The 110,764-nt window shown below is 70.0% G+C and carries 105 protein-coding genes and 1 tRNA gene (2 of these 106 only partly in view); 47 read left to right on the top strand and 59 right to left on the bottom strand.

Annotation, left to right across the window (positions count from 1 at the left end):
* From O5O54_RS03820 to O5O54_RS03790, 7 genes are all read right to left on the bottom strand, one after another.
* A protein-coding gene (locus O5O54_RS03820; RefSeq protein WP_279479042.1) for a calcium-binding protein crosses the window boundary here: on the bottom strand, window positions 1-1,246 show its 5' portion. The gene continues 377 nt to the left of window position 1, outside the view; the window shows 1,246 of its 1,623 coding nt (coding positions 1-1,246); the start codon lies at window positions 1,244-1,246; its stop codon lies beyond the left edge, outside the window.
* Window positions 1,247-1,821: 575 nt separating this feature from the next.
* On the bottom strand, window positions 1,822-2,058 hold the full coding sequence (locus O5O54_RS03815) for a hypothetical protein (RefSeq protein WP_279479041.1): 237 nt from the start codon (window positions 2,056-2,058) through the stop codon (window positions 1,822-1,824).
* A gap of 393 nt (window positions 2,059-2,451) precedes the next feature.
* Window positions 2,452-3,678 (bottom strand): DUF4167 domain-containing protein, encoded by a 1,227-nt coding sequence (locus tag O5O54_RS03810; protein WP_279479040.1) that lies wholly within the window; start codon window positions 3,676-3,678, stop codon window positions 2,452-2,454.
* Between the two features lie 328 nt (window positions 3,679-4,006).
* On the bottom strand, window positions 4,007-4,894 hold the full coding sequence (gene prmC, locus O5O54_RS03805) for a peptide chain release factor N(5)-glutamine methyltransferase (RefSeq protein WP_279479039.1): 888 nt from the start codon (window positions 4,892-4,894) through the stop codon (window positions 4,007-4,009).
* 6 nt (window positions 4,895-4,900) lie between these two features.
* Entirely contained in the window at window positions 4,901-5,974 is a 1,074-nt protein-coding gene (prfA, locus tag O5O54_RS03800; protein ID WP_279479038.1) for a peptide chain release factor 1, read from the bottom strand.
* Between the two features lie 57 nt (window positions 5,975-6,031).
* Window positions 6,032-8,299 (bottom strand): phosphoenolpyruvate--protein phosphotransferase, encoded by a 2,268-nt coding sequence (ptsP, locus tag O5O54_RS03795; RefSeq protein ID WP_279479037.1) that lies wholly within the window; start codon window positions 8,297-8,299, stop codon window positions 6,032-6,034.
* Between the two features lie 90 nt (window positions 8,300-8,389).
* On the bottom strand, window positions 8,390-9,643 hold the full coding sequence (locus tag O5O54_RS03790) for an aspartate kinase (RefSeq protein ID WP_279479036.1): 1,254 nt from the start codon (window positions 9,641-9,643) through the stop codon (window positions 8,390-8,392).
* Window positions 9,644-9,889: 246 nt separating this feature from the next.
* Between O5O54_RS03790 and ubiG the strand changes: the two genes are divergently transcribed.
* From ubiG to O5O54_RS03775, 3 genes are all read left to right on the top strand, one after another.
* Window positions 9,890-10,633 (top strand): bifunctional 2-polyprenyl-6-hydroxyphenol methylase/3-demethylubiquinol 3-O-methyltransferase UbiG, encoded by a 744-nt coding sequence (ubiG, locus tag O5O54_RS03785; RefSeq protein WP_279479035.1) that lies wholly within the window; start codon window positions 9,890-9,892, stop codon window positions 10,631-10,633.
* A 102-nt stretch (window positions 10,634-10,735) separates the two neighbouring features.
* Complete coding sequence (locus O5O54_RS03780; RefSeq protein WP_279479034.1) at window positions 10,736-11,212, top strand: hypothetical protein; 477 nt, start codon at window positions 10,736-10,738, stop codon at window positions 11,210-11,212.
* A 276-nt stretch (window positions 11,213-11,488) separates the two neighbouring features.
* Window positions 11,489-11,971, top strand: a complete 483-nt coding sequence (locus O5O54_RS03775) for a DNA starvation/stationary phase protection protein (RefSeq protein WP_279479033.1) — start codon at window positions 11,489-11,491, stop codon at window positions 11,969-11,971.
* A 69-nt stretch (window positions 11,972-12,040) separates the two neighbouring features.
* On the opposite strand, the gene O5O54_RS03770 is transcribed toward O5O54_RS03775, so the two are convergent.
* From O5O54_RS03770 to O5O54_RS03745, 6 genes are read right to left on the bottom strand one after another with little or no spacing between them, the layout of a single operon-like run.
* On the bottom strand, window positions 12,041-12,322 hold the full coding sequence (locus tag O5O54_RS03770) for a DUF1289 domain-containing protein (RefSeq protein WP_279479032.1): 282 nt from the start codon (window positions 12,320-12,322) through the stop codon (window positions 12,041-12,043).
* A gap of 30 nt (window positions 12,323-12,352) precedes the next feature.
* On the bottom strand, window positions 12,353-12,646 hold the full coding sequence (locus O5O54_RS03765; protein ID WP_279479031.1) for a DUF1289 domain-containing protein: 294 nt from the start codon (window positions 12,644-12,646) through the stop codon (window positions 12,353-12,355).
* Between the two features lie 19 nt (window positions 12,647-12,665).
* Window positions 12,666-13,109: a DUF1178 family protein gene (locus O5O54_RS03760; protein WP_279479030.1), complete on the bottom strand. Its 444-nt coding sequence runs from the start codon at window positions 13,107-13,109 to the stop codon at window positions 12,666-12,668.
* Window positions 13,106-13,966: a carbon-nitrogen hydrolase family protein gene (locus tag O5O54_RS03755; protein ID WP_279479029.1), complete on the bottom strand. Its 861-nt coding sequence runs from the start codon at window positions 13,964-13,966 to the stop codon at window positions 13,106-13,108. Before O5O54_RS03755 ends, O5O54_RS03760 begins: the two co-directional genes overlap by 4 nt.
* 10 nt (window positions 13,967-13,976) lie before the next feature.
* Window positions 13,977-14,234 carry a glutaredoxin 3 gene (grxC, locus tag O5O54_RS03750; protein ID WP_279479028.1) on the bottom strand — a complete coding sequence of 86 codons (258 nt, stop codon included), beginning with the start codon at window positions 14,232-14,234 and terminating at the stop codon, window positions 13,977-13,979.
* Between the two features lie 38 nt (window positions 14,235-14,272).
* Window positions 14,273-15,022 carry a ComF family protein gene (locus O5O54_RS03745; RefSeq protein WP_279479027.1) on the bottom strand — a complete coding sequence of 250 codons (750 nt, stop codon included), beginning with the start codon at window positions 15,020-15,022 and terminating at the stop codon, window positions 14,273-14,275.
* Between the two features lie 104 nt (window positions 15,023-15,126).
* Here O5O54_RS03745 and O5O54_RS03740 point away from each other — a divergent pair, with 104 nt between their 5' ends.
* Complete coding sequence (locus O5O54_RS03740) at window positions 15,127-15,999, top strand: methyltransferase domain-containing protein (RefSeq protein ID WP_279479026.1); 873 nt, start codon at window positions 15,127-15,129, stop codon at window positions 15,997-15,999.
* 4 nt (window positions 16,000-16,003) lie between these two features.
* Here O5O54_RS03740 and O5O54_RS03735 read toward each other — a convergent pair whose 3' ends face one another.
* The 6 genes from O5O54_RS03735 to O5O54_RS03710 form a co-directional block, all read right to left on the bottom strand.
* Window positions 16,004-16,174, bottom strand: a complete 171-nt coding sequence (locus O5O54_RS03735; protein ID WP_279479025.1) for a Flp family type IVb pilin — start codon at window positions 16,172-16,174, stop codon at window positions 16,004-16,006.
* Window positions 16,171-16,446: a hypothetical protein gene (locus O5O54_RS03730; protein WP_279479024.1), complete on the bottom strand. Its 276-nt coding sequence runs from the start codon at window positions 16,444-16,446 to the stop codon at window positions 16,171-16,173. The genes O5O54_RS03735 and O5O54_RS03730 overlap by 4 nt, the downstream gene beginning before the upstream one ends.
* Before the next feature lie 118 nt (window positions 16,447-16,564).
* Entirely contained in the window at window positions 16,565-16,975 is a 411-nt protein-coding gene (locus O5O54_RS03725; protein WP_279479023.1) for a (deoxy)nucleoside triphosphate pyrophosphohydrolase, read from the bottom strand.
* A gap of 19 nt (window positions 16,976-16,994) precedes the next feature.
* Entirely contained in the window at window positions 16,995-17,783 is a 789-nt protein-coding gene (locus O5O54_RS03720) for a GNAT family N-acetyltransferase (protein WP_279479022.1), read from the bottom strand.
* Complete coding sequence (gene argJ / locus O5O54_RS03715; RefSeq protein WP_279479021.1) at window positions 17,764-18,996, bottom strand: bifunctional glutamate N-acetyltransferase/amino-acid acetyltransferase ArgJ; 1,233 nt, start codon at window positions 18,994-18,996, stop codon at window positions 17,764-17,766. Before argJ ends, O5O54_RS03720 begins: the two co-directional genes overlap by 20 nt.
* A gap of 156 nt (window positions 18,997-19,152) precedes the next feature.
* Window positions 19,153-20,133 (bottom strand): peptidylprolyl isomerase, encoded by a 981-nt coding sequence (locus O5O54_RS03710; protein WP_279479020.1) that lies wholly within the window; start codon window positions 20,131-20,133, stop codon window positions 19,153-19,155.
* A gap of 308 nt (window positions 20,134-20,441) precedes the next feature.
* Between O5O54_RS03710 and secA the strand changes: the two genes are divergently transcribed.
* Window positions 20,442-23,174 carry a preprotein translocase subunit SecA gene (gene secA / locus O5O54_RS03705; protein ID WP_279479019.1) on the top strand — a complete coding sequence of 911 codons (2,733 nt, stop codon included), beginning with the start codon at window positions 20,442-20,444 and terminating at the stop codon, window positions 23,172-23,174.
* A gap of 82 nt (window positions 23,175-23,256) precedes the next feature.
* On the opposite strand, the gene O5O54_RS03700 is transcribed toward secA, so the two are convergent.
* The 4 genes from O5O54_RS03700 to O5O54_RS03685 all read right to left on the bottom strand — a co-directional run bounded on the left by O5O54_RS03700 (window position 23,257) and on the right by O5O54_RS03685 (window position 26,814).
* Window positions 23,257-24,291, bottom strand: a complete 1,035-nt coding sequence (locus O5O54_RS03700; RefSeq protein ID WP_279479018.1) for a murein L,D-transpeptidase — start codon at window positions 24,289-24,291, stop codon at window positions 23,257-23,259.
* Window positions 24,292-24,557: 266 nt separating this feature from the next.
* Window positions 24,558-25,517, bottom strand: coding sequence for an acetyl-CoA carboxylase carboxyltransferase subunit alpha (locus tag O5O54_RS03695; RefSeq protein ID WP_279479017.1), 960 nt, complete (start codon window positions 25,515-25,517; stop codon window positions 24,558-24,560).
* A gap of 182 nt (window positions 25,518-25,699) precedes the next feature.
* Entirely contained in the window at window positions 25,700-26,635 is a 936-nt protein-coding gene (locus tag O5O54_RS03690; protein ID WP_279479016.1) for a site-specific tyrosine recombinase XerD, read from the bottom strand.
* A complete protein-coding gene (locus tag O5O54_RS03685) occupies window positions 26,632-26,814 on the bottom strand; it encodes a hypothetical protein (RefSeq protein ID WP_279479015.1) in 183 nt (60 codons plus the stop codon). Before O5O54_RS03685 ends, O5O54_RS03690 begins: the two co-directional genes overlap by 4 nt.
* Window positions 26,815-27,010: 196 nt before the next feature.
* Between O5O54_RS03685 and O5O54_RS03680 the strand changes: the two genes are divergently transcribed.
* Together O5O54_RS03680 and aroB are read left to right on the top strand one after the other, a co-directional pair.
* The gene (locus tag O5O54_RS03680) at window positions 27,011-27,595 is read left to right on the top strand and encodes a shikimate kinase (RefSeq protein WP_407061657.1); all 585 of its coding nucleotides are present in this window, start codon (window positions 27,011-27,013) and stop codon (window positions 27,593-27,595) included.
* The gene (gene aroB / locus O5O54_RS03675; RefSeq protein ID WP_279479014.1) at window positions 27,592-28,719 is read left to right on the top strand and encodes a 3-dehydroquinate synthase; all 1,128 of its coding nucleotides are present in this window, start codon (window positions 27,592-27,594) and stop codon (window positions 28,717-28,719) included. The genes O5O54_RS03680 and aroB overlap by 4 nt, the downstream gene beginning before the upstream one ends.
* On the opposite strand, the gene O5O54_RS03670 is transcribed toward aroB, so the two are convergent.
* Both O5O54_RS03670 and O5O54_RS03665 read right to left on the bottom strand, forming a co-directional pair.
* A complete protein-coding gene (locus O5O54_RS03670) occupies window positions 28,716-29,420 on the bottom strand; it encodes a YoaK family protein (protein ID WP_279479013.1) in 705 nt (234 codons plus the stop codon). The genes aroB and O5O54_RS03670 overlap by 4 nt on opposite strands.
* 4 nt (window positions 29,421-29,424) lie before the next feature.
* Window positions 29,425-29,727 carry a BolA family transcriptional regulator gene (locus O5O54_RS03665; protein WP_279479012.1) on the bottom strand — a complete coding sequence of 101 codons (303 nt, stop codon included), beginning with the start codon at window positions 29,725-29,727 and terminating at the stop codon, window positions 29,425-29,427.
* A gap of 135 nt (window positions 29,728-29,862) precedes the next feature.
* On the opposite strand from O5O54_RS03665, the gene O5O54_RS03660 reads away from it, so the two are divergent.
* The 5 genes from O5O54_RS03660 (at window position 29,863) to O5O54_RS03640 (ending at window position 34,981) form a co-directional block, all read left to right on the top strand.
* Window positions 29,863-30,480 (top strand): J domain-containing protein, encoded by a 618-nt coding sequence (locus O5O54_RS03660; RefSeq protein ID WP_279479011.1) that lies wholly within the window; start codon window positions 29,863-29,865, stop codon window positions 30,478-30,480.
* 94 nt (window positions 30,481-30,574) lie between these two features.
* Complete coding sequence (cobS, locus tag O5O54_RS03655) at window positions 30,575-31,561, top strand: cobaltochelatase subunit CobS (RefSeq protein WP_279479010.1); 987 nt, start codon at window positions 30,575-30,577, stop codon at window positions 31,559-31,561.
* Window positions 31,561-32,031 carry a hypothetical protein gene (locus tag O5O54_RS03650; RefSeq protein WP_279479009.1) on the top strand — a complete coding sequence of 157 codons (471 nt, stop codon included), beginning with the start codon at window positions 31,561-31,563 and terminating at the stop codon, window positions 32,029-32,031. Before cobS ends, O5O54_RS03650 begins: the two co-directional genes overlap by 1 nt.
* A gap of 5 nt (window positions 32,032-32,036) precedes the next feature.
* Window positions 32,037-33,941 carry a cobaltochelatase subunit CobT gene (gene cobT, locus O5O54_RS03645; RefSeq protein WP_279479008.1) on the top strand — a complete coding sequence of 635 codons (1,905 nt, stop codon included), beginning with the start codon at window positions 32,037-32,039 and terminating at the stop codon, window positions 33,939-33,941.
* Window positions 33,942-33,943: 2 nt separating this feature from the next.
* Window positions 33,944-34,981, top strand: coding sequence for an esterase-like activity of phytase family protein (locus O5O54_RS03640; protein ID WP_279479007.1), 1,038 nt, complete (start codon window positions 33,944-33,946; stop codon window positions 34,979-34,981).
* On the opposite strand, the gene O5O54_RS03635 is transcribed toward O5O54_RS03640, so the two are convergent.
* Complete coding sequence (locus O5O54_RS03635) at window positions 34,954-35,643, bottom strand: queuosine precursor transporter (protein WP_407061656.1); 690 nt, start codon at window positions 35,641-35,643, stop codon at window positions 34,954-34,956. The two genes, O5O54_RS03640 and O5O54_RS03635, sit on opposite strands and share 28 nt — an antisense overlap.
* Before the next feature lie 118 nt (window positions 35,644-35,761).
* The gene (rpmB, locus tag O5O54_RS03630) at window positions 35,762-36,061 is read right to left on the bottom strand and encodes a 50S ribosomal protein L28 (protein WP_279479006.1); all 300 of its coding nucleotides are present in this window, start codon (window positions 36,059-36,061) and stop codon (window positions 35,762-35,764) included.
* 232 nt (window positions 36,062-36,293) lie between these two features.
* On the opposite strand from rpmB, the gene O5O54_RS03625 reads away from it, so the two are divergent.
* Window positions 36,294-37,073 carry a DUF3108 domain-containing protein gene (locus O5O54_RS03625; protein WP_279479005.1) on the top strand — a complete coding sequence of 260 codons (780 nt, stop codon included), beginning with the start codon at window positions 36,294-36,296 and terminating at the stop codon, window positions 37,071-37,073.
* Window positions 37,074-37,079: 6 nt separating this feature from the next.
* Here O5O54_RS03625 and O5O54_RS03620 read toward each other — a convergent pair whose 3' ends face one another.
* A complete protein-coding gene (locus tag O5O54_RS03620) occupies window positions 37,080-37,382 on the bottom strand; it encodes a YggT family protein (protein ID WP_279479004.1) in 303 nt (100 codons plus the stop codon).
* A gap of 189 nt (window positions 37,383-37,571) precedes the next feature.
* Here O5O54_RS03620 and O5O54_RS03615 point away from each other — a divergent pair.
* Together O5O54_RS03615 and O5O54_RS03610 are read left to right on the top strand one after the other, a co-directional pair.
* Window positions 37,572-37,647, top strand: a tRNA-Ala gene (locus O5O54_RS03615).
* Between the two features lie 61 nt (window positions 37,648-37,708).
* Window positions 37,709-38,977 carry an MFS transporter gene (locus O5O54_RS03610; RefSeq protein ID WP_279479003.1) on the top strand — a complete coding sequence of 423 codons (1,269 nt, stop codon included), beginning with the start codon at window positions 37,709-37,711 and terminating at the stop codon, window positions 38,975-38,977.
* Window positions 38,978-38,983: 6 nt separating this feature from the next.
* Here the strand turns inward: O5O54_RS03610 and sthA are convergent, their stop codons facing one another.
* The 7 genes from sthA to hemC form a co-directional block, all read right to left on the bottom strand.
* Window positions 38,984-40,432 carry a Si-specific NAD(P)(+) transhydrogenase gene (sthA, locus tag O5O54_RS03605; RefSeq protein WP_279479002.1) on the bottom strand — a complete coding sequence of 483 codons (1,449 nt, stop codon included), beginning with the start codon at window positions 40,430-40,432 and terminating at the stop codon, window positions 38,984-38,986.
* A 101-nt stretch (window positions 40,433-40,533) separates the two neighbouring features.
* Window positions 40,534-41,244 carry a glutamine amidotransferase gene (locus tag O5O54_RS03600; RefSeq protein WP_279479415.1) on the bottom strand — a complete coding sequence of 237 codons (711 nt, stop codon included), beginning with the start codon at window positions 41,242-41,244 and terminating at the stop codon, window positions 40,534-40,536.
* Window positions 41,245-41,297: 53 nt separating this feature from the next.
* Window positions 41,298-41,762, bottom strand: a complete 465-nt coding sequence (locus tag O5O54_RS03595) for a TerB family tellurite resistance protein (protein ID WP_279479001.1) — start codon at window positions 41,760-41,762, stop codon at window positions 41,298-41,300.
* Window positions 41,763-41,793: 31 nt separating this feature from the next.
* Window positions 41,794-43,197 (bottom strand): heme biosynthesis protein HemY, encoded by a 1,404-nt coding sequence (locus tag O5O54_RS03590; RefSeq protein ID WP_279479000.1) that lies wholly within the window; start codon window positions 43,195-43,197, stop codon window positions 41,794-41,796.
* A gap of 1 nt (window position 43,198) precedes the next feature.
* Complete coding sequence (locus O5O54_RS03585) at window positions 43,199-44,890, bottom strand: hypothetical protein (RefSeq protein WP_279478999.1); 1,692 nt, start codon at window positions 44,888-44,890, stop codon at window positions 43,199-43,201.
* Window positions 44,891-45,077: 187 nt separating this feature from the next.
* Complete coding sequence (locus O5O54_RS03580; RefSeq protein WP_279478998.1) at window positions 45,078-45,767, bottom strand: uroporphyrinogen-III synthase; 690 nt, start codon at window positions 45,765-45,767, stop codon at window positions 45,078-45,080.
* Window positions 45,768-45,773: 6 nt separating this feature from the next.
* On the bottom strand, window positions 45,774-46,706 hold the full coding sequence (hemC, locus tag O5O54_RS03575) for a hydroxymethylbilane synthase (protein ID WP_279478997.1): 933 nt from the start codon (window positions 46,704-46,706) through the stop codon (window positions 45,774-45,776).
* Between the two features lie 117 nt (window positions 46,707-46,823).
* On the opposite strand from hemC, the gene tsaD reads away from it, so the two are divergent.
* From tsaD to O5O54_RS03530, 9 genes are all read left to right on the top strand, one after another.
* Window positions 46,824-47,948: a tRNA (adenosine(37)-N6)-threonylcarbamoyltransferase complex transferase subunit TsaD gene (tsaD, locus tag O5O54_RS03570; protein WP_279478996.1), complete on the top strand. Its 1,125-nt coding sequence runs from the start codon at window positions 46,824-46,826 to the stop codon at window positions 47,946-47,948.
* A complete protein-coding gene (locus O5O54_RS03565) occupies window positions 47,945-48,925 on the top strand; it encodes an NAD(P)-dependent glycerol-3-phosphate dehydrogenase (RefSeq protein WP_279478995.1) in 981 nt (326 codons plus the stop codon). Before tsaD ends, O5O54_RS03565 begins: the two co-directional genes overlap by 4 nt.
* Before the next feature lie 53 nt (window positions 48,926-48,978).
* Complete coding sequence (locus O5O54_RS03560; RefSeq protein WP_279478994.1) at window positions 48,979-49,269, top strand: YciI-like protein; 291 nt, start codon at window positions 48,979-48,981, stop codon at window positions 49,267-49,269.
* Window positions 49,269-49,706, top strand: coding sequence for an EVE domain-containing protein (locus O5O54_RS03555; protein WP_279478993.1), 438 nt, complete (start codon window positions 49,269-49,271; stop codon window positions 49,704-49,706). The genes O5O54_RS03560 and O5O54_RS03555 overlap by 1 nt, the downstream gene beginning before the upstream one ends.
* A 45-nt stretch (window positions 49,707-49,751) precedes the next feature.
* Window positions 49,752-49,976, top strand: a complete 225-nt coding sequence (locus O5O54_RS03550) for a DUF3072 domain-containing protein (protein ID WP_279478992.1) — start codon at window positions 49,752-49,754, stop codon at window positions 49,974-49,976.
* Between the two features lie 259 nt (window positions 49,977-50,235).
* On the top strand, window positions 50,236-50,895 hold the full coding sequence (locus O5O54_RS03545) for a methyltransferase (RefSeq protein ID WP_279478991.1): 660 nt from the start codon (window positions 50,236-50,238) through the stop codon (window positions 50,893-50,895).
* A 73-nt stretch (window positions 50,896-50,968) separates the two neighbouring features.
* Window positions 50,969-52,030 carry an ABC transporter ATP-binding protein gene (locus tag O5O54_RS03540; RefSeq protein ID WP_279478990.1) on the top strand — a complete coding sequence of 354 codons (1,062 nt, stop codon included), beginning with the start codon at window positions 50,969-50,971 and terminating at the stop codon, window positions 52,028-52,030.
* Between the two features lie 75 nt (window positions 52,031-52,105).
* Window positions 52,106-53,101, top strand: coding sequence for an ABC transporter substrate-binding protein (locus O5O54_RS03535; RefSeq protein WP_279478989.1), 996 nt, complete (start codon window positions 52,106-52,108; stop codon window positions 53,099-53,101).
* Between the two features lie 25 nt (window positions 53,102-53,126).
* Complete coding sequence (locus O5O54_RS03530; RefSeq protein WP_279478988.1) at window positions 53,127-54,797, top strand: iron ABC transporter permease; 1,671 nt, start codon at window positions 53,127-53,129, stop codon at window positions 54,795-54,797.
* A 4-nt stretch (window positions 54,798-54,801) separates the two neighbouring features.
* Here the strand turns inward: O5O54_RS03530 and O5O54_RS03525 are convergent, their stop codons facing one another.
* Complete coding sequence (locus tag O5O54_RS03525; RefSeq protein ID WP_279478987.1) at window positions 54,802-57,135, bottom strand: FdhF/YdeP family oxidoreductase; 2,334 nt, start codon at window positions 57,133-57,135, stop codon at window positions 54,802-54,804.
* 85 nt (window positions 57,136-57,220) lie between these two features.
* On the bottom strand, window positions 57,221-57,787 hold the full coding sequence (locus O5O54_RS03520; RefSeq protein WP_279478986.1) for a L,D-transpeptidase: 567 nt from the start codon (window positions 57,785-57,787) through the stop codon (window positions 57,221-57,223).
* A gap of 71 nt (window positions 57,788-57,858) precedes the next feature.
* Between O5O54_RS03520 and O5O54_RS03515 the strand changes: the two genes are divergently transcribed.
* The 3 genes from O5O54_RS03515 to O5O54_RS03505 all read left to right on the top strand — a co-directional run bounded on the left by O5O54_RS03515 (window position 57,859) and on the right by O5O54_RS03505 (window position 61,646).
* Entirely contained in the window at window positions 57,859-58,542 is a 684-nt protein-coding gene (locus tag O5O54_RS03515; RefSeq protein WP_279478985.1) for a response regulator transcription factor, read from the top strand.
* Between the two features lie 182 nt (window positions 58,543-58,724).
* Complete coding sequence (locus tag O5O54_RS03510) at window positions 58,725-59,249, top strand: cyclic nucleotide-binding domain-containing protein (protein WP_279478984.1); 525 nt, start codon at window positions 58,725-58,727, stop codon at window positions 59,247-59,249.
* A gap of 465 nt (window positions 59,250-59,714) precedes the next feature.
* Window positions 59,715-61,646 (top strand): methyl-accepting chemotaxis protein, encoded by a 1,932-nt coding sequence (locus O5O54_RS03505; protein ID WP_279478983.1) that lies wholly within the window; start codon window positions 59,715-59,717, stop codon window positions 61,644-61,646.
* Between the two features lie 86 nt (window positions 61,647-61,732).
* Here the strand turns inward: O5O54_RS03505 and O5O54_RS03500 are convergent, their stop codons facing one another.
* Entirely contained in the window at window positions 61,733-62,536 is an 804-nt protein-coding gene (locus O5O54_RS03500) for an exodeoxyribonuclease III (protein WP_279478982.1), read from the bottom strand.
* A gap of 154 nt (window positions 62,537-62,690) precedes the next feature.
* Between O5O54_RS03500 and O5O54_RS03495 the strand changes: the two genes are divergently transcribed.
* Window positions 62,691-63,569 (top strand): alpha/beta hydrolase, encoded by an 879-nt coding sequence (locus tag O5O54_RS03495; protein WP_279478981.1) that lies wholly within the window; start codon window positions 62,691-62,693, stop codon window positions 63,567-63,569.
* A gap of 35 nt (window positions 63,570-63,604) precedes the next feature.
* Here O5O54_RS03495 and O5O54_RS03490 read toward each other — a convergent pair whose 3' ends face one another.
* Together O5O54_RS03490 and O5O54_RS03485 are read right to left on the bottom strand one after the other, a co-directional pair.
* Window positions 63,605-64,246, bottom strand: a complete 642-nt coding sequence (locus O5O54_RS03490) for an outer-membrane lipoprotein carrier protein LolA (RefSeq protein ID WP_279478980.1) — start codon at window positions 64,244-64,246, stop codon at window positions 63,605-63,607.
* A 188-nt stretch (window positions 64,247-64,434) separates the two neighbouring features.
* Window positions 64,435-67,632 (bottom strand): DNA translocase FtsK 4TM domain-containing protein, encoded by a 3,198-nt coding sequence (locus tag O5O54_RS03485; protein WP_279478979.1) that lies wholly within the window; start codon window positions 67,630-67,632, stop codon window positions 64,435-64,437.
* 268 nt (window positions 67,633-67,900) lie between these two features.
* Here O5O54_RS03485 and O5O54_RS03480 point away from each other — a divergent pair, with 268 nt between their 5' ends.
* Window positions 67,901-68,212 (top strand): GNAT family N-acetyltransferase, encoded by a 312-nt coding sequence (locus O5O54_RS03480; RefSeq protein ID WP_279478978.1) that lies wholly within the window; start codon window positions 67,901-67,903, stop codon window positions 68,210-68,212.
* Window positions 68,213-68,219: 7 nt separating this feature from the next.
* Here O5O54_RS03480 and O5O54_RS03475 read toward each other — a convergent pair whose 3' ends face one another.
* On the bottom strand, window positions 68,220-69,470 hold the full coding sequence (locus O5O54_RS03475; RefSeq protein WP_279478977.1) for a D-amino acid dehydrogenase: 1,251 nt from the start codon (window positions 69,468-69,470) through the stop codon (window positions 68,220-68,222).
* Window positions 69,467-70,603, bottom strand: a complete 1,137-nt coding sequence (gene alr, locus O5O54_RS03470) for an alanine racemase (protein ID WP_279478976.1) — start codon at window positions 70,601-70,603, stop codon at window positions 69,467-69,469. Before alr ends, O5O54_RS03475 begins: the two co-directional genes overlap by 4 nt.
* Window positions 70,604-70,741: 138 nt before the next feature.
* Here alr and O5O54_RS03465 point away from each other — a divergent pair, with 138 nt between their 5' ends.
* Window positions 70,742-71,194: an Lrp/AsnC family transcriptional regulator gene (locus tag O5O54_RS03465; RefSeq protein ID WP_279478975.1), complete on the top strand. Its 453-nt coding sequence runs from the start codon at window positions 70,742-70,744 to the stop codon at window positions 71,192-71,194.
* Window positions 71,195-71,300: 106 nt separating this feature from the next.
* Window positions 71,301-73,367, top strand: coding sequence for a maltose alpha-D-glucosyltransferase (gene treS, locus O5O54_RS03460; RefSeq protein WP_279478974.1), 2,067 nt, complete (start codon window positions 71,301-71,303; stop codon window positions 73,365-73,367).
* Window positions 73,368-73,385: 18 nt separating this feature from the next.
* Here treS and O5O54_RS03455 read toward each other — a convergent pair whose 3' ends face one another.
* From O5O54_RS03455 to mdoH, 4 genes are all read right to left on the bottom strand, one after another.
* On the bottom strand, window positions 73,386-74,567 hold the full coding sequence (locus O5O54_RS03455) for a sensor histidine kinase (RefSeq protein ID WP_279478973.1): 1,182 nt from the start codon (window positions 74,565-74,567) through the stop codon (window positions 73,386-73,388).
* 124 nt (window positions 74,568-74,691) lie between these two features.
* The gene (locus O5O54_RS03450) at window positions 74,692-75,720 is read right to left on the bottom strand and encodes an aldo/keto reductase (RefSeq protein ID WP_279478972.1); all 1,029 of its coding nucleotides are present in this window, start codon (window positions 75,718-75,720) and stop codon (window positions 74,692-74,694) included.
* A 56-nt stretch (window positions 75,721-75,776) separates the two neighbouring features.
* Window positions 75,777-76,610 carry a bifunctional allantoicase/(S)-ureidoglycine aminohydrolase gene (locus tag O5O54_RS03445; protein ID WP_279478971.1) on the bottom strand — a complete coding sequence of 278 codons (834 nt, stop codon included), beginning with the start codon at window positions 76,608-76,610 and terminating at the stop codon, window positions 75,777-75,779.
* Between the two features lie 19 nt (window positions 76,611-76,629).
* Entirely contained in the window at window positions 76,630-78,537 is a 1,908-nt protein-coding gene (mdoH, locus tag O5O54_RS03440; protein WP_279479413.1) for a glucans biosynthesis glucosyltransferase MdoH, read from the bottom strand.
* Between the two features lie 121 nt (window positions 78,538-78,658).
* On the opposite strand from mdoH, the gene O5O54_RS03435 reads away from it, so the two are divergent.
* From O5O54_RS03435 to O5O54_RS03405, 7 genes are all read left to right on the top strand, one after another.
* On the top strand, window positions 78,659-78,781 hold the full coding sequence (locus O5O54_RS03435) for a hypothetical protein (protein WP_279478970.1): 123 nt from the start codon (window positions 78,659-78,661) through the stop codon (window positions 78,779-78,781).
* A complete protein-coding gene (locus O5O54_RS03430) occupies window positions 78,778-79,542 on the top strand; it encodes a metal ABC transporter ATP-binding protein (RefSeq protein WP_279478969.1) in 765 nt (254 codons plus the stop codon). The genes O5O54_RS03435 and O5O54_RS03430 overlap by 4 nt, the downstream gene beginning before the upstream one ends.
* Window positions 79,539-80,411 carry a metal ABC transporter permease gene (locus tag O5O54_RS03425; RefSeq protein WP_279478968.1) on the top strand — a complete coding sequence of 291 codons (873 nt, stop codon included), beginning with the start codon at window positions 79,539-79,541 and terminating at the stop codon, window positions 80,409-80,411. Before O5O54_RS03430 ends, O5O54_RS03425 begins: the two co-directional genes overlap by 4 nt.
* A gap of 22 nt (window positions 80,412-80,433) precedes the next feature.
* A complete protein-coding gene (locus O5O54_RS03420; protein ID WP_279478966.1) occupies window positions 80,434-81,411 on the top strand; it encodes a metal ABC transporter substrate-binding protein in 978 nt (325 codons plus the stop codon).
* A 91-nt stretch (window positions 81,412-81,502) separates the two neighbouring features.
* Entirely contained in the window at window positions 81,503-81,928 is a 426-nt protein-coding gene (locus tag O5O54_RS03415; protein ID WP_279478965.1) for a Fur family transcriptional regulator, read from the top strand.
* Window positions 81,929-81,993: 65 nt separating this feature from the next.
* Entirely contained in the window at window positions 81,994-82,164 is a 171-nt protein-coding gene (locus tag O5O54_RS03410; RefSeq protein WP_279478964.1) for a hypothetical protein, read from the top strand.
* A gap of 92 nt (window positions 82,165-82,256) precedes the next feature.
* Window positions 82,257-83,615: an esterase-like activity of phytase family protein gene (locus O5O54_RS03405; protein WP_279478963.1), complete on the top strand. Its 1,359-nt coding sequence runs from the start codon at window positions 82,257-82,259 to the stop codon at window positions 83,613-83,615.
* Between the two features lie 103 nt (window positions 83,616-83,718).
* Here the strand turns inward: O5O54_RS03405 and O5O54_RS03400 are convergent, their stop codons facing one another.
* Entirely contained in the window at window positions 83,719-86,331 is a 2,613-nt protein-coding gene (locus O5O54_RS03400; RefSeq protein ID WP_279478962.1) for a flagellin, read from the bottom strand.
* Window positions 86,332-86,619: 288 nt separating this feature from the next.
* On the opposite strand from O5O54_RS03400, the gene O5O54_RS03395 reads away from it, so the two are divergent.
* Together O5O54_RS03395 and O5O54_RS03390 are read left to right on the top strand one after the other, a co-directional pair.
* Entirely contained in the window at window positions 86,620-87,801 is a 1,182-nt protein-coding gene (locus O5O54_RS03395; RefSeq protein ID WP_279478961.1) for a fumarylacetoacetate hydrolase family protein, read from the top strand.
* A 114-nt stretch (window positions 87,802-87,915) separates the two neighbouring features.
* Window positions 87,916-90,558 (top strand): response regulator, encoded by a 2,643-nt coding sequence (locus tag O5O54_RS03390; RefSeq protein ID WP_279478960.1) that lies wholly within the window; start codon window positions 87,916-87,918, stop codon window positions 90,556-90,558.
* A 4-nt stretch (window positions 90,559-90,562) separates the two neighbouring features.
* Here the strand turns inward: O5O54_RS03390 and O5O54_RS03385 are convergent, their stop codons facing one another.
* Genes O5O54_RS03385 through O5O54_RS03370 form a run of 4 tightly spaced genes read right to left on the bottom strand, consistent with a single transcriptional unit; the run spans window position 90,563 to window position 97,105 of the window.
* Window positions 90,563-92,185: an ABC transporter substrate-binding protein gene (locus tag O5O54_RS03385; RefSeq protein WP_279478959.1), complete on the bottom strand. Its 1,623-nt coding sequence runs from the start codon at window positions 92,183-92,185 to the stop codon at window positions 90,563-90,565.
* Window positions 92,182-94,575, bottom strand: a complete 2,394-nt coding sequence (locus O5O54_RS03380) for a HAMP domain-containing sensor histidine kinase (protein ID WP_279478958.1) — start codon at window positions 94,573-94,575, stop codon at window positions 92,182-92,184. The genes O5O54_RS03385 and O5O54_RS03380 overlap by 4 nt, the downstream gene beginning before the upstream one ends.
* Window positions 94,576-94,624: 49 nt before the next feature.
* Window positions 94,625-95,359: a response regulator gene (locus tag O5O54_RS03375; protein ID WP_279478957.1), complete on the bottom strand. Its 735-nt coding sequence runs from the start codon at window positions 95,357-95,359 to the stop codon at window positions 94,625-94,627.
* A 9-nt stretch (window positions 95,360-95,368) separates the two neighbouring features.
* On the bottom strand, window positions 95,369-97,105 hold the full coding sequence (locus tag O5O54_RS03370) for a DUF3369 domain-containing protein (protein WP_279478956.1): 1,737 nt from the start codon (window positions 97,103-97,105) through the stop codon (window positions 95,369-95,371).
* A 566-nt stretch (window positions 97,106-97,671) separates the two neighbouring features.
* Here O5O54_RS03370 and O5O54_RS03365 point away from each other — a divergent pair.
* Window positions 97,672-98,436, top strand: a complete 765-nt coding sequence (locus tag O5O54_RS03365) for a mechanosensitive ion channel family protein (protein WP_279478955.1) — start codon at window positions 97,672-97,674, stop codon at window positions 98,434-98,436.
* A gap of 7 nt (window positions 98,437-98,443) precedes the next feature.
* On the opposite strand, the gene O5O54_RS03360 is transcribed toward O5O54_RS03365, so the two are convergent.
* Window positions 98,444-99,259 carry a hypothetical protein gene (locus O5O54_RS03360; RefSeq protein ID WP_279478954.1) on the bottom strand — a complete coding sequence of 272 codons (816 nt, stop codon included), beginning with the start codon at window positions 99,257-99,259 and terminating at the stop codon, window positions 98,444-98,446.
* 199 nt (window positions 99,260-99,458) lie between these two features.
* Here O5O54_RS03360 and argB point away from each other — a divergent pair, with 199 nt between their 5' ends.
* Window positions 99,459-100,343, top strand: a complete 885-nt coding sequence (gene argB / locus O5O54_RS03355; RefSeq protein ID WP_279478953.1) for an acetylglutamate kinase — start codon at window positions 99,459-99,461, stop codon at window positions 100,341-100,343.
* A 67-nt stretch (window positions 100,344-100,410) separates the two neighbouring features.
* Window positions 100,411-101,139, top strand: coding sequence for a pyrimidine 5'-nucleotidase (locus O5O54_RS03350; RefSeq protein ID WP_279478952.1), 729 nt, complete (start codon window positions 100,411-100,413; stop codon window positions 101,137-101,139).
* 78 nt (window positions 101,140-101,217) lie between these two features.
* Here the strand turns inward: O5O54_RS03350 and O5O54_RS03345 are convergent, their stop codons facing one another.
* From O5O54_RS03345 to O5O54_RS03335, 3 genes are all read right to left on the bottom strand, one after another.
* A complete protein-coding gene (locus O5O54_RS03345; protein ID WP_407061655.1) occupies window positions 101,218-102,123 on the bottom strand; it encodes a BON domain-containing protein in 906 nt (301 codons plus the stop codon).
* Between the two features lie 115 nt (window positions 102,124-102,238).
* A complete protein-coding gene (locus tag O5O54_RS03340) occupies window positions 102,239-102,547 on the bottom strand; it encodes a hypothetical protein (protein WP_279478951.1) in 309 nt (102 codons plus the stop codon).
* A 61-nt stretch (window positions 102,548-102,608) separates the two neighbouring features.
* Entirely contained in the window at window positions 102,609-103,484 is an 876-nt protein-coding gene (locus O5O54_RS03335) for an LOG family protein (RefSeq protein WP_279478950.1), read from the bottom strand.
* 132 nt (window positions 103,485-103,616) lie between these two features.
* Between O5O54_RS03335 and dapD the strand changes: the two genes are divergently transcribed.
* A complete protein-coding gene (gene dapD, locus O5O54_RS03330) occupies window positions 103,617-104,468 on the top strand; it encodes a 2,3,4,5-tetrahydropyridine-2,6-dicarboxylate N-succinyltransferase (RefSeq protein ID WP_279478949.1) in 852 nt (283 codons plus the stop codon).
* Window positions 104,469-104,548: 80 nt separating this feature from the next.
* Here the strand turns inward: dapD and O5O54_RS03325 are convergent, their stop codons facing one another.
* On the bottom strand, window positions 104,549-105,826 hold the full coding sequence (locus tag O5O54_RS03325; RefSeq protein WP_279478948.1) for a lytic transglycosylase domain-containing protein: 1,278 nt from the start codon (window positions 105,824-105,826) through the stop codon (window positions 104,549-104,551).
* Window positions 105,827-106,260: 434 nt separating this feature from the next.
* Between O5O54_RS03325 and dapE the strand changes: the two genes are divergently transcribed.
* A complete protein-coding gene (gene dapE / locus O5O54_RS03320) occupies window positions 106,261-107,430 on the top strand; it encodes a succinyl-diaminopimelate desuccinylase (protein WP_279478947.1) in 1,170 nt (389 codons plus the stop codon).
* Window positions 107,402-108,019, top strand: coding sequence for a hypothetical protein (locus tag O5O54_RS03315; protein ID WP_279478946.1), 618 nt, complete (start codon window positions 107,402-107,404; stop codon window positions 108,017-108,019). Before dapE ends, O5O54_RS03315 begins: the two co-directional genes overlap by 29 nt.
* On the opposite strand, the gene truA is transcribed toward O5O54_RS03315, so the two are convergent.
* From truA to def, 3 genes are read right to left on the bottom strand one after another with little or no spacing between them, the layout of a single operon-like run.
* Window positions 107,966-108,769, bottom strand: a complete 804-nt coding sequence (gene truA / locus O5O54_RS03310) for a tRNA pseudouridine(38-40) synthase TruA (RefSeq protein WP_279478945.1) — start codon at window positions 108,767-108,769, stop codon at window positions 107,966-107,968. The genes O5O54_RS03315 and truA overlap by 54 nt on opposite strands.
* A gap of 4 nt (window positions 108,770-108,773) precedes the next feature.
* Entirely contained in the window at window positions 108,774-109,718 is a 945-nt protein-coding gene (fmt, locus tag O5O54_RS03305; RefSeq protein WP_279478944.1) for a methionyl-tRNA formyltransferase, read from the bottom strand.
* Window positions 109,715-110,233 (bottom strand): peptide deformylase, encoded by a 519-nt coding sequence (def, locus tag O5O54_RS03300; RefSeq protein WP_279478943.1) that lies wholly within the window; start codon window positions 110,231-110,233, stop codon window positions 109,715-109,717. Before def ends, fmt begins: the two co-directional genes overlap by 4 nt.
* A gap of 97 nt (window positions 110,234-110,330) precedes the next feature.
* Between def and O5O54_RS03295 the strand changes: the two genes are divergently transcribed.
* Window positions 110,331-110,764, top strand: partial view of a DNA recombination protein RmuC gene (locus tag O5O54_RS03295; RefSeq protein WP_279478942.1) — the 5' end (the start) only. 694 nt of this gene lie beyond the right edge of the window; only the first 434 of its 1,128 coding nucleotides appear in the window; its start codon is at window positions 110,331-110,333; the stop codon falls past the right edge of the window.

Here is a 110,764-nt window from a genome sequence, read left to right as displayed (position 1 = left end):
CGCCCTGAACGTCGTTCTGGTTGTAGAGGTAGAACGTGTCGTTGCCCGCGCCGCCGAAGACCGACGCGCTGCCCGAACCGTAGACGTAGAGAATGTCGTCGCCGCCGTTGCCGAAGACCTGGACCGAGGCCGTGTCGCCGAGGTTGACTTCGACATAGTCGGCGCCGTCGGTCGGATCGGCGGTGCCGTTGCCGCCATAGATCGACACGTCCTGCCCGTTGACGCGGACGTCGATATAGTCCGTGCCGAGGCCGCCGGCCACGGTGCTGTTGGAGGCGAGGCCGTAGGTCGGGTAGTTCCAGTAGTCGGAGACCAGGACGTCGTCGCCGCCGGACGAGGAATCGGTGTAGTCTCCGTAGGCGTAGATCGTGTCGTTGCCCTGGCCGCCGAAGATCCCTGCCTTGACGTCGCTGTTCTCGCCGTAGAGGGAAATGTAGTCCGCGCCGCCGTTGCCGTAGATCGAAGCCGTCGGGTCGGTCGTCAGGAAGCCGTCCTTGTAGACGTCGGCATAGATCGTGTCGTTGCCGTCCTGCGCGCTGTCCGTGCCGTTCCCGCCGTAGATGGTGACGGAGTTGGTCGCGTCGATCGAGATGTAGTCGGTCTGGAGCCCGCCGATCACGGTGCTGCCGGTGCCGACGTCGCCGTAGATGTCGTCGTTGCCCTGGCCGCCGTGGATGTAGAACTTGGAGGTGAGGTCGCCGGCGATCGAGCGGTTCGTGGCGTCCGCGTAAATCGTGTCGTTGCCGCCGTTTCCGTAGATGGTGGCGGAGGAGTTGACGTCCAGGTTCGCGACGATCAGATCGCCCTGATCGGAGACGTCGTTGCTCTCGGCGCCGCCGAAGACCGTCACCGAGCCGGTGAAGACGCCGCCGAAGCCCGAGCCGCTCTCGCGGCTCTCGGTGTAGCCGCCGACATAGATCTCGTCCTGCCCCTGGCCGCCGACGGCCAGAGCCTTGACGCCGAGCGCCGGCTCGGTGGTGGAAGCGGCAACGCCGGTGACGTAGATGTCGTCGTTGCCCTGGCCGCCGTAGAGCTTGTCCGAGCCGCCGTTGCCGAGGATCGTGTCGTCGCCGGTGTTGCCGTAGATCTCGTCGGCATTGGTGCTGCCGTAGATCCGGTCGAAGCCCGAATTGCCGAACGCGACGATGCTTTCCGCCACGCTGAACGGGTTCGTGCGCAGGCCGACGGGGCTGCCGGCACTGTTGATGGTGTCGTTGCCGATCGTGCCGTTGATGGTAGTCGCCATGATATCTCCTGGGCGCTCGTTATGGTTGCACCCGTTTGGGCCGCAACGCTCGGCCATCCGCCTCGGGCAGATCGCCAATTGCAATCACAGGTAGAGTCTATGGCTGGATTTCGCGCGGCTGGCAATGGCGCCTCACAGGCCGAACAACCTACCGACGGTTGTGTTGCCTATCCGCAATACCCGCGAAGGCCGCAGAACATAGTGCCTGCTGAAGCCGCAGCTTGCAGATCGGCAGGCGGCGGCCGCCAGGAGCTGAGGATTCCGCACGAGGGCGAGCTCCGGCCAAGGACGTCGCGGTGCCGGGCCCCAAGGGAGCACTCATGGGTTGCATGGGCGACCATGCTTCGGCGCATGGATACCATGGCGGAAGCTCTACTTACGATTGCGCATTCCCTCCCGCGCACGGTACCGACGAAGGGCGCCCGGGACTAGGAGGTCTGAAATCATCGCCTCGCGCGCCGTGTCGACGCGGATTGCGCAGCTCGGGCGCGCGATGCCCCACCCTTCAGGCGCGGGGATGAAGGTCTGCATCGTCGATCCCTCCGCGCCGCTTTCGCCACGGAGGGACAAGTCCGTCAGTCGTCGCCGTCGCTTCCCAGCTCGATCTCGGCGATCGCGTAGTCGATCATGCCGGCGATGGCGCTGTGGTCGCGCCGCAGGAGTTCTCGTGCGAGCGACAGGAGATAGATCGCGGCGCGCTCGTCGACGTCGCGCGAGGAGGAACCGGTGTCGGGGGCTCCGCGCCCATTGTGTCCAGGTCCCACCGCCGCGAAGGCGTCGGCGCCCCATCCGAACCTCGACCCGGTCGACATCGAACCGTCTCCTCCAGCCAGCAATTCATTGCCGAGAAATAGATCGCGTGCGACGTTTGGCGTCGACGCCGCTTCTTCGGTCATCATAGAAAAACGCACTCCTCTGTCGCTCCTGCAGAACAACAATAGGTTGCGTCATATTAGAAATGCAACCATTTCGTGAGAGTTCCGCAGGGTCATTCAATCACGAGATAAAACCGGTGTCCTCCGCGCCACATCCGCGTTCTCCGACATGACGAGCAGGCGGCGTTGCCTGCAGACAGGCGGCCGCCTCGCATGCCGCCGCCGTGCCATGCGTCGGGACGGATCGATCTCCGACCGAGCGAAAAAAAGGGCCCGGCACATGGCGTGCCGGACCCTTGAAGGATTCGATCGAGGCGTGGATCCCGCCGATCAGTTGTCCGTGGTCAGGAGGGCGGGCGCGCGATCCGCATCGGCCTCCCCATCGTCCTTCTTGCGACGCGGCTTGGCGACCCGCCGCTTCGGTGCCGCCTCGCCCTCGGCTGCGACGGGCGCCTCGGCGATGTCCGCCGCGACCTTGGGGGTCCGGCGGCGCGCCGGTGCGGGTGCCGGCTCCGCCAAGGGGGCCGGAGCTTCGGCTTCGGGCGCGGGCGGAGCGGCCACGGGCGCGGACGCCTCGCCGCCCTCGGTGGTTTCGCGGCGGCGACGACCGCGGCCGCGCGCTTCCGAAGCCCTGCCCTCGGCCTCGATGCCCAGCGGCGCGTCGGGCGTCACGGCATGCGCCGGCGCCTCGGACACCGGCTCGGAGACACCGGCTGCGGCCACTTCCGTCGGACGATCCGGGCGCTCGGCCACGGTCTCGTCACGCTCTTCGCCGGCCGGGCGCTGGCGCCCGAAGCGCTCCTCGAAGCGACGCTCGCCCGAGCGATCGTTGAAACGCGAGCGGTCCCGGCGGTTCTCGCGCCGGCCGCCCTCGAAGCGGCCGCCGTCCTGGCGGGGCGCAGTGCCTTCCTGGTCGAGATCCGGCCCCTGCACGAAGGGCTGCGGGCCGGTGCCGGGCTGGCGGTTGTCGCGGTTGTCGCGCTCGCGCCGGTCGTCGCGGTTCTGGCCGTCGCGATTGTCGCGCGCGAAGCCCTCGCGGTTTCCGAACGGGCGGTCGCCGCGGTTCTCGCGATTGTCGCGGCGCTCGCCGCGCGGGTTCTGACCGTCGCGGAAATTCTGCCGGTCGCCGCCGTGGCGCTCTCCGCCCTGCGGGCGGTCGCCGTTCTGGTGGCGCTCGCCGTTGAAGCCGTTCTGCGGGCGCTCCTGGCCGCCGGCGAAGGGCTGGCCCATCTCGGGACCCTGGCCCTCGTCGTCGCCGTCCTCGTCGAAGTCGGAATAGTCGCGCTCGGGCTGGCTCGGCTGGAACTGGCCCATGGCGGCGGCGACGATGCGGCCGTAGTGCTCGGCGTGCTGGAGGTAGTTCTCCGCCATGACCCGGTCGCCGGCGGCCGCGGCGTCGCGCGCCAGCGTCGTGTACTTGTCGGCGATGTGCTGGGCCGTGCCGCGGATCTTCACGTCGGGGCCGTTGGACTCGAAGCTCCGCGACATCGGATTGGGGCCCTTGCGCCCGCCGCGTCCGCGCATGCGCTTGTTCTGCTGCTGCTGTCCTGGCCTCATGCTCATCCTGTTTTCTGGATCATCCGGCATGCCGCCGGTTCTTCCTCTCGTTGCGAGCGCGATCCCGTCGCCCCGCAGGGAATTGTCTGGCATCCGGCGGCCGATATCCGAGGATCCGGCTGGCGCTGCCCTGCATGGAAGTTTTCTGTCCGGCGCGGCCTCGTCCCTTGCCGACTTGCCGGATGGGGCGACCGCTTTCGAGCATCCCGCGCGGGACGCATTCCGAAGCAGCGTCGGGGGCGCTACCCCGCTACATCCGCCTTTGCCCGGAAACAGTAATGATTCGCCCCCCGCCCCACAAGGGGCAAAGGAGCCCAACCTTCGGAAATCACGCGGTTTCGTTAAGGTTTGCCCCAGCTCTGTCGCGTCGGAACCACAGGGCGCGCACGATGCCCGCGAGATCGGGACGCGCCTCGATCGGCGAAAAGCCCGCCCCTTTCGCCAGCGCGGCGACGTCGGCTTCCTGGCCGCGACCGATCTCGAACAGGAGATCGCCGCCGGGGGCGAGACACGACGCGGCTTCCCGCGTGAGAGCGCGATAGGCGTCGAGCCCGTCGGCCCCGCCGTCGAGCGCAAGGGCCGGGTCGAAGCGGCGCACGCCTGGGTCGAGCCCGGCGAGATCGCCGGTCGGAATGTAGGGCGGGTTGGAGACGACGGCGTCGAGCGCCTTGCCCAAGGCGGAGAGATAGTCCGCCCTCACGGGGAGAAAACGGTCGCCGACGCCCGCGGCCGCCGCGTTCCGGGCCGCCGTCGCCAGCGCCCCTTCCGACAGGTCGATCGCGACGCACCGGCTTTCGGGGAAGCGAGCGAGGAGGCTGACGGCGATCGCCCCTGTCCCCGTGCCGACATCCGCGAACAGGATCGACGCATCGCCGCGCCGCGCGAAGGCCTCGGCGGCAAGGTCCACCAGCGTCTCGGTGTCCGGCCGGGGCTCCAGCGTTTCGGGCGACAGGGCGAACTCGTGCTCGCCAAAGGCGCGGTGGCCGAGGATGCGGTGCACCGGCTCGGCCTCCAGCCGCCGCGCGACCATCGCCTCGACATGTGTGAGCCTCTCCGGAGAAACGGCGTCGCCCGCCCGCAGGATCAGCCCGGCGGCGTCGAGCCCGAGGGCGGCGCCGACCAGCAGGCGCGCATCGAGATCGGCCTCCTCGATGCCGGCCGCGCGCAGGCGGGCGCGCATGTCCGTCAGAAGCGTACCGACGCGCGTCGGTGCCACGGGGCGTCAGTCGCCCATGGCGGCCAGGCGCGCCGCCTGATCGTCGGCCACCAGCGCCTCGACCAGCTCGTCGAGATCGCCCTCGATCACCCGGTCGAGCTTGTAGAGCGTCAGGTTGATGCGGTGGTCGGTGACGCGCCCCTGCGGGAAGTTGTAGGTGCGGATGCGCTCGGACCGGTCGCCGGAGCCCACCTGCGCCCGCCGGTCGGCCGAGCGCTCGGCGTCGAGGCGCGAGCGCTCCATGTCGAAGAGGCGCGCGCGCAGGACCTGCATGGCGCGGGCGCGGTTCTGGTGCTGCGACTTCTCCGACGAGGTCACGACGATGCCGGTCGGCAGATGGGTGATGCGCACGGCCGAGTCGGTCGTGTTGACGTGCTGGCCGCCGGCGCCGGACGAGCGCATCGTGTCGATGCGGATGTCCTCGTTGCGGATGGCGATGTCGACCTCCTCCGCCTCCGGCAGCACGGCGACCGTGGCGGCGGACGTGTGGATGCGGCCCGACGATTCGGTCGCCGGCACGCGCTGCACGCGATGCACGCCCGATTCGAACTTGAGGCGCGAGAAGACGCCCTGGCCCGTGACGGAGGCGACGACCTCGCGGTAGCCGCCGGCCTCCCCTTCCGAGGCCTCCATCACCTCCACCCGCCAGCCGCGCCCCTCGGCATAGCGTTGGTACATGCGGAAGAGGTCGCCTGCGAAGAGGCCGGCCTCCGAGCCGCCGGTTCCGGCACGGATTTCGAGGATCGCGCCCTTGGCGTCCGCCGCATCCTTGGGCAGGAGCAGGATCAGAAGCTCCTTGCCGAGCGTCTCCAGGCGCTCCTCGACCTCGCCGATCTCGGCGCTGGCGAGATCGCGCATCTCGCGGTCGGCGCCGGGATCGGCCAGCATCTCCTTCAGGTCCGCAAGCTCGCTCTCGGCCGCGCGATAGGCCCGGATGCCGGCGACGACGTCCTCCAGCCCCGCATATTCGGCGGCGAGCCGCGCATAGGTCTCGTGGTCGGGGCCGGATGCCATTTCCGACGACAGTTGATCCGAGCGCCGGAGGATCTCGGTCATGGTGTCGGCGGGAAGAATGGCCATGCGGGGACGTGTCCGGTGCGGGCGCATGCGGACCCTCCGGTCCGGTCGCGCGCCTCCTTAGAGGGGGATGGCGTGTGCCTGCGCGTAGGCTTCCAGCATCTGCCGGAAGGTCTGGCGCGGGTGACGCTCGGCGAGATGGGCGGTGATCGCGCGGTGCAGGTCCTCGGCATCGAGTTCGAGCAGCATCGCCTTCACCGGCCCGATCGCCGACGAGGTCATGGATATGGACCGGAAGCCGAGGCCGATCAACGCCATGGCCGACAAGGGGCGCCCCGCCATCTCGCCGCAGAGGGTGACGGAGACCGAGTGGCGCTGGCCGGCGTCGAGAATCTCGCGCAACGCCCGCATGAAGGGCGTCGACAGGTCGTCGAAGCGGCTGGAGATCTGCGCATTGCCCCGGTCCACCGCGCAGAAGAACTGGAACAGGTCGTTGGAGCCGATCGAGACGAAGTCCACGAGCTGCATCAGCTCGTCGAGCTGGAACAGGAGCGAGGGGACCTCGATCATCGCGCCGAGCTTGAGGCGCCGCGGCATGGCGTGGGCGAAGCGCGTGAGGTGCTTGAACTCGCGGCTGATCAGGTCGCGCGCCTGGCGCAGTTCCTCGAGGTCGGTGACCATCGGGAACATGACGCGCAGCTCGCGGCCCGCCGAGGCCTTGAGAAGCGCGCGCAGCTGCGTGCGCATCAGGCCCGGTCGGTCGAGCGCGAGGCGCAGCGCGCGGTAGCCGAGCGCCGGGTTCTCCTCCGGGCTCTGGTGGAGGTAGGGCAGCACCTTGTCGCCGCCGACATCCAGCGTGCGGAACGTCACCGGCTTGCCGTCGGCCGCATCCAGCACCGCCGAATACAGGCGCTCCTGGTCGCTGGTCTTGGGCATGGTCGAGGCGATCATGAACTGCAGCTCGGTGCGGAACAGGCCGATGCCCGCCGCGCCCGCCGCCTCGACCTGAGGCAGATCGACGAGGAGGCCCGCGTTCATGAGGAGCGCCACGTCCTGGCCGTCGCGCGTGCGGGCCGGCGTGTCGCGCAGCGCCTGGAAGCGCTGCTGGCGCTTGGCGCGGAACTGGACGCGCTCGACGAAGACCTTCTCGACGTCGGCGGGCGGGCGCAGGTGCACCGCCCCCTCCTCGCCGTCGACGATGATGGCGTCGCCCTTCTCGGCCATGGACACGGCGCCCTTGGCCTGGCCGACGACCGGGATGCCGAGCGCGCGCGCCACGATCACGACATGGCTCGTCGCGCCGCCCTCTTCCAGCACGAGGCCCCGGATCTGCTCGCGCCGGTAGTCCAGAAGCTCGGCCGCGCCCATGGAGCGCGCGACGATCACCGCGTCGCCCGAAACGCCGTCGCCGAACAGGTCGCCCGCCCGGCCCATCAGCTGGCGCAGGAGGCGGTTGGCGAGATCGTCGAAATCGTGCAGCCGCTCGCGCAGGAACGGGTCCGAGGCGTGCATCATGCGCGCGCGCATGTCGTTCTGCACCTTTTCCACCGAGGCCTCGGCGGTCAGGCCGTTGCGCACGGCCTCCTCCAGCCGGCGCACCCAGCCGCGGTCGTGGGCGAACATGCGATAGGCCTCGAGCACGGCGCGGTGCTCGCCCTCGGCCGCCATGTCGCGACGCTGGAGCATGTCCTCGATCGAGATCCGCAAGGAGGACAGCGCCTTTTCCAGGCGCGCGACCTCGGCCTCGGCGTCCTCGTTGAAGAGGTTGGTGACGACGACGCGCGGCTCGTGGAGAATCACGTGGCCGAGCCCGATGCCGTCGGCCAGCGCCAGGCCCTCGAAATGGACGGGGCGGGACAGGTCGAGCACGACGCCCGGCCGCGACAAGCCCTCCAGGCTGCCCGCCGCGATCATCTCGGCCACCACCATGGCGACCGTCTCCAGCGCCTCCGTCTCCTCGTCGCGGTAGACGCGCTTCTCCTTGTTCTGGACGACGAGCACGCCGAGCGTGCGGCCGGCGCGCAGGATCGGCACGCCCATGAAGGAGTAGAAGATCTCCTCGCCGGTCTCCGGCAGGTAGGTGAAGGCCGGATGCTTCTGCGCGTCCTGGAGGTTGAGCGCGCGGGCGGTGGCGGCGATCGTGCCCACCAGCCCTTCGCCGAGGCGCAGTTGGGCCAAGTGCACCGAGCCCGGATTGAGCCCCTGCGTCGCGTAGAGTTCGAGAATGCCGTCGGCGCGCAGCACGTAGAGCGAGCAGACTTCGGCCACCATGTTGGCCGCGATCTGGCGCACGATCTCGTCGAGACGCGCTTGCGGCTCGAGCGGCTCGGCCATCAGTTCCCTGATCCGGCGCAGGAGTGTGCGCGGTCCCGAGGAGTCGCTTCGCATCAGGCACGTCTTCCGCAGGTCAGCGATCGGTTCCGGCCCGGCGGCGAGCCGGGCCGAACGGCGTCGGGGCGCTGGGCAGCGCCCCTCCCGTCAAGCTTTGTCGAGACCGTAGACGGAATGCAAGGTCCGCACGGCGAGTTCGGTGTACTCGCCGTCGATCAGGATGGAGATCTTGATCTCCGAGGTGGTGATGGCGCGGATGTTGATGCCCCGTCCCGCCAGCGCCTTGAAGGCCGTGGCGGCGACGCCGGTGTGCGAGCGCATGCCGATGCCAATCACGGAAACCTTGGTGAGGCCGCGCTCGGACTGCACCACGTCGAAGCGCATGGCGGACTTCGCGCCCTCGATCACCTGCGTGGCCTTGGCGAGATCGCCCGCCGGCACGGTGAAGGTCATGTCGGTCCGCGTGCCGTCCTCGGAGACGTTCTGCACGATCATGTCGACGTTGACGCCGGCATCCGCCAGCGGCCCGAAGATGGCCGCGGCCACGCCCGGCTGGTCCTCGACGCGGCGCAGCGAAATCTGCGCCTCGTCCTTGGCGTAGGCGATGCCGGTGACGACCTGCTGTTCCACGATTTCATCCTCGTCGCAAATAAGGGTCCCCGGAGGGTTCAGGAAGTCGCCCATGCCCGGTGCGTCCGGGTCCTCGAAGGAGGAGCGCACGAAGGTTCGCACCTTGTGGACCATGGCGAGCTCGACCGAGCGCACCTGGAGCACCTTGGCGCCGAGCGAGGCCATTTCGAGCATTTCCTCGAAGGAAACGCGGGCCATGCGCCGGGCCTTCGGCTCGATGCGCGGGTCGGTGGTGTAGACGCCGTCGACGTCGGTATAGATGTCGCAGCGGTCGGCCTTGAGGGCGGCCGCGACCGCGACGGCGGAAGTATCGGAGCCGCCGCGCCCGAGCGTCGCGATGCGGTTGTCGGGCGCCAGCCCCTGGAAGCCGGCGATCACGGCGACCTGCCCCTCGCCGAAGCGGCGCACGATCTCGGACCCGTCGATCTCCTGGATGCGCGCCGAGGCATGGGCGCCATCGGTGCGGATCGGGATCTGCCAGCCCTGCCAGGAGCGGGCGTTGATGCCCATGCTCTGGAGCGTGATCGCGAGGAGCCCGGCCGTGACCTGCTCTCCGCTCGCCACCACGGCGTCGTACTCGCGCGCGTCGTGCATGGGCGACGCCTGCGTGCACCAGCCGACCAGCTCGTTGGTCTTGCCCGACATGGCGGACACCACCACGGCGACCTGGTGCCCGGCGTCCACCTCGCGTTTGACGTGGCGCGCGACGTTCCGGATCCGGTCGATGTCGGCGACGGAGGTGCCGCCGAATTTGAGAACGAGACGCGCCATGAGGTCGATGCCTGCGGGGCCGCCCGCTCAAGGTCCGCGCGGGGGCCCGTCCATTCTGGAGGGAACACGAGCGCCCGCGCGCCCGCGCTCTTGCGAGCGGCGCGGCAGGCGGCCCCGGTTAGCCGAAGCGGGGGGCGAGCGCAAGGCGAGGCGTGCCACCCCGTCGCGCCAACCCGCCGCGCTTGACTTCCGGGTGTCGGGCGGAACATGCCGGGCAAAGGGTCTTTTGAGCAACGGATGGGCGCCATGAGCGAGGCACGGCAGACGACGATCGACGCCGGCGAGGTGGAGCGGTTCTCGAAGCTCGCAGCCGAATGGTGGAACCCGCGCGGCAAGTTCAAGCCGCTGCACAAGTTCAACCCGGTGCGCCTGGCCTATATCCGCGAGCAGGTGGGTCTCAACTTCGGCCGCGACCTCCATTCCCTGAAGCCCTTCGAGGGCCTGCGCATGCTGGACATCGGCTGCGGCGGCGGGCTGATCGCCGAGCCGTTGGCCCGTCTCGGGGCCGAGGTCGTCGGCGCCGATGCCTCCGCCACCAATATCGAGGTGGCCAAGCTGCATGCGGCGGAAAGCGGCGTGTCCGTCGACTACCGCGCCGAAACGGCCGAGGCCCTCCTTGATGCCGGCGAGCGCTTCGACGTGGTTCTGGCGCTGGAGGTGGTCGAGCACGTGTCGGACGTGAATTACTTCCTGACCTCCGCCGCGCGCATGGTGAAGCCGGGCGGGCTCCTCTTCGTCGCCACCATCAACCGCACGATGAAGGCGCTGACCTTTGCCATCGTCGGCGCCGAATACGTGCTGGGCTGGCTGCCCAAGGGCACGCACGAATATGCCAAGCTTGTGCGCCCCGGCGAGATCGATACCCCGCTTGTGGCCGAGGGCCTGTCACGCATCGACGAGACCGGCGTCGTCTACCATCCGCTCGCCGACGAATGGCGCCGCTCCCGCGACATGGACGTCAACTACATGGTCCTCTACCGCCGCCCGTGACCCCCTTCCGGTCGACGGAGCGATCTGATAGGGAATGCTTCCGTTGAAAGTCAGGTTTGATGTCGCCGGGCTCCCGAGCCCGGTGAAGGCCGGGAATTCTCGATGTCTGCATCCCTCGCACGGCTTGTCCCCCTTTCCGGCGACGATCGCCGGGTCGTCGCCTTTCCGCACTGCCCGACCGCCGAACGGATCAACGCCGCCCGCAGCCTGACCGACGGGCAGCGGCTCGATCTGGAACGCCTTCGCTGGCTGGCGCTGCGCGCCCAGCTCGCGCCCCGCGCCGACCTGGAGCGCGCCTGCTACGTCCTGGCCGGCCAGCCGACCGCCTCGCTCGACCGCCTCGCCACCGTGTTCTTCCGGGGCCTGGCCGAGCGCGCTTCGTCCGAGATGGTGATCTATCGCCCGGGCGCCGCTTCCGTCAGCGACGACGAATGCTGGCTGCTGCGCCTCGTGGCGGCCTGCCGCGACGGACGGGATGCCGCGGCGGGCGCGCTCGTCGCCTGGCGCGTCGCCCCGTCCGCGCGCCGCTGGATGCGCTTCCTTTCCGCCGCCATGGTCCGCGCGCTGGACGCTGCCTGACGCGTCGGCGCCGCGCGCCCGGCGCCTTGCCCGCCACTACGCCCCTCTCCTGCCTTCGCGACCCTTTCAACCCGAAGACCGCGGTCCGCACCATTTGTTTGCCGTCAAACTATCGGAGGCGAGAGGGCTGTATGCACAGAGCTAGTTTAGAATGATTCAAAAGAGGCTTGAAACGGCGGAGCGGACCGTCTAGTTTGGAATCATTCCAAATCGCCTTGACGCAGGACGCCAAGGCCTCAGATTGCCAACCGAACCTTCGTCCAAAGGAGAACACCCATGGGTCTCGTCGCAGCCAAGATCGAGCCGAGCGCCAAGGAAGAGATCGTCAACGGCCTGACGCAGGCCCTTGCCGAGACCGCCGTCGAGACGCTCAAGGCGCAGAACTTCCACTGGAACGTGACCGGCATGAGCTTCGGCTCGCTGCACGAGCTTTTCCAGGAGATCTACGAGGACCATTTCGAGGCGCAGGACATGCTGGCCGAGCGCATCAAGGCGTTCGACGCCCATGCCGAAGGCCGCTACTCCCTCTATCTCGAGCGCTCGGCCGTCGAGGAGCATGACGGCCGCACCGACGCCAAGACCATGATCGAGGTCCTGATGAAGGACCAGGAGACCCTGTCCTCCACCCTGTCCTCGCTGGCGCAGGTCGCCGAGGAGCACGGCGACTGGGCGACCAACGACATGGCCACCGGCCGCATCGAGAAGCACGACAAGTTCGCCTGGATGCTGCGCGCCCACCTGAAGTCGACCGCCGCCTGAGCGATCGATCCGATTGACAACACAAAGGCCCGCCGGAGCGATCCGGCGGGCCTTTTTTCGCTTCGGCCGTCAGACGTCGGCCTCCTCCTCGTCCAGCGGGCAGGGCACGCCCTCCTGCTGGCACTTGCGGCGATAGGCGATGGCCCAGAAGGCGGGGTTCTTGTGCTCGGCGCGAAGGCGCTGGAGCAGGGTCTCGAAGAATTCCTTCTTCCGCTCGGCGCTGCCGGAATGGGGGAAGGAATCCTTCTCCATCTTGGTCATCATGCAGCCGACGCAGCGCCCCGCGCGCTTGTACTTGCACACGTCGACGCAGGGGCTCGGGGCATCCGCCCAGGCTGGCGATACGCTCATGGAAAGGTCCTCGGCTCGGAGCCGTTCCAGTTAGGCAGCCTCCCGGGCCTTGTCGAGGCCGGCCTCCAGCTTGTCGAGCGGGCACGGGCGGCCCTTCCTCTCGCAGCGGCGCCGATACATCCGCGACCAGTAGGCATAACGGCCCGCCGCCTGGAGCCGCTCGCTGAGCATGACGAGGAAGGCGCGCCTCTCACCCTTGCCCTCCAGCCGCTTGAAGCGCTTCTTTTCCGGCTTGGTCATCCGGCAGCCGATGCATTGGCCCTCGATCTTGAACTTACAGACCGAGATGCAGGGGCTCGGCGCCTTGGCGAAGGTCTTGGCCATCAGGGGTCGTATCGTCCGTTCAGTTCTTGTCTTCGGGCAGCGGGGGGAGAGGCAGGGCGTGTATCCCCTCCTCCAGGAGGCCACGGACCTCCGGAGCGCTCGCCTCGCCGTAGATCGGCCGGCCCTCGGCCTCGCCGTAATGGATGCGTCGCGCTTCTTCCGCAAAGGCGCCGCCGACATAGGTGCCCTCGGAGCGCACCTTGCGCGCCATTTCCTGGAGCTGGCGGTAGAGCGCGGCCGCTTCGCCGGCGGGGGCGATCGTCACCGCCCCTCCCCGAACGGGGGCCGGCTCGGACGCGGCGGCGACGGCCGGGCTCATCAACGCCTTCTCGACCGCGTGCCCGTCGCAGACGGGACAGGCGAGCAGCCCCTTCGCCCCTTGCGCGTCGAAGTCGGCGGAGGAGCGGAACCAGCCGTCGAAGCGGTGGCTGCACCCCCGGCACGTCAGCGCATAGCGGATCATGCTCGCTCGGGCGCGCGCACGGCCGGTGCGTCGAACGGGCGGCGGTTCTTGAGGTTCGGGATCTTGGCCCGGACGCTCGCGACCATCTCCGTGTCGATCGTGGCCACGGCCACGCCCGGCTCGTCGCCCCTCACCTCGGCGATCATGCGGCCCCAGGGGTCGCAGATCAGCGAATGGCCGAAGGTCTCGCGCCCGTCCTCGTGGCGCCCGCCCTGGGCGGCCGCGATCATGAAACAGTTGTTCTCGATCGCGCGGGCACGCAGGAGGACATGCCAATGCGCCTCGCCGGTCTGGCGGGTGAAGGCGGCCGGGGCGGTGAGCACTTCGGCGCCGGCCAGCGCCTGCGCGCGGAAGAGTTCGGGAAAGCGCATGTCGTAGCAGACGGCGAAGCCGATCCGCGCCGTCCCGTCCTCGAAGGCGACGTCGGCGAGGCCGGAGCGCGTGCCGGGCACGTAGGTCGCCGATTCACGCCAGCTCTCGCCGCCGTCGAGATCGACGTCGAACATGTGGATCTTGTCGTAGGTCTCGATCGTCTCGCCGTCCGGCCCGAACAGGAAGGCGCGGTTGGCCGCCATGCCGCCTTCGGCCGCGATGGCGGTGGAGCCGAGATGGAGCACCAACCCGTGACGCTTGGCGAGAACGCGGGCGGCGGCCACCACCGGGTCGCTCTCGGCTGGCTTCAGATGGGCGCGGAACAGCGCGCGGTCGCGGGCGAGCATCCCCGTCATTTCCGGCGTCTGCACATAGGACGCGCCGAGGCGGGCCGCCTCGGCCACGAGCGCCTCCATGGCCTCGATGTTGGCGGCCGGGTCCTGGCCGGAGCGCATCTGCACGACGGCGGCTCGAAACGTCGTCATCGGCCCGCCCTCAAGCCGCCAGCAGCGGGTCGAGCTCGCCCGCCCGGTCCAGCGCGTAGAGGTCGTCGCAGCCGCCGACATGGCGCTCGCCGATGAAGATCTGCGGGAACGTCGAGCTTCCCGGCGCGCGGCGCAACATCTCCTGGCGGAAGGACGGGTCGACGGTCGCGTCCTTCTCCTCGAAGGCGACGCCCTTGCGATTCAGGAGATCCTTGGCGCGGGCGCAGTAGCCGCAGAACTGCCGTGTGTAGATGGTGACGGGGGGCATGGGCGTCCTCGGATTGGGAGCGGTGCGCTGATATGCGGTCATCCCGCGCCCGCCGCAACCCTCGCGAAGACGAGGACGCTGACCTCGGCCGCGCCCGCCCGCTTCAGGGCGCGCGTCGCCGCCGAAACGGTGGCGCCCGTGGTGAAGACGTCGTCCACCAGAAGGACATGGCGCCCGACCACCTCGCCCTCGCGGCCCGCTGCCACGGCGAAGGCGCCGCGTACGTTCCGCAGCCGCTCGTCGGGGCCGAGCCCGACCTGGCTGCGCGTGGCGCGCAAGCGCCTCAGGCAGAGCGGCGCGTAGGCGATCCGTTCGGCCCGCGCGAGCGCCCGCGCCAGCTCGGCCGACTGGTTGAACTTGCGTGCGAGCAGGCGCCGGGAGTGGAGCGGCACCGGCACGACGACGTCGCACTCCTCGATCACCTCGCGCCCGGCCCGGCGCATCCAGCCCGCCATGAGCGGAACGAGATCGGCGCGGTCGGCGTATTTCAGGGACGCCACCATGCGCGCGGCCAGCGCCTCGTAGACCAGGGCCGCCCGCAGGCGCTTGAACACCGGCGGGTCGGCGATCGCCTCCGCCGACAGGAAGCCGCGCCCGAGGTCGTAGGAGAAGGGAAGCCCGAGCACCTCGCAATAGGGGCGCTCGATGAAGCGCAAGGAGCGCCAGCAGCCGGCGCAGACGGCCGGGGCCTCGGCCAGCGCGCCGCCGCAGCCGGCGCAGACGGGCGGATAGAGGAACCGGCCGACCGGTCCTGCGAACCGCGCGAGGCTGCGCCTGACGAACTCCATCTCCCGCCTCCCCGGGCGCCGCTCGGCGCTTTCCTTCCGCTCCGCCCGACGATACTCCCCTCGGAGGCCGCCACAAGCCCCGCCTGACGAACCGGAGAGTGCCCATGACCGCCAACGCCCCCTTCGACCGCGCTCTCATCGACCGGCGGCGGCTCCGGGCCTTCGACCGCTCCCCGCCCGGCGCCGCGTTTCTTCTCGATGCCGTTTCCGCCGAACTCGCCGAGCGCCTGTCTCTGGTGCAGCGGCGCTTTGCGGTCGGCGTCGAACTGGCGGGCCACACCGGGGCGCTGGCGGTGCAGATCGCGGCGAGCGGCCAAGTGGAGCGCCTCGTGCGGATCGAGCGCGACGCGCGCCTTCTGGGCGCCGGCGGGGGCATCGTGGCCGACGAGGAAGCGCTTCCTCTTCGCGACGAGAGCGTCGATCTCGTCCTCTCGCCGCTGTCGCTGCACCTGACGAACGACACGCCGGGGGTCCTCGTCCAGATCCGGCGGGCGCTGCGAGGCGACGGGCTGTTCCTGGCGGCGCTGCTCGGCGGCGAGACCTTGAACGAGCTGCGCGCCGCCCTGCTCGCGGCCGAGGCCGAGCTCACCGGGGGCGCGAGCCCGCGCGTCGCGCCCTTCGCGGACCTGCGCGAGGCGGGCGGCCTTCTCCAGCGCGCCGGCTTCGCGCTGCCGGTGATCGACCAGGACCGGCTGACCGTGCGCTACGGATCGATGTTCGAGCTGATGCGCGACATCCGGGACATGGGCATGGGGAACATGCTGCACGCCCGGCTGCGGCGCCCCGCGGGCCGCCGCCTGTTCTTCCGGGCGGCCGAACTCTACGCCGAGCGCTTCGCCGACCCGGACGGGCGCCTGCGCGCCACCTTCGACGTGATCTACCTGTCGGGCTGGAAGCCGCACGAGAGCCAGCAGAAGCCGCTGAAGCCGGGCAGCGCAACCCACAGCCTGGCGGAAGCCCTGCGGCCGAAGGGCTGAGCCCCTACTTGCTGATGATGTCGCCGATCCGCTCCATCACGACCTGGAACGAGCCGCCGACGCTCGACGTCGTGCCGCTGAGCCCGGCCAGAATCGCGATGCCGATCAGAGCCCCGATCAGGCCGTATTCGATGGCGGTCGAGGCGCTTCGGTCGAACAGGAACCGGCGGATCATCGGCAGATTCCTCCAAGAGGTCCGTCGGCCGGCCGCTGGCATCCGCCGACCGGCGAAGCCCCGAGGGCGAAGGTGAAGCGGGAGGGGGAGACCGAGCCGGTGGTCATCGTGTCGATGCCTTCGGCTCCGTTGGCGGCCACGAGGCGCTCGCCCGCCCGCGGCGCGATGCCGAAGGCGATGGCAGCGGCCAGCGGTCCGACCAGAAGCGTCGCGCGCAGGAGCGCTCCGGCGGTCCCGGCCCTCCTCGGCGATCGATTGGCTTTGCTGCGCATGCGATCCGGCTCCGGTCCCATCCCGCGCGCCGAGCGTGCGGACGTGGAGGGGATCATGAGGCCCCTACGTAAAAAGCCCTTTAAGCGACATGCTTAACGGACGGGGCGTCCCCGGATTTCAGGCGAGGAGGTCGGTCAGGAAGGGGATCAGCGGCAGGTCGGCCGGCGGCATCGGGTAATCGCGCAGGGCGGAGGCGCGCACCCATTTCAAGGCCTGCCCCTCCAGGGAGCGGGGAATGCCCTCGAAGCGCCGGCAGACGTAGAGCGGCATCAGGAGGTGGAAGCCGTCATAGGTGTGGCTGGCGAAGGTGAGCGGCGCGAGGCAGTCGGCCTTGGTCTCGACGCCGATCTCCTCGCGCAGCTCGCGGATCAGTGTTTCCTCAGGCGTCTCGCCCGCCTCGACCTTGCCGCCCGGAAACTCCCAGAGCCCCGCCAGCGACTTGCCAGGCGGGCGCTGGGTCAGGAGGATGCGGTTGTCGGCGTCGAGCAGCGCGCAGGCCGCGACGAGAAGGAGGCGTGGCGTCGGCATGGATCGCGCTCCGCTTGGGTCAGACGATGACGCCCGGCGGGGCGCGGTAGACGTAGCGATAGGCTTCCGAAAAGCCGAGGCGGGCGTAGAGCGCGCGGCCGGCCGCGTTGTCGGCCTCCACCTGCAGCCAGCCGGTGCGCGCGCCCTTGTGGGCGGTGTGGCGGAGCGCCGTGGCCACGAGGTCGATGCCGATGCCCTGGCGCCGCACGGCCGGGTCGACCGCCACGTCGAGAATGCCCGCAAGGTCGTTGTCGGAAATCGCGAGCGCGACGGCGATCGGCGCCCCCTCGTCGGTTTCGCGCACGAAGAAGGCGGCGGGCGGCCGGATGGAGGCCAGCACCGCTTCCAGCCCCTCGCGCAAGGCGGGCGGGCGGCGATGGACGGCGAGCGAGGCTTCCAGATAGCGGCGCGCGTCCTGCAGCGGGATGCGGTCGATCGCGTCCGCAAGGTCCAGCGAGGCGAGATCGGCGGTGTAGACGATGGATTCGCCGAAGCGCGACCATCCGGCTTCGTCGAGATGGCGCACCAGCGCCGGCGGGGCGAGCGGCGACTGGCGGAAGACCAGCGGGCGGCCGACCGCCCGGAAGCGTTCCCCCGCCCGTTCGATCCGCGCCTCGATGTCGGCGTCGTCGGCGGGGTCGAGCGGGTTGACCGAGTTCAGGCGCTTGGCCGGAAAGCTTTCCGTCACCCGCACGGCCCAGGTGCCGTCGTAATAGGTGGAACTGGCCGGCCAGGCGCGGAAGCCCGCCGCCTCCAGCCGGCGGACGACCGTCAGGCGCGGCACCCGCTCAGCTCCGGTAATCGCCATTGATCGCGACGTATTCCTTGGTGAGGTCGCAGGTATAGACCGTCCAGCGCCCTTGGCCCAGGCCGAGCTGGACGCCGATCCGGATCTCGTCCTCCCTCATGGCGGCCGAGGCCTCGGCTTCCGAATAGGCCGGGTCGCGCTCGCCGTCGACGGCCACGCGCACGGTGCCGAAGGAGATGGCGAGGCGGTCGCGCTCGGCCGGCTCGCCCGCCTTGCCGACGGCCATGACGACGCGGCCCCAGTTGGCGTCCTCGCCCGCCACCGCCGTCTTGACCAGCGGCGAGTTGGCGATGGACAGCGCGATGCGCTTGGCGGAGGCGTCGCTGACCGCGCCCTCGACGGTCACGATGATCTCCTTGCGCGCGCCCTCGCCGTCGCGCGCGACCTGCCGGGCGAGGTCGAGGAGCATGTCGGCGAGCGCCTGCCGGAACGGGCCGAGCCGGGTGTCGGACGCGTCGGTCACCGCCGCGTTGCCGGCCGCGCCCGTGGCGAAGAGGAGCAGCGTGTCGGAGGTGGAGGTGTCCGAATCCACCGTGACGGAGTTGAAGGTCGGGCCGACGGCTTCGGCAAGGAGCGTCTGGAGCACGGCCGGCTCGATCGCCGCGTCCGTGGCCAGAAACGAGAGCATGGTCGCCATGTCCGGCGCGATCATGCCGGCGCCCTTGGCGATGCCGTTGAGGCGCACCGCCGTCTCGCCGAGCGAAACCTCGCGCGTGGCGACCTTGGGATAGGTGTCCGTCGTCATGATGGCGTCGGCGGCCTCGCGCCAGCGCGCGCCCTCGCCGCCCGAGAAGAGGCCGGCCAGGAGCGGCGTGATCTTGGCCGCGTCCAGCGGCTCGCCGATCACGCCGGTGGAGGCGAGAAACACTTCCGACGGCGCGCAGCCGACGGCCTCGGCCGCCGCCTTTGCCGTCGCGTCGGTTGTGGCGACGCCTTTTCGGCCGGTGAAGGCGTTGGCGTTGCCGGAATTGACCACCAGCGCGCGGGCTCGCCCGCCCTTCAGCGCCACGCGGCAATGGTCCACGGGCGCCGAAGGGCAGCGCGAGGTGGTCAGCACGCCCGCGACGCTGGTGCCCTCCCGGAAGGTCATGGTCAGGACGTCGGTGCGCCCCTTGTACTTGATGCCGGCGGCGCCCGTGGCGATGGACACGCCCGCGACGGCCGGCATGTCGGGCATGGAGCGGGGGGCGAGCGGGGAAACGGGATGGGACATGGCGCGGCCCTTCACGGCGGGGTCTCGGATTCGCTCCCCCTGTGCCTCAACCGGCGCCCGAGCGGCAAGCGACATTTGCGCGACGATGGCGGCCCGACACGAAAAGGGCGCCGGATCGGCTCCGACGCCCATTTCCCGATGCGATGGACGATGGTCTTACTGGGCGGGAGCCGGGGCCGGCGCGGCCTCGGTCTCGGCCGCGTCGGCGGCGGCCTCCGGGTCCTCGCCCCCGCCGGACATGGCCTTTTCCATGGTCTCGACCTGCGCCTTCAGCGCGGGATCCTCGTAGGTCACGTCGGATTCGCCGCGCGCGGCCTGGACCAGCTCGACATACTTCTCGCGCATCACGACCTGGCGCACCTGGTCGGCCACCTGCTCGAAGGCCGGCGGCTGCTGCGGGCGCTTCTCCAAGACCTTGATGACGTGCCAACCGAACTGGGTCTGGATCGGCTCCTTGGTGTAGGTACCGGGCTCGAGCGCATAGGCCGCCGTCTCGAAGGCCGGCACCATCTGGCCGGGGCCGAAGAAGCCGAGGTCGCCGCCCTGCGGGCCGGTCGGGCCGGTGGACTTCTCGGCGGCCAGCGCGTCGAAGTCCTTGCCGCCGTCGAGTTCCTTGATCGCGGCCTCGGCCTCTTCCTTGGTGGGCACGAGGATATGCTTGGCGTGCACCTCCTCGACCGGCTTCATCGCGGCCACTTCCCTGTCGTAGCGCGCGCGCACCTCGGCGTCGGTGATGGCGGCGATGCCGTGCTTCTCGAAATAGGCGTTGTGAAGCGCGCGCTCGCGCAGGAAGGCGATGCGGCGGGCCGTCTCGGGATCGTCGCCGAGCTTCTCGGCCTCGCCCTTGGCGGCGAGCGCCTTGATGTCGATCAGGGCCGCGAGGGTGGCGAGCCGCCGCTGGTCGGGCGGCAGCTGGGCGAACTGGGTGCCGAGATCGGCGCCGGCGGCCTGGAGGTCGCCCTCGGTGATCGGCGAGCCGCCGACCGTGACCAGCACCGTCTCCGGCGCGACCGGCGCGGGGGCGGCGGCGGGCGCCGGCGCGGCCGGGGCGGCGGCGTCCTGCGCATGGGCGCTGCCGGCCAGCGCGGCAAGCACGAGACCGGAGGTGGCGAGCGCCAGGCGGAGCGAAGTGAGCATGAAGCGGAAGCCTTCCCGTCAACGACAAAACAAGGGCGACATGCCGGGTGCGGGTCGCCCGGCGGCGGGGATGCGCGGATCGCTCCCGCCCATCGCAAAGAGCCGACTTTGCGGTGTTTTGAGGGCCGGACGCGCGCATGGGAGGCGGCGTTGACTTCCTCCGGAGGCCCTCTTATCTCTCCCACGTTCTGAAAGTCCAGCCGCCGCGTGTCCTCTCGCGTTGAGCCGGATCGGCGACGATCCCCGGCGGTGGACGAGCGAGGCGCCCCGCGCCCGCGACAATCTCGTTTCCTGGAAGGACGTTTTGGATGGTGAGTTTCGGCGGTCTGGCCCGCAAGCTGCTGGGGTCCTCCAACTCGCGCCGGGTCCGCAAGTTCGAGCCTATGGTCAAGGCGATCAACGCGCTGGAGGCCGAGCTCTCGCAGCTTTCCGACGACCAGCTCCGCGCCCGCACCGCCGAGTTCCGCGCCCAGCTCGCCGCCGGCAAGACCACGGACGACCTTCTGGTTCCCGCCTTCGCGACGGTAAGAGAGGCCTCCAAGCGCGCGCTCGGCCTTCGCCACTTCGACGTGCAGATGATCGGCGGCATGGTGCTGGCGGGCGGCGCCATCGCGGAGATGCGCACCGGCGAGGGCAAGACGCTGGTCGGCACCCTGCCGGTCTACCTCAAGGCGCTGGAGGGCAAGGGCGTCCACGTCGTCACCGTGAACGACTACCTCGCCACGCGCGATAGCGGCCAGATGGGCCGGGTCTACAACTTCCTCGGCCTGTCGGTCGGCGTCATCGTCCACGGCATGAACGACGACGAGCGCCGCGCGGCCTATGCCTGCGACATCACCTACGCCACCAACAACGAGCTCGGCTTCGACTACCTCCGCGACAACATGAAGTACGAGCGCGGCCAGATGGTCCAGCGCGGCCACTTCTATGCCCTCGTCGACGAGGTGGACTCGATCCTGATCGACGAGGCTCGCACGCCGCTCATCATTTCCGGGCCGCTGGACGACCGCTCCGACCTCTACCGCACGATCGACAGCTTCATCCCGCAGCTCGTCGCCGAGGACTACGAGGTCGACGAGAAGCAGCGCCAGGTCTCCTTCACCGAAGACGGCACGGAGAAGCTCGAGCGCATGCTGGAGGCGGCCGGCCACCTGCACGGCCCTTCGCTCTACGACATCGAGAACGTCACCATCGTTCACCACGTGAACAACGCCTTGAAGGCCCACAAGCTCTTCCAGCGCGACAAGGACTACATCGTCCGGGGCGACGAGATCGTCATCATCGACGAGTTCACCGGCCGCATGATGCCGGGCCGCCGCTTCTCCGAAGGCCTGCACCAGGCGCTGGAGGCCAAGGAAGGTGTCACGGTCCAGCCCGAGAACCAGACGCTCGCCTCCATCACCTTCCAGAACTACTTCCGCATGTACAACCGCCTCGCCGGCATGACCGGCACGGCGGCGACGGAAGCGGCCGAGTTCGCCGACATCTACGGGCTCGACGTCGTGGAAATCCCGACCAACCTGCCCGTGATCCGGCAGGACGAGGACGACGAGGTCTACCGGACGGCCGAGGAGAAGTTCCGCGCCATCGCCAAGGAGATCAAGGCGGCGGCCGAGCGGCGGCAGCCGATCCTGGTCGGCACGACCTCGATCGAGAAGTCCGAGATGCTGGCCGAGCGTCTGCGCGGCGAGGGCCTCAAGGACTTCCAGGTCCTGAACGCGCGCTACCACGAGCAGGAAGCCTATATCGTGGCGCAGGCCGGCGTTCCCGGCGCCGTGACGCTCGCCACCAACATGGCCGGCCGCGGCACCGACATCCAGCTGGGCGGCAATCTCGACATGCGCATCGAGCGCGAGCTCGCCGAGATGCCCGAAGGCCCCGAGCGCGAGGCGGCGATCACCGCGCTGAAGGCGGACATCCAGCGCCTCAAGGGCGAGGCGCTCGCCGCCGGCGGCCTCTACGTGCTGGCCACCGAGCGCCACGAATCGCGCCGCATCGACAACCAGCTTCGCGGCCGCTCGGGCCGCCAGGGCGATCCCGGCCGCTCCAAGTTCTACCTGTCGCTCCAGGACGACCTGATGCGCATCTTCGGGTCCGAGCGCATGGACACGATGCTGACGCGTCTCGGGCTCAAGGAGGACGAGGCCATTGTCCATCCCTGGATCAACAAGGCCCTGGAGAAGGCGCAGAAGAAGGTCGAGGCGCGCAACTTCGACATCCGCAAGAACCTCCTGAAATACGACGACGTGATGAACGACCAGCGCAAGGTCATCTTCGAGCAGCGGCTCGAACTGATGGACGCGGGGTCGCTCGCCGAGACCGTCGCCGACATGCGCCACGAGCTGATCGAGACGCTGGTCGCCAAGCGCATGCCGGAGAACGCCTATCCCGAGCAGTGGGAGACGGCCGAACTCACGGAGGAGATCCGCGAGTTCCTGAACCTCGACCTGCCCATCGCCGCCTGGGCGGACGAGGAGGGCATCGACGATCAGGACGTCAAGAAGCGCATCTTCGAGGCGGTGGACAAGGCCGCCGCCGACCGCGAGGAGCGCTTCGGCGGCGACATCATGCGCTATATCGAGCGCTCCGTCGTGCTGCAGACGATCGACGCCCTGTGGCGCGAGCACCTCGTCAACCTCGACCACCTGCGCTCGGCCGTCGGCTTCCGCGGCTATGCGCAGCGCGACCCCTTGAACGAGTACAAGTCCGAGGCCTTCGAGCTCTTCCAGGTGATGCTGGACCAGCTGCGCGAGCGCGTCACGCAGCAGCTCATGCGCGTCGAGCTGGTGCGCCCCGAGACCGACGAGCCGGTGCTGCCCGAGATGCAGCCGCACCATATCGACGCCACCACGGGCGAGGACGAGTTCGGCCGGGGCGCGGCGCGCCTTACCGCCGACTTCAACCCGCCCGGCGCGGACCGTCTCCAGCGCGACCCCGAGCGGCCGGAAACCTGGGGCGAGGTGGCACGCAACGAGCCCTGCCCCTGCGGCTCCGGCAAGAAGTTCAAGCACTGCCACGGCGCCTACGCGCAGTTCGCCTGAGGCGGGCACGCGAGGGAAAGCAAGAAGGGCCGGTCGCCGCGAGGCGACCGGCCCTTTCACGTTGAACGGACCTTCGCGGTGATCAGTCGGCACCGCCCGGCAGGGCCGGCTTCTTCTGCAGGAGGTTCTTGAACATCGAGGAGCGCGCGGTCTGGAGCGGCCGGCCGTCGCGGTCGTAGCCCTCGCGGCGGTGCTGCTCGGCGGCATAGGCCTCGGCGGAGATCGGCGTGCCGGTTTTGTAGGTGGACGACACGGTGACGGCGAAGTCCTCCGGCGCCATGGTGGCCGCGATCTTTTTCTGCAGCTCTTCGTCGGCCATGCGCTTGGCGAGAAGCTCGGCCGGCGTCTGCACCGCCGGGCACTGGCCGTTGGCGTCGAGCTTGCGCCCGTCCGTCAGCGTCTCGTCGAAGACGTAACGCTTCTCGCAGACGGCAACGGCCACCGGCTTGTGCGTGAGGTCGAAACGGTCGGTGCCCTCCTTCAGCATCTTCCAGAAGGCGACATGCGGCGAGTTCTGGTGCCGCGCCATGTTCTGGGGCGTCATGCGGAAGGGCAGCGCCTGGATCTGGATGGAGGTCTGGCCGCCCTGGAAGGCGTGGCGGGCGAGCGCGTAGAGCTCCTCCATCTGCCAGTTGTCCATGGCGTAGCAACCCGACGAGTTGCAGGAGCCGTGGATCATCAGATGGGTGCCGGAGGCCTCGTTCGCCCGGTCGTAGGCGTTGGGATAGCCCATGTCGAAGGCGAGGTGGTAGTTCGAGGTCGGGTTCAACTGGCCGGGCGTCAGGTGGTAGAAGCCTTCGGGCGCCTGGCGGTCGCCCTCCTTGCGCTTGGGGCCGAGCTGGCCGGACCAGGCGCAGATCGGATAGGTCTTGAGGAGCGCGAAACTGCCGTCGGTCGTCTGCTTCCAGACCTCGAGCTCCGACTCCTCCTTGTAGATGCGCACCAGGATGGGCGAGTTCTCGCCCATGTCCTTGGACCGGATGACCTTCATGAGCGCGGGCGGCAGCGGGGCGTTGGGGCCGACGAGGTCCGCGAAGACGTCGTCCTGCTGGCACCCCGACAGGGCCATGAGACCGAGCGCCAGAAACGCCATCGTCCCAAGACGTCGTGCCGTCATTCCAGATCCCCACGATGCGGACCGGCAGGTCTGCTGCCCGGCCCTCGAACCGATCCCTTCGCGCCCGGACCCGCAAGGCGCAGGTCGGGACGGTACCCCTCTTTTCGGACCGGGACGGTTACCGGAAGATTAACGACCGGGCGGGAAATGTCCGAAAATTCTTTCCCCTCCGGCAAGGCCTCGAAGAGACCCGCCGAGGCTTCCATATCGCCGATCGAAGACCGTTTGAAGGCAAAGCTCGCGTGACGGCTCCGGATCGGACGGATTCAGACCTTGAGATCGCGCCCGATGGAGAGGAACTTCTCGCGGCGCTGGCGCTTCAGTTCGTCGCCGGACAGGGCGGAGAGTTCGTCGAGCGCCGCCTCGATCCGCTCGCCCGCCGTCTCGATCGCCCGCTCGCGCCCGCGATGAGCGCCGCCCGTCGGCTCGGGCACGATCTCGTCGATCACGCCGAATCCCTTCAGGTCCTGCGCGGTGATCTTCATCGCCTGGGCGACGTCCTTGGCGCGGCTCGAATCGCGCCACAGGATGGAGGCGCCCGCTTCCGGCGAGATCACCGAATAGATCGCGTGCTCCATCATCAGGACGCGGTTGGCCGCCGCGATCGCGATGGCGCCGCCCGAGCCCCCCTCGCCGATGATCAGGGAGACCAGCGGCACCGACAGGCCGAGGCAGACCTGCGTCGAGCGGGCGATGGCCTCGGCCTGGCCGCGCTCCTCAGCGCCGATGCCGGGATAGGCGCCGGCCGTATCCACCAGCGTCACCACGGGCAGCGCGAAGCGCTCGGCCATCTCCATGATGCGCACGGCCTTGCGGTAGCCTTCGGGGCGCGCCATGCCGAAATTGTGCTTGAGCCGGGTCTGGGTGTCGGACCCCTTCTCCTGCCCGATCACCGCGACCGGCCGCCCCTTGAAGCGCCCGAAGCCGGCGATGATCGCATGGTCCTCGGCGAAGTAGCGGTCGCCCGCGAGCGGCGTGAAGTCGGTGACGAGGGCGGACAGGTAGTCCACGCAGTGCGGACGGTCGGGGTGGCGGGCGACCTGCGTCTTCTGCCAAGGCGTCAGCTTGCGGTAGAGGTCGGCCAGCGCTTCCGCGGAGCGGGTCTCCAGGCGCTGGATGTCCTCCGAGACGTCGATGCGCCCCTCGGTGTCGCCGATCTTCTTGAGTTCGATGATCTGGCTGTCGAGATCGGCGACGGGCTTTTCGAAGTCGAGATAGTTGTGCATCCAGCCGGGCCTTGCGCCGTCCTGTGGCGGTTCGGGAGGCGGCGCCTTGCGCCCGCCGGCCCGAACGGCCGGCCGGCTGGCTCGGCCGCACGCCGAACCTTGGGGTTCGCGTCGGCGCGCAAACTGGCGATCCGCCTTGCGAATGTCAAGAAAGGCGGGCGAATGTCCGGAAGCGCGGCATCTCAGTCGGCGCCGCCCGACAGGGGATGGTGATCGGTGACCAGAGCCAGGAGCCGTTCCTCCAGGACATGGGTGTAGATCTGCGTGGTGCCGATGTCGGCGTGGCCGAGGAGCTCCTGCACGACGCGAAGGTCGGCACCGTTCTGGAGGAGGTGGCTGGCAAACGCGTGGCGCAGGACATGCGGGCTCACCCGCGACGGGGGAATACCCGCCCGGATCGCCAGATCCTTCAGGTCGCGGGCGAAGGCCTGGCGAGTCATGTGGCCGCTTTCCGAAAGCGCCGGGAAGAGCCAGGCGTCGCTCGGGCCGGCCAGGTCCTTGAGCGAGGCGGCAAGCAAGTCCATCGCGTCGCGCGCACGCTCGCCGATCGGCACCATGCGCTCCTTGTCGCCCTTGCCCCGCACCACGATCAGGCGCCCGCGCGAGCGCAGCACCGAGCGTGGCAGGGAGACCAGCTCGGACACGCGCAGGCCCGTCGCGTAGAGGATCTCGACCAGCGCATGCATCCGGCGCGCCCGCGCGAGCGGCGCGCCCCGCAGCTCCGGATTCCCGGCCGAGGCCTCCGCCTCGCCGATCAGCCGGTCGACCTCGGCCTCCGACAGGATCTTGGGTATCGCCCGCTGCTTGCGCGACCCTTCGATCGGCGAGGTCGGATCGTCCGGCCGCATCCCCTCGGCGTAAAGGAACTTGAAGAACTGGCGCAGTGACGACAGGCGCCGCTGGCGCGAGGAGGCGGCGAACCCCGTCGCGTCGAGATCGGCCATATAGGCCCGGACGGCTTCGGTGGTGGCCGCCGAAAGCGAGGAGCCGGCCGCCTTCAGCGCGCCGCGCGCGTGGCCGAGGTCGCGGCGATAGGCGTCGAGCGTGTTGGCGGAGGCGCCCCGCTCCACCGCCATCATCTCCAGGAAGGCGTCGATGGAGGCGTCGTCCCGACTCATGGGGCGACGCCCGTCTGCGTGTTGGGCGCGACGGGAGCCGGCTGCAGGGCCGGGATCGGAACCTTCACCGTGGCCGGCACGGGCACCGGCTCCACGAAGGCCACCAGCGCCGCCATCGTCGCGTAGACCGCGCCGACGAACAGCGCGAGAATGGTCAGGAGGCGCGTCAGGGTGGGCATCGGGCGGCACGGCTTTCGATCGATGGACGGGGCGGACACTAGAGGCTGAGGCGGGCGAGCGACAGTGCCCGCATGCCTCAATGGAGGGCGAACGAGGCGGGGCCGGGGCAGCCGTACGCCGGGAGTCTCGCTTGACGGCACAGGGCTTTTCTGGTCTCACGCGGGCCGATTGTGCCCCTTCTTGCCGCCCGAGCCGATGATCGAGACCTCCGGGGCCATGCCCGTCCCCTCCCCGTCCGTGCCGAGCGCCGCCCTGCGGCCCGTCGTGCTCGTCGGGCTGATGGGCGCCGGCAAGACCACGGTCGGGCGCAAGCTCGCCCAGATGCTCGACCTGCCCTTCGTCGACACGGACCACGAGATCGAGGACGCCTCGCGGATGACGATCGCGGACCTCTTCGCCACCTATGGCGAGGCCGAGTTCCGCGCGTTGGAGGCCCGCGTCGTCGCGCGCCTTCTGGACGACGGCCCCCGCGTCATCGCCACCGGCGGCGGCGCCTTCATGAACGCCGGCACGCGCAAGCTCCTGGCCGAGCGCGCCGTCACGGTCTGGCTGAAGGCCGAGCTCGACGTCCTGATGGAGCGCGTCTCCAAGAAGCCGACGCGCCCGCTGCTCCAGACGCCCGATCCGCGCGCGACGCTGAAGGCCCTGATGGACGTGCGCTATCCCGTCTATGCCGAGGCCGACTTGCACGTGCAGACGCGCAACGTGAAGCGCGAGGCGGTGGCCAAGGAGATCCTCGACCAGCTCGAACGCCATCCCCTGTTCAAGGCGCAAGGATGACCGAGACGCACACTCCCCACCAGTCCGTGCGCGTGGATCTCGGTTCGCGCAGCTACGATATCCTGATCGGGCCGGGCCTGATCGAGGCCGCCGGGCGGCACATCGCCGCCGCCCTGCCGAAGGCGCGCGTCCTCGTCGTCTCCGACGAGACGGTGGCCGGGCTCCATGCCGACCGCCTCCTCGCCTCGCTGGCGGCGGCCGGCGTCGATACCTCGCTCCTGACGCTGCCGCCCGGCGAGACGACGAAATCCTTCGACCACCTGATCGCGGTCGTGGACCGCATCCTCGAAGAACGCCTGGAGCGCGGCGACGCGGTGGTGGCGCTCGGCGGCGGCGTGATCGGCGATCTTTCCGGGTTCGCCGCCGGCATCGCGCGGCGCGGCATGCGCTTCGTGCAGGTGCCGACCTCCTTGCTGGCGCAGGTCGATAGTTCCGTCGGCGGCAAGACGGGCATCAATTCCCCCCGCGGCAAGAACCTCGTCGGCGTGTTCCACCAGCCGGCGCTGGTCCTCGCCGACACGGACGTCCTCGACACCCTGTCGGAGCGCGAGTTCCGCGCCGGCTACGCCGAGGTCGTGAAATACGGCCTGATCGACCGGCCGGACTTCTTCGCGTGGCTGGAGGCGAACCGGGCGGCGATCTTCGCCGGCGGCCCGGCGCGGGTCGAGGCGGTGGCCGAGAGCTGCCGCGCCAAGGCGGCCGTCGTCGCCGGCGACGAGCGCGAGGACGGCGACCGGGCGCTCCTGAACCTCGGCCATACGTTCGGCCACGCGCTGGAATCGGTCGCCCGCTACGACCCCGCCCGCCTCGTCCATGGCGAAGGCGTCTCGATCGGCATGGCGCTGGCGCATCGCTTCTCGGTGAAGCTGGGGCTCTGCCCCGGCCAGGATGCCGGCCGCGCCGAGGCGCATCTCAAGGCAGCGGGCCTGCCGACGCGCATCCAGGAAGTTCCCGGCGAGGGCTTCACGCTGGACGCGCTGATGGACAGGATCGCCCAGGACAAGAAGGTGTCGCGCGGGAGCCTGACCTTCATCCTAACGCGCGGGCTCGGCCAGGCCTTCGTCGCGCGCGACGTCTCGCCCGACGCCTTGCGCGGCTTCCTGACGGACGAACTCTCGGCCTAGGCCGCGGCTTTGGTCGCCCGCCGGTACGGTCGGCGCGCGAGATAGGTCCGGCGCCAACGGTCGGGGATCGCGAGCGCCAGGACGGCCAGAAGGGCGCAGGCGAGGGTCGAGGCGAGGATCGCCCCATGGCCGAAGGCGCCCACCAGCGCGCCGCCGCTCGTCGCGCCGGCCGCCATGCCGAGCCAGGGCACGCACTGCACCCACCAGCCGGGCGAGGCTTCGCCGAGGATCAGCCGGCCGAGCCCGCGCCCGAAGCGCGACAGGGCGCCCGTGACGTAGGTGAGGCCGAGCGCCTGGCCCCCCACCTCCTCCAGCGTCCCGTTGATCGCGCCCATGGCCAGGACCAGGAGGACGATCGCCGGCCCGCCCTGGCCCAAGGCCGCCGACAGGCCGGTGAGCGCACAGACCGCGGCGAGCAGCACCGGCTGGCTGCCGCGCGCGGCGCGCATCAGGAGGACGCCAAGCGCGTTGCCGCAGACGAAGGCGAGAAGGAGCGCCAGGAGATGGCCGGCGCGCGCGAGGTCGCCCGAGCCGGCCGCGATGCCGAGGCGCGTCGTGTTGCCGCTCATGAAGGAGACGAAGTCGCCGGCGAGGAGGAAGCCGATCGCGTCCGTCAGCCCGGCCGTGAAGGACAGGGCGGAGGCGAACAGGAGCCCCACGGCGATCCGCGCCCGCGCGCGGCGACGCACGCGGCGGCGCACGGGGTCAGAACCGCGTCGGCTCGCCGGGCGCGGCGGCCTCGATGGCCAGCGCGTGGACGCCGGTCGCCAGTTCCTCGGCCAGGAGCGCGTTGACCGCGCGGTGGCGATCGAGCCGGCTCTTGCCGGCAAAGGCCGCCGAGACGACGCGCACCCGGAAATGCGTCTCGCCGGTTCCGTCGAAGGCGCCGTGATGGCCGCTGCCCTCGTGGTGGTGGCCGGCATGGAGATGGCTCTCGTTGACCACCTCCAGACGCTCGGGAACCAAGCCTCGCGTCAGCTTCGCCTCGATCTCGGCCGCCTTGGTCATGATGTCGCCCCGTCCGTCTGTGAACCCTCGCGCCCCGCGCCGGTTTGGGCGCGTCGCCGGCTCTCCGTTTTGGGCGGGTTTTCCGTTCTGTCAATTCTTGTTCGCAACGGGCCCGGCCCCCATAATCGCAGTCTGATGAAGCTCGACTCCAAATACTTCGACAAGATCCGCGTCCGCCCCGCCCGCTCGGGGCCGGAGCCGGAGCGCGCGCCCGTCTGCATGTGGGAAGGCTGCGAGGAGCCGGGCTCGCACAAGGCCCCGCGTGGGCGCGACCACGAGGGCCAGTATTTCCACTTCTGCGTCGATCATGTGCGCCTCTACAACAAGTCCTACAACTACTTTTCCGGGCTCGGCGACGACGACATCCAGAAGTATCTCAAGGACTCGCTGACCGGCCACCGGCCGACCTGGACCATGGGCTCCAACAATTCGGGCGGGGCCATGCCCTCCTCGAAACCGAGCGGGCGCCCGCGCCGCTGGAACGGGGCGCGACCGCGCGACAGCTTCAACCTGTTCGGCGACGGCGAGGCGGTCGCCGCGGCACCGCGCCGCAAGGCGAGGACGCTGGAGGTCAAGGCGCTGACGACGCTCGGCCTTGCCGAGACCGCCGGCGGCGAGGCGATCCGCGTGCGCTACAAGGCGCTGGTCAAGCAGTATCACCCGGACGCCAACGGCGGCGACCGCGGCTCGGAGGACCGGCTTCGCGAGGTCATCCAGGCCTACAAGCTTTTGAAGGCGTCGGGCTTCTGTTAAGGCCTGATTCCGGGCCTGATCGACACGCGCCGGCGGCCGAAGCGACATGCAAGACAATGGCCTGCCGGAACGCGGCAGCGCCCCTGGAGGTATGATGAGTGCAGCGGAACTGGAAGTGGCGAACCTTCCCGACGCCATGGTCTCCGTCCGCGAAACCTTCGGTTTCGACAGCGACCTGAAGGTCCCGGCCTTTTCCCGGACCGAAGCCCACGTCCCCGAGATCGACCCGGACTACCTGTTCGACCGGCAGACGACGCTCGCGATCCTGGCGGGCTTCGCCAAGAACCGCCGCGTCATGGTGTCGGGCTACCACGGCACGGGCAAATCGACCCATATCGAGCAGGTCGCCGCCCGCCTCAACTGGCCCTGCGTGCGCGTCAACCTCGACAGCCACGTGTCCCGCATCGACCTCGTCGGCAAGGACGCGATCACCGTGCAGGACGGGCGGCAGGTCACCGAGTTCCGCGACGGCATACTGCCCTGGGCCTACCAGAACAACGTCGCCCTCGTCTTCGACGAGTACGACGCGGGCCGGCCGGACGTGATGTTCGTGATCCAGCGCGTGCTGGAATCGTCGGGCCGCCTGACGCTGCTCGACCAGGCGCGCGTGATCCGCCCGCACCCGGCCTTCCGCCTCTTCGCCACCGCCAACACGGTGGGCCTCGGCGACACGACGGGCCTCTACCACGGCACGCAGCAGATCAACCAGGCGCAGATGGACCGCTGGTCCATCGTCACCACGCTGAACTACCTGCCGCACGACAACGAGGTCGGCATCGTCCAGGCCAAGGCCAAGCACTTCCAGACCAAGGAAGGCCGCGCCCAGGTCTCCAAGATGGTGCGCGTCGCCGACCTCACGCGCTCGGCCTTCGTCAACGGCGACCTCTCGACCGTGATGAGCCCGCGCACGGTGATCACCTGGGCCGAGAACGCCGAGATCTTCGGCGATATCGGCTTCGCCTTCCGCCTCACCTTCCTCAACAAGTGCGACGATCTCGAGCGGCCGCTGGTCGCCGAGTTCTACCAGCGCGCCTTCGGCGAGGACCTGCCGGAGGCGGCGTCGAACCTCGTGCTCGACTGATGCCGACCCGCCGGGCCTTCCTCCTTGCCGCAGCGGCACTCGCCTGCCTTGCGTCTCCTGCGTCTGCAACGCAGGACCGCATCCTTCGCGTCGAGGGGGCGCTCGGCGCCAAGACCTATCCCGGGCTCGAGGCCTTACTGTCGAATTCGGTCGACACGATCGTCGGCCTCGATATCCGCGCCGACCAGGCCGAGAAGGGGATCAGCGTCTCGACGGAAGGCGACCGCTTCATCGCCTATCTCACGGGCCAGGGCTCGGACACGCAGATCGTGGCGGACGGCGGCTTCGGCTTCCGGCAAGGTGCCGTGACGCTGGAGGGCTTCTTCTCCGTCAAGTACGCCGGCATGAACCAAGGCATCGTGACCCTGTTCCTGGAACGCCAGCCGGACGCCAGCGTGCGTCTGTCCGCTGCGCCGGTGAAGTCCATCCCCATCGACCGCCTGGACTCCAGGATCCGCAAGCAGGATTAGCACTCGTGGCCCGTATCGGCGACAACTCGACAAAGGCCCCACGCGGCAAGGCACCCGACCGCGAGCCGTTCCGGCGGGCCGTCGCCGGCTGCATGCGTGCCATCGCCGGGGATGCCGAGCTCGAGATCACCTACGGCAACGAGCGGCCGGGACTGACGGGCAACCGCGCCCGCCTGCCGGAGCTGCCCAAGCGCGCGGGCGAGAACGACGTGTCGGTGGTGCGCGGCCTGTCGGACGCCATGGCGCTTCGCAAGGCGCGCCACGACGCGCGCGTCCACGCGACGCTCTCGCCGGACGGGCGCGGCGCGCGCGCCGTGTTCGACGCGCTGGAGCAGGCGCGCTGCGAGGCGATCGGCGCCAACGCCATGCCGGGCGTCGCCGACAATCTGGCCGCCATGCTGGAGGACAAGTACCACCGCTCCAACCTCTCGGAGGTCACCGACCGGGCCGAGGCGCCGCTGGAGGACGCCCTCGCGCTCCTCGTGCGCGAGAAGCTCACCGGCCGCCCGGTGCCGCCGAGCGGCCAGGCACTGGTCGACGTCTGGCGCGACTGGATCGAGGACAAGGCGGGTCAGAAGTTCCAGCGGTTGGGTGAGACCGTCGAGGACCAGCGCCTCTTCGCGCGCGCCATCCGCGACATGCTGGTTTCCATGGAGATGGCGGAGGAGCTCGCCGACGAGAGCCAGTCCGAGGACGAGGAATCCCCGGAGGAGGCCGGCGACAATCAGACCCGCGACAACGAGGATTCGGGCGCCGAGAAGGAAGCCGGCCAGGACGAGGCCGAGCCGCAGGAATCCGAGGGCGAGGCGGAATCGACCGACATGTCGGAGGCCGAGACCTCGGAGGTGACGGCCGAGGAGCCCTCCGACGAGGAGGAGCCCGACTCGGAGACACCCGGGGATTCGCGCCGGCCCAACCAAGCCATGCCGCGCGACCTCGGCGACACGGACTACCGCGTCTTCTCCGAAACCTTCGACGAGACGGTGGGGGCGGAGGAGCTTTGCGACGAGGCCGAGCTCGACCGCCTGCGTGCCTTTCTCGACAAGCAGCTCGTCTCGCTTCAGGGCGCCGTCGGGCGCCTCGCCAACCGTTTGCAGCGCCGCCTGATGGCGCAGCAGAACCGGGCCTGGGACTTCGACCTCGAGGAGGGCTATCTCGACACGGCCCGTCTGACGCGCCTCGTCACCGACCCGATGCAGCCGCTCTCCTTCAAGATGGAGCGCGACACCCAGTTCCGCGACACGATCGTGACGCTGCTGATCGACAATTCCGGCTCGATGCGGGGCCGGCCGATCACGGTGGCGGCCACCTGCGCCGACATCCTCGCGCGCACGCTGGAGCGCTGCGGCGTCAAGGTCGAGGTTCTCGGCTTCACGACGCGCGCCTGGAAGGGCGGCCAGTCGCGAGAGGCCTGGCTGAAGGCCGGCAAGCCGCAGCGGCCGGGCCGGCTCAACGACATCCGGCACATCGTCTACAAGGGCGCCGACGCCCCCTGGCGGCGCGCCCGGCGCAATCTCGGGCTGATGATGCGCGAAGGGCTTCTCAAGGAGAACATCGACGGCGAGGCGCTGATCTGGGCGCACAACCGCCTGCTCGGCCGCCCCGAGCAGCGGCGCATCCTGATGATGATCTCCGACGGCGCGCCGGTGGACGATTCGACGCTTTCGGTGAACCCCGGCAACTATCTCGAGCGCCACCTGCGCGCGGTGATCGAGGAGATCGAGACGCGCTCGCCGGTGGAACTGCTCGCCATCGGCATCGGCCACGACGTGACGCGCTACTATCGCCGCGCCGTGACCATTTCCGACGCGGAGGAACTGGCGGGCGCCATGACCGAGCAGCTCGCCGCCCTCTTCGAGGACGAGGGCGAAATGCCCGTCCGCCGTCGTCGCGTCGCCGGGCGGCGCTGAGGATGGCGGTGCGCATCGCGGGGGCGGCGCGCTCCCTGGCGCTCGTCGGTCTTCTTCTTTCCGCCGCGCTCGTCGCGCCGAGCCCGCGCGCCCTGTCGGCCGAGACGGAGGTCAAGGCGCGGACAATCGCGCGCTTCGGCATCGGCAGCGACGCGGTGCGCTTCGGCGCGCTCGACTATGTCGGCGGCTTTTCCTACTCCTCGTCCGACCGGCGACTGAAGGGCGTGTCCTCCATCCGCATGCGTCCGAACGGCGCCGGCTTCCTGGCGGTGACGGACACCGGCTTCTGGTTCGCCGGCGCGATCCGGCGGGACGGGCAAGGCCGTCCGGTCGGCATCGCGGATGCGCGCATCGCGCCGATCCTCGACAAGTCGGGCCGCGCCATGCCCTCCAAGGGCGAGGCGGACGCGGAGGGGCTGGCGATCGTCGGCAACGAGGCCTGGGTGAGCTTCGAGCGCGACCACCGGATCGAGGCCTTCGCGCCCGCCTTCGCACCTTTCGAATCGCGCGGGCGGCGCGAGGCGCATCCGATCCCCAAGCGCGAGCTGCGCGGCAATGGCGGGCTGGAGACGATCGCCGCATCGTCGAAGTCCTCGCCGCTGAAAGGTGCGGTCGTGGTCGTGGCGGAGCAGTCGATCGACGCCAAGGGCAATCTTCTGGCCGCCATTCTCGGACGCGGCCAATTCACCGTAAAGCGCGACGAGCCCTGGGCTGCGACGGACGGCACCTTCCTGCCGGACGGCGACCTCCTTCTCCTGGAGCGGCGCTTCGAGGGTTTCGGGCGCGTCGGCATGCGCATCCGTCGCATCGACGGCGCCACCATCCGCCCCGGCGCGCTGGTGGACGGTCCGGTGATCATGGAAGCCGATCTTGGGCAGGAGATCGACAACATGGAAGGGCTGGACGCCTGGCAAGGCGCGGACGGCCACACCTACCTGTCGCTCGTCTCCGACGATAACGGCTCCTTCTTCCAGCGCAATCTCTATCTTGAGTTCCGCCTCGCCGAGGACCGTCAGGCCGGCGTCGGCACCTCGCGATAGGGCAGGAAGGCGTTGACGGCGACGCGGTACGGCACGAGGCCGAAGACCGCGATGATCAGCTTCACGCCGAAGTCGCCGAGCGCCCAGGACACCCAGCGCGGCGCCTCCAGGGCGAGAAGGCCGAACAGGGGCGCGGCTTCCAGCGCGAAGGGCTCGTTGGGGCCGAGGAAAACGAAGACCGGCGCGAAGGCGAGCGAGAAGAACAGGGCGGTGTCGAGGATCGTGCCGAGGATGCCGCTCGCCAGCGGCGCCTTCCACCAGGACAGGCGCCGCAGCCGGTTGAAGACCAGGATGTCGAGAAGCTGGGCCATCAGGAAGGCCATGCCGCTCGCCAGCGCGATGCGCAGGAGGCGACCCGCCTCCGTCTCGAAGGGCGTCAGGCCGAGCCGGTGCAGGATCGGCGGAAACACGATGGAGCTGACCACCGCCGCCGCGAAGCCGAGATAGACAACGCGCCGCGCCACGGCCGGCCCGAACAGGCGGTTGTTCACGTCCGTGACGATGAAGGCGAAGGGGTAGACGAAGGCGCCCCAGGTGAGGAGGTCGGCCAAGGACAGGGGGCCGAGCGTGCCCTGGACAGGGAACTGGACGGCGATGTTGGAGGCGAGCACGATGATCGTCATGGCGATCACCGGCAGGACGGTGCGGCGGGACAGGGTCACGGCGGGTCGTTCCATTTTTTTAGGCTGGGGTATGGCACCAGCGTCGATGCTTCGAGGGGCAAACGCGAAAACGCCGCCCGAGGGGCGGCGCTTTCGAAGGATCGCTGGGCGAAGCGCCTCAGGCGGCTTCGGCCGTCGTCGCGGTCTTCTTGGCGATCTGGCGCTTCAGAAGGCGGGCCTTCTGCGACAGCTCGTGCTCGGCGGCCTTCGCGAGGAAGGCGTCGAGGCCGCCGCGGTGCTCGACCGAGCGGAGCGCGTGGGCCGAGATGCGCAGACGGAAGCGCTGGCCGAGCGCGTCGGAGATCAGCGTCACCTGGCACAGGTTCGGCAGAAAGCGACGGCGGGTCTTGTTGTTGGCGTGGCTGACGTTGTTGCCGGTCTGGACGGCCTTGCCGGTCAGTTCGCAAGCGCGTGACATGGGATCACCTTTCAAACGTTCGATACGGCCTTCCGGGGCGCGCCGCCGCCGGAACGGCAGCGCGATCATCGACCCCATGGCATGATCGGAAAATCGACTGCCCCTATAGTGGCGTGCGCCGGCCCCGTCAAGCCGCAAGGCCCTCGCGGCTGTCGCCGGACTTGATCCCGCCGCCTTCGCGCGCAAAGAACGGGCTCGCACGCCGTCCCGCGCCCCCCCCCGGAGAAGCCCCATGCCCCACGCCATGCCCGGCCTTCTCGCCCTCGCGCTCCTCCTTTCGGCCGCGCCGGCGGGAGCCGAGGCGCCCGCCCTGCAGACGACCTATGCGATCACCCTGATCGGCCTGCCGGTCGGCCGGGCGGAATTCCGCACCACGATCGACGGCGCGCGCTTCAAGGTCGAGGGCACCCTGTCCTCGGCCGGGCTTGCCGAACTCGTCTCCTCGACGCGCGGCACGAGCTCGGTGTCGGGGCGAATCGCCGGGCGCCGGCTTCTGGCCGACCGCTACGCGCTCGCCTATACGAGCGACGGCAAGTCTTGGGTCAGCGACCTGTCGCTGCGGGCGGGCTCCGTGACCGCGATCAGGGTCGCGCCGCCGGCGCGAAACCCCGCGCCCGCCGACTTCGTCCCCGTCCGCCGGGCGCAGCTCGCCGACGTCGTGGACCCGCTCGGCGGGCTGATGATCAAGGCGGACACGCCCGCCGATCTCTGCCGGCGCACGCTCAAGGTCTTCGACGGCTGGAGCCGCATCGACCTGCCGCTCACGCCGGCCGGCACCGAGACCGTGCGCATCGACGGGTTCGAGGGCGAGGCGAGCGTCTGCACCACGACGGTGCGGCCGGTGAGCGGCTACCGCACCTCGTCCAAGGGTCTGGCGTTCCTGAAGGGCAAGGTGATCCGCCTCGTCTTCGCCGAGATCGGCGACACCGGCATCCATGCGCCGGTTCGCGTGCGCATCCCGACGGAGGTCGGGCCGCTGACGCTGGCCGCGACCACCTTCGCCAAGCGGTAGGCTGCGTCAGATGCCGGCGCGGTACACGGCCGGGATGACGTAGATGTAGATGATCTGCTGCAGGAAGAAGATGATCAGCAGCACCACCAGCGGCGACAGGTCGAGCCCGCCGAAATTGGGCAGGACGCGGCGGATCGGCCGGTAGAGCGGCTCCGTCATCCGGTACAGGAAGTCGCCGATCACGGAGACGAACTGGTTGCGCGGATTGACGATGTTGAAGGCGAAGAGCCAGGACAGGATCGCCGACGCGATGATGATCCACCACAGGATGTTGAGGATCAGAAGGACGACTTGGATGACGGCGAGCATGTCGGACGGCGGCCTTTTCGGTTGCGGCTCTCTGGCCGATGGAATCGTGGCGCGAGGCTTGCACGACGAGATGGGGATTTCCCTAACGAATGCCAGCGCGGCCCGCAGCCAAACGGCTTCGTGAACGCGGCCCGATATCGCGCTTGACAGGCCGCCCGGCCCTATCCTAAATGCCGCGCACTGGTGGACGGGGCTGTAGCTCAGTTGGGAGAGCGCGTCGTTCGCAATGACGAGGTCAGCGGTTCGATCCCGCTCAGCTCCACCATTTTCTCCCCTTGCGACCCATGGCAGACGAGCGGGCCGGCCTTCCGGTCCGGAGCGAAGCCATGACCGACGATCCGCGCACGTCCGAAGCCGAGCCTCCCGTCGAGACGCCCGCGGAGGACCGGTTCGCCGCCTTTCGTAACTCGCGCTTCCTGCGCTACTGGCTGGCCCGGTTCCTGGCCGCCTTCGCGGTCCAGGTCGTGGCGGTCTCGGTCGGCTGGCAGATCTACGACCTGACGCGCGACCCGCTCGACCTCGGCCTGATCGGCCTGTCGCAGTTCCTGCCCGCCCTGCTTCTCGTCTTCGTCACCGGCACGGTGGCCGACCGCTACTCACGCCGCCACATCATGGCGGTGGCGATCGGCGTCCAGGCCCTCGGCGCGGGCGTGCTCCTCGCCCTCACCTATCAAGGCCTCGTCTCGCCGGCGCCCGTCTTCGCCGTTCTCGTGCTCTTCGGCGTGGCGCGGGCCTTCTTCGGCCCGGCGGCCTCGTCGCTGGTGGTGAACCTCGTGTCCAAGGACGAGCTGGCCAACGCCATCGCCTGGAACTCCTCGTCCTGGCAGATCGCCTCCATCGTCGGGCCTGTTGCGGGCGGCCTTCTCTACGGCCTGTCCCCGCACCTCTCCTATTCCGTCGCGCTGGCGCTCTTCGTCGTGGCCGGCGTCCTGATCGCCTCCGTCCCCGCCCCGTCGCAACGCACCAGCCGCGAGCCGGCGAGCCTCCGGACGGTGCTGGCGGGCTTTCGCTACATCTGGAGCGAGAAGATCGTGCTGGGCGCCATCTCGCTCGACCTCTTCGCCGTGCTGCTCGGCGGAGCGGTGGCGCTGATGCCGGTCTTCGCCCGCGACATCCTCCAGGTCGACGAGTTCGGCCTCGGGCTTCTGCGCGCGGCGCCGGGCGTCGGGGCGATCCTCACCGCGATCTGGCTGGCCGCCCACCCGGTCAAGGACCATGCGGGTCTCGTGATGTTCGCCTTCGTCGCCCTGTTCGGCGCCTTCACCATGCTGTTCGGCCTGTCCACCTCGCCCTGGCTCTCGGTCGCCGCGCTGATGCTGATGGGCGCCTCCGACATGATCTCCGTCTATATCCGCGAGATCCTGCTGCAGCTCTGGACGCCGGACGACGTGCGCGGCCGCGTCAACGCGGTGAACGGCATCTTCGTCGGCGCCTCCAACGAACTCGGCGAGTTCCGCGCCGGGGTCATGGCGTCCTTCGTCGGCGCGGTGCCCGCCACCGTCATCGGCGGCGCCTGCACGGTGGCGATCGCCGGCCTCTGGGCCGCGATGTTCCCGCAGCTTCGGCGCGCGCGCAGCCTTGCCGCGCGCGAATAGGGCAACCTACTCCACCGCCTCGCCGGCGCCTTCGGGCGCCGCCACCGGCACCGCGCCCGGCAGGGGTGCGAAGGCGCGGTTCCAGGCGTCCAGCGAGGCGATCTTGTAGGCCTCGGCGAGCGTCGGGTAGTTGAAGGTGTTCTCCAGGAAATAGTCGATCGTGCCCTTAAGGTTGAGCACGGCCTGGCCGATATGGATCAGTTCCGTGGCGCCTTCGCCGACGATGTGGACGCCGAGCAGCCGGCGCGTCTTCTTGGAGAAGATCATCTTCATCATGCCGCTCTGGAGGCCCATGATGTGGCCGCGCGAGGTTTCGCGGAATCGCGCGATCCCGCATTCGTAGGGAATGCCCTTCTTGCGCACCTCCTCCTCGCTCATGCCCACGGTCGAGATCTCCGGCACGGAATAGATGCCGTAGGGAAAGAACTCGGGTGTCGGCGGGGTCGGCGCGCCGAAGGCGTGGCAGGCGGCGATCCGGCCCTGCTCCATCGAGGTGGAGGCGAGGCTCGGAAAGCCGATCACGTCGCCGGCGGCATAGATGTGGGGCACGGCGGTCTGGAGCGTTCGACCGTCGACGGTGATGCGGCCGCGATGGTCGGCGGTCAGGCCGGCGGCTTCGAGGTTCAGCCCGTCCGTCGCGCCCATGCGCCCGGCCGCGAACAGGAGGATGTCGCTGGCCACGTCCCGGCCCGTCGCCAGGCTGCAGACGGGGCGCCCCGTGCCGTCGAAGGCGATCTTGGTCACCTCCGCGCCGAGGCGCAGCGCCACGTTGCGGTCGCGCAGGTCGTGGACGAACTCCTCCATCAGCTCCTTGTCCACGAAGTCGAGGAAGCTCGCGCGCGGCTCGATCAGCGTCACCTGCACTTCGAGGGCGGAGAAGATCGTGGCGTATTCGACGCCGATCACGCCCGCCCCGATCACGGTGAGCGAACGCGGCAGCTTCGGAATCTCAACGATCTCGTCGGAATCGAAGACGTTGGTGCCGTTGAAGGGCACGTAGTCCGGCCGGAAGGGGCGCGTGCCGACCGCGATCAGGATCCTGTCGCCGGCCAGGGTCCGCACCTCGCCCGAAGGCAGCGTGACGTCCAGCTCGTGGGCGGAGCGGAAAGCCGCGCGGCCATGCAGGATCTTCACGCCGTTGCGGGCGAACTGGTGGTCGAGCACGTCCACCTCGTGCTCCAGCGTCTTCACCATGCGGGCCTGGATGTCGGCGCTGGTGATGTCCTGCTTGACCCGGTAGGCGCGCCCGTAGAAGCCGCGCTCGCGCCAGCCCGACAGGTTGAGCACCGTCTCGCGCATGGTCTTGGACGGGATGGTGCCGGTGTGGACGGACACGCCGCCGACGCGCGTCTGGCTTTCCACGACGAGCACCTGCCGGCCGAGCTTGGCGGCCTGGATGGCGGCGCGCCGGCCCGAGGGGCCGCTGCCGATCACGATCAAGTCGGTGCGTTGCATGAGGTTTCCCGTCCGCGTCCCAGGCATGCGATGGGGCCGGACACGCGCCGGCCGTCCCATGGTGCATAGCGGGAGGAGCTTTCGCGAGGCGGGGTTCCGGATCAGTCCCGGCGGCCGAAGATCAGAGCCAGGAAGTCACCCAGCCACCGCTTCACCGGCGCGTCGAAGATCGCACGCCCGGTGAAGTGCTCGCGGCGCGCCTGTGCCCCCGGCAGCGACAGGCGGGCGTGGCCGCGCGTCGTCCAGCGGTGCATCATGGCGAGCGTGAGCTCGGCGTGGAACTGAACGCCATAGGCGTTGTCGCCGTAGCGCATCGCCTGATTCGGGAACCGGTCGCCGGTGGCCAGCAGCGTCGCGCCGGACGGCAGGGTGAAGCCCTCGCGGTGCCACTGGTAGACCATGGACGGCCAGGACCCGACGAGCGCCCGCCCCGCCTCCGTCGCCTCGATCGGATAGTAGCCGACCTCGACGAGGCCCTCGGCATGCGGGGCGACCTGGCCGCCGAGATGCTTGGACAGCATCTGCGCGCCGAGGCAGATGCCGAGGAACGGCCGGTTCTCGCGGAGCGGCACGTCGAGCCAGTCGATCTCCTGGCGCAGGTGCGGGTCGGGGTCGTTGGCGCTCGGCGGGCCGCCGAACAGGATCGCGCCGCGATGGTTCTCCAGCGTTTCCGGAAGGCGCTCGCCCAGCACCGGCCGGCGCACGTCGATCCTGACGCCCGCCGCCTCCAGCACCTGGCCGACGCGGCCGGGCGTCGAGGTCTCCTGGTGGAGGACCACCAGCACCGGTCGCGGATCGTCCGCTCCGTGCAGCCGGAAGCGGGGCGGAGCGGCGGCGCCCGGAACGGCGCCGAGGCCCTCCGGGTTCAAGCCCCGATGCTCCCCGCCCCGTGCATCGCCTCGTGTTTGCCCTGCATCCGGTCGCGCGTCGACACGCCGAGAAGCTCGGCGATGCGCCAGACCACGTTGTCCTCCAGCTCGTGCACGGCACCGTCCACGAAGACGACGCGCCAGAGAAGCTCGACGAAGCGTATCCGCTCGGCCTCGCTCAGGTGGCGCATGAGGACGCTGGTGAAGCGGTAGAGGTCCACCGCCTCGGCGTCGGCCGCCTCTCCGGCCGCCTCGATGCGCCGTGCGGTCGCGGCGTCGAGGTCGTATTCGGCGGCAAGCACCCGGCGCAGCGTCTCGATCTCCAGCTCGCTCGCCGATCCGTCCGCCTCCGTCACGTGGAACAGGAGCGCGGCGGCCGCCACGCGCACGTCGTCGGTGTCGGGCCGGGCGGAGGAACCGCCCGTCAGCGTGGCGAAGAAGTCCTTCAGGCCTTCGAGCATGGAAAGGGTCCGGTCCGGGCTGGCAACGGTGTCAGAGGGCGGGGTTCGGGGCTGCCGGCTCCGTGCGGGGCGGCGCCTGCATCTCGCTGGAGCCGCTGCCGGCGATGGACCGGGCCGAGCCGGGCTCGGACAGGGTGCGGACCTGCGGCGGGGCGGCGGGCGCGACCCAGCGGAACGCGTCGATCCGCCCGGTCACCGGCGAGACCGCCGACCATTCGGGGCTGGTCACGCCGTCGGCCGCCCAGGCGGGATCCTTGGGCGCGTTCAGCGCGCGGCTCATCCACTGGCGGACCAGCGCCTCGTTGCCCGAATCGGCGTCCTCGATATCGGCCAGAAGCAGATAGGTCGATTCGCGCGGAGCCGCCTCGGCCGCCGCCATGGCCTCGGCACGGGCGGTCGTGAAGTCCCGCGCGTCCAGCGCCGCATGGGCGACGACGAGGCGTGATTCCACGTGGCCGGGATGCATCGCGGCCAGCGTGCGGGCGCGCTTCAGGCGCTCCTCCACCCCGTCGAAGGACCGGGCATGGACGTAGAGCGCCCCGACCTGCGGATGCGGCTCCACCTTCCAAGCGGATTCCAGGATCTTGCTCGCCGACTTCCAGTCGTCGAGCCGGATGGAGGCGCGGGCGGCGATCAGCGCGGCCGGCACGAGATCGGGCGCGAGCTTCTGCGCCTCGCGCGCCAGGGTCCGCGCACCGGCGGGATGGGCGTCGGCCATGCCTTGCGCCCGCCCGGTCAGGAGCACGGCGCGCAGGCGGCGGCTTTCGACCTTGTCGATCAGGCGCGAATCGCGCTGCGCCTCGAGAATGGCGAGCGCGCCCTCGTAATCGCCCTGTGCGGCCTTCAGGTCGAGCACGGCCCCGCCGGCCCAGCCGACATGGGGGGCGATGCGCGATGCGCGTTCGGCATAGTTGCGGGCGGCGGCGCGGTCGCCGAGGCGCTCGGCCTCGAGATAGAGGCCGCGCAGGCCGACGAGACGGGTCTCGGGCTGCGCCTCCAGTTCCTCGAAGATCGCGCGGGCGCGCCCGTTGTCGCCCTCGATCAGCGCGGTCTGCGCGTCGAGAAAGCGCAGCATCGGCTCGGAGCGGCCGGGCAGGAGCTTGGCGGCCTGCTTGGTCATCCGCCGGGCGGTCACCGCATCGCCCGCGCCCACGGCGATGATGCCGGACGAGAGGGCGCGATAGCCCTTGTCGCGGCGGCGCGTGGAGAAGAAGCGCGACATGCGCTCGGGCGCTTTGAAGAATCCGCGCACCAGCCAGAACAGAAGGATCGCCGCCACCACGAGCGCGATCTGCAGCACCACGAAGACGGTGAAGCTCGTGCCGACCTCCTGACCCTGCCAGATCAGCGACACGGTTCCGGGATGGTCGGCGAGCCAGGCGAAGCCGAGGCCGGCGGCCAGGACGACGAGGAAGAAGGCGAGGATGGCCAGCATGTCAGCCCTGCGAGGAGGCGCCGACGGCGCGGTTGATCGTGTCCTGGATCAGGCGGTCGGCCTCGACGCGCGCCCGCACGTCGTCGGCAAAGTCCTTCGACGCGGTCTTGGCGGCCTCGGGCAGCTTGTCCCATTCGGCGAGCCAGGCGGCGTAGTCGCCGGACGAGACGGCCGCGTCCATGCGCGCGACGGCCGCCTGCGGCCCCGGCGCGTCCGGTGCGACGCTCGATCCGGCCGGCCGCACCTGCACCAGCGAGCGCAGCCCCGACAGGACCTGCGTGCCGACGTCCTCGTTGGAGACCTCGGGCCGCACGGCGTCGAGGATCGCTCCCTCCGCCTCCGGCCAGCGGGCGACGAGGGCCGACGGCGTCGGGACTCCGGACGCGGCAAAGTTGCGCAAGGGGTCGACCGCCGACGCATCGCCCGACGCCTTGGCGAAGGTCTCGAGCTCCGACATGAAGGGCGTGCCCCGGTCGATCGCCGACTTCAGGCCCGCCGCCGACAAGGCGACGGCGGCCTGGCGGTTGGCCTCCTCGATCGCGGAAAGGCGCTCGCCGAAACCGTCGATCGCCGAACGCGCCTCGTTGGCGGCGCTCTGCGCGTTCTGGGCGGCCTGCTGGGCGGCCGAGACGCCTGCGCGCGCCTCTTCGGCCGCAGCCTGGGCGGCGTTCGCCGTGTCGCGTGCGGCACTGGCGGCGGTCTGGGCCTCCGCCGCCGTGTCACGGGCGGCCGTCGCCGCCTCGTTGGCGGTGTTCGCGGTGGCCGCCGCGTCGCCGGTGGAGGTGCCGCTGCTCTGGATCGCGCGCTCGTTGGCCGTCACGCGGTCGGTGAGCTGGGTGAACTCGGCGGTCGACACCGTGCCCGATCCGGCGCCGCCGGCGGCCTGGGCCGACTGGACCTGCTCCACCGTGCCGCGCACCTGGTCGAGGTCGCTGCGGAGCTGCTGCACGTCGCCGGCTTGGGCGAACTGCTGTGTCTGGACCGGCTCCTGCCGGCCGGGCGGCGGCAGGATGCCGCCGTAGAGCGCCGTGCCGCCGAGAAGCAGGGCGATCGCGGCGCCGAGTGCCCCGGCGCCCAGAAGCGCGCCGAAGCCCGGACCGCCGCGCGGCTCGGACGAATGGCCGGCAAGATAAGGGCTTCCGTCAGGAACGGAGGTCTGCGTCCGCGCGGCCTCCGCCTGAGGATGGACGGTCTCGTCGTCCTCGAACTCGCCGAGATGGGGCCGCGACGGCTCGGCGGCCGTCGCATCGGCGGGCACGAAACCCTCCTCGCGGGCGAACTCTGCCGCCGGGGTCTCGGCCGGCCGGGTCTCGTCGCCCGACGCCAAGGGCGTGTCGGCACGGTCGGCACCCGCCGGCAACGGCGCGCCTGCGGCGGGATCGACGCTGTCGCCGCCCTCGGGCAGAGGCCCGGCCACCGCCTCGTGGACGCGCGCTGCTTCATCGGCGTCGCCGGCCTGCGTCAGGGCATCCTCGCGACCCGGCTCGCGGTCGTCGGAGGAGGCCGCGCCGCCGCTCACCACCGCCTCGCCGCCCGTCGCCGTATCGGACGAGAAACCCGGCTCCACCGCCGCGCGCTCGGCGTCCGTGCCACCGCCTTCGGTTCCGCCGGCCGCATCGATCCGCTCGGCTTCGCCGTCGATGATGGTTTCCGGTCTGCCGCCTGGTCGGGGGCGGCGCGGGCGATTGGCCATCCGGGGCTCCTCGAGTCGTGTCGGCTCCGAACGGAGCCGCATCCTTTGGGTTCCGGCCGATGGCCGACTGGCTCCGCCCCGCGAACAAGGGAGACGAGCCGATGCTGATTTAGCGTGTCCACGCCAAGCTGCAACGGAGTTTGTGCGGCGCCTGTGCGTTCGTGATCGGAAGGGTTGACGATCCCCCTCAGCCGAGGCGCGCGAGAAGCGCATCGAGCGACGGTTCGGCGGGCCATTCCGCCACCCGCCCCGGCGACAGCCCGTCCGCCACGGCGGACGACAGGCAGAGGTGGCGCAGGGCTGCCGGGCGAAGGCCGGGGCGGCGGGCGGCAAGCGCCTCGAACAGCGCCGCCTGCCCGCGCGACAGGAGGAGAACGGCATCCGGGGGACCGCTCTCCGTCAGGCGATCGAGTTCGTCCTCACCCGGCCGCCGCTCCACCATGTCGTAGACCTCCAGCGTGCGGAACCGCACGTCGGCCGCCAGGAGACCCGCCTCCAGATCGGGAAGCCGCGTGCGTCCCGCCGCATAGACGAGCGGAGCGTCTCCGGAAGGAAGCCGAGCGGCAAGAGCCGGGAGGTCCCGCGCCCGGCCGGGGCCGGCCACCACCTCGGGCAGACCCGCGGCCCGCAGCGCTTCAGCTGTCCGCTCGCCCACCGCCAGGACGGGGAGCGCCGTGCCGGCGGCGTGCCGCGCAAGCCAGGGGGCCGCATGGGCGCTGGTTGCGAGGAACCCGCCGAACGGTCCGCCTTCCAGCGGCGGGTCGAGCGGGCGCACCTCCTGCAGCGGCAGGAGCAGCGGCTCGTGGCCGTGCGCGCGCAAGACGTCGGCCGTGCGCGCGGCGTCCTCCGCCTCCCTGAGGACGAGCACCCGCGCCATCGCCCCTCAGCCGAACCAGCCGGCGAAGAAGTCCGGGCCGGCATCCGCGACCAGCCGGCGCGCGGCCTCGGCCGCGGCCTCGACGAGGTCCGCCCGGCCGGCGGAAAGGCGGGTCTCGTGCATGCGCGCGGCGTCGGGCGTCAGGATCATGCCGTGGAAGCGGAAGCCTTCGCCGTCGGGCCGGGCATGGGCGGCGATCGGGGTGCGGCAGGAGCCGTCGAGAACGGCGAGAAAGGCGCGCTCGGCCAGAAGCGCCCGGTGCGTGTCGGCGTGGTCGAGCGGCGCCACAAGCGCGGCCGTCGCCTCGTCCGCCGCCCGCTGCTCGACGCAGATCGCCCCCTGGCCGGGCGCCGGGGGAAACGCGTCGAGGTCGAGAATCTCGCCCGCGACATCGGCGGCGTCCAGCCGGTTGAGGCCGGCCAGCGCCAGGAGCGTGCCCTCCACCTCGCCGCGCTCGAGCTTCTGAAGCCGTGTCTGGACGTTGCCGCGGAAGATCACGAGGTCGAGGTCGGGCCGCAGGCGCTTCAGGAGCGCCTGCCGGCGGAGCGAGGCCGAGCCCACCCGCGCGCCTTGCGGCAGATCGGCAATGCGCCGGACGCTGCGGCCGATGAAGACGTCGCGCACGTCCTCGCGCGGCAGGAAGGCGGTCAGCGCCAGCCCGTCCGGCACGGCGGTCGCCATGTCCTTGGCCGAATGCACGGCGACATCGATCCGCCCGCCGAGCAGCGCGTCCTCGATTTCCTTGGTGAAGAGCCCCTTGCCCCCGACCTCCGAGAGCGCGCGGTCCTGGATGCGGTCGCCGGCCGTCGAGATCACGGTGACCTCGAACGCCTCCTCCGGCAGCGCGTGCGCCGCCATCAGCCGGGCGCGGACCTCGTGCGCCTGGGCGAGCGCCAGGCGGCTGCCGCGCGTGCCGATGCGAAAAGGGCGGGAGATCATGGGGCTGGCCTTTCGTGTCGTCGCCCTTCCCTACAACAGGCCGGCGGCCCGGGGCCACCGTTCAAAGCACGCGCCTTGCGGTGGCGAAACCCGCCGCGCACGGCTATGTGCTGGCGCATGACCACGCCCGACCCTTCCCTCTCCGGCCCCCTCGTCCTCGGCCCCCTCGTTCTGGGCATCGAGACGAGCTGCGACGAGACCGCCGCCGCCGTGGTGGGGCGCGACGCGTCCGGACGGGCGCAAATCCTGTCCAACGTGGTGCTGAGCCAGATCGGGGAGCATGCGGCCTTCGGCGGCGTGGTGCCGGAGATCGCCGCCCGCGCCCATGCCGAGGCGATCGGCGGCATCGTGTCGGCCGCGCTCGTTGAGGCCGGCGTCGCGCTCGAGGCGATCGGGGCCGTCGCCGCCACGGTCGGGCCGGGCCTCGTCGGCGGGCTGATCGTTGGGGCGACCGCCGCCAAGGCCATCGCCCTGCCGCTCGGAATTCCGTTTCTCGGCATCAACCATCTGGAGGGCCACGCCCTCACGCCGCGCCTCACCGACGCGCTCGCCTATCCCTATCTCCTGCTCCTCGTGTCCGGCGGCCACACGCAGATCCTGCTGGTGGAGGGGCTGGGCCGTTACGAGCGCTGGGGCACCACCATCGACGACGCGCTGGGCGAGGCCTTCGACAAGACCGCCAAGCTTCTCGAACTCCCCCATCCCGGCGGTCCCAGCGTCGAGCGCATGGCGACGTCCGGCGACGCCGCCCGCTTCTCCCTGCCCCGGCCGCTCCGGGGGGAAAAGCGGCTCGACTTCTCGTTTTCCGGCCTGAAGACCGCCGTGCGCCAGGCCGCCGAAGCCCATGCGCCGCTCGCCGACGGGGACGTCGCCGACCTCTGCGCCGCCTTCCAGCGCGCGGCGAGCGAAAGCGTCGCCGACCGGCTGGCGCTCGCGCTCGCCCGCTTCCGCGACCGGTTTCCCGACCTGGCCGACCCGGCCCTGGCGGTGGCGGGAGGCGTCGCGGCCAACGGTGAGATCCGCCGGGCCTTGACCGACCTCTCGGCACGCACCGGCGTGCGCCTCGTCTCGCCGCCCCATGCGCTGTGCACCGACAACGCCGCGATGATCGCCTATGTCGGCCTCGAACGGCTGGAAGCGGGCGAACGGGACGCCGTCACTCTGCCCGTGCGCCCGCGCTGGCCGCTGGACGAGACCGCCGCGCCGTTGATCGGCTTCGGCAAGCGCGGAGCCAAGGCATGAGCGTCGCGGTGGTCGGAGGCGGCGCCTGGGGCACGGCGCTGGCGGCGGTGGCGGCCCGGCAGGGCGGCGTCCGCCTTCTCCTGCGCGATCCCGCCGTGGCGCAGGCGATCAACGCGCGGCGGGAGAACCCCGCCTATCTGTCGGGCATCGCCCTGCCGCCCGGCATCGCGGCCGTGCTCGACCCCGCCGCGGCGCTGAAGGGCGCCGACACCGTCCTCCTCGTCACACCGGCCCAGACGCTCCGCGCCCTCTGCCGAACGCTGGCGCCCGCCCTTCCTTCAGGCGCGGCGCTGGTCCTTTGCTCCAAGGGCATCGAGCGCGACACCGGCCTCTTCGCCTCCGCCGTGGTGGAGGCCGAGCTGCCGGGCCACCCCGTCGCCGTCCTGTCCGGCCCGAGCTTCGCCACCGACGTCGCCGCCGGCCTTCCGACCGCCGTGACGCTCGCCGCGCGCGACGCCGGGCTCGCCGACACTCTGGCGCAGCGCCTGTCCGGCCCGGCCTTCCGCATCTATGCCGGCACGGACGTCCTCGGCGTCGAGGCGGGCGGCGCGCTCAAGAACGTGCTCGCGATCGCCGCGGGCGCGGCGGCGGGCCTCGGCCTCGGCGCCTCGGCCCAGGCGGCCCTCGTCACCCGCGGCTTCGTGGAGCTGACGCGTCTGGGCGAGGCGCTCGGCGCCGATCCGCGCACGCTGATGGGCCTGTCCGGTCTCGGCGACCTCGTCCTCACCTGCTCGGGCGCCCAGTCGCGCAACTTCGCCTATGGGCTGGCGCTCGGCCGGGGCGAAGACCTTTCGACGCAAAGGCTCGCGGAAGGCGTCTTCTCCGCCGGCATCGCGGCAAGGCTCGCGGCCGAGCGCGGCATCGAGGCGCCGATCATCGAGGCCGTCGCCGGCATTCTCGACGGCACGCTGCCCGTCGCCGCCGCGGTGGCGGCGCTCCTGGCGCGGCCCCTGAAGCGCGAGTTCGAAACCGCTTGATCGACCGCCCCGATTTGCTACGGGGCGACGAGCCATTCCCGGAGGAAAGCCCCATGCTCTACGCCCTGATCTGCGAAGACCGACCGGACGCCGGAAGCCTCCGGGCCGACAACCGCCCCGAGCACCTCGCCCATCTGAAGGGCCTCGGCCCGACGCTGAAGTTCGCCGGCCCCTTTCTCGACGACGAGGGCAAGCCGACGGGCAGCCTGATCGTGGTCGAGGCCGACAGCGCCGACGCCGCGCGGGCGCTGGGCGAACAGGACCCCTTCGCCAAGGCGGGCCTCTTCTCCTCCGTCACCGTGCGGCGGTGGAACTGGTCGGTCAACAATCCCGAGAGCGCCTGATGGCCTTCTGGCTGTTCAAGTCCGAACCGTTCAAGTGGTCCTTCCAGCAGCAGAAGGACTGCGGCGCGGCGGGCACCGAATGGACGGGCGTTCGCAACTACCAGGCGCGCAACTTCATGCGCGCCATGCAGCTCGGCGAGCGCGGCTTCTTCTACCATTCCAACGAGGGCAAGGCCGTGGTCGGCGTGGTGGAGGTCTCTGCCCTCGCCCATCCCGATTCGACCGCCGACGACCCGCGCTGGGAATGCGTGGACATTCGCGCGGTGGCCGACATGCCGAACCCGGTGACGCTGGACGCCGCCAAGGCCGAGCCGCGCCTCAAGGACATGGTGCTCGTCACCAATTCGCGCCTGTCGGTGCAGCCGGTGACAGAACACGAGTTCGCCGCGATCTGCGAGATGGGCGGGCTCGACTGGAAGACGACGGTGGGAACCTGACGGAGGGCGGAACGTTTCGCGAACGACACACTCGCGGAGCGATCCATGACCGATGCCAACCCCAAGGCCGACGCCGCCAATTCCAACACGGTGAAGGACCCGGACGACTGGACCACCGGCGACGAGCCGATGACCGGCGCGCAGGGGTCCTATCTCAAGACCCTGTGCGAGGAGACCGGTCACCCGTTCGACGACAAGATGACGAAGGGCGACGCCTCCAAGCTCATCGACGAGCTGCAGGCCAGGAGCAAGCGCCTGAAGGACGGCTGAGCCGACCGGTCCTGTTCATGGAGAGGCCGCGCTTCCCTCGGGATGCGCGGCTTTTTTTTCGGGCCGCCCGCCGCGCGGCCCGTCTTCAACTCAGGAAGCCGAAGAGCCAAAGAAGAAGGATGATCGGAATGGGAATGCCGATCAGCCAGAGAAGGCCACCTTTCAACATGACATGCGCTCCTTTGTCTCAGTCCCTGACGCAACCGCGCCGCCAGCTGGATGGTTCCGCGCCATCGGCCACGGGATCGGAAACGGCTTCGTGAAGGAGCGCGAGCGCCGCCGCGCCTTCGTCCTCGCCAACACCGCCCCGCTCCGCCCGCCGCACGTGCCCGAGATCGAACTGCATCTCGCCGACGAGGCGCACGACCTGTGGCTGCGCACGGAGGAGGAACTGGAGGCGATCGGCCTGCCGCCGCCCTTCTGGGCCTTCGCCTGGGCCGGCGGCCAGGGGCTGGCGCGCTACGTGCTGGACCATCCGTCCTGCGTGGCGGGCCGGCGCGTCGTGGATCTCGCCTCGGGCTCCGGCCTCGTCGCCATCGCGGCGGCCAGGGCCGGGGCGGCGTCGGTCCTCGCGCTCGACATCGACCCGTTCGCGCGCGAGGCCGCCCTTCTCAACGCCGGCCGCAACGGCGTCTCCTTCGAGGTACGGAACGAGGACAGGATCGGGGACTCGCTCGACGCCGACGTGCTGCTCGCGGGCGACGTCTTCTACGACCAGGGTTTCGCCCGGCGCCTCGCGCCCTGGTTCGACGCCCTGGCATCGTCCGGCGTGGACGTACTCGTCGGCGACCCGGGCCGGGCCTATCTGCCGGCTGCGAGCGTGGAGCGTCTTGCGGTCTACGAGGTGCCGGTCACGCGAGCCCTGGAGGACGCCGAGGTGAAGCGCACCACCGTCTGGCGCTGGCGCCCGGCGAGCTGACGCCCGCTTGCCAAAGCGTCACGCAGGCGTCACGAGGCGGACCTAAGAGCGCCTTTTGCAACGGGACGGCGGCATGGTGGGATTTCGGCTGGACGGGCTCGCCAAGAGCTTCGGCGGCGCGCGGGCGGTGGACGGGCTGTCGCTGACCGTTCCGGACGGCGCCTTCCTGGCGCTGCTCGGGGCCTCCGGCTGCGGCAAGACCACCGTCCTGCGTCTTCTCGCCGGGCTGGAGCGGCCGGACGCCGGGACGATCGCCATCGGCGACCGCATGGTGGCGGGCGACGGGGTCTTCGTGCCGCCCGAGGAGCGGGGCCTCGGCATGGTGTTCCAGTCCTATGCCCTCTGGCCTCACATGAGCGTCGAGGGCAACGTTTCTTTCGCGCTGCACGGCAAGGGCATGGCCGCAGGCGACATCGCCAGGCGCACGGCGGAAGCGCTGGATCTCGTCGGTCTCGGCCACCGCGCGAAGGCGCGCCCGCACGAGCTCTCCGGCGGCCAGCGCCAGCGCGTGGCGCTCGCCCGCAGTCTGGCGCTGCGCCCCAAGCTCCTGCTCCTCGACGAGCCGCTCGCCAATCTCGACCCGGCGCTGCGCACCGGGCTCGCCGCCGAGTTCCGCCGCCTCCACGCCGAGACGCGCACGACCTTCGTCTTCGTCACCCACGACCAGGCCGAGGCGCTGGCGCTCGCCACGACGATCGCCGTGCTGGAGGCCGGGCGCCTCGAACAGTGCGCGCCGCCGCAGGATCTCTGGCGGCGGCCCGCCACGCCGACCGTCGCACGCTTCATCGGCGACGGGCGCCTCCTGCCGGTCGAGGTCGTCGGGCGCGAGGGCGACCGGCTCGCCGTCACCTCCGGCGCCGCCCGCCTCCTCGTGCCGGGCGATGCGGAGCCCGGACCTGCCTGGCTGTGCCTGCGCCGCCAGGGGCTTGCGCTGGCCGAGGGACCGGAGGCGCCGGGCGCCCTTCCCGGCAGGGTGCGCAACACGCGATTCGAAGCGGGCGCCTTTCTCCACGACGTGGATCTTGCGACGGCGGACGGCCTCTCGGTCGAAGCGTCGGGGCCGGATCCCCTGCCTCCCGGCACCCCCGTGGCCTTGCAGGTCACCGACGGCTGGGTGATCGCCCGTCCGTCCTGATATTTTCACGCGCCTGTCATGTTCGGGCGCTAGCGGGAGCCCATCTTCCCCCGTCAACCGACGAAGGATCGTCCCATGTCGCGTCGCCTCGCCACCCGCCTTGCCGCCCTTGCCGCCGGCCTCGTCCTGTCCGGCGCCGCCCTCGGCGCCGACGCCTCGGGCGCGATCACGCTCTACACCTCGCAGCCCAACGACCAGATGACGGCCGTGGTCGAGGCGTTCCGCAAGGACACCCCCAACGTCTCCGTCGAGATCTTCCGCGCCGGCACGACCGAGCTGATGGCCAAGCTCCAGGCCGAGTTCGCCGCCGGCGGCTCGCCCGCCGACGTGGTGCTGATCGCCGACACGGTGGCGATGACGCAGCTCAAGGAAGCCGGACGCCTCCTGCCCTATGCCGAGGCGCCGGTGGAGGGCATTCCCGCGAACCTGATCGACGCCGACCGCACCTATTTCGGCACCAAGCTGATCACCACCGGCATCGTCTACAACACCGACAAGGTGACGACGGCGCCGACCTCCTGGAACGACCTCAAGAACGAGGACGCCGCCAGCCAGCTCATCATGCCGAGCCCGCTCTATTCCGGCGCGGCGGTCGTCCATGTCGGCACCATGACGCAGGACCCCGCCTTCGGCTGGGACTACTACGAGGCGCTGGCCGAGGCCGGCGCGGTGGCCGGCCAGGGCAACGGCACGGTGCTGGAGGCGGTCGCGCGCGGCGAGAAGAGCTACGGCATGATCGTCGACTACATGGCGATGAACGCCAAGGCCAAGGGCTCGCCGGTCGCCTTCGTGTTTCCGTCGGAGGGCGTCTCGACCATCACCCAGCCGGTCGCGATCCTGAAGTCCACCGACAATCCGGACGCGGCCAAGGCCTTCGTCGACTGGCAGCTCGGGCGCGCCGCGCAGGAGCAGTCGGTCGCGCAAGGCTACTTCCCGGTGATCGAGGGCATGGCGGCGCCCGCCGGCTATCCCGAGCCTATGACGCTGAAGGTGCTGCCGACCGATTCCGCCCAGCTCGTGAAGGACGAGGCGGACCTCAAGATGCGCTTCTCCGACCTCTTCGGTGGCTGACACGACGCACGCTTCGCGAAGCGCCTTGTCCAGGCGGCCCCTTGCGGCCGCCTGGCGCCCCCGGCCGGAGGCGGTGCTCGCCGCCGGCCTTCTCGTCGTCGTCGCGCTGATCGGAACCTGGCCGCTCCTGCGCCTCCTGTCGCTCGGCTTCGGGGCCGGCGAGGACGGGGCGGCCTTCGGCAACCTGGCGGAAGCCTGGGGCTCGCGGGCGATCCACCGCGCCTTCTGGAACACTCTGGCCGCCTCGGCGGGCGCAACGGCGATCGCCGCCGCCACGGGCACCGGGCTCGCGCTCCTCGTCGGCCTCTTTCCCGTCCGCGGGCGGGCGCTTGCGACCTTTCTTCTCCTGTCGCCGCTGCTCGTTCCCTCGCAGATCATGGCGCTCGCCTGGATCGAGCTGGCGGGCCTCGTCTCGGCGGATGCCGGGCGTCTCATTTATTCCGGTTCCGGCATCGCGCTGCTGCTCGGCATCGAATCGATGCCGCTGGTGTTTCTGGCCGTGCGGGCGGGCCTCGCGCTCCTGCCGGCGGACCTCGTGGAGGCCGCACGGATCGCCGGCGTCGGGCGCCCGCGCATCCTCGCCCGCATCGTCCTGCCTCTCCTGGTGCCGGCGGTCGCCGGCAGCGCCGCCCTCGCCTTCGCCGCTTCGGTCGGCAACTTCGGCATCCCGGCGCTTCTCGGCATTCCCGGCCGCTTCCCGATGCTCACGACCCTGGCCTATCAGCGGCTCAACGGCTTCGGTCCCTCCGTCCTGCCCCAGGTGGCCGTCATCGCGCTGGTGCTGGTGGCGCTGGCCCTCGGCGCCTTGTCTCTGCGGGCCCTCGTCCTGCGCGCGCTGGCCGTGCCGGTCGACCGGACGGGCACGCGCGCGAGCCGGCTCTTCGCCGCGGGCCTGCCGGCCTCCGCCGCCGTCTGGTGCGCCGTCCTCGTGCTCGCCGTCCTGCCGATGCTGGCGCTGCTGGCGGGGGCGCTGACGCCGGCGCTCGGCGTCGCCCTGACGCCGGAGACGGCGACGCTGGACCAGTTCCGCTCGGTGCTCGGCAGCGGCGCGATCCGCCGGGCGCTCCTCAACTCGATCGCCTTGTCTGCCGGCATGGCCGTCGTCGCCGGCCTGCTCGCGGTGCCCCTCGCCTATCTCGGACAGGTGCGCCGCAATCGCACGGCCCGGATCGCCGCCATCCTTGCCGACGGCCCCTTCGTGGTGCCGGGAACGGTGCTGGCGCTGGCCTTCATCCTGGTCTTCCTGCCGCCGCTGCCCATTCTCGGCGTCTCGCTCTATGCCACGCCCTGGATCCTGCTTCTGGCCTATGTCGCGCGCTTCCTGCCACTGGTGACGGCGCCGGTGGCGGCCTCCTTCGCCAGCCTCGACGCAGGCCTGGACGACGCCGCGCGGGTCTCGGGCGTCGGGCTGCGTCGGCGCCTCGCCTTCCTCGCGCTGCCGCTGGCAGGGCGGGCGGCGGCGGCGGGCATGCTCCTCGCCGCGCTCACGGCCTTCAACGAGCTGACCGTCTCGGCCCTCCTCTGGTCGGCCGGCACGCAGACGGTCGGCGTGATGGTGTTCTCGCTGCAATACGAAGGCAATTCCGGCGAGGCGGCCGCGCTCGCCGTCCTCGCCACGCTTCTCGTCGGCCTGCTCGCGCTCCTGGCCGACCGTCTCGGCCGCGGCGCGCCGGGCACCCTTCCCTGGCGCGACTGAGCTCCTACTCCGCCGCCACCGCCGCGACCTTCGCCTTGGCGACGCGGATCGGTACCGACTTCGCCGCGGGGACATGGCTGTCCTTGGCGTGGTGCCAGAGCGGGATCAGCCGATTCAGCTCGGGATAGTAGCCGCCGACATCGCCTTTCGGCAGCTTGAAAGCGTGGACCCGCAGGCCCTCGACGCGCCGTTCCACCCCGTCGTCGGCATGGGTCTCGACGTCGACGAAATCCTGGTCCTTGAGGCCGAGGCGGGTCATGTCGTCCCGGTTCATCAGGAGCACCATGCGCGAGCCCGAGATGCCGCGCAGCCGGTCGTCGTAGCCGTAGACCGTGGTGTTGAACTGGTCGTTGGAGCGCAGCGTCATGAGGGTGAAGACGTCGGGGCCGCGCGTGTCGATGTCGGGATTCGTGTCGAACCCGTCCTCCGGCACGTGGAAGTTGGCCTTGCCGTTCTCGGTCTTCCACTCGCGCCGGCAGGCCGGCAGGTCGCGGTGGAAGCCGCCGGGCTGCAGGAAGCGCTGGTTGAAGTCCTTGAAGTATTGCGGGTAGGCCCGCTCGATCTCGTCGCGCACCAGGGCGTAATTGCCGACCCATTCGTCCCAGGGAATGGTGGAGCGGCCGGGGACAGTCGCCTTGGCGAGTTCGGCGACGATCTTCGGCTCCGACAGGAGCTCCGGCGAGGCCGGCGGGCGCCAACCCTTGGAGCCGTGGATGCAGGCGGTGGAATCCTCGACCGAGACGGTCTGGTCTCCGCTTGCCTGCCGGTCCCGCTCGATGCGCCCGAGGCAGGGCAGGATGTAGGTCACCGCCCCAGGCAAGAGGTGGTTGCGGTTGAGCTTGGTCGAGATCTGGACGTGGAGGCGAAGGTTGCGCCACGCCTTTTCGATCAACTCGGTTTCCGGCACCGCGCGGGAGAAGTTGCCTCCCAGGCCGATGAAGGCCTTCACCGTGCCGTCGATGATGCCTTGGCAGGCCTCCACCGTTGCCAGACCCTTCTCGCGCGGCGGCTCGAAGCCGTAGAATTCCTTGAACTTGTCGAGCGGCGCGAGTTCCGGCTTCTCCGTGATGCCGACCGTGCGCTGACCCTGCACGTTGGAGTGGCCGCGGATCGGCGAGATGCCGGCGCCCCGCTTGCCGATATTGCCGCGCATGAGCAGGAGGTTCACCAGCATCTGCACATTGGCGACGCCGTGCCGGTGCTGGGTAAGGCCCATGCCGTAATGCGCCATCACCGCGTTGGAGCGGGCGTAGGTGCGGCCGACCTCCTCCAGTTCGGACCGCGCAAGCCCGGAGCAGCGCTCGATCTCCTCCCACGAGGCCTCGCGCACGAAGCGCTCGAAGTCATCGAACCCGTGGCAATGCTCTTCGATGAAGGCGGTGTCGAGGACACGGGCACCGCCCTTCTCCCTGGCGGCGTCGTCGAGGGCGAAAACCGTCTTGGCGATGCCGGTGATGGCGGCGATGTCGCCGCCGCATTTCAACTGAAAATACTCGCTCGACATCTTGGTGCCCTCGCCGGGCGACAGCATCTCGGCCGGCGACTGCGGGTTCTTGAACCGCATCAGGCCCCGCTCCTCCACCGGGTTGAAGGTGAAGACGGGAACGCCGCGCTTGCGCGCCTCCTGCAGAGGGTGGAGGAGGCGCGGCGCGTTAGTGCCAGTGTTGTGGCCGAAGAAGAGCATCATGTCGCAATGCGCGAAGTCCTCGTAGACCACCGTGCCGACCGGCGAGCCGATCGAGAGCGGCAGGCCGACGGATGTCGATTCGTGGCACATGTTGGAGCTGTCGGGCAGGTTCTGCGAACCGTAGACCCGCGCGAAGAGCTGGTACATGTAGCTCGTCTCGAGCGAGGCCCGACCGGAGGCGTAGAAGATCACCGACTTCGGGTCGAGGGCTTGCAATTCGCGCCCGATCTCTTTGAACGCGCTTTCCCAGGAAACCGGCACATACTGGTCGAGCGAGGCGTCGTAGCGCATCGGGCTCGTCAGCCGGCCGTTCTTCTCGAGGTCGTGGTCGGGCCAGTCGAGGAGTTCCGACACCTTGTGCCGGGCGAAGAAGTCTCGGGTTGTGCGCCGCTTGGTCTGTTCCCAGATCGTCGCCTTGGCGCCGTTCTCGCAGAACTCGAACGGATGGCTGTCGGCGGGCTTGGCCCAGGAGCACGAGACGCAGGCGAAGCCGTCCGGCTTGTTCTGCTTGTAGAGCGTGTTCCAGATGGTCGAGATCGCCAGGCCTTCCGCCAGGCTCTTGGTGGCAAGCGACTTGACCGAGCCCCAGCCGCCCGTCGGCTCGTCATAGGGTTCGACCGTGGGCTCGGGCTGGATCTCGCTGCGCTTCATGACGGCATGGCCTTCGCTCGGTGAAATGGTTGGCACCAATCCCTTGGACGCGCGAATGCCCCTTGCGGTTCCGCCCGCCGCCCTTCTACCGCCGCACGACCAATCGCGCGCCGAGCTTCAGGAACGGCGCCAGCCGGTCCATGTCGCGGCGCGAGACGGCGACGCATCCTTCCGTCGGCCGGTAGCCGGGCCGGGCGATGTGGAGGAAGATGGCGCTGCCGAGCCCGCGCGCGCGCGTCCGGACGTTCCAGTCGAGCACCACCACCACGTCGTAGAGCCCGTCCTCGCGCTGCATCGTCTCGGTGCTGGCGCCGAGCGGCAGGCGCACCGGTCGATTGTAGGCGGGGTGGCGCGGCGCGTCGCACCAGCCGTCGTCCGCCCTCGCGCGCCGCACGGGCAAACCGGGCAACCGGACCGGCTTGCCGCGCCGCCCGCCGCGGACATAGGCCCCGAGAACGGCCATCGCGGCGAGCGGCGTTCCCCCGTCCCCCTCGCGCTTGAAGGCGGTAATGCCCGAGCGCCCGAGCGCGCAGGGAATACGCAGGTAACCTGCCTGAAGCACCCCGCGGCGTGGGTCTCCGGGCACTGAACGAACCAGAAGAACCGGTCCGGATCGGGCTTTCCTTGGCCGGGGGGGTGGAAAAAGTCGCATGGCGCTCACAAATTATTACAAAGCCGGGTGCGAATCGCGCAGCCGGTCGGACCATGGAACGGGAACCTCGAATGAGCGTACGTAGCATTCTCATTGTCGATGACGACGACGACCTTCGCACGACGCTTGTGGACCAGCTTGCCCTGCACGAGGAATTCCAGGTGCTCCAGGAGGCGAACGCCACCAAGGGCATCCAGACGGCTCGGTCCAACCTGATCGACCTCGTCATCATGGACGTCGGCCTGCCGGACATGGACGGGCGCGAGGCGGTCAAGGCGTTGCGCAAGGGCGGCTTCAAGGCCCCCGTCATCATCCTCACCGCCCAGGACGGCGACGCCGACACGATCCTCGGCCTCGAATCGGGCGCCAACGACTATGTCGCCAAGCCCTTCCGCTTCGCGGTGCTTCTGGCACGCATCCGCGCGCAGCTGCGCCAGCACGAGCAGTCCGAGGACGCGACCTTCCAGGTCGGACCTTACGTCTTCAAGCCGAGCCAGAAGGTTCTGCTCGACGACAAGGGCGGCAAGATCCGGCTGACGGAGAAGGAAACGGCGATCATCCGCTACCTCTACCGGGCCGACCGCCGCGTGGTGACGCGCGACGTGCTTCTGGAAGAGGTCTGGGGCTACAATTCGGGCGTGACGACCCACACGCTGGAAACCCATGTCTACCGCCTGCGCCAGAAGATCGAGCCGGAGCCGTCCAACGCGCGCCTGATCGTGACGGAATCGGGCGGCTACAAGCTGATGCCCTGACGGAGCGTTAGCCTCCGGCGAAGACCGGAATCCTGTGACCGACTGGGGACGCCCCATCGCAATGGGCGTCCCGGCAAAGGCTTTGCGCAAGCTTTGGGCTTCACGCGGCGGTTGTTTCCTGCGATGTCGGATGCGGGCGCCCGCGCGTCCAGCATGGGGACGCATGGGGTGTATCGGTCGGAATGAGCCTGGAAAGCGACATGGAGCTTCTCGGCGGCGTCTCCTTGTTCCAGGACCTGACGCGCGACCAGTTACGGCTTCTGGCCTTCGGGGCGGAGCATAGGCACCTCAAGGCCGGCGAGATCCTGTTCCGGGCCGAGGCGCGGGCCGATGCCGGCTTCATCGTGGTGACGGGCGAGGTCAACCTCGTCGACGGCGAGGGGGATGCCCGGCGCATCGCCGACACGGTCGGCCCGGGCACGCTGCTCGGAGAGATCGCGCTGATGGCCGACACGCGCCGGCCGGTCACGGCGGTGACGGCCACCGACTGCGACTTCATCCGCATCTCGCGCCCGCTGTTCCGCCGCATGCTGCAGGAATATCCCGACATCGCCGCGACGCTCCACCGGCGCATCGCCGGCGAGCTCCAGGACATGACCGCCCGCATCCTCGCCCTGTCGGCCGTGTTCGACTACGACGACGAGGCGGACGAGACGGGACCGTCCGTCGAGACGGATGGTCGCCGGGACGCCGAACCACGGGACTGAGGATCGGGCGGCTTCCCTTCCTTCCCAGCCGTGCCCTTCAAGGGGCAAGGGCAAGGGCACGGGGCAAGAAGCGGCTTCATCTTCCCGAAAACACTCCGCATCTGACGGCGGACCGAACACTGGTCGACCTTCAAACGGAGATGCGCGGCTTTTCCGCTTCATCCGCGAGCAAAGATTATCGTCGGGGGCTTGATACGAACCCGAGCCTTCCCATTTCGGCCCATCGATTTCAGGGAGAAATGTCAGTTACAAATTCAAAGCAGCTCAGGACTACTGCACTCGACAGAGAAACAATACAAATCTCGTTCATGAGTTGCACCCTCTAACTGCAAGTTATGATTGCTACGACAAGGCGGAAATTTTTCTCGCGACCAGTTTTTACAATTTATTTTGATTTATTTCGCATCGTCGATGCTCAGTTTGCGCAAGGATACGACCTTGCGTCCAGCATTCGGATCCATCGAGATGAGACTTCTTCGCAATACGAGCGCGACCTCCAAGCTTGCAGTGTCTTCCCTCCTCGCCATCACGGTGGTGGCGGCCATGGTGGCCAACCAGAAATGGAGCGAAGGAGACATCCAGGAGGCGTCGCTTTCGGCCAACAACGAGCAGACCATCCTGAGCGGCATCATCTCGGCCAAGACCGCGATGAACGAAATGGCCGTCGCCCGCGGGGCCTTCCTGCAGGCCCGCTCGCCGAACGAGGTGGATGCGGTCCTGCGCGAGGCGAAGGCCAGCAGCGAGCAGGCCAAGGCCGATCTGGCGACACCCATCCGCATCGCCAAGCTTCCCGATGTCCTGATCGAGATCGACAGGAACCTCGGTCTTCTGACAGGCGAACTCGCGGCGACGGCAGCCGCCCGCTCCGCCGAGATCGCCGCAGGAACGGTCGCGACCACGCCCGTCTTTTCGGCGAACGCCTTGGACTTGCGGCAGCAGACGCAGGATGCGATCGACGAGGCGCTCGCCAACGCGAAACGTTTCACCGAGAGCGCCAAAGCGGAACTCGAACGCACCCTCCTGCGCGCCAGTCAGGTCGGGCTCGTCATGGGCCTTCTGGCCATCGCGATCGTCGTCGGCTCCGCACTCTTCCTGTTCGCGGCGCTCGCCCGCCCGTTGCGGGACCTGACCGCCGTTGTCGGACGCTTGGCCGAGGGCGACGTGACATCGGACATTCCCTTCATCGACCAGAAGGACGAGATCGGCGGCCTTGCCAAGGCCATGGCGGTGTTTCGCGACGGGCTTCGCGAGCGCCAGCGGCTGGAGGTCGAGGCGCGCCAGGCGCGCGACGAGCAGGCGGCGAGCCGGGACCGGCAGGCGGCGATCGACAGCGCCAAGGCGGAAGACCTTCGCATCTTCGTGCATGAGGTCGAGACGGCCTTCGGCCAGCTCGCGCTCGGCGACCTCACGGTCCGAATGGATGGCAAGGTCGCGGCCGAGTTCGAACCCATCCGCCTGCGCTTCAACGTGGCCGTGGGCTCGCTGGAGGAAGCCATCGGTTCGGTGGTCGGGTCGATCGGCTCGATCCAGGTGGGCCTCGAACAGATCACGGTGGCAGCGGGCGACCTGTCCCACCGCACCGAGCAGCAGGCCGCGAACCTCGAGGAGACCGTGGCGGCGCTCGGTCAGGTGACGCGCGGCATCAACGGGACGGCGGACCGCGCCGGCCAAGCGCAGGAGACGGCGACGACGGCCGTCAGGAACGCCGAGAAGGGGGGCGCCGTCGTGTCGCGCGCCGTGGAGGCGATGGCGGAGATCGAGCGCTCCTCCCAGCGCATCGGCAACATCATCGGCGTGATCGACGAGATCGCCTTCCAGACCAATCTCCTCGCCTTGAACGCCGGCGTCGAGGCCGCGCGGGCCGGCGAGGCGGGCCGTGGCTTCGCCGTGGTGGCGCAGGAGGTGCGCGGGCTCGCCCAGCGGTCGGCGGAAGCCGCGAAGGAGATCAAGGAACTGATCGCGGCCTCGGGCACAGAGGTGGAGCGCGGCGTCGAGCTCGTCTCTGCGTCCGGCCGCTCGCTGCAAGAGATCGTCGCGCAGGTCGATCAGATGAGTCATCTCGTCGGCGAGATCGCGAGTTCGGCGAAGGAGCAGGCGATCAGCCTCAGGGAAGTGTCGGTGGCCGCCGACCAGATGGACAAGGTGACCCAGCAGAACGCCGCCATGGTCGAAGAAACCACGGCCGCCGCGCAGTCCCTCAGCTCCAAGACCGCGGACCTTGCGCGCCTCACCGAGCGCTTCCGCACCTGGACCAAGCCGACCACCGGATGGAGCATCGGCGCGCCGGGGCAGCAGCGGTCGGGCGCCGCTTCGCCGAGGCCCGCGCCCGTCGAGCAGTTGCGGCACACCGGCCGGGGCGGCGCCGCCCCGACGCAGGACGCCTGGGACGAGTTCTGAGCGGACGACCGAAAACCACGAGGCCCGGCGGGGGACCGACACGGATCCGCCACCGGGCCTTTCTCGTGTTCGGGGCGAGACGCCTGTCAGATGTCGAGCGTCACCACCACCGGCACGTGGTCGGACGGCCGGTCCCAACCGCGCGCCTCGCGCAGCACGCGGGCCTCTTTCAGATGCGGTCCAAGGTCGGCCGAGCTCCAGATATGGTCGAGCCGCCGGCCCTTGTCGGCGGCGTCCCAGTCCTTCGCCCGGTAGCTCCACCAGGTGTAGAGCTTGCTGGGCAGCGGGATGTGCTGGCGCACGAGGTCGGTCCAGTTGCCTTCCGCGATCACCCGCTTCATGCCGTCGGTCTCGACCGGCGTGTGCGAGACGATCTTGAGAAGCTGCTTGTGCGACCAGACATCCTCCTCGAACGGCGCGATGTTGAGGTCGCCGACGAGGATGGCCGAGACGCCGGGCTCCGCGTCGGCCCGCATCAGGCGCATCTCCTCCAGGAAGTCGAGCTTGTGGCGGAACTTCGGGTTGATTTCCGGGTCCGGCTCGTCGCCGCCCGCCGGCACGTAGAGATTGTGGACGCGGATCTGCCGGTCGCCGACAGCCATGCGCACCGACAGGTGCCGCGCGTCGCCGATCGCGCAGAAGTCCTGGCGCACGAGGTCGGCGAAGGGGAGGCGCGAGATCGTGGCGACGCCGTGGTAGCCCTTCTGGCCGTGCAGCGCGACGTGCTCGTAGCCGAGCGCGCGGAACGCACCTTCAGGAAAGAGCTCGTTCGGGCACTTGGTTTCCTGGAGGCACAGGACGTCGGGGCTCTCGGCCTGGAGGAACGCCTCCACGATCGGCAGGCGCAGGCGCACCGAGTTGATGTTCCAGGTGGCGAGCGTGAAGGGCATGGCGCGTGTCCGTCGGCGGAAGGGTCGGCGCCTGTCTAGACCATCGCCGTGGCCGAAGGAAACGCTTCGGCGGCGCCCCGTCCCCACGCAACGCATCGCCCTCCCCCGCGTTCTGGCGGGGCGTCGCGGGGATCGCAGGGCAAGGGGACGGATCATGTTCGAGGGTTTCGAGACGCGCACCGTCTCCGGCGAGGGCGCCGAGATCTTCTGCCGCATCGCCGGCGACGGGCCGCCGCTCCTTCTCCTCCACGGCTATCCGCAGACCGGCGCCATGTGGGCCGGCATCGCCCCGCGCCTTGCCGAGCGCTTCCGCGTCGTGGTGCCCGACCTTCGCGGCTACGGCCAGTCCTCAGGCCCAGAATCCAAGGGCGGCGAGGGCTATTCCAAGCGGGTGATGGCGGCCGACATGGTGCGTGTGATGGCGACGCTCGGACACGAGCGCTTCCGCCTCGCCGGCCACGACCGGGGCGGGCGCGTCGCCTATCGCCTGGCCTTCGACCACAGCCAAGCCGTCGAGCGCCTGGCGCTTCTCGACATCATCCCGACGGTGGAGATGTGGGAGCGCATGGATGCCGCCGCCGCGCTCTCGACCTATCACTGGATGTTCCTCGCCCAAGCGAACCCGATGCCGGAGCGGCTGATCGGGGCGGACCCGGTCTTCTATCTCGACCACACGCTGGCGAGCTGGACGGCCAACCAGTCCACCGCGCCTTTCGCCCCCGAGGCGCTGGCCGAGTATCGCCGCTCCTTCTCGCGCGTCGACGCGATCCACGGCGCCTGCGAGGACTACCGTGCGGGCGCGACGATCGACCGGCGGCACGACGAGGAGACGCGGACCGCCGGCACGCGCATCGCCTGTCCGCTCCTGGCCCTCTGGGGCGCCAAGGGCACGCCGGCCAAGCACGGGGACATCCTGGAAATCTGGCGGACTTACGCCGACGACGTCTCCGGCCGCGCGATCGAGAGCGGCCATTTCCTGGTGGAGGAAGCGCCGGAGGAGACGCTGAAGGCTCTCCTCGACTTCATGGGCTGAGCGCTGCGGCCGCAAGGCCGCAGCGCCCGGCGCCTTCAGCGATTGCCGGTCTGGCCGCCGCGGATGTTGGCGTAGGGAATGTTGAAGAGGTCGTTGTCGACGGAGCCGCCCTCGACGACATTGTAGACCATGACGGTCGTGTCCTTGCCTTGCGCGTCGCGGATGGTCCACTGGCGCAGGTCCAGCGTCGAGGGGTCGAACATCATGGTGATGCGCGAATTGCCGAAGACCGACTTGTCGCCCATCACGATCGTGGTGAGGTCCGGCCCTTCCTTGACGCTCTGGATGTTGGCCCCGGACAGGTCGATGCGCTGGTCGAGGAGCAGCTTCAGCGGCGTCTTCGACAGGGGATAGAGGTCCCAGGTGTTGAGCTTGCGGTTGTTGACCGCGACCTGGGAGCCATCGGCTATCACTCGCACGGGCGAGCCGGAATAGTCGAAACGGATCTTGCCCGGCCGTTCCATGAAGAACGTGCCCTCGGTCTGGTTCCCGGCCGCGTCGAACTGGACAAAGTTGCCCTTCATCGTCTTCACGCCGGAGAAATGGTCGGCGACGCGCTGGGCGGCGGCTGCGCCTTGGGCGCTGGCGGGCAGCGACCCGGCCAGGAGGCCGAGCGCCAGGGCGCCGGCACCGAGCATTGTGCGAAGACGGGTCGTGGCACGACGGTTGGCGGTCATCAGGGTCCTCGTCTCGTTCTGGTCCCGGCCCGAAAAGGGCGGCCGGGCCGTTCCGTTCCTTCCAGGCCGGTTCTAGCGGAGGGCTCCGGCGGGATTGCGGCGTGGATGCATGGCGAAGAAAATGGGGCGGCGGGCGCCCTCGCGCAAACCGCCGCCCCTTCCGGTCCGTTCAAACCCGCCCGAGGCGGTCAGGCATTGTCCGTCGGCACCAGGATCTCGCGCTTGCCCGCGTGGTTGGCGGGGCCGACGATGCCCTCGCGCTCCATGCGCTCGATGATCGAGGCGGCGCGGTTGTAGCCGATCTGGAGGCGGCGCTGGACATAGGAGGTGGACGCCTTGCCGTCGCGCAGCACCACGGCCACCGCCTGGTCGTAGAGGTCGGCCGATTCCTCACCGCCGCCCGAGCCGCCGCCGCCGGCACCCGACGCCGCCGCACCGCCGTCCTCGTCCTCGTCCTCCAGGATCGCGTCGAGATATTCGGGCGTGCCTTGGGCCTTGAGGTGCTTCACGACCTCCTCGACCTCGGCATCGTCCACGAAGGGGCCGTGGACGCGCTGGATGCGCCCGCCGCCGGCCATGAACAGCATGTCACCCATGCCGAGAAGCTGCTCGGCGCCCTGCTCCTGGAGAATGGTGCGGCTGTCGATCTTGGACGTCACCTGGAAGGAGATACGGGTCGGGAAGTTCGCCTTGATCGTGCCGGTGATGACGTCGACCGAGGGGCGCTGCGTCGCCATGATGACGTGGATGCCGGCCGCGCGCGCCATCTGGGCGAGGCGCTGGACGGTCCCTTCGATGTCCTTGCCGGCGACCATCATGAGGTCGGCCATCTCGTCGATGATGACGACGATGTAGGGCAGCGGCGAAAGATCGAACTCCTCCGACTCGAAGATCGGCTCGCCGGTCTCGCGGTCGAAGCCCGTCTGCACCGTGCGCGAGATGGTCTCGCCGCGCTCGATGGCGGAAGATACGCGCGTGTTGAAGCCGTCGATGTTGCGCACGCCCACCTTCGACATCTTGCGGTAGCGGTCCTCCATCTCCTTGACCGTCCACTTCAGCGCCACGACGGCCTTCTTCGGATCGGTGACGACGGGGGCGAGGAGATGCGGAATGCCGTCGTAGATCGAAAGCTCCAGCATCTTCGGGTCGATCATGATCATGCGGCACTCGGCCGGGCTCATCCGGTAGAGGAGCGACAGGATCATGGTGTTGATCGAGACCGACTTGCCCGAGCCGGTGGTGCCGGCGACGAGAAGATGCGGCATCTTGGCGAGGTCGGCGATCACGGCCTCGCCGCCGATCGTCTTGCCGAGCGCCAGCGCAAGCTTGGCCTTGGCGCCCGCAAAGGTCTCCGACTGGATCATCTCGCGGAAATAGACGGTCTCGCGCTTGGCGTTGGGCAGTTCGATGCCGATGGCGTTCTTGCCGGGGATGACCGCGACGCGCGCGGCGATCGCCGACATCGAGCGGGCGATGTCGTCGGCGAGGCCGATGACGCGGCTCGACTTGATGCCGGGCGCGGGCTCCAGCTCGTAGAGCGTGACGACCGGACCGGGGCGCACCTCGATGATCTCGCCCTTCACGCCGAAGTCGTCGAGGACGCCTTCGAGAAGGCGCGCGTTCTCCTGGAGGATCTCCGGCGTCAGCGAATTGTCGCGGTTGCGGGGCTTGGGCGGCGACAGGAGCTCGATCGGCGGCAGTTCGAACTCGGCGTTGAGCGCGGCGTTGCCGAGCTCGGCGAGGCGCGCGCGCGACGACTGGGTCGAGACCGCGTCCGCCGCGGCCTGCGGCACGACGCGCGCAGGGCGCTCGAACATGGGTCCACGCGGCGCGGGCGCCGCCTGGGCGGGCGCGGCGGGGGCCATGCGCGGCTCAACGGGCGTGCGCGGCATGTCCGCTTCGGCCTTCGGAGCCCGCTTCAGGCCGGGAAAGGCGACGATGTTGTTGGCGATGAAGTCGCGCCAGCCGCCGCCTTCCTCCGGCGCCGCAGTGCGCTCGGCGGCGTCGAGGCGGGCGTCTTCCTCGTCCTCCATGGCGATCCGCTCTTCCAGCGACAGACGGCCGTCGTCGCCGAGATAGGGCGCGCGCCCGTCCACCTCGAAGGGCGCTTCGCCGTCGTGACCGAAGTCCGGCTGGCCATGGCGGTGGATGTCGTCGTAGCCGACGACGCCGCGGTCCTCTGGGGCGCCGGTCTCGAACAGGTCGTCGTCGCCCTCCTCGCCTTGCGGGACGATCGGGGCGGCGTGCCCGGCCGCGACGGCGGCGGCCGCCGCCTCCAGCGCGGCCTGGCGCTGCGTCAGCTTGTAGGTGCCGTTCCAGTCGGAGCGGCCGTGGCGCACGGTGGCGCGGCTCGTATCCACCGTGCGGCGAGCCGGCGCGGCGGGCTCGGGATCGACCGCAGGCACCGCCACGGACGGGGCGCGAGCGGCCGTGCGCGGGGCGGACGGGGCATCGGGTTCCGGCGCATAGGGCACTTCGTCCCAGGCGCGCTCGTCGGCCGCGTCCATCGGCTCGTCGAACTGCGGCTCGGCGAAGCGCGGCGGCTGGACGACTCGCACCTCGCGCCGGGCGGCGGGTGCGGCCTTGTCGTCGCGGAAACGGGCGGGCGGGGCCGGCGGCATCAGGGGCGCGTCGGCATCCCACTCGCGGTGGGAGAACGGATCCTCGCGGCGTCCGAGGGTCGGCACGGCCTGGCCGACGCGCGCGGCGGCCGAGCGCATGCGATAGGCCCAGTGGCTGGCGGCGCCCGCAAGCAGCGCCAGGCGGCTCTCGCCCTCGTCCTCGTCGGCCACGGGCGCGCCGCGCCGGGCGCTGAGGGCGACGACGGGCTCGGCCTGCGCGCCGAGAAGGCCGGCGCCGTTGAGGATGCACCAGAGGGCCGGCGCGGCGAAGAGCGCGGCGGCGACCCAGCTCCAGGCGCCGGACGGATAGGCGCCGGTGGCGAGCGCTGGCACCTTGAGAAGGAGATCGCCGACGATGCCGCCGAGGCCGATCGGCAGCGGCCAGCCGGCGGGCGCCTCCAGCGAGCCGAGCGCCGCGCTGGCCAGCGCGAGGCCTCCCAGCGCCCACCAGGCGCGCTGCCCGGCGCGGCCCGCCCGGCGACCGAGAAGGCAGAGGATGCCGCGGATCGCGAGCACCAGCGGCAGGAGCACGGCGGCGAGGCCGAACACCTGCATGGCGAGGTCGGCTGCGACCGCACCGCCGGCGCCCGCCATGTTGCGGACGGGGTTGTCGTTGGAATAGCTGAGCGAGGGGTCGTCCACCGCCCAGGTGGCGAAGGCGGTCGCCAGCCAGAGGGCGAGGCCCACGAGGCCGATCCCCAGTCCCAGGCGCGCCGGCCGTGCCATCGATCCCGTCCCCTCGTCCCGCGCCTCGATCGATGCCATGTCGCTGCCCTTCGCCTGCTGCCTGCCCGGACGGCGCCTGCCGCGCCGGCCGATCCCCGTCGGCCGGTCCTCGATCACCCTCGGACGCGCCCTCTCGGGCGGCGCCCCGGGGAGGGCCGGCTGTTTGCGGTCAAGGTAAAGAAACGGGGTTAAGGGTCGTTTAACCCTGCACGCGCCCCACCGCTTCGATGCTCGCATTCGCTTGATGGAACCCATGCGCGGGGCGCCGCGTCATTCGGGCGACCGTTGTCTGTCAAAGGAGGTCGACATGCAGATCGTTCATGAGGATCAGGGCCGCACCGGCATCTTCGCCACGGGCGAAGGCAAGGACCGCGCCGAGCTGACCTATGCGCCAGCCGGCATCCAGAACTCGCTGATCTTCGACCACACCTACGTGCCCGAGCACATGCGCGGCCAGGGCATCGCGGAAAAGCTGGTCGACCACGCCGTCGCCTTCGCGAGGGCGCAGGGCAAGACCGTGGTGCCGGCCTGCTCCTACGTGCGCGCCCTCTTCGACCGGCACCCCGAGCGCTACGGCGACATCCGCACGGAAGAGGAGAAGCCGGTCGGGCGGATCTGACGGGGCCTCAGCCGTAGCGCGCGACGGAGAGGTCGCGCGCGTCGATGTCGGGCGCCCTGCCCGACACGAGGTCGGCCAGAAGCCGGCCCGACCCCGAGCTCATGGTCCAGCCGAGCGTGCCGTGGCCGGTGTTGAGGAAGAGACCCTTCACCTCCGTCGGTCCGATCACGGGCGTCCCGTCCGGCGTCATCGGCCGGAGGCCCGACCAGAAGGTGGCGCGCTCGAGGTCACCGCCCGGGAAGAGGTCGGTGACGGAATGTTCCAGCGTCCGGCGGCGGCGCTCCGGCCGGTCGTTGGTGAAGCCCGAAATCTCCGCCATGCCGCCGACGCGGATGCGGTCGCCGAGGCGCGTGAGGGCGATCTTGTAGGTCTCGTCCATGACGGTCGATTCGGGCGCGCGCGCCTCGTCCACGATCGGGATGGTGAGCGAATAGCCCTTCACCGGATAGACCGGGAGCTTGATGCCGTGCGGGCGCACGAGCTGCGGCGAATAGGAGCCCATGGCCACGACCACCGCGTCGGCTCGGATCTCTCCCGCATCGGTTTCGACGCCGGTCGCCCGGCTGCCCTCGACCAGCAGCCGGCGTACCGTGCGGCCCCAGCGGAACGCGACCCCGCGCGCGGCCACGATCTCGGACAGGGCGTTGGCGAACTTGAAGCAATCGCCGGTCTCGTCCTGCGGGGTCTGGAGGCCGCCGACGATCTTGTCGCGGGCGTGCGCCAGCGCCGGCTCGGCGCGGATGCAGCCCTCGCGGTCGAGCACCTCGTAGGGAATGCCGTCGGCGGCGAGCGCCTTGACGTCCTTGGCCGAGGCGTCGAGCTGGGCCTGCGTGCGGAAGAGCTGCAGCGTGCCGAGCATGCGCTGGTCGTAGGCGATGTTGGTGTCGCGGCGCAGCTCGGCCAGCGACACGCGGCTGTAGTCCGACAGGCGCAGCATCCGGCTCTTGTTGCGCGCATAGGCGCCGGCCGTGCAGTTGGCCAGCATCCTGGCGAGCCAGGACAGCATGGCGCGGTCGAGCTGCGGGCGCAGGATGAGGGGCGCGTGCTCCATCATCAGCCACTTGACGGCCTTCTGCGGAATGCCGGGCGCCGCCCACGGGCTGCAATAGCCGAAGGACACCTCGCCCGCATTGGCGAAGCTCGTTTCCAGCGCCGGCCCCTCCTGCCGGTCCACCACGATCACCTCGTGACCGGCCTTCATGAGATACCAGGCGGAGGTGACGCCGATGATGCCGGCGCCGAGCACCACGACCTTCATGGCCGGTCTCCCTTGTTGGCGGACAGATAGCGGCGCTCGTAGCGATGGCCCAGCGCCGTCAGGATCTCGTAGGAGATGGTGCCGGCCGCCTCGGCCGCCGCGTCGAGGCTCGCCTCCGGGCCGATCAGGTCCACGAGGTCGCCGGGCGCCAGCGCCGCTTCGCCCGCCTCCACGATGATCGAATCCATCGACACGCGCCCGACGATGGGCAGGCGCCGGCCCTGAAAGGCGACGGCGCCCCGGTTCGAGGCGGAGCGCAGCCAGCCGTCGGCATAGCCGACGGAGAGCGTTGCGAGCCGCATCGGCCGGTCCGCGACCACCGAAAAGCCGTAGCCGATCCCCGCCCTCGCCGGCACCTCGCGCGTCTGGATGACGCGGGCCTCCAACCGCACCACCGGCTCCATCGGATTCGGCCGCACCGCGTTGGGCGCGCCGCCGTAGAGCGCGATGCCGGGGCGGGCGAGGTCGAAGCGGAAGCGGGCATCGAGAAAGAGGCCGGCCGAGTTGGCGAGCGAGCGGCGCGCCGCCGGTAGCCTTGCCGCGAGGGTTTCGAAGGCGGCGAGCTGCGCCGCGTTGGCCGGGTGGTCCGGTTCGTCGGCGCAGGCGAGATGGCTCATGACGAGCACGGTCTCGACGCCTGCGAGGCGCGCGGGGTCGGAGGCGAGCGCTTCGACCTCTTGCGGCGCGAGTCCGACGCGCGACATGCCCGAATCGACCTGGATCGCGGCGGGGAGCCTGCGGCCGAGCGACAGGCCGAGCGCGCTCCAGGCCGCGACCTGTTCCAGCGAGTTCAGGACGGGTCGGATGCCGCTTTCCGCGCATAGGCGCTCGTCGCCCGGCAGGAGACCGTTGAGGACGAAGAGTTCGGCCCCGTCCGGCAGGAGCGGACGCAGCGCCAGTGCCTCGGTCAGATGGGCGACGAAGAAGGTACGGCAGCCCGCTTCGAGGAGCGCCGGTGCGACCCTTTCCACGCCGAGCCCGTAGGCGTCCGCCTTGACGACGCCCGCGACCGCCGCGCCGCCGGCCTGCGCGACGAGCCGCCGGTAGTTGCGCTGGATCGCACCGAGATCCACCGTCAGGACGCCGCCGGAGGACCCGGTGGAGCCGGCCCGGTCGGCGGGCGAGAGAAGCATGGCGTTCATAACGGCCCCCGGTGCTTGATCCCGTCATGATGATCGAAGGATCGCCGAAGGAGATGCCGAAATTTCGGCATTTCTGCTATTTTGGACCTTCGTGCGAAATTTCCTGCAACGAAGCGCAATCTTCCACCCATGGACCGCATCGATCGCGCCCTGATCCGGGCACTTCGCCGCAACGCCCGCGCCACCAACGTGGCGCTGGCCGCCGAGGTCGGCCTGTCGCCGTCCGCCTGCCTGCGCCGCGTCCAGATGCTGGAGGAATCGGGTGCGATCCGGGGTTACACGGCGATCGTCGCCGGTACCGGGGGCGAGGACGCGCATGTCGTGATCGTGCGCATTACGCTGGAGCGGCAGACGGAGGACGTCCTCAACCGGTTCGAGGCGGAGGTGCTGAAGCATCCGGAGATCCGCGAATGCTACCTGATGACGGGCGCGGAGGACTATCTCCTGCGCGTCGAGGCCGAAGGGGCGGGCGACTACGAGCGCATCCACAAGGAGATCCTGTCGCGCCTGCCGGCGGTCTCGCGCATCAATTCGTCCTTCGCGATCCGGCGCGTCCTGTCCGAGACCGGAGGCCGGCGATAGGATTCGGGGCTGGCCCTGCCGCTCTTCGCCCTTAGATGGGGCACGCGGGGGACGGCGGCTTCGGCAGCCGCCCGTCCCCGAACGAGACGAGAAGGGCCAAGCGTTCATGAGCGCACCAGACACCGACACGGTCGAACAGATGGTCGAGGCCTCGATGCTGCATCAGGCGCGCCGCTTCGCCGAGGGCTACGGCGGCCAGGGCCGGTTCTGGCAGCGGCCCTATGCCGAAACGCGGCCGCGCGTCGCTTCGGCCGTGGCGCCCGTCTGGTTCACCGCCTATCCCGCCTCCATCGTCACGCGGCCGGGCCAGTCGGTCCTGGCGACGTTGGGCGACCAGCAGCTCTGGTCGGCGCTCTCCTCCATCGGCGTGCGCGGCATCCACACCGGACCGACCAAGCGTTCCGGCGGCTGGCGCGACGGCCAGTTCACGCCGACGATCGACGGAAATTTCGACCGGATCGGCTTCGACATCGATCCCTCCTTCGGCACGGCCGAGGAGTTCGTCGCCATCTCGCGCATGGCCGCCGCCCACAATTCGGTGGTGATCGACGACGTGATCCCCGCCCATACCGGCAAGGGCGCGGACTTCCGCCTCGCCGAGATGAACCACTCCACCTATCCCGGCCTCTACCACATGGTGGCGATCCCCGAGGAGGACTGGCCGCTGCTTCCCGAGGTACCGGAGGGGCGCGACGCGGTGAACCTATCGCCTTCGGCCGTGGATGCCTTGCGCGACAAGGGCCATATCGTCGGCCAGCTCCAGCGCGTCATCTTCTTCGAGCCGGGCGTCAAGGAGACCGACTGGAGCGCCACCGGCCCGGTGACGGGCGTCGATGGCGTGACGCGGCGCTGGGTCTATCTCCACTACTTCAAGGAAGGGCAGCCGAGCCTCAACTGGCTGGATCCGTCCTTTGCCGCCCAGCAGATGATCATCGGCGACGCGCTCCATTCGATCGACCAGATGGGCGCGCGGGGACTGCGCCTCGACGCCAACGGGTTTCTGGGCGTCGAGAAGCGCTTGGACGGGCCGGCCTGGTCGGAAAGCCACCCCCTGTCGGTGACCGGCAACGCCCTGCTCGCGGGCATGATCCGCAAGGCCGGCGGCTTCTCCTTCCAGGAGCTGAACCTGACGGTGGACGACATCGCCTCGATGTCGAAAGGCGGCGCGGATCTTTCCTACGACTTCATCACGCGGCCGGCCTACCAGCACGCGCTGCTGACCGGCGACACCGAATTCCTGCGCATGATGCTGCGCACCGTCCACGAGTTCGGCATCGACCCGGCCTCGCTGATCCACGCCCTTCAGAACCACGACGAGCTGACCACCGAGCTCGTCCATTTCTGGACCCTCCACTCGGAGGACATCTACACGTTCGGCGGCCAGACCTGGCAGGGCCGCACGCTGCGCACGCGCATCCGCGAGACCATGTACGAGAAGCTGTCGGGCACCAACGCGCCCTACAACCTGCGCTTCGTGACCAATGGCATCGCCTGCACCTCGGCCAGCGTCGTCACCGCGGCGCTCGGCATCACCGACCTCTCGGCCATCACGGACGAGGACAAGGCCGAGATCCAGCGGGGCCATCTCCTGATGGCCATGTACAACGCGTTCCAGCCCGGCATCTTCGCCCTGTCGGGCTGGGATCTCGTCGGCGCCCTGCCCCTGCCGCCGGAAGCCGTGTCGGACTACATGAAGGACGGCGACACGCGCTGGATCGAGCGCGGCGCCTACGACCTCATCGGCGTCAACCCGGAAGCGGCCGTTTCCGCCGAAGGGCTGCCCAAGGCGCGCGCGCTCTATGGGCCGATCAACGAACAGTTGTCCGATCCCGGCTCCTTCGCCTCGCAGCTCAAGCGGCTGCTCGCCGTGCGCGAGGCCTACGGCATCGCGGCGAGCCGCCAGACCCTGATCCCCGACGTCACCACCCCCGGCCTCCTCCTGATGGTGCACGAGCTGCCTGACGGGCGCGGAACCCAGGTCACCGCGCTCAACTTCGGCCGCGAGCCGGTGGACGAGACGGTGATCCTGCCGCATGTGCGCCCCGGCCCGGTCGTGGACATGATCGGCGAGACGGTGGAAGGCGACCTCACCGAGAACGGCGAGCTGCGCATCGTGCTCGACCCCTGGGAAGGCCTGTCGCTGCGCATCGTCGGCGCCCTGCCCGTTCTCTGACGGGCGGCGACCCCGTCGTCAGGAATTGGTGACGGGGTCGAAGGCGAGCAGGAACGAGGCGCCGCGCGGCACGCTCTCCACCGTCAGCTCGGCGTCGAGCTGGCGCACCAGGGAGAGGATGACGCGGATGCCGAAGCTCTTGCGCGCGGCTTCGAGGTCGAAGCTCTCGGGCAGGCCCTTGCCCGAGTCGCGCACGCGCACCATCGCGCGTTCGCCCTTCTGCCAGAGCGACACCTCGATCTGGCCCGGCTCTCCCTCGTCATAGGCGTATTTCACCGCGTTGGTGACGAGCTCGTTGACGATCAGCCCGACGGGGATCGCCTTGTCGGCGCTGACCACGACGGGGTCGGCGCGGCACTGGATCTCGAGCCCCGCCGTGGCGAAGCCGAGCTGCGAGCAGAGATCGTCGAGGAAGGTGGACAGGTCCACCTCCGTGACGCTCGCCCCCTTCCAGAGGTGGTCGTGGACGCGCGCGATGGTCATGATGCGCGCCTCGGCGTCCACCAGCGCGGCCTTGGCCTTGGGATCGCTCACCACGTTGGAGTTGACGCGCAGGAGGCCGCCGACGACGCCCAGGCTGTTCTTGACCCGGTGGTTCATCTCGCGCGTCAGCATGGCCTGCGTCTCCAGCGCCTCCTTGAGGTGCCGGTCGGTGTCCACCCGCTCGATGGCGGCGCCGAGGATCCGGGCGCAGCCCGACAGGAAATCGACGTCCGAGGCGTCGAAGTCGCCGGGGTCGGGACTGTCCACCTCCAGCACGCCATAGGCGCGCTGCTTGCGCCCGCCGCGGTCGATCAGGACGTTGACGGCGCGCCGGATGCCGTAGTCGGCCAGAAGCTTGGGCGTGCGGAAGCGCGTCTCGTCGGTCAGGTGGTTGGAAAGGACCGACTCGCCCGTGTGGAAGGCGAACCCGGCGGGCGATTCGAGGTCGGCGCCGAGCGTCGCCACGCCCACCTCGCCGGGACCCCAGCCCCAACCGCCGCGCATCAGGAGGTCGTTCGGCCCCGCGCGGTATTCGAGGATCTTGCAGTAGGGCGCCTCGAGGCCCCGCGCGCAGAGTTCCGTCGCCCCGGCGAACAGGGCGGGAATATCGGTGGTCTGGAGCGTGAGGCGGGCGAACTCGGCGAGCAGCTTCTGCTGCTTGAGACGATAGGCCAGCTCGTCGCGCCGCGGCTGGCCGGGCGCCCCTTCGATTTCCATGACGCTCTCCTCGGCCGCGGACGCGCGTCGCGTGCCGGCTCGGCTCCCCTTACCGCACGAACCGTGGCGAAACAGCGTCGGGCGCAAGACGCCCGGCCACTGTTGCAGCCGGGCATCGCTGTCGTCAGACGGCCGAGATCAGCCCCTTGTCCTCAAGGGTGGTCCAGAGCGCGTCCGGGATCGGCTGCTCGAACCATTCGACGTTCTGTCGGAGCTGCTCGGCCGACTTCACGCCGATCACGACATTGGCGGTCGCGGGATGGCGCATCGGGAACTGGATGGCCGCGGCCGGCAGGGGCACGCCGAAGCCCTCGCACACGGCACGAAGCGCGTCCGCCTTCTCGATGATCTCCGCCGGCGCATCGACATAGTTGAACTTCTTGCGGCCCGACGAGGAGGCGAGGATCCCGGAGTTGAAGACGCCGCCGACCACGAGGGCCACCTCGCGCTCCAGGGCTTTCGGCAGCAGCTCTTCCGTCGCCGACCCGTCCAGCATCGTGTAGCGGCCGGCGAGAAGGCAGACGTCGAGATCGGTCTCCTCCATCGCGTCGAGAATGGCCTGGTTTTCGTTGACGCCGAGGCCGAAGCCCGCGATCAGCCCCGCCGCGCGAAGCTCCTCGAGCGCCCGGAAGCCGCCGCCCTTCGTCAAGGCGCTCCAATGGTGCTCGTGCAGAGCGCCGTGGGTGACGCGGCCGATGTCGTGGACGAAGAGGATGTCGAGCTTCGACAGGCCCGTGCGCTGGCGGGAATCGTCGTAGGAGCGCAGGATCGCGTCGTAGGAATAGTCGAAGACCTCGCGAAACGAGAGGCCGTTGTTCCAGCCCGAATCGAACTCGTTCTTCGGGGGCGCGGGCGGCAGGATGCGGCCCGGCCGGTCGAAGCTCATCAGGCGCCCGACCTTGGTGGAGACGGCGAAGGAGGACGGGTCCTCCTCGCGCAGGAGTTCGCCGGTCAGGTGCTCGCAGCGCGTCAGGCCATACATCGGCGCGGTGTCGAAATAGCGGATGCCCGCATCCCACGCCGCCTGCATGGCGCCGCGCGCGTCGCCGAGCGAAACGGGCGTGTAGAGCCCGCCGAGCGGCGCCGTGCCCATGCCCAGCGCCGTCACTTCGATGCCGGCCCGCTTCAGGCGGCGCTTGGTCGATGCCTTCATTGTTGGTTCCCCCCTCGAAGGCGGCCCCCCGGCCGCCGGATGCCCAGAGACTGGCGTCAGCGCCAGCGCAGCTTCGGATGACGGTTGACGTCCTTGTAGAGCAGGTAGCGGAACGGCCCCGGCCCTCCGGCATAGCAGGCCTGCGGGCAGAAGGCGCGCAGCCACATGAAGTCGCCCGCCTCGACCTCCACCCAGGTCTGGTTCAAGAGATAGACGCCCTTGCCCTGCAGGACGTAGAGCCCGTGCTCCATCACGTGCGTCTCGGGAAAGGGAATGACGCCGCCCGGCTGGAGGGTCACGATGGTGACGTGCATGTCGTGGCGAAGGTCCGCCGGGTCGACGAAGCGCGTGGTCGCCCAGACGCCGCCGCAGTCCGGCATCACCGACGGGGCGACGGCCGCATCGCTGGAGAAGACCGGATCGGGAGCGTCGAGCCCCTCCACGGCCTCGTAGGCCTTGCGGATCCAGTGGAAGCGGGCGGGCGCGCCACCCCGGTTTCGCAGGGTCCAGGCCCGGCCGGCGGGCAGATAGGCGAAGCCGCCCACGGCCAGGACATGCTCGGCTCCTCCGAGCGTCACCACGGCCTCGCCTTCGGTCACGAAGAGCGCCCCTTGCGCGCCCGCGTCCGGCTCCGGCCGCTCGCTGCCGCCGCCGGGCTGCACCTCCATCACGTATTGCGAGAAGGTCTCGGCGAAGCCCGACAGCGGCCGGGCGATAATCCAGGCGCGGGTGCCCTCCCAGAACGGCAGGAGACTGGCCGTGATGTCGGACAGGGTGCCGCCGGGAATCACGGCATAGGCGTCGGTGAAGATCGCGTGCTGGGCGGTACGCTGCGTCTGCGGCGGCAGGCCGCCCTTGGCCGCGTGATAGGTGCGATCGAAGCCCGTCATGGTGTCCCCTCCCCGTTCCTCAGGCCGGCTGCGCCAGGCCGGTCGCCGTCTCGGCCGCGTCCCGGCGCTGGTCCGTCTCGCCCGACAGGCGCGCGTGCCAGACCGCCGCCGCGCGGATCACGGGCTCCGGCTCGGTCTCGAAGGGCGTGTTGAAGATCGACAGCTTGCGCGCCCTTTCCCCGAGCCCCGGATCGCCGGTGAGCGAAATGAAGAAGGGCGCGAAGAAGAGCGGGATGGCGATCGGGCAGACCCAGAGGAAGAGCTGCAGCGAATAGACGTAGGCGACGGTGCCGAGAACGGCGCCCGCGATCATCATCCACCAGCTCGCCGCGAAGGCGGCCGACAAGGGGAGCCCCTCGTCCTCGCGCTCGGTCGCCGGCCAGCCGCTGTCGCGCGCCATCAGGATCTCGGCCACCGCCTTGGACTGGAACAGCATCATGATCGGGGCCAGCGCGCTGGTGAGGATCAGCTCGCAGGTCGCGCCGAGCAGCACCGCCCAGCCCCCGCCGAAGCGCGAGGCCCGGCGCGACATGGCCGTGTGGAAGGCGATCAGGGTCTTGGGCAGAAGCAGGAGCAGGAAGATGCCCAGCAGAAGAAGCAGCGCCTTGCCGGTCTCGGGTGTCGGAAAGACGGGAAACAGGCTGTCGGCCGGAAAGTAGTTGGGCGCGGGCGCCAGCACCGGGTCAAGCATGGAGGCGATCAGGAACAGGAGCCAGATCGGCGAGGCCGCATAGGCCATGATGCCGGAGATCATGGAGACCTTGCTCCAGAGCTTCAGGTTCGGCGCCCGGAGGAGCCGCCCGTGCTGGAGGTTGCCCTGGCACCAGCGCCGGTCGCGCTTGGCATATTCGATGATGTTGGCGGGCGCCTCCTCGAAGGAACCTTCGAGGTCCGGGTCGAGCCGCACCTTCCACCCCGAGCGCGACAGGAGCGCGGCCTCCACGAAGTCGTGGGACAGGATCAGCCCGCCGAAGGGCGGCTTTCCGGAGAGCTTGGGCATGCCGCAGCAGTCGGCGAAGGCCTTCGTGCGGATGATCGTGTTGTGCCCCCAGAACGGCCCCTCGCGCCCCTGCAGGGCGGCGATGCCGCGCGAGAAGATCGGCGAATAGAGCGCGGCGGAGAACTGCAGCGCGCGGCCGAACAGCGTTTTGCGGCCGATGATCAGCGGCTGCGTCTGGAGGAGGGCGAGTTCGGGGTCGGCGTCCATGCGCGCCACCATCTCGACCAGCGTCTCCGGCCGCATCAGGCTGTCGGCGTCCAGTGCGATCATGTATTCGTAGGCGCCGCCGTAGTTGGTGACGTAGTCCTCGATGTTGCCGGCCTTGCGGTTCACGTTCTTGACGCGGTTGCGGTAGAACAGGATCGAACCGGTCTCGAGCTCGCCCGCGAGCTTCAGGATCGTGCGCTTCTCGTCCGCGACGCATTCCGGCTTGGTCGAATCGGACAGGACGAAGAAGACGAAATTGTCCATGCGCCGGATGAAGCGCAGGCCCTCGATCATCGCCGCCACCCGCGCCATCACGGCGCCCGCGTCCTCGTTGTAGACCGGCACCAGGATCGCCGTCTTGTGGCGCGAGGCGGGCGGCAGGCCGCTTCTGCGCTCGCGCTTCCGGGTGCGTCCGAACAGGATGCCGGTCACCGCCGTGTTGAAGCCCCAGGCGAGCCAGACGCAGCAGATCGCCAGAAGCACGATCTGGATGACGTGAAGCCAGGTCGTCCCGTTGGCGGTGATCACCACCGCGAACAGGACGCCGGCCAGCGCGGCCAGAACCAGCGCGGTGAGCGCGAAGAGGAGTCTGCCCAAAACCATCGTATTCCCATCCCGGCGCGGGAGTTCGAGGACGCCGAGCCGCGGCGCATGCGCCGCGTCATAGCGGTTGCTGCCTCGCTTGTCATCGCGTCCGCAATGTGGCGCGAACGCGTGCAGCGGCTAGTCCGCCACCATGGTGAACGCTGCGGGTCCGCCTGCAAACGGAGGGGACCGGCTTGCAGGTCGACGGCGTAATGTTATATCACTTTCTCCGTTGAGATCGTCCCCCGCCGAGTCCATGCCCCCGATCCGTTCCCGATCCCCGTCCGTCCTGCGGCGCTCCGCGCTGGAGCGCCTCGGCGTCGCCCTTCTCGGCGTCCTCGTGCTGTGGGGCGCCGTGTTCTGGGCGATCTCCGCGTGAGGGTGGAAACGCTGCCCCGCGCCCCCGCCGTGGAACTGCGCGACCTGACGTTGGCCTACCGGCGCCGGACGGCGGTCTCGCGCGTCACGGGCCGTTTCGCGCCCGGTTCGATGACGGCCGTGGTCGGACCCAACGGGGCGGGCAAGTCCACGCTCCTGAAGGGCATCATGGGCAGCGTCCGGGCGTCCGGCGGCAAGGTTCTGGTGGACGGCATCCATCGCCGCGACATCGGCTATCTTCCGCAGGCGGCCGACCTCGACAGGTCCTTTCCCATCAGCGTCCTCGATCTCGTCTCTCTCGGTCTCTGGCGCCGTTCGGGCCCGTTCGGCCGGATCGGGCGCGAGCTCGCCGGCGAGGCGGAGGCGGCGATCGCCGCCGTCGGGCTGGACGGGCTGGAGGACCGGCTGGTCGGCACCCTATCGGGCGGCCAGCTCCAGCGCGCGCTCTTCGCCCGCCTTCTCCTCCAGGACGCGCGCCTTCTCCTTCTCGACGAGCCGTTCACCGCCATCGACGCGCGCACGACGCGCGAGCTGATGGACCTCGTGAAGCGCTGGAACGGGGAAGGGCGCACGGTGATCGCGGTCCTGCACGACATAGACCTCGTGCGCCAGTACTTCCCCGAGACCCTGCTCCTGGCGCGCGAGACGATCGCCTGGAGCCGGACCGAAGAGGCGCTGGCGCGGCCCAACCTCGCCCGGGCGCAGGCGCTCGGCGAGAGCCTCGACACGCAGGCCCCCGGCGAGCGGGCGCAAGCCGCATGAGCCTCTACGACCTCGCCCTCGCGCCCTTTGCCGACTACGCCTTCATGCGACGGGCGCTGGCGGGGTGCCTGGCGCTGGCGCTCGGCGCCTGCCCGCTCGGCGTGGTGCTGGTGCTCCGGCGCATGAGCCTCGTCGGCGACGCGATGGCGCACGCCATCCTGCCGGGCGCGGCGGTCGGCTTCCTGGTGGCCGGGTTCTCGCTCTTCGCCATGACGCTCGGCGGCATCCTGACGGGGCTCTTCGTCGCCTTCCTCGCCGGGCTCGTATCGCGCTACACCAGCTTGCGCGAGGACGCGAGCTTCGCCGCCTTCTACCTCTTCTCGCTGGGGCTCGGCGTGCTGCTCGTCTCGGTGCGCGGCTCCAACATCGACCTTCTCCACGTCCTCTTCGGCACCGTCCTCGGGCTCGACGATCCCGCGCTCTTCCTCATGGCCTCCATCGCCAGCCTCACCATGCTGGCGCTCGCCGCGATCTATCGGCCGCTGGTCGTGGAATGCCTCGATCCCGGCTTTCTGCGCGCGGTCGGCGGCTGGGGCGGGGTCGTGCACATGAGCTTCGTGGCGCTGGTCGTCCTCAACCTCGTCGGCGGCTTCCAGGCGCTCGGCACGCTCATGGTGGTCGGCATCATGATGCTGCCCGCCACGGCCGCGCGGTTCTGGGCCGAAAGCGTCGCCGGCCAGATGGCTGTCGCGATCCTCGTCGGCCTCTTGTCCTCAGTGGTCGGGCTCCTCGCCTCCTACCACCTCAGCCTTCCCGCCTCGCCCGCCATCATTCTGTCGGCGAGCGGGTTCTACGCCCTGTCGGTTCTCGTCGGGCGCGTCGACAGCCTCGCCTCCCGCGCCCTCCGGGGCGGCCTGGCGGCGGGCTGACCCTCCAACCGGAGACCCCAGCATGATCCATCGTCGTCACCTTCTCGGCCTTGCCGCCGGCGCCGCCGCGCTTCTGTCGCTCACGGGGGCACAGGCGCAGGAACCCCTGCCTGTCGTCGCTTCCTTCTCGATCCTCGCCGACATGACCGGCCGCATCGGCGGCGACCACGTCGCCGTTTCCACCCTCGTCGGCCCCGGCGGCGACGCCCACGTCTTCGAGCCGACACCTGCCGACGCCCGCACCCTCGGCAAGGCGAAGCTCCTCGTCACCAACGGTCTCGGCTTCGAGGGCTGGCTCCCCCGCCTCGTCTCGACCTCCGGCTTCAAAGGCGAGACGGTGGAGGCGGCGACCGGCGTGACGCCCATCCCCTTCGAGGAGGGAGAGCACGACGAGCATGCCGCCCACGACGATCATGCGCACGAGGGCCACGCGCATGAGAGCCACGACCACGGGGGCCACGACCACGGCCCGAGCGACCCCCATGCCTGGCAGGACCTCGCCAACGGACGGATCTACGCCCGCAACATCACCGACGCCCTGAAGGCGGCCGATCCCGCCAACGCGGCCGACTACGAGCGCAACGGGGAGGCCTATATCGCCGAGATGGAGGCGCTGGACGGGCAGGTCCGGCAGCAGCTCGGCGCGATCCCGGCGGCCCAGCGCAAGGTGGTCACCTCGCACGACGCCTTCGGCTATTTCGGCAAGGCCTACGGCATCCAGTTCATCGCCCCGAACGGCGTGTCCACCGAATCGGAAGCCTCCGCCGCCGACGTCGCCCGTATCATCGACCAGATCCGCGCCGAAAAGATCCCGGCCGTCTTCGTGGAGAACATTTCCGACCCGCGCCTCGTCGAGCGCATCGCCGCCGAGACCGGCGCCCGGATCGGCGGCTCGCTCTTCTCCGACAGCCTGTCGGAACCGGGCGGCCCGGCCCCAACCTATCTCGATATGGTCCGCCACAACGTCTCGCAGCTGGTCGAGGCGCTGAAGACGAGCTGAGGCGGGACGATCGGCGCCCTTTGAACGAGGCGCCGATCCCGACCATATGAAGGAGCACCGGGCTTCGCCCGCCGGAAGGACCGCGAACGGCATGAGCCATCACCATCACGACCATGCCCGCGACCATGGCGAGGCCAAGGGGCTGACGCGCAACCAGAAGCTGGTCTTCGAGACGCTGGAACGCGCCGACGGGCCGCTCAGCGCCTATTCCATCCTGGACGCCCTGCGCGGGGAGGGTCTGCGCGCGCCGCCGCAGGTCTACCGGGCGCTGGAGAAGCTTCTGGAGACGGGCCTCGTCCACCGGCTGGAAAGCCTCAACGCCTTTGTCGCCTGCGCCCATCCCCATGCCTGCGCCCATTCGCTGACGGCCTTCGCGATCTGCGAGAAATGCGGCGCCGTCGCCGAGTTCGCCGATGCGGTCGTGGAATCGCGGCTCGGGGCCTGGGCCGGCGAGACGGGTTTCCGCCCGAAGCGCACCACCGTCGAGATCAAGGGCCTGTGCGCCGCCTGCGCCTGACGGCCAGGGGAACCATGACGGCCGGCAGCGGCTTGCTTCCTCCGAACACTTTCGGGAGGAGCACCATGAGCCGCATTCCGGGCGCCAGCCCGATCAGCACCGACATCGCGGAGATCCGCCGCCGCGGCGAGGACGACGACCGGAGCCTGCCCGGCGACGACGCGCACGCCGTTCCCGAGCCTGTGCCGGGCGAGAGGCCGGAGCGCGAGGACGAGGCGGATCGCGGCGGGTCCTGAGCTCCGTCACCTAGGCGTCATCCGCGCGTCGCTCGGCTGTCACGCTTTTGGGTTGGTTTTCCGGCCGTCCGGCCAACAGGAAACCGACCGACATGAAGACGCTTCTCGCCTCCAGCCTCGCCCTGCTTGCCCTGGGAACCGCCGCCCTGGCGCAAGACGCGGAAGGCACCCGATTCCCCGCGACCCTGAAGGCGCAAGCCGTGCTGCCCGCCGACACGACGCTCGCCGCGCCGCAGGACGCCCCGGCCCATCTCGGCCACGCCGGCAAGTTCACGACGCCCGACCGCCGCCGCACCGACGCGCTCGGCACGGTGCCGGGCAAGGACGGCCTTCGCCCCACGGGCTTCTCGCTGCCGATCGACGGCCAGGCCGTCCAGGGCTTCTCCGGCATCCGCCGCATGGAGGACGGCACGTTCTGGACCCTCTCCGACAACGGCTTCGGCGCCAAGGCGAATTCCAGCGACGCGATGCTGATGCTGCACCACATCGCGATCGACTGGGACGCGGGAACCGTCGATCGGCGCGAGACCGTGTTCCTTTCCGACCCCGACCGCAAGGCGCCCTTCCCCATCGTCCTGGAGGGCTCGGACAAGCGCTACCTGACGGGCGCCGACTTCGACGTGGAATCGATCCAGCCGGTGGCGGACGGGTTCTTCGTCGGCGAGGAGTTCGGACCCTGGCTCCTGCACTTCGACCGGGAGGGAAAGCTCCGGTCGGTCCACGAGACGCGGGTCGGCGAGACCGCGGTCAAGTCGCCCGACCATCCGGCGCTGCAGCTTCCGGCCGATCCGACCAAGCCCCTGCCCACCTTCAACCTCAAGCGCTCCGGCGGCTTCGAGGGCCTCGCGCGCTCGCCGGACGGCGCGCATCTCTACGCCATGCTGGAAGGCCCGCTCTTTGCCGACGGCAAGCCGGAGACGACCGAAGACGGGCGCACGGCCCTGCGCGTCGTCGAGTTCGACACCGCCAAGGGCGACTGGACGGGCCGCTCCTGGATGTATCCGCTGAGCCAGGGGGGCGTCGCCATCGGCGACTTCAACATGCTGGACGACACGACGGCGCTGGTGATCGAGCGCGACAACGGCGCCGGGCGGGCGGATCAGGCGTGCGAGGGCGAGGCGAAGCAGGACTGCTTCGCGGCGCCCGCCAAGCTGAAGCGCGTCTATAAGATCGAGATGAGCGACGCCAATGTCGGCGGGCCGGTGAGGAAGATCGGCTATATCGACCTGATGGACGTCAAGGACGCGGCCGGCGTCGCCCGCCAGGGCACGCGGGACGGCGTCTACGACATGCCCTTCGTGACCATCGAGAACGTCGACCGGGTGGACGACACCCATATCGTGGTCGCCAACGACAACAACTTCCCCTACTCGGCCGGCCGCGCGCTGGATCGGGCTGATGACAACGAGTTCGTTCTGATCGAGGCCGCCGACCTCCTGAACGCGCGCTGAGGCGCGCGACGCGAAAAGGCCCCCGGACCTTTCGGTCCGGGGGCCTCTTGTCCCGGTCGGGAACCGGCGCCCGGAGGCGCCGGCCCTTTTCGGGTCCCCGTTATTAGCCGCGGAAGAGCGACAGCACGTTCTGCGCCGACTGGTTGGCGATCGACAGAGCCTGCACGCCGAGCTGCTGCTTGACCTGCAGCGCCTGGAGCTTGGTGGACTCTTCGGTCATGTCGGCGTCGACGAGCTGGCCCACGCCCTTGTCGATCGTGTCCATCAGCGTATTCACAAAGGACTTCTGCATGTCGATGCGCGAGGCGACGGAGCCGAGGCTGGAAGCCGCGGTGGTCACCTTGTTGATCGCATCGTTCACCAGCGAGATGTACGCGGCGAAGACGTCCTTGCGGTTGCTGCTGTTGACACCCATCGAAGCCAGGGTGGTTTCGGTGACGTCGATCTTGTCGATCGACATCGTGTCGGCACCGGCGCTGGACGCGACGTTGGAGACGGCGATCGTGCCGACGCCCGCAGCCGACGCCTTGGTGAGCGTCAGGATGTTGGTCGTCGTGTTGCCCGAAGCCGTCACGACGCTGGGTCCGAGCGCGGCCGAAAGGGCCGAATTCAGGACGGTCGCGTAGTCGGTGACGTTGCCGATCGTGCCGCTGCCGTTCACGCCGAGGCCGAGCGCCGTGTTGACGCGGGCCTTGTCGATGTTGATCCGCGTCGTCGCGCCGTTGACGGCGATGTCGAACGAGATCTTGTCGTCGGCGCCGAGCGTCTGCGGGCCGGCGAAGGCCGTGCCGCTGACCAGCGAGGCCACGGTGGCGCCGCTGTTGTCGGTACCCTGCGTCGTCGTGGGAGCCGTGACAGTCGTCATGCCGCCCTTCTGCGAGGAGACGGTGTCACCATTGACCGCCGCGACGTTGGCGATCGCCAGGTACGCGGACGGGCCGGTGGTGGCCGTCTTCAGGGTCATCGCCCACGACGTGGTGTCGATGGCGAAGGTCGGCGCGTTCGAGGTGTAGAGGGCGTTCAGCGCCGTCTGCACCTTGGTCTGGAGGCGGCCCGCATCCGCGGCGCGATCGGCGAGAACGCCCGTCAGGCCCTCGGTGGAGACGGTGACCGTCTGCTGGTTGCCGCCGACGTTCACCACGAAGGAGATGCGGTCGTTCGGCTTGATGTCCGCGTTCACGAACGTGCCGATCGTCAGCGTCGCCTCAGTGGCCGTGCCGTAGCCGACCTTGCCGGTCTGACCCGCCGTGCTCGAAGCCGAGTCCGCGTCCAGGCCGAAGATGCTCGCAGCACCGTTCACGGTACCGCTGAAGCTCGTGAGGCCGATCGCCTGATCCGCACCCGCGTTCTTCGAGGTCAGGCTGAATGCGCCGGTGTTCTCGGAAACGTCGATGTCGCCGGCCGTGTACGTCGCACCGGTGCCGTTGAAGGCAGAACCGGCAAAGGCGGTGTCGATCTTGCCCTGCAGCCAGGTGGCGAACTCGGCGGCCGTCGGACGGTTGGCCGTCGCAGCGCCGGCGAAGTCCGTACCGTAGGTGCCGGAGATCCGCTCCACCGTCGAGCCGTACTGGACATCGAAGCTGTAGGTATCCGTCGAAGCGATGTCGACCGTCGGCGCGGTGTAGGTGCCGAAATCAACAGCGGCCTTCGTCGAGGTTCCGAACACCGGAGCCGGGAGCGAGGCACCGGTCAGCATGCCGCCGGTCGAGGTGACGACACCGTCGCCGTCCACGACCTGCGTCTGGCCGACCGTGATCGTCGACGCGGTGCCGCTGCTGGCGGCTTCGATCGTGATCAGGCCGGACGTGCCAGCCGGATTGCCGCCGAGCTTGACGGTGGCCTTGCCAGCGCCGACGGCGTTTTCGACCGCCTGCTGCAGCTTGCTTGCGAAGTTGGCCGAGGTCAGGCCCGTCGTGTCGAGCGAGACCGTGCCCGAAGCACCGTCGACCGTCAGGTCGAAGGTCAGGCGATCGCCCGCCGTGACGCCGGCGAGGTTGAGCGTGCCGAGCGTCGCAACGGCGCCGGCGGCGGACGTCGACGTCGCACCGGTGCCCGTGCCGGAGAAGTTCAGCGCAGCCGTCGACGGATCGACACCGGCGTTGAAGCCGCCGACCGTCATCGCGTTGCCGGCGGAGTCCTTCATCCCGACCTTGACGTCGAGGATGCCGTCGGCATTGGCGTTGCTGTCGAAGAGCTTCACGGTGCCGATGTTGACGCCGATCGTGCCGATCGAGACCGAGCCGTTCGCGGCGCGCGAGAACGAGGCGACGACGTTCTTGTCGGCGTTGAAGGTCGAGAGCGACGAGTCGACCGAGAGCCAGTTCTCGCCCGAGAAGACGGAGGAGTCGGCGATCGACTTGAGCTGCTTCTGCAGCTCGGCGATCTCGGCCTGGATCTTGGAGCGGTCGACGCCGTCCTGGGTGGCCGCGGTCACCTTCGACTTGATCTCGTCGAGGACGTCCTTGGCCTTGTTGAGGCCCTGATAGGCGACGTCGACGGTCGCGGCGCCGAGGCCGAGCGCGTCCTTGACGGTCGACAGCGACTTGTTGTCGGACTTCAGGGTCGTGGAGATCGACCAGTAGGCGGCGTTGTCCTTGGCCGAGCCGATCTTGAGGCCGGTCGAGATGCGCGCCTGGGTGGAGTCGAGCTGCTGGTTGGTGCTCTGGAGGGTACGCAGCGCGGTGATGGCGGCGGCGTTGGTGTTCACGGAGGTCATGGTGTTGTCCCGAAAAAATGACTCGTGGGACATGACGGTCGGACCGTCGGGCAACATCGGCATCATGCCTGGCGACACCTGGGCCAACGGCCGCACTGTTCGCTGCTGCGTCTTCGGTTCTAGCCTTCGAGACTGAACAAACATCTAACGCGATCGAATTTCGACGCCACTCCCCGCCGCGTCCCATCCCGCAGCGCAGCACGACGGGCGCTTGCGCCCCGGTCCGGTTCTGGAGTCCTCTCGCGCGCGACGGGCGCGATTCGCGCCTCCGGATATGGGCGATACGACATGAGCGCGACTTCCCTTCTTCCCGCGGACGCGGCCGACGCCGTCCTGGTCGGCCGGCTGTTCGACTCCGAGACCGGCGGTCCGGTTCTCGTCACCCTGCACGAAGAGACGCTGGTCGAGGCGACGGGCGCCGCCCCGACCCTGTCGCAGCTCCTCGAACTCCCCGATCCCGTCGCCGCCCTGTCGCGCGTCTCGGACGCGCGGACCTGGGACCTCGCCGCCGTCGTGGAGGCCAGCCGGCGCAACGGAGAGGGGCGCGAGACGGCGCCCGTGCTTCTGGCCCCGTGCGACCTCCAGGCGGTGAAGGCCTGCGGCGTCACCTTCGCCCGCTCCATGATCGAGCGGGTGATCGAGGAGCGGGCCAAGGGCGACCTGTCGCTGGCCGCCTCGATCCGCGGCGAGATCGCCGAGGTGATCGGCGGGGCGCTCACCGACGTCGTGGCGGGGTCCGAAAAGGCTGCGGAAGTGAAGCGCATCCTGCAGGAGCGCGGATACTGGTCGCAGTATCTGGAGGTCGGCATCGGGCCGGACGCCGAGGTCTTCACCAAGGCGCCGGTTCTGGCCAGCGTCGGCTGGGGCTCGGAGATCGGCATCCTGCCCTCGTCCGAATGGAACAACCCGGAGCCCGAAGTGGTGCTCGCCGTCAACTCGCGCGGGGAGATCCGGGGCGCCACGCTCGGCAACGACGTGAACCTTCGCGACGTCGAGGGCCGCTCGGCGCTGCTTCTCGGCAAGGCCAAGGACAACAACGCGTCGAGCGCCATCGGCCCCTTCGTGCGCCTGTTCGACGACCGCTTCACGCTAAACGACGTGCGCGCGGCCGAGCTGACGCTGACGGTCGAGGGGGCCGAGGACGGCTATCGGCTGGACGGGCATTCCTCAATGCGGGAGATCAGCCGCGATCCGGCCGACCTCGTATCCCAGGCGCTGGGCCGCCACCACCAGTATCCCGACGGCATGATGCTCTATCTCGGCACGCTGTTCGCGCCGGTCGAGGACCGCGACGCGCCGGGCAAGGGCTTCACCCACAAAGTCGGCGACCGCGTCTCCATCGCCTCGCCGCGCCTCGGCCGGCTGGAGAACACGGTGGTCCACACCGACAAGGCCCAGCCCTGGCGCTCTGGAATCACCGAGCTGATGCGCTATCTCGCCGGACGCGGACTGCTCGGCCGGGGGGCCTGAGTCCGCCTGGGGTGTTGCCCGACCGGCCTTGCCGAAGTCGCAATTTGGCGGCATGCCAATGCGTTAGCTTCGGGGGCCGCAAGGACCCGCATCCAGAACCGGGGGACCACACGCATGAGCGTAGCGCTCGACCTTCAACCGGACGCAGCGGTGACGGCGCGGGCTCTTCTCGAGCGGACCGACTGGTCGGCCACGCCGCTCGGGCCGCGCGCGACCTGGTCTCCCGCCCTGTCCATCGTGGTCGACACCGTCCTCGATTCGCAGATCCCCAAGGTCCTCATGTGGGGACCGGACCACGTGATGATCTACAACGACGGCTACAGCGAGATCGCCGGGAGCAAGCATCCGGCGGCCTTCGGCGGAACCGTCCCCACCGTTTGGCCGGAAATCTGGGACTGGAACCGCCGGATCCTGGAGGCGGGCTTCGGCGGACGGTCGGAGAGCTATCGCGACCAGCCGATGCGCCTCTTCCGCAACGGCAGCTTCTGCGACGTCGTGTTCGACCTCTTCTACACGCCGATCCGCGACGTGTCGGGCGCCGTCGGCGGCGTGCTCTGCACCGTGATCGAGCACACGGAACGCGAGGCGGTCCGCCATGATCTCCGCCGTTCCAACGACCGCTTCCGCGCCGCCGTGGCGGCGATCCATTCCACCCTCTGGACCAACTCGGCCGAAGGGCGGATGAGCGGCGAGCAGCCCGGCTGGAGCGCGCTCACCGGGCAGACGGAAGCCGAGTACGAGGGGTTCGGCTGGGCTTCGGCCGTCCATCCCGACGATGCCGACGCCTCCATCGCGGCCTGGAACGAGGCGGTGGCGACGCGATCGACCTTCGTCTTCGAGCACCGGGTGCGGGTGACGTCGGGCGAATGGCGCCAGTTCGCCATCCGCGCGGTGCCGATCATCGACGAGGACGGAACCTTGCGCGAATGGGTGGGCGTCCACACGGACGTCACCGAGGAGCGCCTCGCGCAGGAGCAGTTGCGCGAGCACGCCGGCATCCTGGAGCGGCAGATCCGTCATCGCGAGCGCGCCGAGGAACAGCTTCGCCAGCTCAACGAGACGCTGGAGCAGCGCGTCGTTCAGGCGGTCGAGGAGCGGCAGGCCGCCGAGGCCGCGCTGAACCGCGCGCAGCGGCTGGAAACGGTCGGCAAGCTGACGGGCGGCGTCGCGCACGACTTCAACAACCTCCTGCAGGTCGTCTCCGGCAACCTCCAGCTCCTTCTCAAGGACATCGCCGGCAACGAGCGGGCCGAGACGCGCGTGCGCAACGCGCTGGCGGGCGTCTCGCGCGGTGCCAAGCTCGCCTCCCAGCTCCTCGCCTTCGGGCGGCGCCAGGCGCTCGAGCCCAAGGTGGTCAACGTCACGCGCTTCGTGCGCGGCATGGACGACATGCTGCGCCGGGCGATCGGCGAAGGCGTCGAGGTCGAGACCGTGTTCGGGGGCGGCCTATGGAACACGTTCATCGACCCGACCCAGATCGAGAACGCGCTCCTGAACCTCGCCATCAACGCGCGCGACGCGATGGACGGCCAGGGCAAGCTGACGATCGAGCTCGGCAACGCCCATCTCGACGACGACTACGCCCGTCGCCACGAGGTCACGGCCGGGCAGTACGTCATGCTGGCGGTGAGCGACACGGGATCGGGCATGAGCCCGGAGATCATCGAGCGCGTGTTCGAGCCCTTCTTCACCACCAAGGCGGAGGGTAAGGGCTCGGGGCTGGGCCTGTCCATGGTCTACGGCTTCGTGAAGCAGTCCGGCGGCCACGTGAACATCTATTCCGAAGTCGGCCAGGGCACCACGATCCGGCTCTACCTGCCGCGCTCCACCGAGCGCGAGGACCAGGAGATCGAGGTGGACACCGGCCCCGTCTCGGGCGGCACGGAGACCGTGCTCGTGGTCGAGGACGACGAGGAGGTGCGTGCCACTGCGGTCGAGATGCTGACCGACCTCGGCTATCGCGTGCTCAAGGCGGTGGACGCCCAGTCGGCGCTCAACGTGGTGGAAAGCGGCATCCCGATCGACATCCTGTTCACCGACGTGGTGATGCCGGGCAAGCTCAAGAGCCCCGAGCTGGCGCGCAAGGCCAAGGAGCGCCTGCCGAACCTCGCGGTCCTCTTCACCTCCGGCTACACCGAGAACTCGATCGTGCACGGCGGCCGGCTCGACGCGGGCGTGCAGCTCCTGTCCAAGCCCTACACGCGCGAGGCGCTGGCCCGGAAGATCCGCCACGTCGTCGCCAACCAGGCGCAGCTCGCCGTCGCGCGCAAGGCTACCCTCAAGGGTCCGTCGCTCAGCCCCGCCGCGGCCGAGGCGCCCGCGACCGTCGCCGCGCCCAAGTCGGGCGGCACCGGGGCCGGGTCCCCGACCGCGGAGGCCGGCACCAAGGGCACCGTGCTGCTCGTCGAGGACGACGGCCTGATCCGCATGAACACGGCCGACATGCTGAAGGACCTCGGCTATGTCGTGGTCGAGGCGGGCCGCGCCGAGGATGCGCTCACCGCCATCCAGACCGTGCCCTTCGACGCGCTGGTGACGGACGTCAACCTGCCCGGCATGTCCGGGACAGAACTCGCCGACGAGGCGCGGGAAGTGAAGCCCGGCGTCGGCGTCGTCTTCGCGACCGGCGACCGCCACGTGGCGGGCGTGGTGCCTGGCGAGGACGCGCGGGTGACGATCCTGTCCAAGCCCTACGGCATGGAGGACCTCGACGCGGCGATCGCGCGCGTGCTCGATTGCCAGCGGGTTCCGGCCTGATCGGTCAGCCCGGCGGAGAGCCCGCCTCCGGCGCGAGGTCCACGCCCTCGAACGAGTGATAGAACAGGGGATCGGCGACATAGCCGGTCACCTCGCGCCGCGCGGCCACCGAGAAGATCGAGTGGGCGAGCGGCACCCACGGCGCCTCGCGGTGGAAAATCTCCTGCGCCTCCTGGTAGAGGCGCTTGCGCGTGGCCACGTCCGACACGGTCTTGGCCTCCCGCACCAACCGGTCGTACTCCGCGTCGCACCAGCGCGCGACATTGTTGCCGCCGGGGCGCGCCGCCGTGCAGCCGAGGAGGGTGTGCAGGAAGTTGTCGGGGTCGCCGTTGTCGCCCGCCCAGCCGTAGAGCACCAGCGGCACGTCCTCGTTGCCCATGATGGCGACGCGATAGGCGTTCCAGTCGGTGGTGCGCAGGTGCAGGCGGATGCCGAGCTTCTCGAGATCGGCCGCGATCATCTCGGCCACGCGCTGGGCGTTCGGGTTGTAGGGACGCGAGACCGGCATGTACCAGATGTCGGCGTCGAGCCCGTTCTCCAGCCCCGCCTCGATCAGGAGCTTGCGGGCCATGGCGACATTGTAGGGATAGGGCCGGATGTCGTTGTCGAAGGCCCAGAGCGTCGGCGGGATCGGGTTCTTGGCCGCCACCGCGCCGCTGACATAGACCGCCGACAGGATCGCCTGCCGGTCGATCGCCATGTTGATCGCCCGGCGCACGCGCACATCGTCGAAGGGCTTCACATGCGTGTTCATGGCGAGATAGCCGACGTTCAGCCCCTCGGTCTCGTAGACCTTGAGCTCCTGGCTGGATCGCAGGGCCGGCAGGTCGGCGGCGTCGGGAAAGGCGCTCATGTGGCATTCGCCGGCCGAGAGCTTGGCGAGACGCGCCGAGGTGGTGGGCGTGATCGAGAAGACCAGCGTGTCGATCGGCTGGCGTCCGCGCCAGTAGCCGTCGAAGGCGCGAAAGCGGATGGCGACGCCCGGCTGGTAGCCGACGAACTCGAACGGCCCGGTGCCGACCGGCTTCGTGTCCAGCACCTCCGGCTTGCCCTCGGCCAGGAGATGCTCGGCATACTCGGCCGACAGGATCGACATGAAGGGCATGGCGAGGTTGGCGAGGAAGGGCGCCTCCGGCCGGGTCAGGCGGATGCGCACATGCCCGGGATCGGGCGCCTCGATCGCGGCGATCAGGTCGGGAAAGCCGGAATCCTGGAAGTAGTCGAAGCGCGCGCCGGACACGTCGTGGAACGGGTGGTCCGCCTTCCACTGCCGCTCCAGCGAGAAGACGACGTCGCGCGCCTCCATCGGGCGCGTCGGGGTGAAGTCGTCGTTGGCATGGAAGGCGACGTCGCTGCGCAGGGTGAAGTCGTAGACCAGCCCGTCGGCCGAGATGGTCCAGCCGGAAGCGAGCGCCGGGCGGATTTCGGTGGAGCCGGGACGGAACTCCACCAGCGTGTTGAACATGGGCTTGGTCGCGTCCATCGCCGTGCCGGTGATGGCGAGCTGCGGGCTGATCGCCTCCGGATCGCCTTCCGAGCAGAAGACGAAGGTCTTGGCGAAGGCCGGCGGCGACAGGAGCGAGAGGCCAAGCCCGAGACAGAGGGCGAGGCGGCGCGGCGAGATCATCGGGCGGATCCTTGCGAGGCGGCGGGGCGGGCCGGCGGTTCGTGGCGCGGGGCGACGAGCGGTAGGTCGACCAGGAAGGTCGTGCCTCGGGGCGTGCCGCCCGCGAGCGAGACGCTGCCGCCCAGCGTCGCGGTCACGAGGTTGAAGACGATGTGGAGGCCGAGGCCCGTCGAGCCGCTGGCGCGGCCCGTGGTGAAGAACGGGTCGAAGACGCGCGAACGGTCCTCGCGCGCGATGCCGCGCCCGTCGTCGGAAAAGGCGATGCGCAGGCTGCCCGCGCCCCGCCGATGCGCCTCGACGCGGATCGTGCCGGTCTGGCCGGGCGCATAGGCATGGGCATAGGCGTTGGACAGGAGGTTGGTGAGCACCTGCGCCAGGGCGCCGGGGTAGGAATCGAGGCGCAGGCCCGGCTCGCAGACCACCTCCAGCTCGTGGCCCGCCCGCTTGCGCAAGGGGCCGAGGCTGGTGAAGAGGTCGCGCGCGAACTCGCCGAACTCGAACTCGCGCCGCTCGCCGCTCGCCTGGTCGGCCGCCACCTGCTTGAAGGAATGGACGAGGCCGGCGGCGCGTTCGACATTGGAGGTGGTGAGGCGCGCGCCTTCCGCCATGCGCGCGACGAAGGCGGAAAAGGCCTCGCGCGTGACGCGTCCGTCGGCGGTCGCCGCCTCGAAGCGGCGCACGTCGCCCGCCATGGTGGTGGCGGTGGTCAGCGCCACGCCGAGCGGCGTGTTGATCTCGTGCGCGACGCCGGCGACGAGCTGGCCGAGCGAGGCGAGCTTCTCGGCCTGGATCAGGTCGGCCTGCGTCTCGCGCAGGCGCTTCAGCGTCTCGTCGGACTCTTCCTTGGCACGGCGCAGCGCCGCCTCGCGCGTGTCGCGCTCCAGAAGCACGTTGTTGGTGGCGCGCGCCATGGAGCCGAGCTCGTCCAGCCGGTCGGCCTCCGGCAGGAGGCCGGCATCGGTGCGGCTGGCGCGCGCGATCATGCCACGCTCCAGGCGCCGAAGCGGCTTGGTGATGGAGCGCGCGACCACGAGGCCGGCGCCGGACGCCAGGAGAAAGGCCATGCCGCCGCCCGCGAACAGGATCTGGCGGACGGCCGCGCCGATGGCGTCGGCGTGCCGCGACAGGTCGTTGTTGAGGCTCGACACCTGGAGGAGCATGATCCCGGCCGTGTCGGACATGTCGATCAGGAGGCGCGACTGCTCCTCCAGCCCCTGGCGCACCGCGCGAAGGCCGGAGCGCCAGGCGTCCAGCGCGTCGATCATCTCGCTCTGGATCAAGGGCGAGATCGGAAGGGAGGCCACCTTCTCGCCGATGGCGCGGGCCTGCGCGTCGATCGCGGGAATGGCGTCGGCGGCGCGTGATTCGATCACGTCGCGCGACTGGCGCGCGAGCTTCAACGTGTCGACCGCGATGTTCTGCGTCGCCTGTTCGGTCTCGTGCGCGTCCACCGTGTAGGCGAGGAGACTGGAAATCTCGCCCTGGAGGGTGCGCTGGGCGGAGATGTCGACCTTGAGCTGCCGGTCGACCCGTTCCAGCGCGTCGCGCAAGGCCCGTGGGCTGCCGGAGCCGAGATCGGGGGCGGCGCGCTCGCCCGCGCCTCCGGCCCTGGCGGCGTCGATCGCGTCGGTGAGGCGCGCGGCCGCGTTGCGCACCCGCGCCATCTCGAAGGAGGCCGAGACGCTGGTCTCGGAGGGCGAGCGTCCGCTGAGCAGGATCAGCATGCCGTCGGCGATCGCCGCGCGCAGGCTGAGCGCGCTGTCCACCACGTCGCGCGTGAGGCTTAGCGACCGGTCTCGCGCGGTGAGCGTGCCGACGAGGCCCTGGTTGGAACGCGTCTGGCGATCGCGCGCCTCGTCGGTCAGGCGCAGGAGAGCCTGGAGCCGGGCGTCCATCTCGGCGACCAGGCGGTCGCTCTCGCGGGTCGCGGTGGTCAGCTCGCCCATCAGCGCCTCGTAGCGCTGGAGCGTCGCGCGGGTCTGCACGATGGCCGAGGCCTGCGCGGGGTCGCCGGTGCGCCCCTCCAGGGCGCGCAGGCCCGCCGAGGCGCCGGTGACGGACGCCGAGAAGGCGGAGGCCTGGCGCTCCCGGCCGGAGCGCGCGCCCGAGACGAAGGCGTCCTGCGCGCTCATGCCCGAGACCACCTGCCGGTAGATGTTGGAGGCTTCCAGCGCGCCGGCGCGGGCGAGATCGGCCCGGTCGAGCAGCACCATGGACAGGAAGCCGACCAGCGCGATCAGGGCGATCGGAATGGCGCCGACGAGGAACACGCGCTGGGCGATGGTCGGCCACAGGAAACGGCGGCGCGACCGCCCGTGCCGCCCTTCCAGAACGCCGGGCGCCGTCCCGGACAGGACGGGGGTCAGGCGGTTGGGGGAAACATGATCCATGCGAAATCCAGCTGGCCTCGGGTCGGCCGGACCATGGGGCCGTTTCGTTTCATGTCGATTTCGTCGCCGTCGTCGCCTCGGGCGAGAAGATGTATCCGGCGCCGCGCACCGTGCGGATCACGGTCGGATGGGCGGGATCGGGCTCGACCTTGCGGCGGATTCGGGTGATGCGAACGTCGATCGCCCGGTCGAACGGGTCCGAATCGCGGGCGCTCGCCAGATCCAGGAGCCGCTCGCGCGTCAGCACCCGGCGCGGGTTCTCGGCAAAGGCCTTAAGCAGGCTGAACTCGCTCTGGACGAGCTGCACCGAGCCGCCGTCGTCGTCCCACAGGAGCTGGGCGTCGAGATCGAGCCATTTGGTGCCGAAGCGCACGCGCCGCGTCGTGTCGGCCTCGGGGGCCGGCGCGCTGTTCGCGCTCGCCGCCCGGCGCAGCACCGAGCGGATGCGGGCGAGGAGCTCGCGCAGTTCGCAGGGCTTGGCGAGATAGTCGTCCGCCCCGAGCTCCAGCCCGACCACCCGGTCGACGAGGCTGGCGGTGGCCGTCAGCATGATCACCGGGATGCGCGTCTCGGTCTTCAGGAACCGCACGATCGACAGTCCGTCCTCGCCGGGCATGTTGAGGTCGAGCACCACGAGGTCGGGCGTTTCGCGCGCGAGAAGCTCGCGGAACGAGGCGCCGCCGTCGCATGTCACGGTGCGAAAGCCGTTCATGCCGACGTAGTCGCCGATCATGGCGCGCGTCGGCTCCTCGTCGTCCACCACCGCGATCAGGGGTTCGCTCATCGGCATCGGTCAAAGGCTCGCAGGAAGTGGGCCTGAAGGCAGGCGGCCCGAGGGGATGGAGATGGTGAAGGCGGCGCCGCCGAGCGGCCCGGTCTCGACGACATCGACGCGCCCGTCGTGGAGGTCCACGATCTTGCGCACGATGGACAGGCCGAGCCCGGTGGAACTCTCGCCCCCCGTCGGCTGGGCCGACAGGCGCTGGAAGCGGCCGAACAGGCGCGCGAGGTCCTCCGGCCGGAGGCCCGGTCCCGAATCGCAGACGCGCACGAAGGCCGCGCCGTCCTCGAGGCCCGCCGTCAGTTCGATCCGCCCACCGGCCGGCGTGTATTTCACGGCGTTGCTGACGAGATTGTCGATCGCCTCTCCCAGCCGGTCGGGATCGCAGCTGACGGCGATCGCGCCGGGAACGGAGACGGCGAGCACCTGATCCTTGGAGGCGGCGAGCGGCGCGTTCATCTCGGCCGCCGCACGCACCACCTCGGCAAGGTCGGCGACGCGCGGATTGACGCGAACGTCCATCGCGTCGGCCATGGCGTCGGACACCGAGAGATCGACGATGCGCGTCATGCGGCGTGCGGCCGTTCGCAGGTGCTCGGTCTGCGTGTCGATCGGGCCGCGGATCGCCTCCGGCAGGTCGCCCACCAGCGCCGCCAGCATCTCGGCCCGGCCAAGGATGACGGCAAGCGGGTTCTTGAGGTCGTGCGCGACGGTGCCGAGAATCTCGTTCTTGAAGGCGTTGACGCGCTTCAGTTGGTTGCTCTGGATCTCCAGCCGCTCGTTGGCGGTGCGCAACTCGCGCGTCCGTTCGCCGACCTCCGCCTCCAGCCCCTCGTTGGCGGCCACGATCGCGGCATGCATCCGGGCGTTGTCGAAGGCGGCGGCGAGCTTGGCGCAATAGACCGAGACGAGCGAACTCTGGGTCGCGTCGAGCGGCTTGTCGGTGTCGAGCACGACGAGGATTTCCGCTCCTGCCCCCGTGCGCACGTAGAGATGCACCCGCCCGTCGCGATGGAGCGGCGCGCGCCAGTCGGCCCCTTCTCGGAAGAGTGCGGAGAGATCCAGCCCCTCCCCCGCCTCGAAGCTGCCGAGGCGCGCCAGCACGGCCGGTTCGCGGCCCGCCTCCTCGCGCAGCACCAGCATGCCTTCCGACTCCAGCGACAGGAGCGCGTTGAGCTGGAGGAGGACGCCGCGCGCCAGGCTCGTCAGCGAGCGCTCGCTGAGGAGATCGGCCGAGGCGCCGACGATGAGTTCGAGCCCGGCGCGCATGTCGTCCAGCTTCTTGAGCTGTTCGAAGGAGCGCAGCGCCGCGGTGATGGTGGTGAACAGGCGGTCGGCGGTGAGTTCGGTCTTGGCCTTGTAGTCGTTGATGTCGAAATCCACGACCACATGGTGCTCGGGCGCCTGGCCCGGCTGGCCGGTCCGCAGGATGATGCGCACCAGCGGGTTGCCGAGCTCCTCGCGGATCGCGCGTGCCAGGCGCAGGCCCGCGTCGTCGGTCTCCATCACGACGTCGAGGAGCACGATGGCGACATCCGGGTGCGCGCGCATCTGTTCCAGCCCTTCGGCGCCGGAATGGGCGCCGAGCAGCTGAAGCCCCCGGCCGTGCAGGGAGAAGGCTTCCAGTGCGAAGCGCGTGCCCTCGTGGACGGCGCGGTCGTCGTCCACGACGAGCAGCTTCCAGGGCGCGGGCGCGGGCACCGAATGCGCGCGCTCGCCGGCCTCGAAGCTCATCCATTCGCCCGCCATCGACCCCTCTCCGCCCAACGCCGGCGCCCCGTCCCCGATCCGGATCAGCGACGCGTGGAAGCGCGTCGGCACGTCACAAGATGCGCGTAGAAAGCGTAGTCGAATTCGCAAGTGGAAGCCAAGCTCGCGCAAGGGCCGAGCGCCGGCTGCCGCGGCTCGGTGCCTTGTTCCCCGGAGTATCCGGTCCAGCGCGCCGAGCGGAACGGGCGGGCAAGACGACATGCGGCGTTGCGGATCATGTCCAACCTCCATCGACGAGAAGGGGCACGATATTCGCGCCCCGGTGGTGCGACTGGTAGGGGCGCGATGTTTCCGGCGTCGTTCGGCATAGCCATTGGTGTTTCGCGAGTGTTTCGCACCTTGCGCTTTTTCCAGAAGCCGGGGTCGAAACACGCTTTCAACCTCGTTCAAGGCCGCGATTCGCTTCAAACCGCGCCGAAAGCGAAACGAACGCGCTTTCGCTCGCAACATGCGTGGCATCGCGGCGCAACGGGCCGTCCCTAGACCGGCTCCATCGAGACGCCGCGCCGAGTGCGCCGCGTCTGCCCGCATGGAGCATGCCTGCCGTGACGTCGCTGACCGAGACCGCGCTTTCCCTGGCCCCCCAGATCGGGGCGAGCATCGCATCCCTTCTTCTGGCCGCGCTGGCGCACCGCCTGGTTCCCACGCACAAGGCCAGGACGCGCCGCCTGTGCGTGATCGCGACCGCCACTGTGCTGGGTCTCGTCTGGATCGCCGAACTCCAGTCCCTGCTTCTGTCGCTGACGGCCGTCGCCATGGCGCTGGTTCTGGCCACCAAGGAGCTGATCCAGTGCGCCACCGGGGCGCTGGCCGGCCGGGCGGGACGTTCCTACGCCGTCGGCGACCGCGTCCATCTCGACGGAACGTCCGGCCGGGTGACGGCGGTGAACTGGCTGACGACGACGATCCAGGAGACCGACGCGCGCAGCCTCGGCTCGCGCCCGACCGGCCGGCGGCTGGTGATCCCCAACAGCCGGATGTTCTCGGGCGGTGTCCATGTCGAGGAGCGCGGCGGCGCCCTGCGGCACCATACGTTCTCCATCACGCTGGAAGCGGTCACGGGCCTGCGCGACGCCCTTGCCCAAGCCGAAGCGGAAGCCTCGGCCTTATCGGCTCCCGGCGCGCCGGAGCCCCGCGTCGCCCTCGCCACCAGCGAGTTCGGCAAGCCGCGGCTGGACGTCGTCCTGTTCTGCGCGCCCGCCGCCGTGTTCGAGGCCGAGCGGCGGATCACGCTGGCGGTCCTGGAGCAGGCCGTGGGCAGCTCGGCGCCGCGCAAGCCCCTGTCGCTGGTGCGCTCACAGGCGGCGTGAGGGTGGCTCAGAACTTCAGCCAGAGCGCGGCCAGGAGGCCGCGCTCGTCCAGCGCGTTGCGCCCGGCCACCGTGCCCCAGCCGCCCGCCTGCACCGCGACCGTGGGCGTCACGTCGTAGACCGCGCTGAGCTGGAGCTTGTGCGCGTCGTAGCCCTCGATCCCATCCGCCTCGAGCCCAACGACCGAGAAGCTCTGGGCCAGCAGCAGGAGGTCCGCGCGAGGCCGAAGGCCGAAAGTCAGGTCGGCATGGATCTCGTCCGCCTTCGTCGGCCCCGCCACGCGATAGGCGCCCTGCCCGTCCACGAAAGCAGCCATGCCGTTGACGGAAAAGCCGTAGCCGGCGAGAAGCCGCCCCTCGGCCCCGCCCTCCAGAAGCCCCGCCCCGGCGGGATCCAGCGCCGGGTCGGCTTCGGCGATCCGCAGGTTCGCCTCCGCGGAAGCGACGAAGCCTCCGCGCTGCATCAGGCGAAAACGGCCGCCGATCTCCGACACGCCGAGGCCGGAGTCCGGCTCGCGCGCCTCGAAGCGGAGCTGCCGCCATTCCGTGCGGCCGCGCAGCGTGAAGCGATCGGTGACGCCGTATTCGGCCAGAACCTGGATCTCCGCCTTGCGGAACCGCGACGTGGCGCGGCTGCGGCGGTCGCCGTCGAAGGCGCCGCTCGCCTGCGAGCCGCCAGCCGTGACGATCGCAAGGCCGCTGCCGCGTTCGAGCGTCCAGGCGCCGGCCGAGGCTTCTCCTGCAGCCAGCAGTTGCGCCATGGCCGAAGCGGCGGCGATGGCGGCTGCTCGGGCTCGCGCCGATTGCGGCCTCGGCATGCGCATGATCGGCCTCCTCTCAGCCAAACTGTCGCAGGCAACAATGCAAGCAGAGGTTTAATCCTTCGTTGCCCACGGACTGGGGAGAGCGCGTTTGGAAGCCCTCGCCCTTCTTTTGGAATGCGTCCTGGTCTAGAGCCTGTCACGAATCGCAACTATGCGTCTTGCCGACTTGTCCTGAAGACCCGCGCCGGGAGCCCGCCCCATGACCGACACCGCCGCCATGCAGGCCAATCTTCTCGCCGAGGCCCTGCCCTACATGCAGGCCTACGAGAACAAGACGGTGGTGGTGAAGTACGGCGGCCATGCCATGGGCGACCAGACGCTCGGCCGGGCCTTCGCCCGCGACATCGCGCTCCTCAAGCAGTCGGGCATCAACCCGATCGTGGTGCACGGCGGCGGCCCGCAGATCGGCGCGATGCTGGCCAAGATGGGCATCGAGAGCCGCTTCGAGGGGGGGCTTCGCGTCACCGACCAGCGCACGGTCGAGATCGTCGAGATGGTTCTCGCCGGCTCCATCAACAAGGAGATCGTGGCGCTGATCAACGCCGAGGGTGAGTGGGCGATCGGCCTGTGCGGCAAGGACGGGAACATGGTCTTCGCCGAGAAGGCCAAGAAGACCTATGTCGATCCCGATTCGCGCATCGAGCGGGTGCTCGACCTCGGCTTCGTCGGCGAGCCGGTGGAGGTGGACCGCACGCTGCTCGACCTCCTGGCGCGCTCCGAGATGATCCCGGTGATCGCACCCGTCGCCCCAGGCCGGGACGGCGCGACCTACAACATCAACGCCGACACGTTCGCGGGCGCCATCGCCGGTGCCGTTCAGGCCGCGCGCTGCCTGTTCCTGACGGACGTTCCGGGCGTGCTCGACCGCGACGGCCAGCTCATCAAGGAACTCTCGGTGGCGCAGGCCCGCGCCCTGATCGCCGACGGCACGATCTCGGGCGGCATGATCCCCAAGGTCGAGACCTGCATCGAGGCGATCGAGCGGGGCGTCCAGGGCGTCGTGATCCTGAACGGCAAGGTCCTCCATGCCGTGCTCCTCGAACTCCTGACCGAGCACGGCGCCGGTACGCTCATCGTTCCGTGACGGCGGCGAGGTGGGAGACGGCCGCTTTCGACGTTGACGCCGCGCTCGTCCCATGCCGAATGAGATCATGAGCACCAACGACGATACGATCGGCCGCACGCGCGACGCCGAGCCCGCCGACTTCGCCCATGTCGACACCTGGGTCTTCGACCTCGACAACACGCTCTATCCCCGCCGCACCGACCTGTTCTCGCAGATCGACGCGAAGATGACGGACTACGTGGCCGAGCTCCTGTCGGTCCCGCGCGACGAGGCCAAGGCGGTCCAGAAGAGCTTCTACCGTCAGTACGGCACGACGCTACGCGGGCTGATGGAAGTGCACCGGATCGACCCGGACAGCTTCCTCTCCTACGTCCACAACATCGACTATTCCTGGCTGGTGCCCGACCCGAAGCTAGGCGAGGAGATCGCGGCCCTGCCGGGGCGCAAGTTCATCTTCACCAACGGCGACCGGGGCCACGCCGAGCGCACCGCGCGCCAGCTCGGCATCTTCGAGCATTTCGAGGACGTGTTCGACATCGTGGCGGCCGGCCTGATCCCGAAGCCCGCCGCCGAGACCTACGACAAGTTCATGGGCTTGCATCGCATCGACACGGGCCGCGCCGCCATGTTCGAGGATCTCGCGCGCAATCTCGAAGTGCCCAAGCGCCTCGGCATGCGCACCGTGCTGATCGTACCGGAGAACTTCGAGACGACGCTCGGCGACGCCTGGGAGCACGAAGGGCGCGACGGCGCCCATATCGACTTCGTGACGGACGACCTCGCGCGATTCCTGCGCCGCATCCGCGGGGCCTGACGCCCGCACTCCCGACGCGAAAACCCCGGCGCCTTTCGGACGCCGGGGCATTGCTTCAGCCTAGAGGCGCCGGATCGCTCAGGAGACCGTCTTGACCGTGGTGTCGGTGCTCCAGCCGCGCGGGCCGCCGACTTCGCTCGGCGAGGCCACCGTACCCGTCGTGGCGCTGCCGCCGTAGCTGCCGGCCGCGGTCTCGACGCGCAGGTTGTTCTGCACGTGAGTCACGCCCGACACGCGCTCGGCCAGATCCTCGGCCCGGCGCTTCTGGTCGCGGCTCGGAACGTGGCCCGACAGCGTGACCTCGCGGCCCTTCACCGTGACCTCGATGTCCGAGGCGTCGACATAGTGGTCGTCGGTCAGGCGATCGTTGACGTCGTCGTGGATGCGCTCGTCCGAACGGGTGTAGCCCTTCGGCCCGCGTCCGCCGAAGCGGCGGTCGGCCTCGCGACGGCGCTCGGCGTCCTCGTCGCCGAACCAGGACGCGATCTCGTCGCCGGCACGCTCGACGAAGCTGCGCTCCTCGCCGCGATAGGCTTCGTCGCTGTAGACCCGATCGACCGGGCCATAGCCGGCGGCACGACGGTCGCGGTCGCGGTCACCATAGCTGCGGTCGTAGCCGTAGCCCCGGTCGCCGCCGTAGCTCTCGCGCCGACCGAAGCGGTCGTCGCCGTAGCCGCCGGCATTGCGCCAGTCGCGGTTGTCGTCGGTGCGGCCGAAGCGGTCGTCGTAGGCGCCCGCGAAGGAGCGCTCGCTGCTGCGCGGCTGGGGGGCGTCGTAGCGGTCGGCGCCGTAGCGTTCGCGGCCGTAGCCCGTCTCGGTGCCGCTCCGCCCGTAGTTCTCGCGGTCCCATTCGCCATAGGCGTCGCGCTCGCCGTAGGCCGCACGGCGGCGCGCGTCGCGTTCGCCCATGCGGCCGAAGCGCTCGTAGCGGGCGGTCTCGTTGCGGAAGCGGTTGCGCTCGCCGGAGTTCCTGTAGTCGCTCATGTCGTTCTCCCATGAATTCCCGCCGCAGGGACGCAACGGTCTCGAACGGCAGTTGTCGGCTTGGCTAACGAAGCGGCTTCCGACGTGTTCCACGGAAGGGGAGCGAGCTTGCCCGTCAGTCGCCGAGAAGGGACCGACCTGGGCTGGCGAGAGAGCCGGCCGGCACCGGCCCGCCGCGATGGGCACGAGCGTCCCGCGACGTTCCGCCGAGCAGCGCCGCACGGTTCTGGCGCAGGACCGCATCTTCCGTCCATTCGCCGGCTGCGCCCGTGCCGGCCTTGGCCGCGGCCCGTTCGGCGGCGCTCTGCGGGTCGCTGTCGGACGGGGGACGACGCTCGCGCGTCTCGTCGAGGGGAATGGTCTCGGCCACGTCCATCGCCTGCTGGCGCCGCATCATCTCCGAGTCGCTGTCATCGCCGCCCATGGGTCCGCTCCATGCTTGAAACATGCAAGGAACGGGTCTCCGGCGCACGGGGTTCCCAGGCCTAGAAGTCGTAGAAGGCGCGAATCGCGGCCCAGCCGTCCTCCGCCGTGTCCACGACGCGGAAGAGGTCGAGATCGCCCGGCGCGATCGTGCCCTCCTCGGCCAGGAACTCGAAGTCGATCAGCCGCCGCCAGAACTCCGTGCCGAACAGGAGCACCGGGATCCGCGCCATGCGCCCGGTCTGGATGAGGGTGAGTGCCTCGAACAGTTCGTCCAGCGTGCCGAAGCCGCCGGGAAAGATCGCCATCGCCTTGGCGCGGAACAGGAAATGCATCTTGCGCGTGGCGAAGTAGTGGAAGTTGAAGCAGAGTTCGGGCGTCGCATAAGGGTTGGGCGCCTGCTCGTGCGGCAGGGTGATGTTGAGGGCGATCGAGACGGCGCCGACATCGGCCGCGCCCCGGTTGCCCGCCTCCATCACGCCCGGACCGCCGCCGGTAACGATCACGAACTCCTTGCCGCCCGACGTGTTGGCCGAGTGCTGCGAGGCGAGGCTCGCGAAACGGCGGGCTTCCTCGTAGTAGCGGCTGTTGGCTTCGAGCCGCGCCTTCTGGCCCTCGTTGCGCGCCGCCCAGGCCGCCTTGCCGGGCTCCGGGATGCGCGCGCCGCCGAAGAGGACCACGGTTGAGAGGATGCCGGCCTCGATCAGCGCGAGTTCGGGCTTCATCAGCTCGAGCTGGAGGCGCACCCCCCGCGTCGCTTCGGCGGTGAGGAAGTCCGGGTCGTCATAGGCGAGCCGATAGGTCGGCGAGAGCGTCTGCGGCGTGCGCGGCTTCCTGGCCTGCCGTCGCTTGTCGTCGCCGGACGAAGGAAAGGGCACCCATGTTCCCTCGGCCGCGGCCGGTGCCGCACCGGCGCTCTTGGGTTCGTCGTCCGTCATGTCCAGCCTGCCCCTGCCTCAAAGCAGGGGTTTAGAGCCTCGGGGGGAGCCGGGGCAAGCCTTGTGCGCCCGCCGCGCTGCCTCTAGAGGAAGCCCGATCCCCTTTTCCGCACCCGTCAGGAGACTTTGCCCATGGCCGCCTCGCACGCCGACCTCGAACAGACGATCGAAGCCGCCTTCGACGCGCGGGACACGATCTCGCCCGCGACCAAGGGCGAGGTGCGCGAGGCGGCGGACATGGCGCTCGACCTTCTCGACCGCGGCGAGGCCAAGGTCGCGACGCGGGGGCCGGACGGTGCCTGGACCGTCCATCAGTGGCTGAAGAAGGCCGTTCTCCTGTCCTTCCGCCTCAACGACATGGAGGCGATCCCCGGCGGGCCGGGCGGCGCCGCCTGGTGGGACAAGGTGCCCTCCAAGTTCGACGGCTGGGGCGAGAACCGCTTTCGCGAGGCGGGCTTCCGGGCCGTCCCCGGCGCCATCGTCCGCCGCTCGGCCCATATCGGCCGGAACGCCATCCTGATGCCGAGCTTCGTCAATCTCGGCGCCTCCGTCGGCGAGGGCACGATGGTCGACACCTGGGCGACCGTCGGCTCCTGCGCGCAGATCGGCGCGCATGTGCACCTGTCCGGGGGCGTCGGCATCGGCGGCGTCCTGGAGCCGCTGCAGGCCGGCCCGACCATCATCGAGGACAATTGCTTCATCGGCGCCCGCTCCGAGGTCGTCGAGGGCTGCATCGTGCGCGAGGGCTCGGTGCTCGGCATGGGCGTCTTCATCGGCCAGTCGACCAAGATCGTGGACCGCGAGACCGGCTCCGTCACCTATGGCGAGGTGCCGCCCTATTCCGTGGTCGTGGCAGGCTCCCTGCCTGGCAAGGCGATGGGCAACGGCGAGCCCGGCCCGGCCCTCTACTGCGCCGTGATCGTGAAGCGCGTGGACGAGCGCACCCGGTCCAAGACCTCGATCAACGACCTCCTGCGCGCCTGACGCGTCGGGAGGATCGCCGCAACGAAAAAGGCCCGGAGCGTCGCGCTCCGGGCCTTTTTCGTTGGCCTGTCGGGAGGGCCTCAGTTGAAGCCGAGGCCGCCGGCCGGGGCGGCGCTCGCCGGAGCGCTGGAATCGAAGGCGTCGCCGAAGCGGCCCACATCGGGCTGAGGCGGCTGGCGGGTAACGCGGCCGCCCACCATGGAACCGAGGCCGATCGAGCCGTCCTTGGCCTTGGCGGGCACCGGGCGCGGTGTGTTGTCGGCCACGCGCAGCGGGCGGGCGACGGGCACCGGCGCGCCGGCGGTGGGAACGGAGAGCACGGCGGCGGTGGCCGTATGGGCCGGTGCCGCGGCGGCAGCGGTCGGCGCGATGGCGGCGGCGGACGCGACCTGCGCGGGCGCGCCGCTCTTGCGCGCGGCCGCAGGCTGGGCACCCACTTCGCGCGCGATCAGGCCGGAGCGCACGGTGGGTTCGACGGCCGCCACCAGCGTGGTGGCCTCGCCGCCCTTGGCCGGCGACTTGAAGGCACGGATCGCAGCCATGTGGCGTTTGACGTTGGAGCAGTAGACGCTGGCGGACTTCGACATCACCGTGGTGCGGTGCCCGCCCTTGTATTTCATGGCGGTCTGGCAGACGTCGCCGTTGCCCTGCTCGTAGGCGCCCTTCAGGTAGCGCATGCCGTAGCGAAGGTTGGTCTCGGGATCGAAGAGGGCTTCCGCCGGCCCCTGGAAGCCGAGGCCGCGCGCGGTCTGCGGCTTGATCTGGGAGAGGCCGTAGACGCCGGCGCCCTTGGCGCGGGGATTGTAGTGGCTTTCCACCCGGACGACGGCATAGGCCAGCTCGCGGGGAATGTCGTTCTCGTCGGCGGCCTTCTCGATCAGCCGGTCGATCTTGGCGTCGCCCGTGATGGTGTCGTCGCCGGAGATCGTGTCGCCGACGGCCCTGGCTGCATTGCGCACGGTGCGCGCGCTCACGGAGGCCACCGCCACCGCGCCGGACCCGACAGCCGTGGCGCCGGCCACCACCGTGTCCTTGGCGGCCACCACGCCGTCCGTCACCGTGTCGCGCGCCGCGACGGCCGTGCCGAGCGCCTTGGAGGCGAGGCCGGGATCGGTCGCGGCGGGAGCGGCGACGGCGACAGGGGCCGTCGCGGGGCTGGCGACCACGCGGCCGCCCTTGGCCTCCGCCATCATCACCGGCGCCGCCTCGGGGCGCCCGGTCGGCAGGATCACGCGGGTCGGGCCGGAATCGTTGGCGGCGATCTCCACCACCTCGCGGGGCGCGGTCGCGGCCGGGGCGGCCTCCGCCACCTTGGAGGGCTGCGCGCCCTTCGGCGACATGTCGGCGGTGCCGGCCATCCGGTCTCCGTCGGAGACGCAGGCCGATAGAATCAGCGGTGCAAGGAGCGCCAGTCCGGCGACAGAAACCATCCGGCCGGAACGCGACGACGCGCCCCGGGCTCCCTCGGCCCGCTGTTCAATCATGCAAGGTCCCCACAGCCGTTTCCCTCGACCTCGTCCTTGCCATCCGAAACCCGGCCGAAACGTGGCGGGAATGGGGAAAAGGTTACGAAGCGTTCACGAAGGTTAGCGCAACGTTGCGCAAAAACACCACCCCCGTGATTTGAGTTTGGCGGGCCTGAGGCAAGCTTGACAGATTCCGGCCAGGCCCGCGCCACACTATCCAACTGATTCAACGGGCGATTCGAAATGTTAAGGACGGCGGCGGCCCCGGTCCGGCAGAGTGGAAAAATCATTCCCGAGGCGGCCGAACGCCGTTAAGACATGGCCGCATGACGCCGCTCCCGACCGATCCCGCCGCGAATCTCCTGCGCCTCCTGCGCTGCCCCTCCGTGACCCCGGCCGAGGGCGGGGCGCTCGGCGAGCTGGCCGCCATGCTGGAGCCGCTGGGCTTCTCCGTCCGCCGACCGGTCTTTTCGGAAGCCGGTACGCCCGACGTCGAGAACCTCCTCGCCCGGCGCGGGACGGGGGGGCCGCATCTCTGCTTTGCCGGCCACACCGACGTGGTGCCACCGGGCGCGGAAGCCGAATGGCGCCACCCGCCCTTCTCCGGCGCGGTGGAAGGCGGCGAGATGTTCGGACGCGGCGCCGTCGACATGAAGGGCGGCATCGCCTGCTTCGTCGCGGCCGTCGCCAGGCTCGCATCCGCCGGACGGCTGCCCGACGGCCAGGTTTCCCTGCTGATCACCGGCGACGAGGAAGGGCCGGCGATCAACGGCACGGTGAAGCTCCTGGCCTTTGCCGAGGATGCGGGCGAGCGCTTCGACGCCTGCCTCGTCGGCGAGCCGACCAATCCAGCGGCGCTCGGCGACATGATCAAGATCGGCCGGCGCGGCTCGCTGTCGGGGCGCCTCGCGATCCTCGGCCGCCAGGGCCACGTCGCCTATCCCCACCTCGCCGACAACCCGCTGCGGCGGCTCGCCGCCGTTCTGGACGCGCTGCACGATCCTCCGCTCGACGAAGGGAGCGACGCCTTCCAGCCGTCGAACCTCGAAGCCACGACGATCGACACGGGCAATTCGGCGACCAACGTCATTCCCGCCCGCGTCGAGATGGCGTTCAACGTCCGCTTCAACGACCGCTGGACGCCGGGCCCCCTTCGCGCCGAACTCCTGCGGCGGATCGAAGCGGCGCTCGGCGGCGGGCCTTACGAGATCGCCTGGCGCGAGCCGGTTTCGGACGTCTTCGTGACCGCCGCCGGCCCCCTGACGGAGGCGCTGTCCGAGGCGGTGGAGGCGGTCACCGGACGCCGGCCCGCCCTTTCGACGTCCGGGGGCACCTCGGATGCCCGCTTCATCAAGAACCACTGCCCGGTTGTGGAATTCGGCCTTGTCGGCTCCACCATGCATATGGCCAATGAGAGGGTCGCCCTCTCGGATCTCGAAACGCTGACGGCCATCTATGAAACCTTCATTGCCCGCTGGTTCGCCGCCCAGTCCTGACTTCCTGCCGAGCCTCCCGGAAATCGGGCGCTACTTCACCGGCGCCTGGCGGCTCATGGCCGGCGACCGGCGGGGCCTCGACCGCCTCGACTTGTCGGCGGATGGGTTCTGGCGCTCCTTCTCGGCGCTTGTCGTGGCGCTGCCGCCGACCGCCCTGTCCTGGCTGGAATTCGAGCGCATCGAGCGGGCGGGGGCGCCGGTCACGCCGGTGGTCGCGCTGGCGGCCCATGCGTTGGCCGATCTGACGGCCTGGCTCCTGCCGCTCCTGCTCGTCGGGGTCGCCGCGAGGCACATCGGCTTCTCGAAGCGGATGGTGCCCTTCGTGGTGGCGGTGAACTGGGGCGGCGCGCTCCTGACCTGGGCCTTCTCGCCCTTCTTCGTGCTCCTCCTTCTCGGCGGCCAGAGCGACCTCACGCAGATCCTCGGCCTCCTGATCGCCGTCGCCTCCATCGTCCTGACCGTGCGGCTGATCGCGGTGGCGACGGGCTCCGACTATCCGCTCTCGATCGCCATCGTCACGATGATGGTCTTCGTCTCACTCCTCTCCTTCGCCGCCGTCTCCGATCTCTTCGGCCTGACGATCGGCTGAGGCGGGTGCGTAGTCGACACGGGTGAGGTAGAGCCCGTCCGGCGGGGCGACCGGGCCGCAGCGCTTGCGGTCGCGCGATTCGAGCGCGGCGACGAGGTCGCCTTCCGTCCAGCGCCCCTCGCCGACGAGCTTCAGCGAGCCCGCGAAGGAGCGGATCTGGTTGTGCAGGAAGGACTGGGCGGAGGCGTGGATATGCACCTCGCCGCCGGGCGCGCTCACGACGTCGAGACGCTCCAGCGTGCGCACCGGGTTCTTCGCCTGGCAGTTCACCGAGCGGAACGTGTTGAAATCGTGTGTGCCGAGGAGCCGCTTGGCGGCGCGGTCCATGGCTTCGACGTCGAGCGGACGCCAGACCCACCAGACCTGGCCCTTGAGGATCGAGGGCGGCGGCCGGCGGTTGAGGATGCGGTAGAGATAGTGCCGCTTGCGGGCCGAGAAGCGGGCGTCGAACCCGTCGGGCGCCCGCTCCGCCTGAAGGATCGCGACGCCCCCTTCCTCGCGCAGATAGGCGTTCAGGGCGTCGCGCACCGTGTCTGTCCGCCAATCGCGGGCGATGTCGACATGGGCGACCTGGCCCGTCGCATGGACGCCGGCATCCGTGCGCCCCGCGCCGAACAGGGTGACCTCTTCGCCGCAGAAGGCCAGAAGCGCGCGCTCCACCGTCTCCTGCACGGAGATGCCGTTCTTCTGGCGCTGCCAGCCGCAATAGGTGGAGCCGTCGTATTCGATGGTCAGCTTGTAGCGGGGCATCGCGTCAGGCGCCGAGGCGCCTGCCGGCGGGGACCGGCGTCCCGCGCAGGAAATCGGCCGCCGCTGCCGGCTTGCCCCCCGCCTTCTGCACCTCCAGGAGCCTGACCGCCCCCTCGCCCGCCGCGATCAGGAGCCCGTCGTCCAGCGCCGTGCCGGGCTCGCCCGATCCCGCCTCGAAAACGGCGCGCAGCAGTTTCAGCCGCTCGCCGCCGAGCAGCGTCCAGGCGCCGGGGAACGGCGAGAAGGCGTTGATCCGGCGCGCGATCTCGGAGCCGGGGCGCGACCAGTCGACCGCCGCCTCGCCCTTCTCGATCTTGGCGGCATAGGCCACTTCGCGGCCCGTGCGGGCGGCGATGGCGTCCTGGCGCTCGAAGCGGAGCGTGCCGGCCTCGAGCCCGGCCATCGCTTCGACCATCAGTTCGGCCGAAGCGGCCGACAGGCGGTCGTGAACCTCGCGCGCCGTGTCCGTTTCGCCGATCGCGACCTCGCGCGTCAGCGCCACGGGGCCGGTGTCGAGCCCGGCCTCCATGCCCATGACCATCATGCCGGTGACGGGGTCGCCCGCCTCGATCGCCCGCTGGATGGGCGCCGCCCCGCGCCAGCGCGGCAGGAGCGAGCCATGGCCGTTGAGCGCGCCGAAGCGCGGCGCCTCTAGGATGGGTCTGGGCAGGAGGAGACCGTAGGCGACGACCACCGCGACGTCGGCCCCAAGCGCCGCAAAGGCCGCCTGCTCCTCGGCGCCCTTCAGCGAGACGGGACTGCGCACCTCAAGTCCCAGCCGGCGCGCCTCGCTTTCCACGGGCGAGGGCACCGTCTCCAGGCCGCGCCGTCCGGCCGGGCGCGGCGGCTGGGTGTAGACGGCGGCGATCTCGTGGCCCGCCCCGTGCAGGGCGCGCAAGGTGGGAACGGCGAAGTCCGGCGTTCCCATGAAGACGAGGCGGAGGGTCAAACCGCGCCGCGCTTCGACGCCTTGGAGAACTTGCGGATCACCATGTCGCGCTTCAGCTTCGAGATGTGGTCGATGAAGAGCACGCCGTTGAGGTGGTCAATCTCGTGCTGGAGGCAGGTCGCCAGCAGCCCGTCGGCCTCGATCTCGTGCGTCTGTCCGTCGAGCCCGAGATAGCGCACGGTCACCCCCGCCGGCCGCTCGACCTCGGCATAGTAGTCGGGGATCGAGAGGCAGCCTTCCTCGTAGGTCGAGCGCTCGTCGGTGGAGGCCAGGATCTCCGGGTTCAGGAACACCTGCGGCGCCTTTTCCGGATCGTCCTCCTTGGACAGGTCGATGGTGACGATGCGCAGGGGCTCGCCGACCTGAATCGCGGCCAGCCCGATGCCGGGCGCGTCGTACATCGTCTCCAGCATGTCGTCGGCGAAGCGGCGAACCGCGTCGTCGACGCGCGTGATCGGCTCGGACACGCGACGCAGGATCGGATCGGGCAGGATGACGAGGGGCTTGACGCTCATGAGCGTCAGGTAATCGCAAGGCGCGGAGCGGTCAACCGGCCGCAAATGTTCTTGGTTTGATCTATCGAAGCCCCGGGGAATCGGCTAGCCTCCGGCCATGGACTTTTCCGCCCTCGCCTCCCTCCTGGATCGCCCGCTCGCCGCGCCCTTCGGCGTCGCGGTGTCGTGGGGCGAGGCGCTTCTCGCACTCGGCGCGCTGGCGTTGCTCCTGCGCTTCGTCCGGGGCCGCGCCGGCGGCGCGGAGGGCGACGTCCGCGAGGAGATGCTGCAGGCGCAGGCCGAGCTCGCCGGCCGCCTCCAGTCGATGGGCGAGATGCTGGGCGCCCGCCAGGCCGAGCTCGCGCGCACCGTCTCGGAGCGCCTCGACGGCATGGGCCACCGCGTCGGCCATTCCCTGAACGAGGCGCAGGTGCGCACGGGCGAGACGCTGTCGCGCCTCGCCGAGCGGCTCGCCGTGATCGACCGGGCGCAGGGGCAGATCCAGGGGCTCGCCGGCGAGGTCGTGCGCCTCCAGGACATCCTCGCCAACAA

Source organism: Aureimonas sp. SK2, assembly GCF_029813115.1.
GTDB lineage: Bacteria > Pseudomonadota > Alphaproteobacteria > Rhizobiales > Rhizobiaceae > Aureimonas.
The sequence above is the reverse complement of the archived record's forward strand: the minus strand, read 5'-3'. Positions and strand labels throughout refer to the sequence as shown.

Coding starts and splice junctions, on each gene's coding strand:
- O5O54_RS03815 (WP_279479041.1), bottom strand. CDS start 2,058: ATGTCGACCGGGTCGAGGTTCGGATGGGGCGCCGACGCCTTCGCGGCG.
- O5O54_RS03810 (WP_279479040.1), bottom strand. CDS start 3,678: ATGAGGCCAGGACAGCAGCAGCAGAACAAGCGCATGCGCGGACGCGGC.
- prfA (WP_279479038.1), bottom strand. CDS start 5,974: ATGGCCATTCTTCCCGCCGACACCATGACCGAGATCCTCCGGCGCTCG.
- ptsP (WP_279479037.1), bottom strand. CDS start 8,299: ATGCGAAGCGACTCCTCGGGACCGCGCACACTCCTGCGCCGGATCAGG.
- O5O54_RS03790 (WP_279479036.1), bottom strand. CDS start 9,643: ATGGCGCGTCTCGTTCTCAAATTCGGCGGCACCTCCGTCGCCGACATC.
- ubiG (WP_279479035.1), top strand. CDS start 9,890: ATGAGCGAGGCACGGCAGACGACGATCGACGCCGGCGAGGTGGAGCGG.
- O5O54_RS03780 (WP_279479034.1), top strand. CDS start 10,736: ATGTCTGCATCCCTCGCACGGCTTGTCCCCCTTTCCGGCGACGATCGC.
- O5O54_RS03775 (WP_279479033.1), top strand. CDS start 11,489: ATGGGTCTCGTCGCAGCCAAGATCGAGCCGAGCGCCAAGGAAGAGATC.
- O5O54_RS03770 (WP_279479032.1), bottom strand. CDS start 12,322: ATGAGCGTATCGCCAGCCTGGGCGGATGCCCCGAGCCCCTGCGTCGAC.
- O5O54_RS03765 (WP_279479031.1), bottom strand. CDS start 12,646: ATGGCCAAGACCTTCGCCAAGGCGCCGAGCCCCTGCATCTCGGTCTGT.
- O5O54_RS03760 (WP_279479030.1), bottom strand. CDS start 13,109: ATGATCCGCTATGCGCTGACGTGCCGGGGGTGCAGCCACCGCTTCGAC.
- O5O54_RS03755 (WP_279479029.1), bottom strand. CDS start 13,966: ATGACGACGTTTCGAGCCGCCGTCGTGCAGATGCGCTCCGGCCAGGAC.
- grxC (WP_279479028.1), bottom strand. CDS start 14,234: ATGCCCCCCGTCACCATCTACACACGGCAGTTCTGCGGCTACTGCGCC.
- O5O54_RS03745 (WP_279479027.1), bottom strand. CDS start 15,022: ATGGAGTTCGTCAGGCGCAGCCTCGCGCGGTTCGCAGGACCGGTCGGC.
- O5O54_RS03740 (WP_279479026.1), top strand. CDS start 15,127: ATGACCGCCAACGCCCCCTTCGACCGCGCTCTCATCGACCGGCGGCGG.
- O5O54_RS03735 (WP_279479025.1), bottom strand. CDS start 16,174: ATGATCCGCCGGTTCCTGTTCGACCGAAGCGCCTCGACCGCCATCGAA.
- O5O54_RS03730 (WP_279479024.1), bottom strand. CDS start 16,446: ATGCGCAGCAAAGCCAATCGATCGCCGAGGAGGGCCGGGACCGCCGGA.
- O5O54_RS03725 (WP_279479023.1), bottom strand. CDS start 16,975: ATGCCGACGCCACGCCTCCTTCTCGTCGCGGCCTGCGCGCTGCTCGAC.
- O5O54_RS03720 (WP_279479022.1), bottom strand. CDS start 17,783: ATGGCGATTACCGGAGCTGAGCGGGTGCCGCGCCTGACGGTCGTCCGC.
- argJ (WP_279479021.1), bottom strand. CDS start 18,996: ATGTCCCATCCCGTTTCCCCGCTCGCCCCCCGCTCCATGCCCGACATG.
- O5O54_RS03710 (WP_279479020.1), bottom strand. CDS start 20,133: ATGCTCACTTCGCTCCGCCTGGCGCTCGCCACCTCCGGTCTCGTGCTT.
- secA (WP_279479019.1), top strand. CDS start 20,442: ATGGTGAGTTTCGGCGGTCTGGCCCGCAAGCTGCTGGGGTCCTCCAAC.
- O5O54_RS03700 (WP_279479018.1), bottom strand. CDS start 24,291: ATGACGGCACGACGTCTTGGGACGATGGCGTTTCTGGCGCTCGGTCTC.
- O5O54_RS03695 (WP_279479017.1), bottom strand. CDS start 25,517: ATGCACAACTATCTCGACTTCGAAAAGCCCGTCGCCGATCTCGACAGC.
- O5O54_RS03690 (WP_279479016.1), bottom strand. CDS start 26,635: ATGAGTCGGGACGACGCCTCCATCGACGCCTTCCTGGAGATGATGGCG.
- O5O54_RS03685 (WP_279479015.1), bottom strand. CDS start 26,814: ATGCCCACCCTGACGCGCCTCCTGACCATTCTCGCGCTGTTCGTCGGC.
- O5O54_RS03680 (WP_407061657.1), top strand. CDS start 27,011: ATGATCGAGACCTCCGGGGCCATGCCCGTCCCCTCCCCGTCCGTGCCG.
- aroB (WP_279479014.1), top strand. CDS start 27,592: ATGACCGAGACGCACACTCCCCACCAGTCCGTGCGCGTGGATCTCGGT.
- O5O54_RS03665 (WP_279479012.1), bottom strand. CDS start 29,727: ATGACCAAGGCGGCCGAGATCGAGGCGAAGCTGACGCGAGGCTTGGTT.
- O5O54_RS03660 (WP_279479011.1), top strand. CDS start 29,863: ATGAAGCTCGACTCCAAATACTTCGACAAGATCCGCGTCCGCCCCGCC.
- cobS (WP_279479010.1), top strand. CDS start 30,575: ATGAGTGCAGCGGAACTGGAAGTGGCGAACCTTCCCGACGCCATGGTC.
- O5O54_RS03650 (WP_279479009.1), top strand. CDS start 31,561: ATGCCGACCCGCCGGGCCTTCCTCCTTGCCGCAGCGGCACTCGCCTGC.
- O5O54_RS03640 (WP_279479007.1), top strand. CDS start 33,944: ATGGCGGTGCGCATCGCGGGGGCGGCGCGCTCCCTGGCGCTCGTCGGT.
- rpmB (WP_279479006.1), bottom strand. CDS start 36,061: ATGTCACGCGCTTGCGAACTGACCGGCAAGGCCGTCCAGACCGGCAAC.
- O5O54_RS03625 (WP_279479005.1), top strand. CDS start 36,294: ATGCCCCACGCCATGCCCGGCCTTCTCGCCCTCGCGCTCCTCCTTTCG.
- O5O54_RS03620 (WP_279479004.1), bottom strand. CDS start 37,382: ATGCTCGCCGTCATCCAAGTCGTCCTTCTGATCCTCAACATCCTGTGG.
- O5O54_RS03610 (WP_279479003.1), top strand. CDS start 37,709: ATGACCGACGATCCGCGCACGTCCGAAGCCGAGCCTCCCGTCGAGACG.
- sthA (WP_279479002.1), bottom strand. CDS start 40,432: ATGCAACGCACCGACTTGATCGTGATCGGCAGCGGCCCCTCGGGCCGG.
- O5O54_RS03595 (WP_279479001.1), bottom strand. CDS start 41,762: ATGCTCGAAGGCCTGAAGGACTTCTTCGCCACGCTGACGGGCGGTTCC.
- O5O54_RS03590 (WP_279479000.1), bottom strand. CDS start 43,197: ATGCTGGCCATCCTCGCCTTCTTCCTCGTCGTCCTGGCCGCCGGCCTC.
- O5O54_RS03585 (WP_279478999.1), bottom strand. CDS start 44,890: ATGGCCAATCGCCCGCGCCGCCCCCGACCAGGCGGCAGACCGGAAACC.
- O5O54_RS03580 (WP_279478998.1), bottom strand. CDS start 45,767: ATGGCGCGGGTGCTCGTCCTCAGGGAGGCGGAGGACGCCGCGCGCACG.
- hemC (WP_279478997.1), bottom strand. CDS start 46,706: ATGATCTCCCGCCCTTTTCGCATCGGCACGCGCGGCAGCCGCCTGGCG.
- tsaD (WP_279478996.1), top strand. CDS start 46,824: ATGACCACGCCCGACCCTTCCCTCTCCGGCCCCCTCGTCCTCGGCCCC.
- O5O54_RS03565 (WP_279478995.1), top strand. CDS start 47,945: ATGAGCGTCGCGGTGGTCGGAGGCGGCGCCTGGGGCACGGCGCTGGCG.
- O5O54_RS03560 (WP_279478994.1), top strand. CDS start 48,979: ATGCTCTACGCCCTGATCTGCGAAGACCGACCGGACGCCGGAAGCCTC.
- O5O54_RS03555 (WP_279478993.1), top strand. CDS start 49,269: ATGGCCTTCTGGCTGTTCAAGTCCGAACCGTTCAAGTGGTCCTTCCAG.
- O5O54_RS03550 (WP_279478992.1), top strand. CDS start 49,752: ATGACCGATGCCAACCCCAAGGCCGACGCCGCCAATTCCAACACGGTG.
- O5O54_RS03540 (WP_279478990.1), top strand. CDS start 50,969: ATGGTGGGATTTCGGCTGGACGGGCTCGCCAAGAGCTTCGGCGGCGCG.
- O5O54_RS03535 (WP_279478989.1), top strand. CDS start 52,106: ATGTCGCGTCGCCTCGCCACCCGCCTTGCCGCCCTTGCCGCCGGCCTC.
- O5O54_RS03525 (WP_279478987.1), bottom strand. CDS start 57,135: ATGAAGCGCAGCGAGATCCAGCCCGAGCCCACGGTCGAACCCTATGAC.
- O5O54_RS03520 (WP_279478986.1), bottom strand. CDS start 57,787: ATGCGACTTTTTCCACCCCCCCGGCCAAGGAAAGCCCGATCCGGACCG.
- O5O54_RS03515 (WP_279478985.1), top strand. CDS start 57,859: ATGAGCGTACGTAGCATTCTCATTGTCGATGACGACGACGACCTTCGC.
- O5O54_RS03510 (WP_279478984.1), top strand. CDS start 58,725: ATGAGCCTGGAAAGCGACATGGAGCTTCTCGGCGGCGTCTCCTTGTTC.
- O5O54_RS03505 (WP_279478983.1), top strand. CDS start 59,715: ATGAGACTTCTTCGCAATACGAGCGCGACCTCCAAGCTTGCAGTGTCT.
- O5O54_RS03500 (WP_279478982.1), bottom strand. CDS start 62,536: ATGCCCTTCACGCTCGCCACCTGGAACATCAACTCGGTGCGCCTGCGC.
- O5O54_RS03495 (WP_279478981.1), top strand. CDS start 62,691: ATGTTCGAGGGTTTCGAGACGCGCACCGTCTCCGGCGAGGGCGCCGAG.
- O5O54_RS03490 (WP_279478980.1), bottom strand. CDS start 64,246: ATGACCGCCAACCGTCGTGCCACGACCCGTCTTCGCACAATGCTCGGT.
- O5O54_RS03485 (WP_279478979.1), bottom strand. CDS start 67,632: ATGGCATCGATCGAGGCGCGGGACGAGGGGACGGGATCGATGGCACGG.
- O5O54_RS03480 (WP_279478978.1), top strand. CDS start 67,901: ATGCAGATCGTTCATGAGGATCAGGGCCGCACCGGCATCTTCGCCACG.
- O5O54_RS03475 (WP_279478977.1), bottom strand. CDS start 69,470: ATGAAGGTCGTGGTGCTCGGCGCCGGCATCATCGGCGTCACCTCCGCC.
- alr (WP_279478976.1), bottom strand. CDS start 70,603: ATGCTTCTCTCGCCCGCCGACCGGGCCGGCTCCACCGGGTCCTCCGGC.
- O5O54_RS03465 (WP_279478975.1), top strand. CDS start 70,742: ATGGACCGCATCGATCGCGCCCTGATCCGGGCACTTCGCCGCAACGCC.
- treS (WP_279478974.1), top strand. CDS start 71,301: ATGAGCGCACCAGACACCGACACGGTCGAACAGATGGTCGAGGCCTCG.
- O5O54_RS03455 (WP_279478973.1), bottom strand. CDS start 74,567: ATGGAAATCGAAGGGGCGCCCGGCCAGCCGCGGCGCGACGAGCTGGCC.
- O5O54_RS03450 (WP_279478972.1), bottom strand. CDS start 75,720: ATGAAGGCATCGACCAAGCGCCGCCTGAAGCGGGCCGGCATCGAAGTG.
- O5O54_RS03445 (WP_279478971.1), bottom strand. CDS start 76,610: ATGACGGGCTTCGATCGCACCTATCACGCGGCCAAGGGCGGCCTGCCG.
- O5O54_RS03435 (WP_279478970.1), top strand. CDS start 78,659: ATGCCCCCGATCCGTTCCCGATCCCCGTCCGTCCTGCGGCGCTCCGCG.
- O5O54_RS03425 (WP_279478968.1), top strand. CDS start 79,539: ATGAGCCTCTACGACCTCGCCCTCGCGCCCTTTGCCGACTACGCCTTC.
- O5O54_RS03420 (WP_279478966.1), top strand. CDS start 80,434: ATGATCCATCGTCGTCACCTTCTCGGCCTTGCCGCCGGCGCCGCCGCG.
- O5O54_RS03415 (WP_279478965.1), top strand. CDS start 81,503: ATGAGCCATCACCATCACGACCATGCCCGCGACCATGGCGAGGCCAAG.
- O5O54_RS03410 (WP_279478964.1), top strand. CDS start 81,994: ATGAGCCGCATTCCGGGCGCCAGCCCGATCAGCACCGACATCGCGGAG.
- O5O54_RS03405 (WP_279478963.1), top strand. CDS start 82,257: ATGAAGACGCTTCTCGCCTCCAGCCTCGCCCTGCTTGCCCTGGGAACC.
- O5O54_RS03400 (WP_279478962.1), bottom strand. CDS start 86,331: ATGACCTCCGTGAACACCAACGCCGCCGCCATCACCGCGCTGCGTACC.
- O5O54_RS03395 (WP_279478961.1), top strand. CDS start 86,620: ATGAGCGCGACTTCCCTTCTTCCCGCGGACGCGGCCGACGCCGTCCTG.
- O5O54_RS03390 (WP_279478960.1), top strand. CDS start 87,916: ATGAGCGTAGCGCTCGACCTTCAACCGGACGCAGCGGTGACGGCGCGG.
- O5O54_RS03385 (WP_279478959.1), bottom strand. CDS start 92,185: ATGATCTCGCCGCGCCGCCTCGCCCTCTGTCTCGGGCTTGGCCTCTCG.
- O5O54_RS03380 (WP_279478958.1), bottom strand. CDS start 94,575: ATGGATCATGTTTCCCCCAACCGCCTGACCCCCGTCCTGTCCGGGACG.
- O5O54_RS03375 (WP_279478957.1), bottom strand. CDS start 95,359: ATGAGCGAACCCCTGATCGCGGTGGTGGACGACGAGGAGCCGACGCGC.
- O5O54_RS03370 (WP_279478956.1), bottom strand. CDS start 97,105: ATGGCGGGCGAATGGATGAGCTTCGAGGCCGGCGAGCGCGCGCATTCG.
- O5O54_RS03360 (WP_279478954.1), bottom strand. CDS start 99,259: ATGCGCATGCCGAGGCCGCAATCGGCGCGAGCCCGAGCAGCCGCCATC.
- argB (WP_279478953.1), top strand. CDS start 99,459: ATGACCGACACCGCCGCCATGCAGGCCAATCTTCTCGCCGAGGCCCTG.
- O5O54_RS03350 (WP_279478952.1), top strand. CDS start 100,411: ATGAGCACCAACGACGATACGATCGGCCGCACGCGCGACGCCGAGCCC.
- O5O54_RS03345 (WP_407061655.1), bottom strand. CDS start 102,123: ATGAGCGACTACAGGAACTCCGGCGAGCGCAACCGCTTCCGCAACGAG.
- O5O54_RS03340 (WP_279478951.1), bottom strand. CDS start 102,547: ATGGGCGGCGATGACAGCGACTCGGAGATGATGCGGCGCCAGCAGGCG.
- O5O54_RS03335 (WP_279478950.1), bottom strand. CDS start 103,484: ATGACGGACGACGAACCCAAGAGCGCCGGTGCGGCACCGGCCGCGGCC.
- dapD (WP_279478949.1), top strand. CDS start 103,617: ATGGCCGCCTCGCACGCCGACCTCGAACAGACGATCGAAGCCGCCTTC.
- O5O54_RS03325 (WP_279478948.1), bottom strand. CDS start 105,826: ATGGCCGGCACCGCCGACATGTCGCCGAAGGGCGCGCAGCCCTCCAAG.
- dapE (WP_279478947.1), top strand. CDS start 106,261: ATGACGCCGCTCCCGACCGATCCCGCCGCGAATCTCCTGCGCCTCCTG.
- truA (WP_279478945.1), bottom strand. CDS start 108,769: ATGCCCCGCTACAAGCTGACCATCGAATACGACGGCTCCACCTATTGC.
- def (WP_279478943.1), bottom strand. CDS start 110,233: ATGAGCGTCAAGCCCCTCGTCATCCTGCCCGATCCGATCCTGCGTCGC.